The organism is Streptomyces sp. NPDC044704 (assembly GCF_056433525.1).
Window position 1 is genome coordinate 1 of the sequence record NZ_JBWKGY010000006.1, and the last position, 114,160, is coordinate 114,160.

The following is a 114,160-nucleotide window of genomic DNA, read 5'->3' on the forward strand; positions in this document are numbered from 1 at the left end:
GGGGGGGGGGGGGGGGGGGGGGGGGGGGGGGGGGGGGGGGGGGGGGGGGGGGGGGGGGGGGGGGGGGGGGGGGGGGGGGGGGGGGGGGGGGGGGGCCGGGGCCGGGGGTGGGGTGTCGTCCGGGACGGGCATGATTTATGGCGCCTGGTCCGGGCCCCCTTTGCCGGTCGGCACAGGGCGCCAACAAATCACGTTTTAGTCCCGGACGACACCCCACCCCGTCCCCGGCCCCTACCGCTCGCCCCCGGACAAGTCCAGCCGCACCGGGCACGGTGGGCAGAGGGGCCGGGGGGCGGGTCAGGTGAGGGAGAGTTCGGCGCGGCGGACCGCTGGGGCGGAGGTGCCGATGGCCGCGCCGGCCATGCTCAGCGCGCCGCCGGCGAGGAACACCGGGGTGATCCCCCACAGGTCGGCCGCGACCCCGAAGACGGGGTACGCCAGCGGCGCCAGGCCCACGGCGGTGAAGGCCATGACCGAGCTGACCCGGCCCAGGTAGGAGGGGTCGGTCGCGGTCTGGATCAGGGCCACCGCCAGCCCCCCGCAGATCCCGCACACCAGCCCCGTGACCAGCGCGAGCGCCACCGCCGAGGCGAGGGTCGGGGCCAGTGCCAGGGCCCCGATCCCGGCCGAGCCGACGATCAGGGTGGCGTTCTGCCAGGCCCCCGCGTGCGGGAAGCGCGGTACCAGGGTGAGGAGCAGCGCACTGGCGGCCGCCCCCGCCCCGAGCGCGCCGACGATCCAGCCGACCCCGCCGGGCCCCCAGCCGCGTTCCCCGGCGAGCAGGATCAGCCCGAGGGTGAGCGGCGCCGAGGTGCCGAGCTGGCTCAGCGCGCCGGAGAGCACGAGGGGCCCGATCAGCCCGTGGCGGCGTATGTAGGCGAGCCCCGAGCGCAGCTGCCGCCAGGGGCTCTCCCCGGGCCCGGAACCCGAACGGGAGCCGGAGCCGGATCCCGGGTCGGCGGTCGGCGCCGGCAGTGGGGAGATCCGTACCGTGAGGAGGAGCAGCAGCGACAGCCCGAACAGGCCCGCCGCCACCCCGAACGCCGCCCCCGGACCGCCCAGCCCCATGGCGAGTCCCGCGGCCGGCGGCCCGGCGGTGTGCCCGACGCGCTCGGCGAGGCTGCGCAGCCCCTGGACGCGTACGAGCTGGCCGGGCGCGGCGATCCGCGGCGGCAGGGCCCCGACGGCCGGCAGGAACAGGGCGTCGACGAGCCCGAACACGAGGGCCACCAGGACCAGCACCCACAGGCCCGGGGAGGTGAGGCCGACGGCCGCCGCGAGGGCCAGGACCACCGCGCACCGCACGGCGTCGGAGGAGAGGACCACCAGGCGGGGTCCGAAGCGGTCGGCGACCACGCCGCCGCCCAGCATCAGCAGGGCCCGGGGCACGGCTCCGGCGGCCATGACCAGGCCGACCTCTCCGGGGCCGGCGGTCTGCGCGGCGGCCCACCCGAGGGCGAGGAAGTAGATGCCGTCCCCGATGAGGGAGGCGGCGTACGCCCCTAGCCACCGCAGGACGTTCCCGTCACGCAACACGGCTGCCGCGCCCACCGCACCCCCCTCGACTGGTCTGGACCAGACTAGGCGGGGCGGGCGGGACGCGGCAGGTGATTTACGGCGCGCGGGCCGGGCGGGGTCAGCGGACGGGGTGTCCGGCCTCGCGCAGCGCCGACTTGACCTCGGAGATCCGCAGGTCGCCGAAGTGGAACACCGAGGCGGCGAGCACCGCGTCGGCCCCGGCCCCGATGGCCGGCGGGAAGTGCGCGAGGGTGCCCGCGCCGCCGGAGGCGATCACGGGGACGCTGACGTGCTTGCGGACGGCGGCGATCATCTCGGTGTCGTAGCCGTCCTTGGTGCCGTCGGCGTCCATCGAGTTGAGGAGGATCTCCCCGGCGCCGAGTTCGGCGGCGCGGTGGGCCCATTCGACGGCGTCGATGCCGGTGCCCCGGCGGCCGCCGTGGGTGGTGACCTCGAAGGAGCCGGTGGCGGTGCGGCGGGCGTCGACGGACAGGACGAGCACCTGGCGGCCGAAGCGCTCGGCGATCTCCTGGATGAGCTCGGGGCGGGCGATGGCGGCGGTGTTGACGCCGACCTTGTCCGCTCCGGCGCGCAGCAGCTTGTCGACGTCGTCGGCGGTGCGGACGCCGCCGCCCACCGTCAGCGGGATGAAGACCTGTTCGGCGGTGCGGCGCACCACGTCGTAGGTGGTCTCGCGGTTGCCGGAGGAGGCGGTGATGTCGAGGAAGGTCAGCTCGTCGGCGCCTTCGGCGTCGTAGAGCTTGGCCATCTCGACGGGGTCGCCGGCGTCGCGCAGGTTCTGGAAGTTGACGCCCTTGACGACGCGGCCGTTGTCCACGTCGAGGCAGGGGATCACGCGTACGGCGAGGCTCATGCGGTCCCTCCCGCGGGGGTGCCGGGCGCCTTGTACGCCTCCACCTCCACCTCGACGACCATCGACGGGTCGACGAAGCCGGACACGATGAGCATCGTCGCGGCCGGGCGGACCGCGTCGAAGAGCTCCTTGTGGGCGCGGCCCACCTCCTCGACGTCGCGCGCGTGCGTCAGGTACATGCGGGTGCGGACGACGTCCTCGGGGCCGAGGCCGGCCTGGGCGAGCGCCTTGAAGGCGACGCCGAACGCGGCGACGCTCTGGTCGTACGGGCCGCCCGCGTCGGCGGCGGTGCAGCCGGAGACGAGGACGAGCCCGTTGGGGAGCTGCACCGCGCGGGAGTACGCGATGACGTCCTCGTAGGCGCCGCCGGAGGAGATGCGCCGTACGGCGGCCGAGGAGTCGGGGGAGCTGCTCATGCGGAGACCACCTTCAGGGCTTCTTCCAGGGTGAAGGCCTTGGCGTACAGGGCCTTGCCGACGATCGCGCCCTCGACGCCGAGCGGCACGAGCTCGGACAGCGCGCGCAGGTCGTCCAGGGAGGAGATGCCGCCGGAGGCCACGACGGGCCGGTCGGTGGCGGCGCAGACGTTCTTCAGCAGCTCCAGGTTGGGGCCGGTGAGGGTGCCGTCCTTGCCGATGTCGGTGACGACGTAGCGGGCGCAGCCTTCGGAGTCCAGGCGGGCGAGGGTCTCGTAGAGGTCGCCGCCCTCGCTGGTCCAGCCGCGGCCCTTGAGGGTGGTGCCGCGGACATCGAGGCCGACGGCGATGCGGTCGCCGTGCTCGGCGATGGCCCTGGCGGCCCACTCGGGGGTCTCCAGGGCGGCGGTGCCGAGGTTGACGCGGGTGCAGCCGGTGGCGAGGGCCGCGGCGAGCGAGGCGTCGTCGCGGATGCCGCCGGACAGCTCGACCTTGATGTCCATGGCGCCGGTGATCTCTGCGACCAGGGCGCGGTTGTCACCGGTGCCGAAGGCGGCGTCCAGGTCGACGAGGTGGAGCCACTCGGCGCCGGCGCGCTGCCAGGCGAGGGCCGCCTCCAGCGGGGACCCGTAGGAGGTCTCGCTGCCGGAGACGCCGTGCACGAGGCGTACGGCCTGGCCGTCGCGGACGTCGACCGCGGGGAGGAGTTCGAGGAGGGGTGCGGTCATCACAGGGTCTCGATCCAGTTGGTGAGGAGCTGGGCACCGGTGTCGCCGGACTTCTCGGGGTGGAACTGGGTGGCCCACAGTGCCCCGTTCTCCACGGCCGCGACGAAGGGCTCGCCGTGGGTGGCCCAGGTGACCTTGGGGGCGCGGATGGCCGGGTTGGTGACTTCCAGGCTCCAGTCGTGCGCCGCGTAGGAGTGCACGAAGTAGAAACGGGCGTCGGCGTCGAGGCCGGCGAAGGCCTGGCTGTCCGCCGGGGCCCGGACGGTGTTCCAGCCCATGTGCGGGACGACGGGGGCCTTGAGCGGGCCGACCGTGCCGGGCCACTCGTCGAGCCCCTCGGTCTCCACGCCGTGCTCGATGCCGCGTTCGAAGAGGATCTGCATGCCGACGCAGATGCCCATGACGGGCCGGCCGCCGGAGAGCCGGCGGCCGATGATCCAGTCGCCGCGGACGTCCTTGAGGCCCTGCATGCAGGCGGAGAAGGCGCCGACGCCGGGGACGAGGAGGCCGTCGGCGTCCATGGCCTTGTCGTAGTCGCGGGTGATCTCCACGTCCGCGCCGACGCGCGCGAGGGCGCGCTCGGCGGAGCGGACGTTGCCGAAGCCGTAGTCGAAGACGACGACCTTCTTGGTGGGACGGGTAGCGCTCATTCCCAGATTCCTCGGATCCGCAGGACTCCGGCGACGAGGCACATCACGGAGCCGATGGCGAGCAGGACGACGACCGACAGGGGCATCTTCTGCTTCTGGAAGGAGTAGACGCCGCCGGCCAGGAAGAGGCCGACGACGATCAGGATGGTGTTGAGGCCGTTCACGGCTAGAGGGCGCCCTTCGTGGAGGGCAGGATCCCGGCGGCGCGGGGGTCGAACTCGGCGGCGTAGCGCAGGGCCCGGGCGAGGGCCTTGAACTGGCACTCCACGATGTGGTGGGCGTTGCGGCCGTACGGGACGTGGATGTGCAGGGCGATCTGGGCCTGCGCGACGAAGGACTCGAAGATGTGCCGGGTCATCGTCGTGTCGTACGAGCCGATCATCGGCGCCATGTTCTCGGGCTCGGTGTGCACGAGGTACGGGCGGCCGGACAGGTCGACGGTCACCTGGGCGAGGGACTCGTCCAGGGGGACGGTGCAGTTGCCGAAGCGGTAGATGCCCACCTTGTCGCCGAGGGCCTGCTTGAAGGCGGCGCCGAGCGCGAGGGCGGTGTCCTCGATGGTGTGGTGGGTGTCGATGTGCAGGTCGCCGTCGGTCTTGACCGTGAGGTCGAAGAGGCCGTGGCGGCCGAGCTGGTCGAGCATGTGGTCGTAGAAGCCCACGCCGGTCGACACGTCGACCTTGCCCGTGCCGTCGAGGTTTATCTCGACGAGGACCGAGGTCTCCTTCGTGGTGCGTTCGACCCGTCCGATGCGGCTCATGCCTGCTGCTCCTTCTTCAGTGCGCGAACCGCTTCCAGGAACGCGTCGTTCTCGGCCGGGGTGCCGGCGGTGACCCGCAGCCAGCCCGGTACGCCGTTGTCCCGGACCAGGACGCCCCGGTCGAGGATCTTCTGCCAGGCGGTGTGGGAGTCGTCGAACCTGCCGAACTGGATGAAGTTCGCGTCGGACTCGGTGACCTCGAAGCCGATGGCCCGCAGTTCGGTGACGAGGCGGTCCCGTTCGGCCTTGAGCTGCTCGACGTAGCCGAGCAGGGTGTCGGTGTGTTCCAGGGCGGCCAGCGCGGTCGCCTGGGTGACGGCCGACAGGTGGTACGGCAGGCGCACCAGCTGGACGGCGTCGACGACGGCGGGGTGCGCGGCCAGGTAGCCCAGGCGCAGGCCCGCGGCGCCGAAGGCCTTGGACATGGTCCGGGAGACCACCAGGTTCGGGCGGCCCTCGATGAGGGGCAGCAGCGAGTCCCGGTGGCTGAACTCCACGTAGGCCTCGTCGACGACGACGAGGGAGGGCTTGGCGGCCTGGGCGGCCTCGTACAGCGCGAGGACCGTCTCCGCCCCGACCGCGGTGCCCGTGGGGTTGTTGGGCGAGGTGATGAAGACGACGTCGGGGGCGTGTTCGGCGATCGCCCGCTCCGCCGCTTCGAGGTCGATCGTGAAGTCCTCGCGGCGCGGGCCGGAGATCCAGCCGGTGCCGGTGCCGCGGGCGATCAGGGCGTGCATCGAGTACGAGGGCTCGAAGCCGATCGCGGTGCGGCCGGGCCCGCCGAAGGTCTGGAGCAGCTGCTGGAGGACCTCGTTGGAGCCGTTGGCGGCCCAGACGTTCTCCCGCGCCACCGGGTGCTTGCCGGTACGGGTGAGGTAGGCGGCCAGCTCGGTGCGCAGCTCGACGGCGTCCCGGTCCGGGTAGCGGTTGAGGGTGCGGGCGGCGTCGGCGACGCGTTCGGCGATCCGTGCGACGAGTTCCTCGGGGAGCTCGTACGGGTTCTCGTTGGTGTTCAGCTGGACGGGCACGTCGAGCTGGGGGGCGCCGTACGGGGTCTTGCCGCGGAGCTCGTCCCGGATGGGGAGGTCGTCGATCCCGATGTCCGCGGTCACTGCTGGGGGACCTTCCATCCGAAGCGCGCCTTCAGGGCGGCGCCGTGCGCGGGCAGGTCCTCGGCCTCGGCCAGCGTCACCACGTGGTGGGTGACCTCGGCGAGGGCGTCGCGCGTGTAGTCGACGATGTGGATGCCGCGCAGGAAGGACTGCACGGACAGGCCGGAGGAGTGGCAGGCGCAGCCGCCGGTGGGCAGCACGTGGTTGGAGCCCGCGCAGTAGTCGCCGAGGGAGACCGGGGCCCACGGGCCGACGAAGATCGCGCCGGCGTTGCGCACGCGGGCGGCCCAGGCGGCGGCGTCGGCGGTCTGGATCTCCAGGTGCTCGGCGCCGTACGCGTCGACGACCTTGAGGCCGTCCTCCAGGCTGTCGACGAGGACGATCGCGGACTGCTTGCCCGCGAGGGCGGGCTTGATCCGGTCCTCGACGTGCTTGGTGGCCGCGACCTGGGGTTCCAGCTCCTTCTCGACTGCGTCCGCGAGCTCCGCGGAGTCCGTGACGAGGACGGCGGCGGCCAGCGGGTCGTGTTCGGCCTGGCTGATCAGGTCGGCGGCGACGTGGACCGGGTCGGCCGTGGAGTCCGCGAGGACCGCGATCTCGGTGGGGCCGGCCTCGGTGTCGATGCCGATCCTTCCGGTGAAGTAGCGCTTGGCGGCGGCGACCCAGATGTTGCCGGGGCCGGTCACCATGTTCGCCGGCGGGCAGCCGTCCGGTCCGGTGGTTCCGTACGCGAACATCGCGACGGCCTGGGCGCCGCCGACCGCGTACACCTCGTCCACGCCGAGCAGCGCGCACGCCGCCAGGATGGTGGGGTGCGGCAGGCCGCCGAACTCCTTCTGCGGCGGGGAGGCCAGCGCGATCGACTCGACGCCCGCCTCCTGGGCCGGGACGACGTTCATGACGACCGACGACGGGTACACGGAGCGGCCGCCCGGGGCGTACAGGCCCACGCGCTCGACCGGAACCCACTTCTCGGTCACCGTGCCGCCGGGGACCACCTGGGTGGTGTGCTCGGTGCGGCGCTGGTTGCGGTGCACGATCCGGGCGCGCCGGATCGACTCCTCCAGGGCGGCGCGGACGGCCGGATCCAGCTGCTCCAGGGCGACCTTGACGGCCTCCGCGGGCACCCGGACCTGCGCGAGCTCGACCCCGTCGAACTTGTGCGCGTACTCGATCAACGCCGCCGTGCCACGATGATGGACGTCCTCGCAGATGGGCCGCACCTTCTCCAGGGCAGCTTCTACGTCGAACTCGGCACGGGGCAGCAGATCGCGCAGGGCGCCGCCCTCGGGGAGGGCGTCACCGCGCAGGTCGATACGAGAGATCACGTCCCAATTCTCTCAGACCGTCTCCCGCGACCGTTCGCCCGTATCACTGGCTGATACACACCCCGGATGTCACAGCCGCCCCTTAGCGTTCCCCTACACGTACGTGACAGCAGGGGGGCTGCCATGACCGAGGGGACGACGGGCGCGCCGCCGGGGGACCTGAGCGACGCCGAACGGCTGATGTGGGAGACCTTCCGGAGCGGGACGGTCTGTGACTTCCGCTCCGCGCCGGCGGATCACGACGAACCGTTCGACGGCCGGGAGTGGGGTCCCGAGCGGACCGTGCGGGCCGAGGTGGTGGCCCTGCTGCTGCTGGCCGGTCCGGTGCCGGTGCCGGGCCGGGTGGGCTGCCTGAAGCTGCGCGGGGCGCGGATCACCGGGCGGCTGGACCTGTCCGGCGGCACGGTGGCCCCGTACGTGGAGATCCGCTCGTGCCGCTTCGACGACGAGGTCCAGCTGTCCGAGACGCGCTGCGGCACGCTCCGGCTGCACAACTGCGCGATACCCCGGGTGGAGGCGGCCCGGCTGCACACCGAGGGCGACCTGCACCTGGTGTCGTCCCGGGTGGCGCGCGGGATCCGGCTCACCGACGCGCAGATCGGCACGGACCTGCTGATCAGCCGCGCGGTGCTGCGGGGCGACGCGCGCGGCCGGGCGGTCGCGGCCGACGGGATCTCGGTCGCGCAGGACTTCCACGCCGACATGCTGGAGACGTACGGGGAGGTCAGCCTGCGCGGGGCGAAGGTCGGGGCCTCGATGAGCCTGCGCGGGGCCCGGCTGTCCCACCCGGGCGGCGGGCGCGCCCTGAACGCCCCCACGCTGACCGTCGAGCGGACCTTGTACCTGACGTCGATCGCCCTCGCCCCGGGCGGCGCCGATCCGGCCCCCCTGACGGGCGACTGGAGCCGGACGCCCGCGCGGGGCGGGCCCGGGCGGGCCTTTGAGTGCCGGGGCGGTCTGCGGCTGGACGACGGCCGCTTCGGCGACTCGGTCGACTTCTACGGGGCCCTCTTCGACCTCGGCCCGGACCAGGAGGTCTCGCTGCGCCGGATCCAGACCCCGGAGTTCCGGTTCGTCGGTGAGGCTCCCGAGCGGGGCAGGGTGGTGGTGTCCGGAGCGAAGGTGGTCAAACTGGTCGACCGGCACACGAGCTGGCCGGGTCCGGGCCGGCTGTCGATGGAGGGGTTCGTCTACGAGGCCCTGGCTCCCCGCGGCGACTTCACACTGGCCCGCCGCCTCGCCTGGGTCGAGGCGGCCACCCCCGAGTACTCCCCCGAGCCGTACGAGCGGCTGGCGGCCGTGCTGCGGGACGGCGGTGAGGACGCGGAGGCCCGCGAGGTGCTGGTGGCCAAGCAGCGCCGGCGCCGGACCACCCTGCCCCCGGCCGCCCGGGCCTGGGGGCACCTCCAGGACTGGACGGTGGTCTACGGCTACCGGCCGGGCCGGGCCGCGCTGTGGATGGCGGTGCTGTGGGCGGCGGGCACCCTGATGTTCCTCGGCCACGCCCCGGAGCCGGTCAAGGCGGACGAGCACCCGCACTGGAACGCGGCCCTGTACGCCCTGGATCTGCTGCTGCCCGTGGTCGATCTCGGCCAGGAGGGCCACTGGAAGACGGCCGGCGGCTGGCAGTGGGGCGCGGCGGCCCTGGTGGTCCTGGGCTGGATCCTGGCCACGACGGTGGCGGCGGGCGCGTCGCGGCTGCTGAGGCGGGGGTGACGGCTCCGGCCGTCCGGCCACTACCCTGTGCCTCGTGACCACCGTTCGCCTGCCCCTCTTCCCGCTGAACTCGGTGCTGTTCCCGGGCCTCGTGCTGCCGCTGAACATCTTCGAGGAGCGCTATCGCGCCATGATGCGCGAGCTGCTGAAGACGGGCGAGGAAGAGCCGCGGCGCTTCGCGGTCGTCGCGATCCGCGACGGCCGGGAGGTCGCCCCGACCGCGCCCGGCCTGCCCGACCAGACGGCCCTGCCCGAGCGGGGCCCGGCGGCGGGCTTCGGCGCGGACCCGATCCAGGCCTTCCACCGGGTCGGCTGCGTCGCCGACGCGGCGACGATCCGGGAGCGCGAGGACGGCAGCTTCGAGGTCCTCGCCACCGGCACCACCCGGGTCCGGCTGCTGTCGGTCGACGCCTCGGGGCCCTTCCTCGTCGCGGAGCTGGAGGAGCTCGCCGAGGACGCGGGCGACGGCGCGGGCGCGCTGTCCGAGGGGGTGCTGCGGGCGTTCCGCAGCTACCAGAAGCGGCTGGCGGGCGCCCGGGAGCGGTCCCTGACCTCAGCGCCCGAGCTGCCGGACGAACCGTCGGTGGTGTCGTACCTGGTGGCGGCCGCGGCCGTGCTGGACATCCCCGCGAAGCAGCGCCTGCTCCAGGCCCCGGACACCGCGACGCGGCTGGCGGAGGAGCTGAAGCTGCTCCGCGCGGAGACGGCCGTGATCCGCCACCTGCCGTCGCTCCCGGCGGTGGAGCTGACCCGTTCCCCGACGAACCCGAACTGACGACTGCGAACCGACGACGACCGCGAACCGACGGTGAAGGCGAACTGATGGCGAAGAAGAAGCCGGCGGGCCCGGCCGGCACCCCGGCGATCGTCGCGCTCACCGCGGCCGGGGTGGAGTTCACCACCCACGCCTACGAGCACGACCCGGCCCACTCCTCCTACGGCGAGGAGGCCGCCCAGGCCCTGGGCGTGGGCCCGGACCGCGTCTTCAAGACCCTCGTCGCGGACGTGGACGGGACCCTCACGGTGGCCGTGGTGCCCGTCTCGGGGTCGCTGGACCTGAAGGCCCTGGCCGCGGCCGCGGGCGGCAAGCGCGCCGCGATGGCCGACCCGGCGCTGGCGGAACGCACCACGGGCTACGTCCGGGGCGGGATCTCCCCGCTGGGGCAGCGCAAGCGGCTGCGTACGGTCGTGGACGCCTCGGCCACCGCGCACCCGACCATCTGCGTCTCGGCGGGCCGCCGGGGCCTGGAGGTCGAGCTGGCCCCGGCGGACCTGGCGGCCCTCACGGGCGCGGTGGTGGCCGCGATCGCCCGGCCCTAGGGCGCGGGCACGGCCCGGAGCGGCGCGTCAGTCGCGCGGGTCGTCCTTCGGCGGGTCGGCGTGGACGTGCGGCGGCGGGTACGTCCCGTACCACTCGGCGGACGGGGAGGTTTCGCGGGGGGACCACAGCGCGGTCAGGCCCAGGTGCAGGGCGACGGCCGTCATCGGCCACACCAGCAGGACCCCGTGGGCCAGCAGCTGGAGCGGCGCGTCGAACGGGACGCCCTTGCCCGCCTCGGCGGCGGCCGCCGGCAGGTTCCCGCCCGGCCCGAGCAGCAGACCGAGCCGCCAGCCGGCGAGGGAGGCGAAGCAGGCTCCGACGGTCAGCCCGATCACCAGGGGCACTCCGCCGCGCCGGCGCCACAGGAAGACGGCCACCGCGCTGAGCACGCCGAAGCCGAGGGCCAGCAGGAAGAAGGTGCCGTCGGCGCCGATCCGCGCCTCGCTCTCGGTGTCGCGCAGGAAGACGGCCTCCCCGTTGGAGACGTACTGCACCCGGGGGGCGAGCCACGCCCACAGCAGCCCGAGGACCACACCGGCCACGCCGACCACGAGGGTGACGGCGGCCCCGTCACGGACGTCCGCGGGGGTGATGCCCGCGGACGCCGCGCCCGGCTTCGAGGGCGCCGCGGCGTCCAGCGGCTCCGGCAGGTCCGTACGGTCCTGCCGGTCATGCGGCCCGGGCTGGTCCGCCCGCTCCGCCGCGGGCGGGTGCGTCGGCGGGTCGTACGGGGACGGCGGCGGGGTCACGGCTTCGGTCACCCCCACATCGTGCCAGGTACGCCCGGCACCGGCTTCAGCGGACCGCCGCCCGGCGGTACGCCCACGTCGCCAGGGCCAGGGACAGTACTCCGACGGCGCCGCACACCCCGAGGTCGAGGACGACGGCCGCCCAGTCGGGGTGCGGGGCGAAGGTCTCCGCGAAGGCCTCGACCCCGTACGTGGACGGCAGCAGGTCCCGCGCCCACACGATCACGTCCGGCATCCGCTCGGGCGGCAGCACCCCCAGCAGCAGCGCGGCCGACATGCCCAGCTGCCCGGCCAGGGTGGCCAGCTCCTGGCGCGGCGCGAGCAGCCCCAGTGCCGCCCCCAGCCCGGCGAGGGCGGCCCCGGCCAGCGGCACCACCGCCGCGAGGATCCACAGGCCGCCCATCGGCAGCCCGAACAGCAGGCTCCCGAAGACGGCCGTGACCAGGGTCCCCGGCAGGGTGAAGGAGGCGTACGCGCCGGCGGCGCCGAGCACCACGGAGGCGGGCGGCACGGGCAGGGTGGCGTAGTGGTCGAGGCCGCCGCCGGCCCGCAGCTGCCCGAAGTACTGCGCGAGCAGGTTCAGGGCGACGAAGGCGACGACGAGCACCGAGGATCCGGCGACGACGGCCCGCGCCTCGGAGCCCCCGTCCACCACGCCCCGCATCAGGATCATGATGCCGACGGACTGGAAGGTGGCCACGAACAGCAGCGGGATCCGCGCGACCCGCGCCCGGGACAGCTGGGCCCGGTAGACGGCGGCGAGCGCGGGGAAGAACCGGGCGCGGGGTGCGAGGACCCCGGGAACGACAGCGGTGGTCACGACTTGACCAGACCCTTCATCCGTCCACCCAGCGCGAGGTAGACGTCCTCCAGGCTCGGCGTGGCCAACGTGAAATCGTCGAGGGCGGCGAAGGCCGGGCCGCCGGTCACGGCGGCCACCGCGGCGCGCGCCTCGTCCTGCGGCAGCCGCAGCACCCAGCGGCGGCCCGATTCGGCGGCCGTCGGGGCGAGCGCCGCGACTTCGGGGACGTCCAGCGGCGGGGCGGTGCGCCACACCAGTTCGAGGCGGACCTCGTCGGAGACCATGGCCTTGAGTCCGGCCGGCGTGTCGCAGGCGATGACCTTGCCCTGGTCGATGACGGCGACCCGGTCGAGGACCGTCTCGGCCTCGATGACGTTGTGGGTGACGAGCAGGACGGTGGCGCCGTGGCGGGCGCGGCGCCGGTCCACGGCCGCCCACACGGCCCGCCGGGCCACGGGGTCCATGCCGGTCGTGGGTTCGTCGAGGACCAGCAGCGGCCGCTCCCCGACCAGGGCCGTGGCGAAGCAGGCGAGGCGCCGCTGGCCGCCGGAGAGCTTCTTCAGGGCCCGCCCGGCGATCTCGGTCAGCCCGAGTTCCTCCAGTACCTCGTCCCGTGCGGCCCGCGCGTCCCGCAGTCCGAGCCCGCGGAGGCGGCCGGTGGTCTCGGCCGCGAGGGAGACGGTGAGCTCGTCGAGGGCGGTGGACTCCTGCCCCAGGTAGGCGAGCAGCCGGGCGGCCCGCTCGGGGTGGCGCACGAGGTCGTGGCCGAGCAGGGTCACGGAGCCGGTGTCGGGCCTGAGCAGGCCGGTGAGCTGGCGGACCAGGGTGGACTTGCCGGCGCCGTTGGGGCCGAGCAGGCCGAACACCTCGCCGCGGCGGACCTCCAGGGAGATCCCGTCGGTGGCACGGGTCTCGGGCAGCGCGGGGGCCCCTCGCCGGCCCCGGACCGCGGGGTAGGTCTTGACCAGGTCACGCACCGCGCAGACCACGTCGGAGGCCGCTCCCGCGGCTGCCGCCTCGGTGTGCCCTGCCTGTGCTGTGCCCGTACTCACGAGGGAGCAGCCTACGCGGCTTTCGCCCCTACCCGGCCGCCGGGGTCGCCGGGCCCGGGGGCGGCGGGGCGCTCCCGGCGCCCGGGACGCCGCTCACGTGCTCGGCGGCCGCGCGGACGTCGATCTCCCGCCAGAAGCCGGCCCGGATGGCGTACCGGTCGTGCTCGTCGATCTGGTCGTCCTTGTGCGCGAGCAGTCCGAAGCGGGCGGCGTAGCGCAGCAGCTCCCCGTCGATGCGGTGCGGGACGCGCGGGTACATGGTGGCGAGCTTCTGGAGGTGGACGGTCTCGGGGAGGCGTTCCATCCAGCGGCGGGCGAAGACCTGGCCCACCTCGAAGGGGTCTCCGCCGACGGTGGTGATGTCCTCCTCGCGGTCGGCCCAGCGCTGTTCGGCGCTGGTGAGCTGGGCGAGGGTGGGCAGCGAGGCGGTCTCGGCGGGCTCGCCGAGGGGGCCGGCGCGGTCGATCCAGCCCTTGTCGGAGGACCAGCGCAGGGCGCTGGAGGGGGCGGGCGCGTTGTGCGCGGGGGTTCCCGCGGCCGGCTGGGCCGGGCCGGGGGCGCGCAGCGAGGCGAGGTCCTTGGGGGTGGGTACGGGTTTGGCGCCTTCGGCGGCGGGGGCGGGTACGGGCGTCCCGTTGGCGGCGGTCCCGGTGGCGGGCGGAGCTCCGTTGCGTGCGGCCTCGGCGAGGGCGGCCTCGGGCAGGGGCGCGGAGAGGATCGCGGCGATCTCGGGGCGCGGTGCGGGGGCCGGGGCGCACAGGCCGGTGAGGTCGCGGGCACGGACGGCGCGGGTGATCCAGGCGCGGTCGAGGACGCGGCGTTCGTCGGCCTCGGCGACGAGGTCCTCGGACTGGTTGTAGTCCCCGTCGGCGGCCTGGACGGCCCACAGGTGGACGGCGACGCCGTGTTCCTTGGCGGACATCAGGCCGGGCAGGAGGTCGCCGTCGCCGGTCACCAGGACGACGTCGGAGCAGGCCCGGTTGCGGGCCAGTTCGGTGAGCTCGGCGTGCATGGCGGCGTCGACGCCCTTCTGCGCCCAGCGGCCGTCGCTGCGGGTCAGGGCGCCGAGGCGGACGGTGACGCGGGGCATGACGCGCAGCCGGCGGTGTTCGGGCTGCGGCACCCGGTCGGGTGCGCCGTCGAACCAGTAGATCCGCAGCAGCGGCTGTTCGGTGTCGGCCTCGGCCCGCTCGCGCAGGCCCTGGATGAGGGCGGCGTGGTCGACGGTGATGCGGGAGCGGGAGGGTTCCCCCGCGAGGAGGCTCGCGGCGGCGCCGAGCAGGTACCCGGCGTCCACCAGGACGACGCAGCGGTCCACGCGTTCCACCCTCTTCCCTGGGGGTCCTCGATTGGGTTTCCCCGAGTCTGCCCGACCGCAAGGGCGTTGAAGGCCGGAACTCGATCATCGGCGTGGCGGATCTCCCGGGGCGGCCGGGAGATCCGCCACTACGCGCAGTAATGATCCAAAATGCGCGGGTTGTGGTGCTGTGTGAGTGTGAAGGCGGCCCTGGCCCCTACACCCCCACGGAGGCATCCCATGGCCAAGAACAAGAACCAGAAGCAGCCCGCGAAGTCGCAGGAGCGCACGGCGGCGCAGGATCCGGGCAAGAGCTCGGCGCAGCCGCAGGGCGAGTCGGTCTCGCCGTCCCCGAGCCCGCTGGACATGGCGCGCAAGGGCAAGCAGAAGAAGTTCGGCCACAACTGACGCCTCCGCGTGCGGTGTGGGAAGGGGCTCGACCGGCGGTGCCGGCCGAGCCCCTTCCTTTGCGCGCTGACGCCCGTACGGCGAGGTGACGCCCGTACGGCGCGCTGACGTCCGTTAGCCGGCCAGGCAGGACGGGCCGAGCAGCACCTTGAGGTCGCCGAAGAGCGCCGGGTCGGGCTGGACGCGGTGCTTGTCGAGGCGGAGCACGGTGGTGGTCCGCGGCCCCTGGAGCTTGATCCGGACCTCGGTGTTGCCCCGGTGGTGGCGCAGGATCTCCCCGAGGCGGGTGACCATCGGCGGGGTGACCTTGACGGTGGGGATGGTGAGGACGACGGGGGCGTTGGTGCCGGCCGAGGTCAGGTCGGGGACCATCAGCTCCATGGCGACCAGCCGGGGGACGTCCTCGCGCTTGTCCAGGCGGCCCTTGACGAAGACGACGGTGTCCTCGACCAGCTGGGTGGAGACGAGCTGGTAGGTCGCGGGGAAGAACATGCATTCGATGGAGCCGGCGAGGTCCTCGACGGTGGCGATGGCCCAGGCGTTGCCCTGCTTGGTCATCTTGCGCTGGAGGCCGGAGATGATGCCGCCGATGGTGACGACCGCGCCGTCGGAGTGCTCTCCGCCGGTCAGCTGGGAGATGCCGGCGTCGGTCTTGTCGGAGAGGACGTGCTCCAGGCCGAAGAGCGGGTGGTCGGAGACGTAGAGGCCGAGCATCTCGCGCTCCTGGGCGAGCAGGTAGGACTTCTCCCACTCGACGTCGGAGAACTCGACGTCCAGGCCGAAGCCGGGTTCGTCGCCGCCGCTCTCGTCACCCATTCCGCCGAAGAGGTCGAACTGTCCCTCGGCCTCCTTGCGCTTGACCGCGACCACGTTGTCGATCATCGGTTCGTGGTGGGCGACGAGTCCCTTTCGGGTGTGGCCCATCTCGTCGTACGCGCCGGCCTTGATCAGCGATTCGACGGTCCGCTTGTTGCAGACGACGGCCTCGACCTTGTCCAGGAAGTCGGGGAAGGAGGAGAACTTCCCCTTGGCCTTCCTCGTCTTGATGATCGACTCGACGACGTTCTGGCCGACGTTGCGCACGGCGGTGAGCCCGAAGAGGATCACGTCGTCGCCCTGGGCGGCGAAGTTCGGCTCGGACTCGTTCACGTTCGGCGGGAGCACCTTGATGCCCATGCGGCGGCACTCGTTCAGGTAGATCGCGGACTTGTCCTTGTCGTCCTTGACCGAGGTGAGCAGGCCCGCCATGTACTCGGCCGGGAAGTTCGCCTTCAGGTAGGCGGTCCAGTAGGAGACCAGGCCGTAAGCGGCCGAGTGGGCCTTGTTGAAGGCGTAGCCGGCGAAGGGGACCAGGACGTCCCACAGCGCCTTGATCGCCTGGTCGCTGAAGCCCTTCTTCTTGGCCCCCTCCTCGAAGATGACGAAGTTCTTCGCCAGCTCCTCGGGCTTCTTCTTGCCCATCACGCGGCGCAGGATGTCGGCCTCGCCGAGCGAGTACCCGGCGATGATCTGGGCGGCCTTCTGGACCTGCTCCTGGTAGACGATCAGGCCGTAGGTGACCGCGAGGACCTCTTCGAGGGGGCCCTCCAGCTCCGGGTGGATCGGGGTGATCTCCTGCTGCTTGTTCTTGCGCAGGGCGTAGTTCGTGTGCGAGTTCATGCCCATCGGGCCCGGCCGGTACAGGGCCGAGACGGCGGAGATGTCCTCGAAGTTGTCGGGCTTCATCAGGCGCAGCAGGGAGCGCATGGGGCCGCCGTCGAACTGGAAGACGCCGAGGGTGTCACCGCGGCCGAGCAGTTCGAAGGTCTTGGGGTCGTCGAGCGGGAGGGCCAGGAGATCGATGTCGATCCCCTTGTTGGCCTTCACCATCTTGACGGCGTCGTCCATGATCGTGAGGTTGCGCAGGCCGAGGAAGTCCATCTTCAGCAGGCCGAGCGACTCGCAGCTCGGGTAGTCCCACTGGGTGATGGTGACGCCGTCGGAGTGCCGGACCCAGACGGGCACGTGGTCGGTGATCGTCTCGCTGGACATGATCACGCCGGCGGCGTGCACGCCCATCTGGCGGACCAGGCCCTCGACGCCGCGGGCGGTGTCGATGACCTTCTTCACGTCGGGTTCGTTCTCGTACATCCCGCGGATCTCGCCGGCCTCGCCGTAGCGGGGGTGCGTGGGGTCGAGGATGCCGGAGAGCGGGATGCCCTTGCCGAGGACGTCGGCGGGCATGGCCTTGGTGAGCCGGTCGCCCATGGCGTACGGGTAGCCGAGGACGCGCGCGGAGTCCTTGATCGCGTTCTTGGCCTTGATGGTGCCGTAGGTGCCGATCATGGCGACCTTGTCGGCGCCGTACTTCTCGGTGACGTACCGGATCACCTCGACGCGCCGACGCTCGTCGAAGTCGATGTCGACGTCGGGCATGGAGACGCGCTCGGGGTTCAGGAAGCGCTCGAAGATCAGGCCGTGGGTGAGCGGGTCGAGGTCGGTGATGCCCATGGCGTACGCGACGATCGAGCCGGCCGCGGAGCCTCGGCCCGGGCCGACCGCGATGCCCTGGTTCTTGGCCCACATGATGAAGTCGGCGACCACGAGGAAGTAGCCGGGGAAGCCCATCGAGATGATCGTGTCCATCTCGTACTCGGCCTGCTTCATCCGGTCGTCCGGGATGCCCGCCGGGTAGCGGCGGTGCATGCCCCGCATGGTCTCCTCGCGGAACCAGGTGACCTCGGTGTAGCCGTCCGGGATGTCGAACTTCGGCATCAGGTTCCGGAACTGGAACATGCCCTCGGTGTCGATCTGGTCCGCGACGAGCTTCGTGTTGGCGCAGCCCTCCTGCCAGGCGTCCGAGGAGTCGATGGCGTACATCTCGTCCGTGGACTTCAGGTAGTAGCCGGTGCCGTCGAAGCGGAAGCGGTCCGGGTCCGAGAGGTTCTTGCCGGTCTGGATGCACAGCAGGGCGTCGTGGGCGGTGGCCTCGCTCGCGTACGTGTAGTGCGAGTCGTTCGTCACCAGCGGCGGGATGCCGAGCTTCTTGCCGATCTCCAGCAGCCCGTCGCGGACCCGGCGCTCGATCTCGATGCCGTGGTCCATCAGCTCCAGGAAGTAGCGGTCCTTGCCGAAGATGTCCTGGTACTCGGAGGCCGACTTCAGGGCCTCGTCGAACTGGCCGAGGCGAAGGCGCGTCTGGAGCTCGCCGGAGGGGCAGCCGGTGGAGGCGATCAGGCCCTCCGACCACTTGCTGATGGTCTCCTTGTCCATGCGCGGCCACTTCGTGAGCCAGCCCTCGGCGTACGCGTCGGAGGACAGCCGGAAGAGGTTGTTCAGCCCGGTGGCGTTCGCCGCCCAGATCGTCTTGTGGGTGTAGCCGCCGGAACCGGAGACGTCGTCGCGCTTCTGGTGGGGCTGGCCCCACTGGATGCGCCGCTTGTTGCGCCGGGACTCGGGGGCCACGTAGGCCTCGATGCCGATGATCGGCGTGACCCCGGCCTTCTTGGCGGTGTGGAAGAAGTCGTAGGCCCCGTGCAGGTTGCCGTGGTCGGACATGGCGATGTGCGTCATGCCCATCTCGTTGCACGCGTTGAACATGTCCTTCAGCCGCGCGGCACCGTCCAGCAGCGAGTACTGGGTGTGGACGTGCAGGTGCGTGAACGGCGGCTTGGTCACGGTGGGAGTCCTCCGGGGGGAGAGAGGGGCGGCAGCTCTGAATCCTACGTCTCCCGGCTGACACATCCGGGGCACCGACGGGTACCTTCATCCGTTGCAGAGCCAAGGACACCTGTCCGGAATGCGATCGACCAGCGATCCACCCAGCGCCACCAGGAGGCATCCGCCATGGCGGTTCCCGAGACGACCGACGAGCAGCGCGCCGAGCAGATACTCGATGTGTTCGACACCGCGTTCGGCGAGCTGCTCGCCGCCGACCCCGCCGCCTTCCAGGTCAAATTCCGGAAGATGGCCGCCTCCGCGTTCGCCTTCTACCGGGGCACCGCCTGCCTGTTCTACGCCGACCTGGAGCGCGACCGGCACGGCGGCCCGTACCTGGACGAGCGGACCGGCCGGGTCTGGATCCACGGCGATCTGCACGCCGAGAACTTCGGCACGTACATGAACTCCGAAGGCCGGCTGATCTTCAATGTGAACGACTTCGACGAGGCGTACGTCGGCCCCTTCACCTGGGACCTCAAGCGCTTCGCCGCCTCCGTCGCCCTGATCGGCTACACCAAGGCCCTCAGCGACGAGCAGATCAGCGAGCTCGTCCGGATCTACGCCGGCGCCTACCGGGAGCGGATCCACCGCCTGGCCGCCGGCGCCAAGCACGAGGAGGTCCCCTCCTTCACCCTGGACACCGCCGAGGGCCCGCTGCTGTCGGCCCTGCGCGCGGCCCGCTCGCGCACGCGGTTCTCGCTGCTCGACTCGATGACGGAGATCCGCGACCACGAGCGCCGCTTCACGGCGGGCGGCGGCGCCATCGAGCTGGACGCGGCCACCCGCTACAAGGTGCTGGCCGCCTTCGACGGCTACCTGGAGACCCTGCCGGAGGAGTCCCTCGTCCGCCCGGACTCCTACCGGGTCAAGGACGTGGTCGGCCGCCGGGGCGTGGGCATCGGCTCGGCCGGCCTGCCCTCGTACAACATCCTGCTGGAGGGCCACAGCGACGCCCTGGAGAACGACGTCGTGATCTACCTCAAGCAGGCGCAGACACCCGCCGTGTCCCGGCACATCACCGACCGGGCCGTCCGGGAGTACTTCGAGCACGAGGGCCACCGCACGGTGATCTCACAGCGGGCGCTCCAGGCGCACGCCGACCCCTGGCTGGGCTGGACGGAGCTGGACGGGGCCGGACAGCTGGTGGCGGAGGTCTCCCCGTACGCGGTGGACCTGGACTGGTCGGACCTGGACGACCCGGAGGAGATCGCGGCGGTCGTCGCCGACCTCGGGCGGGCGACGGCCACCATGCACGCGGCGGCCGACGCGGCGGAGAGCGGCCAGTCCCTGGTCCCGTTCTCCACGGAGCGCGCCATCGACGCGGCGATCGCCGCCGACGAGGAGGGCTTCGCCCGGCTGCTGGTGGACTTCGCGCACGCCTACGGGGCCCGGGCGCGCGCCGACCACCAGATCTTCGTGGACCTGTTCCGCAACGGCCGGATCACGTCGTAGGTCCCCACGGTGTCCGGGCCCAGGGCCCGGCTTCACAGGGAGTCATGGCACACTCGCGACGATGGACGTATCAGGGGCAGGACTCCGGGGGCTGAGGGCCGCGCTGTTCAGCGCGCTCGTCGTGCTGCTCTCGGCCGGGTCCCACGTGCTGATGTCCCGGGTGCCGCTGCCGCCCGCGCTGGTGGCCGGCGCCTTCGCGGGCGTGTTCGTGATCGCCTTCGCCCTGGCGGGCCGGGAGCGCGGCTTCGGACCGATCGCCGCGCTGCTGGTACCGCTGGAGCTGGCGGCCGACACCGTCTTCACCGCCGGGCAGCACCTCTGCTACGGCCCGGCGGGCGGTCCGGTCTCCGGGCCGCTGCGCGCGATGGGCCTGGACGCGCTGTGCGGCGGGACTCCGGTGGGCGGGCCGCTGGCCGAGGTGGCCGCGCCCGGCAGCGACCCCGCCGCGCTGCTCGCCGCGCCCGGGCCGTGGACGCCCTGGCTGCTGCTGGGCGCCCACGTCACGGTCGGGGTGCTGGCCGCGGCCTGGCTGCGGGGCGGCGAGCGGGCCCTGGCCCGGCTGCTGCGCGCGGTGGCCGGCGCCGCGTTCCGGCCGCTGCTGCTGGCGGTGGCCGCGGTGTCGGTGGCCTCCGGCACGGCCCGGCGGGCGCTGCGTCCGCCGGTCGCGGGCACGGGGACCCGTACGCGATTCCCCGCACATTCCGTGGGACGGCGGGGACCTCCCGTACGCGCGGCGCTCGCGAGCGTCTGACGTACGTACGGCAGTCCCCCGACCCTTCACATCCCACGGAGATCATCATGAGTGCACGCAACAGCCAGGCGAACAAGGCGGCGGCCCGCGAGAAGCTGCGGATCGAGCGCGAGAAGCAGGCCAAGAAGGACCGGGCCCGCCGGCAGCTGGTCGTGGCCGGAGCCGTCGTCGGCGTCCTGGCGCTGGCGGGCGGCGTCGGCTACGCGGTCGTGCAGGCGAACGAGCCCGGCTACTGGGACAAGGCCGCCGAGGCCACCCTGGTGAAGCCCGCGAACACCACCGGCGAGGACGGCACCACGGTCGTCATCGGCAAGCCCGAGGCGAAGAAGACCCTGGAGCTCTACGAGGACTCGCGCTGCCCGGCGTGCGCCTCGTTCGAGCAGGCGGTCGGCGAGCAGGTCAAGAAGGACGTCGACGCGGGCAAGTACAAGCTCCAGTACTTCGGGGCCACCTTCATCGACAACGCCGTGAAGGGCGAGGGTTCGAAGAACGCGCTGAGCGCGCTCGGCGCCGCCCTGAACGTCAGCCCGCAGGCCTTCCTCGACTACAAGGGCGCGCTCTACTCGAAGGAGCAGCACCCGGAGGAGACCGTCGACAGCTTCGCCAAGGACGACTACCTGCTCAAGGTCGCGGACACGGTGCCCGCGCTCAAGGGCAACGCCGAGTTCAAGAAGGCCGTCGAGGACGGTACGTACGACCGGTGGGCGCTGGAGATGTCGAAGGCCTTCAACAAGTCCGAGGTGAAGGGCACCCCGACGCTGAAGATGGACGGCAAGAAGATCGAGACCCCGCAGACGCCCGAGGCGTTCACGGCGGCACTCGACAAGGCGCTCGCCGGCTGACCCTCCGCCGGCCGCACGACCGCTCACGGGCGGGCGAACTCCTGGAGTTCGCCCGCCCGTTGCCTTCCCAGGGCTGTTCCCACGGGTGTACCGATCAGTAATATGATTGTCCGTGACCAGTCATCTCACCCCCTCCGCCGGCTCCGCCGCGCGCCCGGCGCACCCGCGCCGCCGTTCGGTCGTCCTCGCCGCAGCGGCCACCGCCGCACTCGCGCCGCTCACCGCCCTGGGCGCCCCGGCCGCCCACGCGGCGACGTCCGCACCCGCCTTCCTGCACGGCGTCGCCTCCGGCGACCCGCTGCCCGACGGGGTCCTGCTGTGGACCCGCGTCACCCCGAGCCCGGAGGCCGTCCCCGGCTCCGGACTCGGCCCGGCCCTGGCCGTGGGCTGGGAGGTGGCCGAGGACAAGGCCTTCTCCCGGATCGTGGCGAGCGGCACCGTCACCGCGAGCGCCGCCTCCGACCACACGGTCAAGGCGGACGTGCGCGGGCTCCGCCCCCACACCCCTTACTGGTACCGGTTCACCGCCGGCGCCACCGTCTCCCCCGTCGGCCGCACCCTGACCGCGCCGGGCCACGACGAGACCACGCCGGGGGTGCGCTTCGGCGTGGTCTCCTGCGCCAACTGGGAGTCCGGGTACTTCTCGGCGTACCGGCACCTCGCGGCCCGCGCCGACCTGGACGCGGTCCTGCACCTGGGCGACTACATCTACGAGTACCAGAGCGGCGGGTACCCGGAGGCGAAGTACACCGTCCGCGCGCACGAGCCGCGGCACGAGATCGTCAGCCTGGCCGACTACCGCGTCCGGCACGGCAAGTACAAGACCGACGCCGACCTCCAGGCGCTGCACGCGGCCCACGCGATCGTCGCGATATGGGACGACCACGAGTTCGCCAACGACGCCTGGGCGGGCGGCGCCGAGAACCACACCCCGGGGGCCGAGGGCGAGTGGGCGGCCCGCGCGGCCGCCGCCAAGCAGGCCTACTTCGAGTGGATGCCCGTACGCACCTCCGTCGCGGGCACCGTCTACCGCCGCCTGCGCTTCGGCACCCTCGCCGACCTGCACCTGCTGGACCTGCGGTCCTTCCGCTCGCAGCAGGTCAAGGTGGGCAGCGGTTCGGTGGACGACCCGGAGCGCACGCTCACCGGGCGGGCGCAGCTGGACTGGCTCAAGCAGGGGCTGGCGAGCTCGAACGCGACCTGGAAGCTGGTCGGCACGTCGGTGATGATCTCGCCGGTGGCCTTCGGCGCGCTGCCCGCGCACCTGCTGAAGCCGCTGACCAAGCTGCTCGGGCTGCCCGAGGGTGGAATCGCGGCCAACGTGGACCAGTGGGACGGCTACACCGACGATCGCAAGGAGCTCCTGGGCCACTTGAAGGACCGGAACATCAAGAACACGGTGTTCCTGACCGGCGACATCCACATGGCGTGGGCGAACGAGGTCCCGGTGCAGAAGGCGACGTACCCGGGATCGGGCAGCGCGGCGACCGAGTTCGTGGTGACCTCGGTGACCTCCGACAACGTGGACGACATCCTCCACGTGCTGCCGGACACGCTCTCGCTGGTCGCCGAATCGGCCATCAAGGCCGCGAACTGGCACGTCAAGTGGCTGGACATGGACGCTCACGGATACGGCGTCCTGGACGTCACGGCCGAGCGCGCGCAGATGGACTACCACGTGGTCTCGGACAAGCGCCGGCCGGACGCGACCTCCTCCTGGGCCCGCTCGTACCGCACGCTGAACGGCACGCAGAAGGTGGAGCGGACCGACCACCCGGTTAACTGACAGACCGTCAATTCTCTTGTCCGATGGGGCGCCTGGTGCATACCAGGCGCCCCATCCGCATCATTGGCAACAAGATTTTTACTTCCGGGTACTTGTCAATTGAATGACATGCACACGTAAGATTCCGGCCAGCGTGAGGAGATCCCTCACCCCCCACCACGCTTCGCGAGGAGTCAACGTGCGCGCTGTTGCCCGCATATCCCCCCTTCTCCGGCGCCGCCTCATGGGCACGGCCGTCCTGGCCGGAACCCTGGCGTTCGCCCCGCTCTCCGCCCCCACCACCCTGGCCGCCGCCCAGACCCCCGCCGAGGTCTGCGCCGAGGAGGGCGCGACGGCCGGGTCCGCGAACGCCCGCGTCGCCCGCCCGAAGGACGAGCACGCGGCCGACCCCAACGAGGTCACGGACGCGCAGGTCAAGGCCATGGACGCCGACCTGAAGAAGAAGCTCGGCCAGCTCGGCCCGCAGCAGCTCGACGGCATGCGGGCGGGCGCCGCCGCGGCGGCCACGAACATCCCGGTCTACTTCCACGTGATCCACAACGGCACCGCCGGGAAGCTCACCGCGACCGACATCGGCAAGCAGATCGCGGTCCTCAACGCGGCCTACGGCGGCCAGGGCACCGGCAACGTCAACTCCGGCTTCCAGTTCACCCTGGCCGGTACCGACTACACGGACAACGCCACCTGGTACAACGTCTCGGACGGCACCACCGCCGAGAAGAACATGAAGAACACCCTGCGCAAGGGCGGCAAGAACGCGCTGAACGTCTACACCGCCAACCTCGGCGGCGGCCTGCTCGGCTGGGCGACCTTCCCGAGCTCCTACGCCTCCCAGCCCAAGATGGACGGCGTGGTCCTGCTCAACAGCTCACTGCCCGGCGGCTCCTCCGCGAACTACAGCGAGGGCGACACCGGCACCCACGAGGTCGGCCACTGGCTCGGGCTCTACCACACCTTCCAGGGCGGCTGCTCGGGCAGCGGCGACTCCGTCTCCGACACCCCGGCCGAGAAGAGCGCGGCCTTCGAGTGCCCCACGGGCCGTGACACCTGCACCGCGAGCGGCGCGGACCCGATCCACAACTTCATGGACTACACGTACGACTCCTGCATGTACCAGTTCACGGCCGGCCAGGTGTCGCGCATGAAGAGCATGTGGACGGCCTACCGGGCCTGATCACGTACGGAACGCGTCACGTACGGAACGCGTACGGATCACCCGCTGATCCCCGCATGACCGTGGGCACGGCTCCGGCGCTCGTCGCCGGGCCGTGCCCACCGGTCTTCCGCGCCTAGTGCCGTGACCGGAAAGGTCCACCGGGTCGCGACGCCCGGCACGGCACCTCTCCGCGTTGTCGGACCACGGAGGTACGTCCAGTACGAACCGCGGCCCTCCGCCTTGAGATGCACCGCACCGGACGCCGCGACCCGGCAAACCTTCCCGGCCACGGCACTAGAGGGTGTCGAGGAAGCCGAGCGCCACCTTCCAGGTCTCCTCGGCGGCCTGCGCGTCGTAGTCGTCGAGGTCCGGGTCCGTGAAGAGGTGCCCGGCCCCGGGATAGGTGTGGACCTCCACGTCGGCCCCCGCCCGCCGCATCCGCAGGTACCAGGCCGTCAGCCAGTCGTGCGGCTCGAACGGGTCCGGGTCGGCGATGTGCAGCTGCACCGGCAGCTCGTCCGCGGAGGCGTCCTCCGCCAGGTCCGCCGTACCGTGCAGGAGCAGCAGCCCGCGCGCCTTGTCGTCGGCCAGCGCCAGGTGCTGGGCGACGGAACCGCCGAAGGAGAAGCCCGCGTAGACCAGTCCCTGGTCGGAGTGGGGCGCCGAGGCCAGCACCGCCCGCTTGAGCAGCTCGTCCCGGCCGATCTCCTCCTGGTGGGCGATGCCTTCCTCGACCGTGCCGAACGTGCGCCCCTCGAAGAGGTCGGGCACCTCGACCCGGTGTCCGGCCGCGCGCAGCCGGTCGGCCGCCGCGTGCACCGCGGGCCTCAGCCCGTACGTCGAATGGAAGAGCATGATGTTCATACCTCCATCGTGCCAGTTTCCGGACGCCTCTCGCGGTTACGTTCTCTGGCATGGATATGGAGAAACTCCTGCGTCCGGTCCTCGTCATCGGCATCATCGTGGCGCTGACGCTGCTCGTCGGCTGGCTGCTCGACCTGCTGCTGCGCAAGGTGGACGCCCGGCACCCGGAAACCCCGCTGTGGGGACTGCTGCGGCGCTGCCGCCTGCCCTTCCGGCTGGTCATGGGCACGGCACTGCTCCGGGCCAGCTACCGGAAGGCCGAGGTCCTGCCCGACCACAGCGTCGGCGTGGGCCGCGCGCTGACCCTGGTGATGATCGCCTCGACGGCCTGGCTCCTCGTGGGCATCGCGACGGCGATCGTCGACGCCTCGTACGCGCGCTACGCGGCCGGCGCCCCCGACAACGCCCGGGTCCGCCGGGTCCGCACCCAGGTGGCGCTGATCCAGCGGGTGGTCACGGCCGTCGTCGTCGTGGTCGCCATCGCCGCCATGCTGCTGACCTTCCCGCCGATGCGCACCCTCGGCGCCTCGATGCTGGCCTCGGCCGGGGTCCTCGGCATCGTGGCGGGCATCGCGGCCCAGGCCGCCCTCGGCAACCTCTTCGCCGGGCTGCAGATCGCGTTCGGCGACACCGTGCGCATCGGTGACACCGTGGTCGTGGACAAGGAGTGGGGCACGGTCGAGGAGATCACCCTCACCTTCCTCGTGGTCCGCACCTGGGACGAGCGCCGGATCACGATGCCGGTCTCGTACTTCACCAGCAAGCCCTACGAGAACTGGTCGCGCGGCGGCGCGGAGATGACCGGCACCGTCTTCTGGCACCTGGACCACTCGGCGCCGGTCGCGCTGATGCGCGAGCAGCTGGCGGAGATCCTCAAGGACGTGCCCGAGTGGGACGGCCGGGCGAGCGGTCTGGTCGTCACGGACACCACCCCGAACACCATCCAGGTCCGCGCGGTGGTCACCGCGAAGGACGCCGACGACGTCTGGACCGTGCGCTGCGCGGTCCGCGAGCGGCTGCTCACCTGGCTGACCGCGCACCACCCGTACGCCCTCCCCCGGATCACGACGGCCGAGGCCGCCCCCCGCCCGTAGCCGCGGCGAGCCCGCGCCCGGGCGGGGAGCGGCTTGCCTAGGGCCTGTCGTCAAACTCCCGTCGTCGCCCGGAGGGCGGCCCTGCGGCGTCTGGTGCGTGCTCTCGGTGCGCCGGGCGGAAGCCCGCGTACTGGACGTACTTGGCTTTCGCCCGGTGCGGCGAGAGCGCGTGCCAGGCGTCGCGGGGCAGACGGGAGTTTGACGACAGGCCCTAGGAGCTGCGCAGGCTGCGCACGTCCAGGTGGCGCAGTACGCGGTCCACGATCTCCGGGTCGGAACCGGGCTCGCTGCGCGCGGCCAGCACCTCGTGGCGGGCGGCGGACATCATCTCCCGCTGGATGCGCTGGATGTCCCGGATGCGTTCGACCCGCTGCGCGTAGGCCTCGCGCCGTTCCTCGTCGACCATGTCGGGGCTGATCCTGGCCCCGACGTCGTACGCGCGCCGGTACAGGGTCTCGACGAGGTCCTCGGGCAGGTCCTCGACCTCCTCGATCTCCTTGAGCCGCCGCTTCGCGGCCTTCGCGGCGCGGATCGCCAGCCGCCGCTCGCTCTCCCGTTCGGCGTCCACGTCCGCCTCCACCTCCAGCCGCCGCACCAGCCAGGGCAGCGTCAGCCCCTGGCACACCAGCGTCACCATGATCACCGCGAAGGCGATGAAGACGATCTCGTCCCGGCCGGGGAAGGGCTCGCCGGCCTCGGTGTGCAGGGGGATGGCCAGGGCCAGGGCCACCGAGGCCACCCCGCGCATCCCGGCCCACCACATGACCACGCTCTCCCGCCAGCTCAGCGGGATCTCCTCGTCGTAGTCGCGCCGCCGGTGCATCTTCTTCGCCAGCCAGCCCGCGGGCAGCAGCCAGACCAGCCGCACGCCGACGACCACGGCGATGACGACGGCCGCCCAGCCCGTCATCTCCCAGACTCGGCCCCGCGCGACCGCGAAGACGTTGTGCAGTTCCAGCCCGATCAGGCCGAACGCCACGCCCGTGACCAGCATGTCGACGACTTCCCAGAAGGTGTGACCGGCGAGGCGGCCCAGCACGTCGTCGGCGTCCGACGCGTACTCGGCGAGGAACAGGGCCGTCGTCAGCACGGCCAGCACCCCCGACCCGTCCAGTTCCTCCGCGACCACGTACGCCACGAACGGAACCAGCAGGGTGAGGCCGATCTGGAGGGTCGCGTCCCCCAGCCGTCCCATGAGCCGGTTGGTGGCCCAGCCGAGCCCGAGACCGACGGCCACGGCCACGACCGCCGACAGCACGAACTCGCCGAGCGCGTCGGGCCACGAGAAGCTGCCGCTGACGGCGGCGGCGACGGCCACGTGGTAGAGCACGATGGCGGTGACGTCGTTGAACAGCCCCTCGCCCTCCAGGATGGACACCATCCGGCGCGGCAGGCCGAGCGACCCGGCGACGGCGGTGGCGGCGACCGGGTCCGGCGGGGCGACCAGCGCGCCGAGGGCGACCGCGGCGGCGACCGGCAGCCCGGGCACGACGGCGTTGGCCACGGCGGCGACCGCGGCGGTGGTCACGAAGACGAGGGCGACGGCCAGCAGCAGGATCGGCCGGACGTTGGCGGCGAACTGCCGCCAGGAGGTCCGCTGGGCGGACGCGTACAGCAGCGGCGGCAGCACCAGCGGCAGGATGTACTCGGGCGGGATGTCCACGTTGGGCACGGCCGGCACGAGTGCCAGCCCGATCCCGCCGAGGGTCATCAACACCGGCGAGGGCAGCCCGAGCCGGTCCCCGAGCGGAACGGTGACGACGGCTCCGAGCAGCAGCACGAACAACAGGGCGAGCTGATCCACTCCCCCACCCTGCCAGCCCCGCCCCGCCCGACCCCCCGCCGCCGCACACTCACCCGCCCCGAATCAACCCACACCACCCCGACCCCACCGGCAGAACCCCGCTCCACCGGCAGCCCGGCCTCACCGGCCGCACCCCAGCCCGTCACGGCAGAACCCAGCCCCACCGGCCAATCCCAGCCCCGCCGGCGTTTGAGGCGCGGGGGCCCGGGGGCAGCGCCCCCGGCAACGGCGCCGCACCGACCCACCGGCACCGCCCACCCGGCCGGCACCGGTCAGGGCCGCACCCCGCCCCGGCTCACCGCCCGGCCAGGGCCCTCCGCATGGAGCGGTGCGCAATCCCCGCGTCCTCGAACTCCGCCCCGTAGGCCACGTACCCGAGCCGCTCGTAGAAGCCGAGCGCATGCGTCTGCGCGCCCAGATCGACCGCGGCCAGCCCGAGCCGCTCCGCCTCCGCCTCGATCGCGCGGACGAGCGCCACGCCGACGCCGAGCCCGCGCGCAGCCTTGGTGACGGCCAGCCGCCCGAGGGAGCCGACCTCCGGCGAGCCGGTCTTGTCCAGGGCCTCGGGCCCGTACAGCAGCCGGCCGGTACCGAGCGGTTCCCCGTCCGGCCCGGTGGCCAGCAGGTGCAGCGCGACCGCGTCGTAGGCGTCGTACTCAAGGGACTCGGGCACGGACTGCTCGACGACGAACACCTCGGTCCGGACGGCGAAGCAGGCGGCCAGGTCGGCCTCCGACGAGGCGACGCGGACGGTGAAGGGGGCGGCGGCCGTCACTGACTCTCGGCCCGGATCACGTCCAGCGCGTGCTGCAGGTCCGCCGGGTAGCCGCTCTCGAACTCCACCCACTGGCCGTCCGACGGGTGCTCGAAGCCCAGCCGCACCGCGTGCAGCCACTGCCGGGTGAGCCCCAGTCGCTTCGCGACGGTCGGGTCGGCCCCGTAGGTCAGGTCGCCGACGCAGGGGTGGCGGTGCGCGGACATGTGCACGCGGATCTGGTGCGTGCGCCCGGTCTCCAGCTTGATGTCGAGCAGCGAGGCCGCGCGGAAGGCCTCGATCAGGTCGTAGTGGGTGACGGAGGGCTTGCCCTCCTGGGTCACGGCCCACTTGTAGTCGGCGTTCGGGTGGCGGCCGATCGGGGCGTCGATCGTGCCGCTCATCGGGTCCGGGTGTCCCTGCACCAGCGCGTGGTAGCGCTTGTCGACCACGCGCTCGCGGAACTGGTTCTTCAGCGAGGTGTACGCGCGCTCGGACTTGGCCACGGCCATCAGGCCGGAGGTGCCGACGTCGAGGCGGTGCACGATGCCCTGGCGCTCGGAGGCACCGGAGGTGGAGATCCGGTAGCCGGCCGCGGCGAGACCGCCGATGACGGTGGTGCCGGTCCAGCCGGGGCTCGGGTGGGCGGCGACGCCCACCGGCTTCATGATGACGACGATGTCGTCGTCGTCGTGGACGATCTCCATGCCCGGCACCGGCTCGGCGACGAGCTCGACCGGGCGGGGCGGCGTGGGCATCTCGACTTCGAGCCAGGCGCCGCCGTGCACGCGCTCGGACTTGCCGACGACGCTGCCGTCGACCGAGACCTTCCCCTCCGACGCCAGTTCGGCCGCCTTCGTCCGGGAAAATCCGAACATACGGGCGATGGCGGCGTCGACGCGCTCGCCTTCGAGGCCATCGGGAACGGGCAGGGTGCGGATCTCGGGAATCGTACTCACCTGTCGAGTATGCAGGACTCGGCAGAGCGGGATTCCCGCGAGCGCCCCGCGATCAGTCCTTGTGGACGGTGCCGTCCGGGTCCAGGCCCTTGAACGACAGCAGGACGATCAGGATGCCGCCGCACACGATCGCCGAGTCCGCGAGGTTGAAGACGGCGAAGTGCGCGGGGGCGATGAAGTCGACGACCGCGCCGCGGAACACGCCGGGCGAGCGGAAGATCCGGTCGGTGAGGTTGCCCAGCGCACCGCCCAGCAGCAGGCCCAGCGCGATCGCCCACGGCAGGCTGTAGAGCTTGCGCGCCAGCCGCACGATCACCACGATCACGGACGCCGCGATGCAGGTGAAGATGATCGTGAAGGCCTCGCCGAAACCGAAGGCGGCTCCGGGGTTGCGGACCGCCTCGAACTTCAGCAGGTCCCCGATGATCTCGATCGGCGGCTGGTGCTCCAGCCTCGCCACGACGAGCATCTTGCTGCCGAGGTCGAGCAGGTACGCGAGGGCCGCCACCACGAGCAGCGCCACGATCCGCCGGTGCCCCCTGGGCTCGTCCGGCTCCGCCTGCGCCTCGGCGCCGTCCCCGACCTCCGGCGTACCGATGATGCGCTCCGCCTCTGCCACGTGAGTCCCTCGAACTAGCTCGAACCAGGTTGCCGAACACAGCCGCGCCAGGTTCCTGGACCCTGACTGGTACACGAGGGTACGTCAGGGTGCGCGCGGGCGCCCTGGCCCGGGCCGCTTCCCGCGCCCCGGGGCGTCCGGGCCCACCTGCGGGGACCGCGCCCGGCGGGATCCGGAAGGGACGGCCTAGTGCCGCCGCTCCTGCTTCTGCTTGCAGTCCACGCACAGCGTGGCCCGTGGGAAGGCCTGCATCCGCGCCTTGCCGATCGGCTGCCCGCAGTTCTCGCAGAGCCCGTACGTGCCCGCCTCCAGCCGTTCCAGGGCCCGCTCGGTCTGCTCCAGCATCGAGCTGGCGTTCGCCGCGAGGGCGAGCTCGGACTCCCGGGTGATGTTCTTGGTGCCGGTGTCGGCCTGGTCGTCGCCCGCGCCGTCGCCCGAGTCCCGCATCAGGCCCGAGATCGCCACCTCGGAGGCGTCCAGTTCGGCGCGCAGCCGCAGCACCTCCGACAGCAGCTCGGTACGGGCGTCCTCGACCTCCTGGGGGGTCCAGGGGTCCTCTCCGGGGCGTACGGCGAGCTCTCCCGGGGCGAGGGGCGCGGTGGCGCGCGCCTTGGGGAGCCCGCTGGTGGCGGCCGTGGCCGCCTTCCTCGCCGTACCCGCAGTCTTCTTGGCAACCACTTTCCGAGCTCCCGTCTTCTGCGCGGCCGGGGCCGCCCCCTCGGCCGCGGCCGCCTTGGCCGTGGCCTTGCTCGTGGTGCGCTTCGCGGCGGGAGCCCCGGCGGTCCGGGCCGCCTTCGCCGCCGTGACGGCCTTGACCGTCTTGACCGCCTTCGCGGCCTTCGCGGCCGAGGCCTGCTCGACCCCGTCCGTCCCGGCCGCGGCCTTCTCGGACACGGCCTTCTTGACCGGGGCCTTCTTGGCCGGGGCCTTCTTCGCGGTCGCCTTCTTGGCGGTCGTCTTCTTCGCGGTCGTCTTCTCGGCCGGAGCGGCCCGCTCGGCGGCAGGCGTGGAGCCTGGCACAGCAGCCACCTCCTGTGTCGCCGTCTTCTTCGCCACCATGGCCGCGGCCCCTTTTCACATACTGTGATCTTGTTTGTGAATCGTGCCGGAACGATAAATCGGCTCCGACCCCACGGCAACGGGGCACGCGTCCATCGAGGTCAACCTGCATCCGTTGTGCCCAGCGGGACGCCCGGTAATCCGCCCCGCCCGCCCCGGTGGATCCCGGACCGGCCCGTCGGCCCATTCGGGTCATACCGGCACCCGCCCCGCGCCCCGCCGCCGACCGGCGTAAACCGGTCTGCCGAGCCGTGCCCCGGCCCGTACACTGGGCCCAGCGAGAGGCATGGATGGGGACGAGTAGCGTCGGACGCAGCCAGGAGCGACCCGGGGACGGTGAGAGCCCGGGGGCGAGCGCGATGCGAAGGATCACCCCGGAGCCGCCGGAAGAAAGCCCGCAGGGCCAGTAGAACCGGCTTCGCACCCCAATGAGGGGGCCATCGGACACGTCCGGCGGCCAAGGAGGGTGGTACCGCGGGAGCCGCACGCGCTCTCGTCCCTCCGGACGGAAGTGACACCCCGCCGGAGGAAGAGTTCAGCCTCATGACCACACCGCCGCAGTACCGCCCGGTACCCGCCCAGGTCGACCTGCCTGCCCTTGAGCACGCCGTCCTCGACTTCTGGCGCGAGAGCAAGACCTTCGCCAAGACCCTGGAGCAGTCCGAGGGCCGCCCCGAGTGGGTCTTCTACGAGGGCCCGCCCACCGCGAACGGCATGCCCGGCGCGCACCACATCGAGGCCCGCGTCTTCAAGGACGTCTTCCCCAGGTTCCGCACCATGCGCGGCTACCACGTCGCCCGCAAGGCCGGCTGGGACTGTCACGGCCTGCCCGTCGAGCTCGCCGTCGAGAAGGAACTCGGCTTCAACGGCAAGCAGGACATCGAGGCCTACGGCATCGCCGAGTTCAACGACAAGTGCCGCGAGTCCGTGACCCGCCACACCGACGCGTTCGCCGAGCTCACGACCCGGATGGGCTACTGGGTCGACCTGGACGACGCCTACCGGACCATGGACCCCGAGTACGTCGAGTCCGTGTGGTGGTCGCTGAAGGAGATCTTCAACAAGGGCCTCCTCACCCAGGACCACCGCGTCGCCCCCTGGTGCCCGCGCTGCGGCACCGGCCTCTCCGACCACGAGCTGGCCCAGGGCTACGAGACGGTCGTCGACCCCTCCGTCTACGTCCGCTTCCCGCTGACCTCCGGCCCGCTCGCCGGCGAGGCGGCCCTCCTGGTGTGGACGACGACCCCGTGGACCCTGGTGTCCAACACCGCCGTCGCGGCCCACCCCGAGGTCACGTACGTCGTCGCGACGGACGGCGAGCAGAAGCTGGTCGTCGCCCAGCCGCTGCTGGAGAAGTCCCTCGGCGAGGGCTGGGAGGCCACCGGCGAGTCCTTCACCGGCAAGGAGATGGAACGCTGGACCTACCAGCGCCCCTTCGACCTGGTCGAGTTCCCCGAGCCGGCGCACTACGTCGTGAACGCCGAGTACGTCACGACCGAGGACGGCACGGGTCTGGTCCACCAGTCCCCCGCCTTCGGCGCCGACGACCTCGCGGTCTGCCGCGCGTACGGCCTGCCCGTCGTGAACCCGGTCCGCCCCGACGGCACCTTCGAGGAGGACGTCCCGCTCGTCGGCGGCGTCTTCTTCAAGAAGGCCGACGAGAAGCTCACCGCCGACCTCGACGCGCGCGGCCTGCTCTTCAAGCACATCGCCTACGAGCACAGCTACCCGCACTGCTGGCGCTGCCACACGGCCCTGCTCTACTACGCGCAGCCGTCCTGGTACATCCGCACCACCGCCGTCAAGGACGCGATGCTGCGGGAGAACGAGAAGACCAACTGGTTCCCGGAATCCGTCAAGCAGGGCCGCTTCGGCGACTGGCTGAACAACAACATCGACTGGGCGCTGTCCCGCAACCGCTACTGGGGCACCCCGCTGCCGATCTGGCGCTGCGAGGAGGACCACCTCACCTGCGTCGGCTCCCGCGCCGAGCTGAGCGAGCTGTCCGGCACCGACCAGTCGCAGCTGGACCCGCACCGCCCGTACATCGACGACGTCACCTTCCCCTGCACGCACGAGGGCTGCGCCCTGACCGCCGTGCGCGTGCCGGAGGTCATCGACGCCTGGTACGACTCGGGTTCGATGCCGTTCGCGCAGTGGGGCTACCCGTACAAGAACAAGGAGATCTTCGAGAAGCGCTACCCGGCGCAGTTCATCTCGGAGGCCATCGACCAGACCCGCGGCTGGTTCTACACGCTGATGGCGGTCGGCACCCTCGTCTTCGACAAGTCCTCCTACGAGAACGTGGTCTGCCTCGGCCACATCCTCGCCGAGGACGGCCGCAAGATGTCCAAGCACCTCGGCAACATCCTCCAGCCGATCCCGCTGATGGACCAGCACGGTGCGGACGCCGTCCGCTGGTTCATGGCGGCCGGCGGCTCCCCGTGGGCGGCGCGGCGCGTGGGCCACGGCACGATCCAGGAGGTCGTCCGCAAGACGCTCCTCACGTACTGGAACACGGTCGCCTTCCAGGCCCTGTACGCCCGCACCTCCAACTGGGCGCCCTCCGCCTCCGACCCGGCGCCGGCCGACCGCACGGTGCTGGACCGCTGGCTGCTGTCGGAACTCCACACCCTCACGGCCGAGGTCACCGAGGCGATGGAGTCGTACGACACCCAGCGCGCGGGCAAGCTCCTCTCCTCCTTCGTCGACGACCTCTCGAACTGGTACGTCCGCCGCTCGCGGCGCCGCTTCTGGCAGGGCGACGCGGCCGCGCTGCGCACCCTGCACGACGTGGTCGAGACGGTCACCCGGCTCATGGCCCCGCTGACCCCCTTCATCACGGAGCGGGTCTGGCAGGACATGATCGTTCCGGTCTCCCCGGAGGCCCCGGAGTCGGTGCACCTGTCGAGCTGGCCGGAGTCGGACGCGTCCCAGGTGGACCGGACCCTCTCCCAGCAGATGCTGCTGGTACGCCGCCTCGTGGAGCTGGGCCGCGCGACCCGCGCGGAGTCGGGCGTCAAGACCCGCCAGCCGCTCTCGCGCGCGCTGGTCGGGGCCGTCGGCTTCGACGCCCTGTCCCCCGAGCTCCAGGCCCAGATCACGGAGGAGTTGAACGTCTCCTCCCTGGCCTCCCTCTCGGAGGTCGGCGGGTCCCTGGTCGACACCACCGCGAAGGCGAACTTCCGGGCCCTGGGCAAGCGCTTCGGCAAGGGCGTGCAGGACGTCGCGAAGGCGGTGGCCGCGGCCGACGCGGCGGCGCTGTCGCTGGCGCTGCGCGCCGGCTCCGCGGAGGTCGAGGTGAACGGCGAGACCGTGGCCCTCACCCCGGAGGAGGTCATCATCACGGAGACCCCGCGCGAGGGCTGGTCGGTGGCCTCGGACTCGGGCGCCACGGTGGCCCTGGACCTGGAGATCACCCCGGAGCTGCGGCTCGCGGGCCTGGCGCGTGACGCGATCCGCCTGATCCAGGAGGCCCGCAAGAACTCCGGGCTGGACGTCGCGGACCGGATCTCCCTGCGGTGGTCCTCGCCGGACGCGGAGGTCGTGACGGCCCTGACGGACCACGCGGCGCTCATCGCCGACGAGGTCCTGGCCACCGACTTCGCCACGGGCGACGCGGACGCCTCCTACGGCGCCCCCTTCACGGACGAACCCCTGTCCCTGACGTTCCGCCTCCGCAAGGCCTAACCACCACAACCCCCGACCGGCCCGCACCCCCCTCCCTGGGGGGTGCGGGCCGTTCCGTTTCCCCGCCCGACGCACGAGCCCCAGGCTCGCCACCCACCCCCAGCCCCGCCAACCCCGGCCCACCCCAGCCCCGCCGACGCTTGAGGCGCGGGGGCCGGGGGGCAGCGCCCCCGGCAACGGCGCCGCACCCTCACAGGGTCCGGGCGGAGCCCACCCCACCGCAGCCCCGCCGGCGTTTGAGGCGCGGGGGTCCGGGGGCGGAGCCCCCGGCAACGGCGCCGCACCCGCACGGGGTCCCAGCGGAGCCCACCCCATCCCAGCCCCGCCGGCGTTTGAGGCGCGGGGGTCCGGGGCGGAGCCCCCGGCAGCGGCGCCGCACGCGCACGGGTCCGGGCGGAGCCCGGGGAACGGAGGAAGGGCGGGGCGGGGAGCTGCACCGCGCAGCGACACCCCCGACACCCCCGGCCCCGCCACCCACCCACCCCCGGGTACGGGAACGGGCCGGGCCCGGCACCCCCTGAGGGGAACCGGGCCCGGCCCGTGAAGCGACTGCCGACGCCAGAGGCGGCGGCGCCTAGTTGTCGTCCTCGTCGATCAGGAAGCCCCGCATCGGCGACGGCGCCTGCATCGGCTGCGGCGCGGCCGGCCGGACCGGAGCCATCGGCTGGGTCATCGCCGGGGACATCTGCTGCTGGCCGCCGTAGGACGGGCCTCCACCCATCGGGGAGGGGCCGCCCATCGGGGACGGACCGCCCATGGACGGGTTGCCCATCGGGTGACCCATCGCACCGGCCGGAGCCATGGACGGGGTCGGCGACGGCGGCAGCGCGGGACCGGCCGGGTTCCGCGGCGGGGCCAGGGAGTCGTCGGCCTGGGTCTCCAGCTGGCGCAGCTGCGACTCCAGGTAGGACTTCAGACGCGTACGGTACTCGCGCTCGAAGCCCCGCAGGTCCTCGACCTTGCGCTCCAGCGTGGCGCGGGCGGACTCCAGGGAGCCCATCGCGACGCGGTGCTTCTCCTGCGCGTCCCGCTCCAGCGCGTCGGCCTTGGCGCGGGCGTCGCGCTCCAGGCCCTCGGCGCGCGAACGGGCCTCGCCGACGATCTTGTTGGCCTCGGAGCGGGCCTCCGCGATCGCCTGGTCGGCGGTCTGCTGCGCGAGCGACAGGACGCGGGCGGCGCTGTCGCCACCGGGGCCCTGCTGCGGGAGCTGCGGCTGCTGCTGGTGCATCGGCTGACCCATGGGCTGCATCTGCTGGCCCATCGGCTGCATCTGCTGGCCCATCGGCTGGCCGAGCGGGTTCTGGCCGCCCATCGACTGCTGCTGCATGGGCTGCTGGCCCATCTGCTGCTGCTGTGCCATGGGGTGCTGGCCGCCCATGGACTGCTGCTGCATGGGGCCGCCCATCTGGCCCGGACCCTGCGGTCCGTGTCCACCGGGGCCCGGGGGCAGCTGCGGCTGGCCGCCGGGAAGCTGCGGCGGGCCCATCTGCGGCTGCTGCTGCTGCTGCGGCGGGCCGGATATGGCCGCGGGCACGGGGGCGCCCGGGCCGCGCTGGTCCTGGGGCTCCGGCTTGCGCATCCCCTGCTGCTGCTGCTGGTTCTGCTGGTTCTGCGCGGCGGCACGCGTGGCGGCGGCCAGCTTGGCGCGCAGGTCCTCGTTCTCGCGCAGCAGGCGCGTCAGTTCGGACTCGACCTCGTCGAGGAAGGCATCGACCTCGTCCTCGTCATAGCCTTCTCGGAGGCGGACGGTCGTGAACTGCTTGTTCCGCACGTCCTCAGGAGTCAGCGGCATGTCTTCTTCACCTCTACGTAGTCGTCGGCAGTCGGCAAGACCGTATCGGGACTGTCCCCGCGCCTGCGGGGAAGCACATCGTTCACACGCTTCTCGCAGCGGTGCTCACGAAACTGATGAGGATGTAAACGATGATCATCAGAACGAAGAAGGACAGGTCGAGTGCCACGCCCCCGAGACGCAACGGCGGGATGAAACGCCGAAGAAGCTTGAGCGGTGGATCGGTGACAGTGTAGGTGGCCTCCAGAACGACCACCATCGCCTTGCCGGGTGTCCATGAACGTGCGAACTGGAACACGTAGTCCATGACCAGTCGGAAGATCAGCACGATGAGGAAGCACATCAGCGCGATGTAGACCACTTGCAGTGCGACGCCCATCCCGCGCTTCCCTCTCCCCTGCTCCCGCTCTGTTCCCGGTCCCGTATCTGACGGATCGGTCTAGCTTTGGTTGAAGAACCCGCCCTCCGCGATGCGGGCCTTGTCCTCCGCCGTGACATCGACGTTAGCAGGCGACAGCAGGAACACCTTCTGTGTCACGCGTTCAATGCTGCCGTGCAGGCCGAAGACGAGACCGGCGGCGAAGTCGACCAGACGCTTCGCGTCCGTGTCGTCCATCTCCGTGAGATTCATGATCACCGGAGTGCCCTCACGGAAGTGTTCCCCGATGGTACGGGCCTCGTTGTAGGTCCGGGGGTGCAGCGTCGTGATGCGGTACGGCTCCCGCTCGGAGACGACCTTGGGCATGATCACGGGGGCGTTCTTCTCCAGGTTGGTGCGGTCAGGTGTGATGGATGCCACGGGGGCAATTCGCGCCGGACGTCCGTTTTCTACCGGCATCGGGAGGGGTTCCCGCTGCGCCGGAGGCTGTACGGCTCGTACCGGTTCGTCCGTTACGGGCGGTTGGTGCACGGGCTGCTGCCGGCGGTCCCGGTCCCGCGGACGCTCCGGTTCGGGCTCGGGCTCGAACTCGTCATCGGGGTCGTACCCCGGGTTGTCGTACCGGTCGTCCTCCACGAGGCCGAGGTAGACCGCCATCTTGCGCATCGCGCCGGCCATTCTCCGAGTCCTCCGCTCTGTGGTGGATCGCCCTGTCGCAGGTGTCGCTGTGTCAGTCAGCGAGGTCGCTGTGTCACCAAAGTCACCAACTGCCCGCGATCCACGTGGTCTGTCCGCTCATCTGCGGAAATGACCATATTTTCTGCTGTGGTCCGACTTTCTTCGCGACGTTACCCGAGCCGGGGTCTCGCGCCGAGCACCGCAGTGCCGACGCGTACATGTGTCGCACCCGCCTGCACCGCCTGTTCCAGGTCCGCACTCATTCCGGCCGACACCATCGTGGCAGCAGGATGGTCCGCGCGCAGGCGGGATGACAATTCCATCAGCCGCTCGAAGGCCGCCCGTTCGCGTCCCGCGTACGGTCCGGACAGGGGGGCGACGGTCATGAGGCCGTCGATCCGCAGTCCGGGCGCGGCCGCCACGAGGTCGGCCAGCTCCGGCAGCAGGTCGGGTGCCGCGCCGCCCCGGGTGCCCCGTTCGCCCGACTCGGCGTCGAGGGCGATCTGTACGAGGACGCCGAGTTCCCGGCCGGTGCCCTCCGCCGCCGACGACAGCGCCGTCACGAGCTTCGGCCGGTCGACCGACTGCACGACCTGCGCGTAACCCGCCACGGAACGGACTTTGTTCGTCTGCAACTGGCCGACGAAGTGCCAGGTGAGCGGCAGATCCGCGCAGGCCGCGGCCTTGGGGGCGGCATCCTGGTCGCGGTTTTCCGCAACATGACGGACACCCAGGTCCGCCAGCAGTCGTACGTCGCTCGCGGGATGGGTCTTGGTGACCACGATGAGGGTCACCTCCTCCCGCTTGCGGCCCGCGGCCGCGCAGGCGGACGCGATGCGCTCCTCCACCCGCGCGAGGTTCTCCGCGAGTTCCGACTTACGGTCTGTCATCAATCCGTTCCAACCACACATATCCGGCGAGCCGCCCGGTCACCCGGTCACGGCGGTACGAGAAGTGGTCCCGCGACTCCAGTGTGCAGACCGGGGACCGGTGGACGGAAGCCACCCCCGCCCCCGCCAGTTGTGCGTGCACTCCGGCGACCACGTCCACGGCCGGCGTCCCCCAGCTGGTCTCGGCCCACGCGGCCGGCACCACCTCGGCGACGGCGTCCCGCATGTCGGCCGGCACCTCGTAGCAGCGTCCGCAGACGGCCGGTCCCGTACGGGCGACCATGCGCCCGGGGTCGGCGCCGAGGGCCACCATCGCCTCGACCGCGGCGGGGACCACCCCGGCGACCAGTCCCGGCCGCCCGGCGTGGGCGGCGCCCGCGATCCCGGCGACGGGATCGGCGAGCAGGACCGGGGTGCAGTCGGCGGTGAGGACGGCCAGGGCCAGTCCCCGACGGGCCGTCACCACGGCGTCGACGGAGGGGACCGGCTGCCCGGCGCCCCACGGTCCGTCGACCACGGCCACGTCCCGCCCGTGCACCTGGTTCATCCAGACCACCAGGTCCGGATCGATGCCCAGGCTCCGCGCCGTGACGTCCCGGTTCGCGCGAACGGCGGCCGGGTCGTCTCCGACCGCGCCGCCGAGATTGAGCTCCTCGTACGGAACGGCGCTCACTCCGCCCCACCGGTCGGTGAAGGCGAAGTGGGCGCCGTTCTCGCTGTGCTGCCCCAGGATCACTTCAAGAAGTCCGGGACGTCCAGTTCCTCGGCCGGGCTGTCCTGGTACGGCCGGGCCGTCGGGACCTGCGGCGCGGGCGCCGCGGGCTCGACCGGGATCTCCACCGGAGCCGGGGGCTCCTCACGCGGGGTGACCGTGCCGAGTCCGCCGAAGGCCGGACGAACCGGCTCAGGAGCGCGGACCGGCGCGGGGGCCGGCTCCTCGCGCTTGGTGGACGCGGCGCCGATGACGTTGTCCCGGCGGGCCGGCGGCTGTCCGCCGTCGAACCCGGCGGCGATCACGGTGACGCGCACCTCGTCGCCGAGCGCGTCGTCGATGACCGCACCGAAGATGATGTTCGCCTCGGGGTGCGCGGCCTCGCTGACCAGCTGCGCGGCCTCGTTGATCTCGAAGAGACCGAGGTCGGAGCCACCGGAGATGGAGAGCAGCACCCCGCGGGCGCCGTCGATGGAGGCCTCCAGCAGCGGCGAGGAGATCGCCATCTCGGCGGCGGCCACCGCGCGGTCGTCGCCGCGGGCCGAGCCGATGCCCATCAGGGCCGAGCCCGCCTCGGACATCACGGACTTGACGTCCGCGAAGTCGAGGTTGATCAGACCCGGGGTGGTGATGAGGTCGGTGATGCCCTGGACGCCCGACAGCAGGACCTGGTCGGCCGACTTGAAGGCGTCCAGCACGCTGACCTGGCGGTCCGAGATGGACAGCAGGCGGTCGTTGGGGATGACGATGAGGGTGTCGACCTCTTCGCGGAGCTCGGCGATGCCGTCCTCCGCCTGGTTCGCGCGGCGCCGGCCCTCGAAGGTGAACGGCCGGGTGACCACACCGATCGTCAGGGCGCCCAGCGAGCGCGCGATGTTGGCGACGACCGGTGCGCCGCCGGTGCCGGTGCCGCCGCCCTCGCCGGCGGTGACGAAGACCATGTCGGCCCCCTTGAGGACCTCCTCGATCTCCTCGCGGTGGTCCTCTGCCGCCTTGCGACCGACGGCCGGGTTGGCGCCGGCGCCGAGGCCGCGGGTGAGTTCCCGGCCGACGTCGAGCTTGACGTCGGCGTCGCTCATCAACAGCGCCTGGGCGTCCGTGTTGATGGCGATGAACTCGACGCCCTTGAGACCGACCTCGATCATTCGGTTGATGGCATTGACACCACCGCCGCCGACACCGATGACCTTGATGACTGCGAGGTAGTTCTGCGGTGCTGCCACGTCGAAGGCCTCTCGCCTCGAGTTACGTGTCGCCGCCTCGCGGGCCTGCGTTGCGACGACTGATGCCGAAATTGGGACGGTCCGTACGCGCCGACCCGAACCCTAACCCTGAAGTTTAGGGTTAAGGGTGTGTCTGTTCCTTGGACTCTTCCGAACAGGACACTAAGTCGACAAGTAGCGCGTGTTCAACGAACACGCCGAACCTCCCGTTTTTCTTTTCACCCTATGTGATCACCCGTATCGGTGGCCAACCAGGGTGCGTCGCTGTTCGACTCGACGTCAACTCCCGGACACCGCAGGGGCGGTGGGAACGCTCACGTCGAAGTGGTCAGCCTTGGGAGCGGCTTTGAGCAGGGCGGTCAACGCCCGCCCCTTCGCCTCACCCAGTTCGCCGCTCCCCCACACGACCGTGCGGCCGCGCGTCAGCTCCAGTACGACCGAATCGTACGACCGCACCTTGACCTGCACGGTCTCCGCGGCGATCGCGTCGGGAAGGCCTCCCGCGATGGCCACCGCCTCCCCGAGGAGGCGCTGCTCGTCGAAGCGGCGGGCGCTGGGAGAGCCCGCCGCGTCCAATTCGAGGACCGGAACGCCCGCGGGGGGTTTCGCGACCGTGTCGAATCGCACACCCGATGCGTCCACTTCGACGAACTCCGCGTCCTTCTTGATGAGCAGGACGGGTTTGCGTTCCGTCACTTTCAGCCCGATTCCGTGCGGCCAGGACCGCACCACATCGACCGAATCGATGCGGGGCAGGCGGGTGCGGAGCCGCTGCGCGATCTCGTCGGTGTCGACGCCCATCAGGGGGGCGCCGACGGGCACGGCGGCGGCGGAGAGGACCTGCTCGGGGGTGAGCACCTCGGTGCCGGCGGCCGTGACCTTCTCGACGCGCAGCCAGGAGGAGCCGTAGAGGACCCAGGTGCCGCCCGCGGCGAGGAGCACCGCGGCGGCGAGGGACGCCAGGACGGGGACCCGGCGCGATCGTCCGCCACCGGGCCCCCGCGGGCCGGACCTCTTCGACGATTTCGGGGGCTTGGGCGGCTTGGGCGAGCCCGGGCCCCTGCCCTTGCGGGCCGTCCCGCGCTGTGCGGTCGTCGCTCCGGCCACTCCTGTGCCTCCTGGTCGGTACGTCCCGCCTCAGCGGGCTCTGCGTGCCGCGATCGCCTCGTAGACCAGGCCGACGAGCAGGTCGTCGGCGTCCCGGCGGCCGAACTCGCCGGCGGCGCGGGACATCTCGTACAGGCGGTGCGGGTCGGACAGCACCGGCAGGACCTGGCCGAGCACCCACTCGGGCGTCAGCTCCGCGTCGTCCACCAGCAGGCCGCCGCCGGCCTTGACCACCGGCTGGGCGTTGAGCCGCTGTTCGCCGTTGCCGATGGGCAGCGGTACGTAGGCGGCCGGCAGTCCGACGGCGGAGAGCTCGGCGACGGTCATCGCGCCCGCGCGGCACAGCATCATGTCGGCGGCGGCGTACGCGAGGTCCATCCGGTCCACGTACGGTACCGGCACATAAGGCGGCATCCCGGGCATGTTGTCGACACGCGGCAGTTCGTTCTTGGGGCCGACCGCGTGCAGGATCTGGATCCCGGAGCGCTGGAGGACCGGAGCGACCTGCTGGATGACCTCGTTGAGGCGGCGGGCGCCCTGCGAGCCGCCGGAGACCAGCAGGGTCGGCAGGTTGGGGTCCAGACCGAAGGCGGCCCGCGCCTCGGGCCGGACGGCGGCCCGGTCCAGGGTCGAGATCGACCGGCGCAGCGGGATGCCGACGTAGCGGGCGCCGCGCAGCTTGCTGTCCGGGGTGGACACCGCGACGGCGTGCGCGTACCGGGAGCCGATCTTGTTGGCGAGTCCGGGCCGGGCGTTGGCCTCGTGGACGATGATCGGCACCCCGAGCCGCTTGGCGGCGAGGTAGCCGGGCAGCGCCACGTAGCCGCCGAAGCCGACCACGCAGTCGGCCTTCGTGCGCGTGAGGATCTCCTCGGCCGCCTTGATGGTGCCGCGCAGCCGTCCCGGGACGGTGATCAGCTCGGGCGTGGGCTTGCGGGGCAGCGGTACGGCGGGGATCAGACCCAGCTCGTAGCCGCGTTCCGGCACCAGGCGGGTTTCAAGTCCGCGTTCCGTACCGAGGGCGGTGATGCCCACGGTCGGGTCCTGCCTCCGCAGGGCGTCCGCGAGGGCCAGCGCCGGCTCGATGTGGCCGGCGGTCCCCCCACCGGCGAGTACGACATGCACCGAAATTCACCGCTCTCCGGACGGACGCTTCTTGACGCGCCGTCTCATCGACTTCCATATCGGCCCGCTCCGCTTCCAGCCGGATCTCGGCTGTCGCATCGCGAGCGCCGCGCGCGCCGCCGGTTCCTCCCGCGCGAAGGCGATGAGCAGTCCGACCGCGAACATGGTCGGGAGCAGGGCCGACCCTCCGTAGGAGAACAGCGGGAGCGGGACACCGGCGATCGGCAGCAGACCGAGCACCGCACCGATGTTGATCACGGCTTGCGCCGTGATCCAGGTGGTCACGCCTCCCGCGGCATACCGTACGAAGGAGTCCTCCGTGCGTCCGGCCACGCGGATACCCGCATAGCCTAGGGCCGCGAACAGGGCGAGCACCGACAGCGTCCCCGCGAGACCCAGTTCCTCACCGGTGATGGCAAAGATGAAGTCCGTGTGGGCTTCGGGGAGTTGCCCCCATTTTTCCACACTGGCACCCAGACCGGAACCGAACCAGCCGCCGGATGCGAGGGCGTAGATTCCGTGCACGGCCTGCCAGCAAAGGTCGTTCTTGCCCGGTTCTGTCGCGCCGAGGCAGGACAGCCGGTCCATGCGGTGCGGGCTGGTCTTGATGAGCAGTGCGACGATCACACCCGCGAAGACGAGGACGCCCACGAACATCCGCGTCGGGGCTCCGGCGAGCCAGAGCAGACCGAACAGGATGGCTCCGAGGATCATCGCGGTGCCCATGTCCCCGCCGAGCATGATCAGCCCGAGCAGCAGGAAGGCCACCGGGACCAGCGGCACCAGCAGGTGCTTCCACTGGCTCAGCAGCCCCTTGTCGCCCTTGCGCGCCAGCAGGTCGGCGCCCCACAGGATCAGCGCCAGCTTGCCGAACTCGCTGGGCTGGAGCATGAACGGACCGCCGAGGGAGATCCAGTTCTGGTTGCCGTTGATCGAGACCCCTATCCCGGGGACCTGGACCAGGACCATCAGGAACAGGGTTCCGGCGAGGACGGGGTAGGACAGCGCCCGGTGGAGCCGCACGGGCATCCGGGAGGCGGCCAGCAGCAGGACGGCGCCGATGAGGGCGGCCAGGAACTGCTTCTTGAAGAAGTACGCGTCCCCGAGGCCCAGCTGGAGGGCCTTGATCATGGAAGCCGAGTAGACCATCACCAGGCCGAGCACGGTGATGAGCAGCGAGCTGCCGAGGATCAGGTAGTACGCGGTGAGGGGGCGGTCCCAGGCCTTCCGCACCTGCTGTTGCGTGCGCCGCACGCCTGCGAGCGGCCCGCGCCCGGCGGGCCGCTTCGCACCGGCCGCCGGGCGCGTCCGGCCCTTCGGCCTGACGGCGGACGGCCGGCGCCCCGGCAGCATCTGCTTGGCCGGCATCTGTGATCTTCCCCTCCACTCGTACGAGGCGAGCAGCCGGGTCGGGGAGGAAACCTGCCCTGGATCGACCTAGGCGCTCTCGGCGGCCAGTTCGCGCACCGCGTCGGCGAACGCGTCCCCGCGCTTGTTGTAGTTCGCGAACATGTCCATGGAGGCGCAGGCTGGTGCCAGCAGGACCGTGTCGCCGGGCTCGGCGAGCCGGGCCGCTTCCCGGACCGCCGCGAGCATCGCCCCAGTGTCGGTCCGGTCGAGGTCGGTGACCGGGACCTCGGGGGCGTGTCGCGCGAGCGCCTCGGCGATGAGCGCCCGGTCGGCGCCGATCAGGACCACGCCGCGCAGCCGCTTCGCGGACTTCTGGACGAGCTCGTCGAAGGTGGCGCCCTTGGCGAGGCCGCCGGCGATCCACACGACCGGTTCGAAGGCCGCCAGGGAGGCTTCGGCGGCGTGGGTGTTGGTGGCCTTGGAGTCGTCGACGTAGGTCACCGCGGCGACCTCGGCGACGTGGGCGACGCGGTGGGCGTCGGGCCGGAAGTCGCGCAGCCCGTCGCGGACCGCGCGCGGCTCGACGCCGAAGGCGCGGGCCAGGGCCGCGGCGGCGAGCGCGTTGGCGATGTTGTGCGGGGCGGGCGGGTTGACGTCCTCGACGTGGGCGAGTTCCTGGGCGTTCTTCTGCCGGTTCTCGACGAAGGCGCGGTCGACGAGGATGCCGTCGACGACGCCGAGCATGGAGGGGCCGGGGGCGCCGAGGGTGAAGCCGATGGCGCGGCAGCCCTCTTCGACGTCGGCCTCGACGACGAGGTCCTCGGTGGCCGGGTCCGCGACGTTGTAGACGCAGGCGACGGTGTTGCCCTCGTAGATGCGGCCCTTGTCGGCGGCGTACGCCTCCATCGTGCCGTGCCAGTCGAGGTGGTCGGGGGCCAGGTTGAGGACGGCCGCCGAGTGGGCGCGTACCGAGGGCGCCCAGTGGAGCTGGTAGCTGGAGAGCTCGACGGCGAGGACGTCGTACGTCTCGTCGCCGGTCACCACGTCGATGATCGGGGTGCCGATGTTGCCGACGGCCGCGGTCTTCAGGCCGGCGGCCCGCAGGATCGAGGCGAGCATCTGGGTCGTGGTGGTCTTGCCGTTGGTGCCGGTGATGGCGAGCCAGGGGGCGGCGTTCTCGCCGCGCAGCTGCCAGGCGATCTCCACGTCCCCGACGACGTCGACGCCGGCCCGTGCGGCGGCGTCGAAGAGCGGGCTGTCGGGCTTCCAGCCGGGCGAGGTGACGACCAGGTCGGTCCCCTCGGGCAGGTTCTCCGCGTCGCCGAGGCGTACGGAGATCCCCTCGGCCTGGAGTTCCGCCGCGCGGGCGCGGTGGCCCTCGCTGTCGCCGCCGTCGACGACGGTCACCGATGCGCCGAGGCCGGCCAGGGCGCGGGCGGCACTGATGCCGCTCACGCCGAGGCCGGCGACGGTGATGTTCTTGCCGTGCCAGGAGGTCACTTGTCGGCTGCCCATCCCGCGTAGAAGAGACCGAGACCCACGATCACGCACATGCCCTGGATGATCCAGAACCGGACCACGACGAGGACTTCGGACCAGCCCTTGAGTTCGAAGTGGTGCTGGAGCGGGGCCATGCGGAAGACGCGCTTTCCGGTCAGCTTGAAGGAGCCGACCTGGATGACGACCGACATCGTGATGAGCACGAAGAGGCCGCCGAGGAGCGCCATCAGGAACTCCGTGCGGGAGCAGATGGCGAGGCCCGCGAGCGCGCCGCCGAGCGCGAGGGAACCGGTGTCGCCCATGAAGATCTTCGCGGGCGAGGTGTTCCACCACAGGAAACCGAAGCAGGCGCCCATCAGGGCGGACGCGACGACGGCCAGGTCGAGCGGGTCACGGACCTCGAAGCAGGCGTTCGGGTTGGTCAGGGTCTGCGCGTTGGCGCAGGACTCCTGGAACTGCCAGACGCCGATGAAGGTGTAGGCGCCGAAGACCATCACCGCGGCGCCGGTGGCCAGGCCGTCCAGACCGTCGGTGAGGTTCACGCCGTTGGACATGGCCAGGATCATGAACAGCGCCCAGACCACGAACAGCACCGGGCCCATCGCCCAGCCGAAGTCCGTGACGAACGACAGCTTGGTGGAGGCCGGGGTGAGTCCGCGGGAGTCCTTGAACTGGAGCGCGAGCACCGCGAAGGCGATGCCGACGATCAGCTGTCCGGACATCTTCGCCTTGGCCCGCAGGCCGAGCGAGCGCCGCTTGACGATCTTGATGTAGTCGTCGAGGTAACCGACCAGGCCCATTCCCGCCATCAGGAACAGGACGAGCAGGCCCGAGAAGGTCGGCTCGCTCCCGGTGATCACCTTGGTCAGGGCGTACGCGACGAGCGTGGCCAGGATGAAGGAGATGCCGCCCATGGTGGGCGTGCCCTTCTTCCCGGCGTGCCCGCGCGGGCCGTCGTCGCGGATGAACTGACCGTAGCCCTTACGGGCCAGCAGCTTGATCAGCAGCGGGGTTCCCACGAGGGTCAGGAAGAGGCCGATGACTCCGGCGAACAGGATCTGCCTCATCGGCCGGCGACCTCGCCCTCGCGCTCCAGCAACGCCAGCGCGACCCGCTCCAGGCCGACCGACCTGGAAGCCTTCACCAGCACGACGTCACCCGGGCGCAGTTCACTGCGCAACAGGTCGACCGCCGCCTGCGCGTCGGACACGAGCACCGACTCCTCACCCCACGAACCCTCGTTATATGCGCCCAGTTGCAGCCAGGACGCTTCCCTGCCCCCGACTGCTACGAGCTTGCTCACGTTGAGCCGGACGGCAAGCCGTCCCACCGCGTCGTGCTCGGCCAGCGATGCGTCACCGAGTTCGGCCATGGGGCCGAGCACCGCCCACGTACGTCCCCCGTTCGCCCTGGCGCCGCCCATCGCGGCGAGTGCGCGCAGGGCGGCCCGCATGGACTCGGGGTTCGCGTTGTAGGCGTCGTTGACGATCGTCACGCCGTCCGCACGCTCGGTGACCTCCATCCGCCACCGGGACAGCGTGCCCGCCCCCGAGAGCGCGGTGGCGATCTCGTCGACGGACATGCCCAGTACGTGGGCGACGGCGGCCGCGGCGAGCGCGTTCGACACGTGGTGCTCACCGTACAGCCGCAAGGTCACATCGCTGCACCCGGTCGGGGTGTGGAGTGTGAACGCGGGCTGTCCCGCGGGCGTCATCCGGACCTCGGTGGCCCGTACGTCGGCGTCCTCGGCCTCGCCGAAGAGCACCGTACGGGCCTTCGTGCGGGCGGCCATGGCGCGGACGAGGAGGTCGTCGGCGTTGAGGACGGCGACCCCGCCCTCGGCCTCGGCCGGGAGGGCTTCGACCAGCTCCCCCTTGGCCTGGGCGATGGCCTCGCGGCCGCCGAACTCGCCGATGTGGGCGGTTCCGACGTTCAGGACGAGGCCGATGCGCGGCGGGGTCAGGCCGGTGAGGTACGCGATGTGGCCGATGCCCCGCGCGCCCATCTCCAGGACCAGGTGCCGGGTTTCGGCGGTGGCCTTCAGGGCCGTGAGCGGCAGGCCGATCTCGTTGTTGAGGGAGCCCGGGGTCCACACGGTGGGTGCGTGGTGCTGGAGCACCTGGGCGATCAGGTCCTTGGTGGAGGTCTTGCCGGCCGAGCCGGTCAGGGCCACCACGTCGGTGCCGAGGCGTCCGACGACGGCGCGGGCGAGGGCGCCGAGCGCCTTCTCCACGTCGTCGACGACGATCGCCGGGACACCGACGGGCCGGGCGGCGAGGACGGCCGCGGCACCCGCCGCGACCGCGCGTTCGGCGTAGTCGTGGCCGTCCACGTGTTCGCCCTCGAAGGCGGCGAAGAGGCTGCCGGGCTCGACCTGTCGGGAGTCGATGACGACGGGGCCGCCGATCCGCACCGAGGGGTCCGGTATGTCGTGGGGCCGCCCGCCGGTGATGTCGGCGATCTCGGCGAGGGAGAGGTCGATCACTGGTTCACCTCGGCCTGTCGGGCGCTGCGTCGCTGGTTCTCGATCGCCGTGCGGAGCACGGCGCGGTCGTCGAAGGGCCGTACGACGCCCGCGGTGTCCTGGCCCTGTTCGTGGCCCTTGCCGGCGACGAGGACGGTGTCCCCGGGCTCGGCGCGCGCGACGGCGGCGGCGATGGCCGCGGCCCGGTCGGCGTCGACGAGGACGGTGCCGCGCTCCTCGGGCGGTACGGACACGGCGCCTTCGAACATGGCGGCGAGGATCGCGAGGGGGTCCTCGGAGCGCGGGTTGTCGGAGGTCAGGACGGCCACGTCGGCGTAGCGGGCGGCGGCGGCACCCATGGGGGCGCGCTTGGTGGTGTCGCGGTCGCCGCCGCAGCCGAGCACGATGTGCAGCCGGCCGGTGGTGACCTCGCGCAGGGCGCGGAGCACCGACTCGACGGCGTCGGTCTTGTGGGCGTAGTCGACGACGGCCAGGTACTCCTGTCCGGCGTCGACCCGCTCCAGCCTGCCGGGGACCCCGGGGACCGCGGCGACGCCGTCGGCGGCAGTCTGCGGGTCGAGGCCGGCGGCGGCGAGGGTGACGATCGCGGCGACGGTGTTGGCGACGTTGAAGGGGCCGGGCAGCGGCGCGGTGGCCCGTACCCGCTGTCCTTCGGGGCCGACCAGGGTCAGCGTGGAGTCCATGTGGCCGCTGACCACGTCCTCGGCGCGCCAGTCGGCGCCCGGGTCGCCGGTGGCGGAGAAGGTGACGACCGGGATCGTCGCCTCCTTGGCGAGGCGGCGGCCGTACTCGTCGTCGTAGTTGACGACGCCGAGGCGGGCCCGGCGCTCGGTGAAGAGCTGGGCCTTGGCCTGGAAGTAGTCCTCCATGCCGGTGTGGAACTCCATGTGTTCCGGGCTCAGGTTGTTGAAGACGGCGACGTCGAAGACGCAGCCGTCGACCCGGCCGAGCACCAGGGCGTGGCTGGAGACCTCCATGGCCACGGCCTCGACGCCGCGTTCGCGCATGACGGCGAACAGGGCCTGGAGGTCGGTGGCCTCGGGGGTGGTCCGCTCCGACTTGATGCGTTCGTCGCCGATGCGCATCTCGACGGTGCCGACGAGTCCGGTGGTGCGTCCCGCCGCGCGGAGCCCGCCCTCGACGAGGTACGCGGTGGTGGTCTTGCCGGAGGTTCCGGTGATGCCGAGCTGGAGCAGGCCGTCGCCGGGGCGTCCGTAGACCGCGGCGGCGAGCTCGCCCATCCGGGCGCGCGGATCCTCGACGGCCAGGACCGGCAGGCCGGTCGCGGCGGCGCGTTCGGCTCCGGCGGGGTCGGTCAGCACGGCGGCGGCGCCGAGGGCGGCCGCCTGGGCGGCGTAGTCCGCCCCGTGCAGGCGGGCGCCGGGCAGGGCCGCGTACAGGTCGCCGGGGCGTACGGCACGGGAGTCGTGCGTGATGCCGGTGATCCGCGTGGCGTCCGACTCAGGGAGTCCCAGCAGGCCGGCCAGCTCACCCAGGGGGGTGGGGTGGGCGGACAGGGGCCGGGGCGCTCCCGGCGGCGCTGCCGGGGCGTCTTTCTGGGCGTTTCTGGGCTGATCAGCGTGGGGCACGGCGGTGAGCGTACCGGGCGCGGCGGGCCGCTCGCGAAGCGAGGGCCCGGCCTGGGCGTCGTCGGCCGACCGGTTCCCGGGATTCGGGGTGATGGTTGTCACTGATGGTGCCTCACGCATTTCTGGCTGGGCGGCCGGATCACTGTCCGGGCTGCGGGCTGGGCTGCGCCGTGTTCGGGGCGGCGGGCGGCGGGCCGCCTTCGAAGGTCACCGGGAGTCCGGCGGGTGCCGTGCCGGTGGGTGCGACCTGGAGGGTCTTGAGGGCGAACTCCATGACCGTCTTGTAGATCGGTCCGCAGATCTGGCCGCCGAAGTAACTGCCCTTGGTGGGGTTCTGGATGGCGCAGTAGACGGTGATGCGCGGGTTGTCGGCGGGCGCGAACCCGGCGAAGGAGGCGGTGTAACCCTTGTAGCGGCCGGTGGCCGGATCCACCCGGTTGGAGGTGCCCGTCTTGCCGCCGACCCGGTAGCCGGGGATCCGCGCCTTGGTGCCGGTGCCCTCCTGGTCGTCGACGACCGATTCGAGCATCTCGGAGAGGGTCTTGGCGGTCTCCTGACTGACCACGCGGGTGCGTTCGGGTTCCGGGGCCGGGGTGAAGCGGCCGTCGGGGCCCTTGGTGCCGCGCACCAGGGTGGGCGTGATCCGGACGCCGCCGTTGGCGATCGTCGAGTAGACGGAGGCGGCCTGCATCGCGTTCACGGACAGGCCCTGGCCGAAGGGGATCGTGTACTGCTGGGAGGTGGACCAGGCCTCGGGTTTGGCGAGGATGCCGCGCGATTCGCCGGGGTATTCGAGGCCGGTGGGCGCTCCGATGCCGAACTTGGTCAGGTAGGAGTGCAGGACCTTGTTGGCTTCGGGCTGGGTGGGGCCGAGCTGGCCGGTGGCCAGGATCGTGCCGATGTTGGAGGACTTGGCGAGGACCCCGTTGAGGGTGAGGTACCAGGTGGGGTGGTCGATGTCGTCCTTGAACAGACGGTCGCCGCGGTGCAGCCGGTTGGGGACCTCGACGTGGGTGGCGGGGGTGGCCTTCTTCTCCTCCAGGACCGCGGCCATCGACATCACCTTGGCGGTGGAGCCGGGCTCGTACACGTCCTGGAGGGCGGCGTTGCCCATGGCGGCGGAGGTGGCCCTGGTGAGGTCGTTGGGGTCGAAGCCGGGGGCGTTGGCCATGGCCAGTACCTCGCCGGTGCGGGTGTCCTGGACGATGACGTAGCCGCGGTCGGCGCCGGACTTCTCGACCTGCTCGGTGATGGCGCTCTGCGCCGCCCACTGGATGTCGCGGTCGATGGTCAGCTCGATGTCGTCGCCGGGTACGGCGGGCTTCTCGCTGGATCCCGCGGTGGGGACGCGGCGGCCGCCGGACTGGGCGTAGGTGAGCTCGCCGTCCTTGCCGGCGAGCTTCTTGTCGAGGGAGGACTCCAGTCCGCCGCCGCCCTTGCCCTCCGCGTTGACGTAACCCAGTATCCCGGCGGCGAGGGCGCCGTTCGGGTACACGCGCTTGCTGCTGTTCTCGTTGAACACGCCGGCGATGACGTTGGCCCCGGGGCCGTTGTTCTTCTTGTCCGCCGCGGCCTTCTCCGCGAAGAGCCGCTTGAGGTCCTTGATCTGGTTCCAGACCTGGGGGGTCTGGCGGCGGGCCAGGATGACGTAGCGGGTGTTCTTGGTCTTCAGGCGCGCGGTGAGTTCCTTGGCGTCCTTGCCGAGGATGGGCGCGAGCAGTGCGGCGGCCTGTTCGGCGGCGTCGGGGGCCTTGCTCTCCTGCGGGGTGAACATCTTCGGGTCCGCGGTGATGTCGTACGCGTCGACGCTCGTCGCCAGGGCCACGCCCTTGCGGTCGGTGATCTCCCCGCGCTCGGCGGCCAGGGTGTGGCTCGCGAACCGGTTCTCGGTGGCCTTCGCGGAGTAGGCGGAGGCGTCGACGGCCTGCACCTGGAGGAGCCGTACGACGAAGGCGAGCATCACCAGGGTCAGGCCCACGCTGACCAGCCGCAGCCGGGGTTTGGGGCTGCCGAGCCGGATGGTGTGCGGCCTGCGGGCGCCGGCGGGGCGCCGGGTCGCGGGGCGGGAGGCCGGGCGGGCGTTCGCGCGGGCCCGGTCGCCGGGCCGGGGGCGGGCCGGCCCCGGCACGCGCCGCCGGGGCGGCTCCTTGGGGCTCACGCGGCCACCCCCGGGCCGGGGAGGGCGGGGGCGAGGGCCGGGCGGGGCCCCGCGGGACCGTGCCCGTGCACGGCGGAACCGCCTGTCAGCGGGGTCACGACGTCACCTGCCTGGATCGGGGGTGGACTGCTGCGGGGGCTGGGGTGACCCGGCCGGGGCGGACGGGCCCCCCGCCGCGGGGGGCGGGGAGGCCGGGGAGCCGGACGGCGCGGGAGCCGGGCCGCCCGACGGCGCGGGTGCCTGGCCCGGGGAGGCCGGGGCGCCGGAGGGGGCGGGGTTCTGGACCGGGGGGACCTGCGCGGAGGGCGGCGGGGACGGCGGCGGCGGGGCCTCGGCCGTCGAGACGGTGCCCGCGACCTTGCCGTCCGGGCCGATGAAGACGGGGCTGCCGCCGGGCACCAGGCCCAGCTCGTGGGCCCGCCGCTGGAGGGCGTCGGGGGCCGAGTACCCGTCGACGTCGCGCTGGAGGGCCTGCTCCTCGTCCGTCAGCGCGGTGGTCTCCTTCTTCAGGTTGCTCAGCTGGAAGGATCCCTCGTTCAGCGCGGAGTTCAGCAGCAGCAGGCTGATCAGCCCGCCGCCGAGGAGGGCCACGACCAGCAGCACGAACGGCATCCGCGCCGCCTGCCCCGGCGGGCCGCCGCCGGCGGGCCGCGCGGCCGGGCCGCTGCCGAGCGCCCGGCCGATGCGGGCCGCCTGCCCGCGGGTCAGCGTGGCCACCTTGCCGGCCGCCTTGCCGCCCCCGGAGCGGCCCGCCGGGCTCACAGCCGCGCCTCGCGGATGCGCTCGACGCCGCGGAACCGGGCCGGGGCCGCCCGCCGGTTCTCGGCGATCTCCTCCTCGGTGGGCAGCTCCGCGCCGCGCGTCAGCAGCTTCAGCTTCGGCTGGTACTTCTCCGGCACCACCGGCAGTCCGGGCGGCGCGGTGGAGGCCGCGCCCGCCGCGAAGACCTGCTTGACCAGCCGGTCCTCCAGCGAGTGGTACGAGAGCACCGCGATCCGGCCGCCGACCGCGATCCGGTCCACCGCCGCCGGAATGGCCCGCTCCAGGCCGGACAGCTCGCCGTTGACCTCGATGCGCAGGGCCTGGAAGGTCCGTTTGGCGGGGTTGCCGCCGGTGCGCTTGGCGGCCTGCGGGAGCGCGTCGCGGATCAGCTCGACGAGGCGGGCGCTGTTGCTGAAGGGCTCCTTCTCCCGCTCGCGGACGACCGCGGAGACGATCCGTTTGGCCTGCTTCTCCTCGCCGTACTGGCGCAGGATCCGCACCAGCTCGCCCGGGGCGTAGGTGTTGAGCACCTCGGCGGCGCTGATGCCCGTCGTCTGGTCCATGCGCATGTCGAGCGGGGCGTCCTGCGCGTACGCGAACCCGCGGTCGGCCTCGTCGAGCTGCATGGAGGAGACGCCCAGGTCGAAGAGGATGCCCTGGACGGCGGGGATCCGCAGGCCGTCCAGCACCTCGGCCAGGTCGGCGTAGATCGCGTGGACGAGGGTGGCCCGGTCTCCGAAGGGCGCGAGGCGCTCGCCGGAGAGCCGCAGGGCCTCCTTGTCGCGGTCGAGGCCGATCAGGTGCGCCTCGGGGAACCGGGTCAGCAGGGCCTCGCTGTGGCCGCCGAGGCCGAGGGTGCAGTCGACGACGACGGCCCCCGGCCTCTCCAGCGCCGGGGCCAACAGGTCCAGGCACCGCTGGAGCATCACCGGGACATGTCGGGACTCGCTAGTCAAAGCGCCCTCTCAGATAACGGCGCGGCAGGCGTACGCCGCGCCGCGCACGCGGAGTTTTACCAGGGGGCCGGGCGGCCGGTGAGGGCCGGGCTCCGGCCGGTTCGCGTCACTTTAGTGCAACGGTCGCCGCGGTCAACGAACCGCCCCGCGCGCGGTGCGCCCCTCTCCCCGTGAACCCGCAAAAGCCGCGAATCACCTGAACGGCGGCCTCCGCCCCACCCCTGTGGGTTAGCTCACAACAAGCCTGGTTGACCTTCTTTGTCCACCCTCTCTCAATGCCTCCACGACGTGTGACCACTAACGTCTTAACCATGACGACTTCCGCATCCCTGCCCGTCACCCCCGCAGCCCAGGCATCCGGCGGCGCCTCCGTCACCGACCGGCTCGTCGAGGCGAACCGGCGGTACGCCTCGGAGTTCACCGATCCCGGTATGGACGCCCGGCCGGTCCTGCACGTGGCCGTCGTCGCCTGCATGGACGCGCGCCTCGACCTGCACGCCGCCCTGGGCCTGGAGCTCGGCGACTGCCACACCATCCGCAACGCCGGCGGGGTGGTCACGGACGACACCATCCGCTCCCTCACCATCAGCCAGCGGGCGCTCGGCACCCGCGCGGTGATACTCATCCACCACACCGGCTGTGGTCTCGAAAGCCTGACCGAGGACTTCCGGCACGAGCTGGAGGACGAGGTCGGCCAGCGCCCCGCCTGGGCCGTCGAGGCCTTCCGCGACGTGGACCAGGACGTCCGCCAGTCCATGCAGCGGGTCCGCACGAACCCCTTCCTGCCTTTCCGCGACGATGTGCGAGGCTTCGTCTTCGACGTCCACACCGGGCTGCTCCGGGAGATCGATCCCGCCTCTTGAGTGACACGAGGCCGTGACGGCGTCAAGAATGCGGGAAGACGTCCGCCGGAAATCTCCGGGACGGGTGTCCGTGTTTCGGGGTGGGCCGGTTCATGCGCCAACAGCGTCGGCCCTTTGAAAGGGCCGAGGAGAACCAGGTGACCACGTATGACGACCGAGCGAGCCTCGCGGATCTGACCAGCACGGCCGAGCGGATCCGCCACTCGGTCGAGGGCGTGATCGAGGGCAAGCCCGAGGTCGTGCGCCTCGCCCTGACGGTGCTGCTCGCCGAGGGACACCTGCTGATCGAGGACGTCCCCGGCGTGGGCAAGACCATGCTGGCCAAGACGCTCGCCAAGTCCATCGACTGCTCGGTGCAGCGCATCCAGTTCACTCCGGACCTGCTGCCCTCCGACATCACCGGCGTCAGCATCTACGACCAGCAGCGCCGCGAGTTCGAGTTCAAGCCGGGCGCGATCTTCGCTCAGATCGTCATCGGCGACGAGATCAACCGCGCCTCCCCGAAGACCCAGTCGGCGCTGCTGGAGTCGATGGAGGAACGCCAGGTCACCATCGACGGCACCACGTACACCCTGCCCAGCCCGTTCATGGTGGTCGCCACGCAGAACCCGGTGGAGATGGAGGGCACCTACCCGCTCCCCGAGGCCCAGCGCGACCGCTTCATGGCCCGCGTCTCCGTCGGCTACCCCAGCCCCGACGCCGAGCTCCAGATGCTCGACGTGCACGGCGGGCTCTCCCCGCTCGACGACCTGACGGCCGTCGCGCACGCCCACGACATCGTCAAGCTGATCGAGGCGGTCCGCGAGGTGTACGTCGCCGAGCCCGTCCGCCGCTACGTCGTCGACCTCGTCTCCGCGACCCGCAGCCACCCCGACCTGCGCCTGGGCGCCTCGCCCCGCGCCACCCTGCACCTGCTGCGCGCCGTGAAGGCCTCCGCCGCCCTGGCCGGCCGGGACTACGTCCTGCCCGACGACGTGCAGGCGCTCGCCGCCCCCGTCCTCGCGCACCGGCTGCTGCCCACCGCGCAGGCCCAGCTGAACCGGCGCACCGCCGAGCAGGTCGTCCACGACATCCTCCAGCGCACCCCCGTCCCCGCCGCGCACGCCCGCGGCGAGATGCCGCCCGGCGCGGGCATCCGGGGCTTCTGATGAGCGCCGGTGCCCCGCGCGGCGCCGGCGGGCTGCCGAGGGAGACGGGTGGGCTGCGGGCCTCGCTGGCGGGGCTGACCACCCGCGGCCGGTCGTTCCTGGCCGCCGGAGCAGCCGCCGCCGCGTGCGCGTACGTCCTGGGCCAGAGCCAGCTGCTGCGGGTCGGACTGCTGCTGGTCGTGCTCCCCCTGATCTGCGTACTGGCCCTGCACCGCACCCGGCACCGGGTCTCCGGCAGCCGCCGGCTCAGCCCGTCCCGGGTGCCCGCCGGGGGCGAGGCCAGGGTCCAGCTGCGGATGGAGAACGTCTCCCGCGTGCCGACCGGACTGCTCATGCTCCAGGACCGGGTGCCGTACGTGCTGGGGCCCCGGCCCCGGTTCGTACTGGACCGGGTCGAGTCCGGCGGGCGGCGCGAGGTCTCGTACCGGGTCCGGTCCGACCTGCGCGGCCGCTACCCCCTGGGCCCGCTCCAGCTGCGCCTGAGCGACCCCTTCGGGCTGGTCGAGCTGACCCGCTCCTTCAGCGCCTACGACACCCTCACCGTCATCCCCCGCACCGAACCCCTGCCCCCGGTCCGCATGACCGGCGAGGCGAACGGCTACGGCGACGGCACCCGCCGCTCGCTGGCCCTGGCCGGGGACGACGACGTGATCCCGCGCGGCTACCGGCGCGGCGACGACCTGCGCCGGGTGCACTGGCGCTCCACCGCCCGCTACGGCGAGCTGATGGTGCGCCGCGAGGAACAGCCGCAGCGCAGCAAGGCCACCGTGCTGCTGGACACCCGGCACCTCGCCTACGAGGGGGCCGGTCCGGACTCCGCGTTCGAGTGGGCCGTGTCCGCCGCCGCCTCCAGCCTGCTGCACGTGCTCGAACAGGGCTTCTCGGTGCGGCTGCTGACCGACACCGGCGATTCCGCGGGCGGCGGCGAGGGCGGCGGCTTCTCCTCGGGCGGGCAGGAGTCCGCCGAGGCGGCCGGGCTGATGATGGACACCCTCGCGGTCGTCGGCCACTCCGACGGGGCCGGGCTCTCCGCCGCCTACGACGCCCTGCGCGGCGGCGGGTTCGGCTCGTCCGGCGGGGACGGCCTGCTCATCGCGTTCTTCGGCGACCTGGACGAGGTACAGGCCGAGATGGCGGCGCGGATGCGCCAGCGCAGCGGAGGCGCCGTGGCGTTCGTACTGGACTCGGCGACCTGGGCGGGAGCGCCCTCGCGGGTCGAGGAGCGGCTGCGCAGACTGCGGGACGCGGGCTGGACGGCGCTGTCCGTCCCGCCCGGCGCCGCGTTCGGCGAGCTGTGGCGGCAGGCCGGGAACGCTCCCCTCGGCACGGCGACCTCCGGAGGCTGGGGATGAGCGGGCGGGCGCGCGTGACGCTCTTCGCGATGCTGGCGACGCTGCTGACCTCCTGGTCGCTGGCCCCGCTGGTGGAATCGTCCGGCTGGCTGCTCCAGGCCGCGGCGCTGCTCGGCGTGCAGGCGGCCGTGGGGGCCGGGGCGCGGCGGGTGCCGCTGGCCAGGTCGCTGACCGTGGCGGCGCAGCTGCTGGTGTCCCTGCTGATGCTGGCCCTGCTCTTCGCGGGGAAGGCGGAGTCCACCGGGTCCGGGCCGCTGGCCTTCCTCGTCACCGACTTCGGGGCCCTGTTCCAGCAGGGCGTCCGCGACGTCGGCGAGTTCGCGATACCGGCTCCGACGACGGACGGCATCCGGCTGCTGCTGCTGGCCGGGGTGCTGCTGATCGGCCTGCTGGTCGACGTCCTGGCGGTGACGGTGCGCACCGCCGCGGCGGCCGGGCTGCCGCTGCTGGCGCTGTACTCGGTGGCCGCCGGGCTGTCGGCCGGTCAGGGCGGTGCCTGGTTCTCCTTCCTGCTGGCGGGCGGCGGCTACCTGATGCTGCTGCTGTCCGAGGGGCGCGACCGGCTCGCCCAGTGGGGCCGGGTCTTCGGTGCGGCGCCCAGCGGGCGGGTCTCGGCCGCCTCCGGCTACGGGGGCGGCTCGGGCGGCCGGGCCGTCGCCCCGGTCCGCACCGGACGCCGCATCGGCGTGGCCGCGCTGGGCCTGGCGCTGGCCGTGCCGGCCGTGCTGCCGGCGCTGGGCGGCGGGATGCTCGGCGGGGGCGAGGACGGCTCGGGCGGGGGTACGGGCGGGACGATCTCGGCGGTGAACCCGCTGGTCTCGTTGCAGAGCAGCCTGAACGCGCAGGACAACCGGGTCGTCCTGCGGTACCGCACGGACAGCCCCCAGCTGGGCGAGCAGTACCTGCGGATCCTGGCGCTGGACGAGTTCAACGGGGTGAAGTGGGAGGCCTCCGGGCGCCCGCTGACGGACGTCCCGGAGCGGCTGCCGGCCCCGTCGGGGCTGAGCGAGCGGGTCCGCGAGAGCGCGAGCGAGGTCCGTACGACGGTTTCGGCGTCGGACACGTACGCGCAGCGCTACCTGCCGATGCCGTACCCGGCGACGCAGGTGGACATCGGCGGGAAGTGGCGCTTCGAGCCGGCCGGCCGGACCCTCGTCGGGGACCAGCTGGGCAAGGACCGCTTCCAGAACGTGCAGGGCGCGCAGTACACCGTACGGAGCCTGCTGCTGCGGCCCACGGCCCAGCAGCTGCAGAGCGCGCCCGGGCCGAACCCGTTCGTGCAGGCGGAGTACACGAAGCTGCCGGACAACCTGCCGCCGGTGGTGGCGGACACGGCCCGGCGGGTCACCGCGGGGGCGCGGGACGACTACACGCGGGCGGTCAGGCTCCAGGACTTCTTCGCGGTGAACGGCGGCTTCCGCTACGACACGAAGGTGTCCTCCGGTACGGGTTCGCAGGCCATCGCCCGCTTCCTGAACGACAAGGAGGGCTTCTGCGTCCACTTCGCCTTCTCGATGGCGGCGATGTCGCGGACGCTCGGGATCCCGGCGCGGGTCGCGGTCGGTTTCACCCCGGGCGAGAAGCAGTCGGACGGCAGCGTGAACGTCTCGATGCGGGACGCGCACGCCTGGCCGGAGCTGTACTTCGAGGGCATCGGCTGGACCCGGTTCGAGCCGACGCCCCGCGCGGGCATCTCGGTGCCGGACTACAGCCGGACCGAGGCCCCGGCCCCGCAGCCGTCGTCGCCGTCCGCGCTGCCGTCGCAGCCCGTCGCGCAGCCCTCGACGGCGCCGTCGAAGGCGGACGAGTGCCCGCCGGAGCTGAAGAAGCTGGGCGAGTGCGGCGGTCCGGCGCTGAAGCAGGACGCGGCGTCCGGTTCGGGCGGCCTGCCGGTGGGCGCGGTCCTCGGCTGGACCGGCGCGACGCTGGCCGTACTCGGTCTGCTGTTGCTGCCGCTGCTGTGGCGCGGCCGGGTGAGGGCGCGCCGGCTGGGCTCGGGCGAGGTGCTCCTGGCCTGGCGGGAGCTGGGTGACGCCGCCTGGGACGTGGGCGTCCCGCCGGACGGGGCGCTGTCCCCGCGGGGGGCCGCGGCGCGCGTGGTGCTGCTCGGCCGGCTGGAGCCGGAGGCCGCCGAGGCGGTGCACCGGGTCGCGGGCGCGGTGGAGCGGGCACTGTACGCCCCGCCGGGCGCGGACCTGTCGTACCCCGGTCTCACCGGCGACGTGCTGCTGGCCCGGGCGGGCCTGCTGGCGGGTGCCGGGCGGGGCGGGCGGCTGCGGGCCATGCTGCTGCCGCGGTCGGCGGCGCGGGTCTCGTGGGCCGTGTCGGCCCGTTGGGCCGCGCTGTCGGAGCGGGCGGCGGCCGTGTTCGGCCGCATCCGGATCCCGCTGCGCGGGCGGGGCTGAGCGGGCCGGCTCCCGTAGCCGCCGCTCGCGTACGGAAAACGCCGGTGCGTCCGGGCTCGTTCCCCCCGAGCCCCGGCGCACCGGCGTTTCCCGTTGCCGGGTCCCCCGATCCCTGTCGGCCAGGGACCCGGCCCGCTCCGCGGCCCCGTGTCCGCGGTGCGGGCCGAAGGCCCTGTCCGTCGCCCCCCATTCTGCTGTTCTCGCAGGTGGGAGCCCATCCGTACGCGTACTCAATTCGGCGGCTAGGTACGGATACTCAGTTCTACGCCGGCGGCGCCCCCGGTGGGCACCGCCGACCGGGGGTCACCGGCTGCCGCTGACCCGTCCCCGCAGGAGCAGCGACAGGGCCGAGTGGACGTCGTCCAGTGACCGCTCGCTCTGGAAGGACTGCCAGTCCAGTGCGGCCACCAGCACCATGCCGACCATCGCCGCCGCCGTCAGCGGGACGTCGATCTCGGCGCTGAGTTCGCCCCGTTCGACGCCCTCGCGCAGCACCGTCTCGACGACCGCGACCGCTTCCTGGCGGACCACCATGAGGGTGGACTGCCAGGCCCGGTTGGTCCGCCACAGTTCGGCGACGTAGAGCTGGGTGAAGGCGGGGTAGCGGTCGATGAAGACCAGACCCGCGCGGATCATGCCGTCCAGGGCTTCGACGCGGCTGCCGCCGCGCGCCTCGGTCTCCTCGGCCGCGGCCCGGAGCGAGGCGGTGAGCAGCCCCACCCCGTGCCGCAGGAGCTCCTCGAAGAGGTCGGTCTTGCTCGCGAAGTTGTAGTAGACGGTGCCTTTGGCCACGCCCGCCCGCTCCGCGATCTCGTCGACCGTGGTCGCGGAGAATCCCTGTTCGGCGATGAGGGTGACGGCGGCTTCGTAGAGCTTCTGCCGGGTGGCCTGGCGGCGGGCGCCGCCGGTGCCCGTACCGGTGCTGCTGCTTTCCATGGCGCTGATTCTCACAGGTCAACAGCCCCTTACAGGCTCAGTTCCGGGTGCAGCCGGTCCATCGTCCACACCTGCTTGCCGCGGGCGGCGAGCGCGGTGAGGGCCAGGGCCCCGACCGTGAAGGCCACCAGGACCGCGCCGCCCTGCCACACCGGGGTGAGGTCGCCGCCGGTGATCAGGCGGCGCAGGCTCTCGACGACGTACGACATCGGCAGGTAGGGGTGGATGGCGTTGAAGAAGTCCGGGCTGGTCTGAACGGGGTAGGTGCCGCCCGCCGAGGTCAGCTGGAGCATCAGGACGGCGAGGACCAGGATGCGGCCGGCGGCGCCGAACTTGGCGTTGAGCCACTGGACGATCGCCGCGAAGCAGCCGGTGACCAGGAACAGGAAGCCGACGGTCAGGGCCGGGTTCTCCATCTCCAGGCCGAGGCCCGGGGCCCAGTGGAGCACGGACATCAGCAGGCCCACCTGGGCGACGCCGATGCCCAGCACGGGCAGCCAGCCCGCGAGGGCGATCCGCCAGGGCGAGGCGCCGGTGGACAGGGCCCGCTTGTTCATCGGGGCGATCAGCATGTAGGCGACCATCGCGCCGACCCAGAGGGAGAGCGGGATGAAGTACGGGGCGAAGCCGGTGCCGTAGTTGGGCGCCTTGTGCAGGGACTGGTTGGCGAGCTGGATGGGGTCGGCCATGACCTGCGTGCGGGCGTCGCGCGCCTGCTGGTCGTAGTCCGGGATCTTGCCGGCGCCGTCGTGCAGGCCCCCGGCGAGCTCGCCGGAGCCGTCGACGAGCTTGTACATGCCGCCGTCGAGGGTGTGGGCGCCGTCGCCGAGCTTGCCGACGCCCTCGTTGATGGCGCCGGAGCCCTTCGTGGCGCTGCCGATGCCGGTGTGCAGCTGGGCCATGCCGGAGGAGACCTTCTGGGCGCCGCTGTTCAGGGCGTTGACCTTGGTGACGGCCGTGTCGAGGTCGGAGGCGAGGGCCGGTGCCTTGTCGACGAGCTCGCGGGCCTTGTTCTCCAGGTCGGTGAGCTGGCCGCGGAGCTTGTTCACGTCCGTGCCGGCCGCCTGGGCGACGTTGTTGGCGTCCGCGGCGAGCAGGGCGCCCTCGGCGACGCTGTCCTTGACCGCCTTCAGGTCGGGGCAGGAGGCCAGGTGCGGCTCGGCGCCCGGGGCGACGCAGTGGTCGGTGTAGTACTTGTCCATCTTGGTCTGGGCCGTCTTGGTGCCGGTGGCGACCGCGGGGGCCTTCTTCAGGAAGGTGTCCAGGTGGTTCCTGACCACCTTGGCCGAGTCCGCGACGAGCGCGGCGTTGGCGGCCAGGGACTTCGGGTCGCTGACGAACGGCTTGGCCTTGGCGGCGGCGCCGTTGACCTTGTCGGCGAGGGTCTGGGTGCCGGCGGCGAGGTCCTTCGCGCCGGTCTCCAGCTGGCCGGCGGACGTGTTGAGCTTCTTCAGCCCGCCGTTGAGCTCGCCGGTCTTCTCCTTGGCCGTGTCCAGGCCGTCGGCGAGGTCCTTGGCACCCTGCTGGGCCTTGCCCGCGCCGTCCTTGAGCTTGTCGGCGCCGTCGGCGGCCTCGGCGGTCTTGTCGTGCAGGTCGGAGAAGTTGACGAAGATCTTGTCGAGGAAGCCGCGGGAGGCGTTCGTGGACGCGGCGGCGCGGACCTCGGAGAAGACGGTCTTCGAGATCGAGCCGACGATGTAGTTGTTCGCGTCGTTCGTGCGGACCTGGAGGGCGCCGGTGGCGGGGTCCTCGCCGGAGCTGGAGGCGATCTTCGTGCTGAAGTCGGCCGGCATGGTCAGGGACAGGTAGTACTTCCCGTCCTCCAGGCCCTTGGCCGCCTCGGCGGCGCTGACCTCGCGCCAGTCGAAGGTCTTGCTGTTGTGCAGCTTCTTGGTGATCTCGTCGCCGGCCTCGATCCGTTTGCCGTCGACGGTGGCGCCCGTGTCGGCGTTCACGAGGGCGACGGGGACCTTGTCGAGGCGCGCGTACGGGTCCCAGAAGGACCACAGGTACAGGGCTCCGTACAGCAGCGGCAGCAGGAGCAGCGCGACGAGCGCGGCCCGGGGCAGCTTCCCCCGCCCGAACCGCTTCAGCTCAAGCGCGGCCAGCTTCGGAGATCGCATCGTCCGCCCCCTTCGGGTCTTCGTCGGTGGTGCCGGTGGTGCCGGTGGTGGTGGTCGTGGTGGCCGTGGTGGCCGTGGTGGTCGTGGTCGGCTTCCCGGGCTCGGACCCGTCCGGCTCCCCGGCCGGGGTCTCACCCTTGGCCGGGGTATCGGCCTTGGCCGGGGTATCGGCCTTGGCCGGGGTATCGGCCTTGGCCGGGGTATCGGCCTTGGCCGGGGTATCGGCCTTGGCCGGGGTCTTGTCCGCCGTGCGTGCCGGGGTGCCGTCCGTGTCGTTGTCCGGGGCCGGCTTCCCGTCGGCCGCCGCGTCCCGGTCGGACGCGGGGTCGCCGGAGAGGCCCCAGGTGATCTTCGGACCGGCGCCGCCGGCGGCGGGCTTCGCGGACTTGCCCGGCTTCGCGGAGCTGCCCGGCTTCGCGGACTTCGCGGGGATCTCGGCGGGGGTCTCCGCGGCCGCGACCGTGCGCAGGACCGTGACGCCCTCGGGGGCCTCGCTGCACACCGCGAGGACGGTGGTCCCCCGGTCGGCGATGGACCGCAGCAGGGCCCAGACCTCGGTGCGCTCGGCGTCCGAGAGCTTGAGGTCCAGGTCGTCGAGGGCCAGCAGGCGGGGACTGCCCAGCAGGGCGATCGCCACGGACAGCCGTACGGCCTCCAGCCGTTCCAGTTCGCGCACGGAGGTGCGCGGCCCCTTCGGCAGGGTGTCCAGGTCCAGTCCGGTGGCGGTCAGGGCCGCCTCGATCCGGGACGCCACACTGGCACGGCGCTCCCCGCGCGGGCGCAGCAGGGCCCGAACGGGGCCCGTGTAGTGCCGCTGGAGGAGGGCCCCCTCGCGGAGCTGCTCGGCGACGGTGAGCGCCTGGTCGAGGTCGTTGACCCCGGGGACCGGGCCGAGGGCGCAGATCCGGCGGACCGCCGCCATCTTCTTCGGCAGCCGGTGGCGGCCGATCTCGGCGTGGCCCTCGGTGGCCTTCATCCGCCCCGTGAGGGCGAGGAGCAGACAGGTCCGTCCGCTGCCGGAAGGCCCTTCGACCGCGATGAGCGAGCCGGGCGCCGCGTCGATCCCGACGCCCCGGAAGGCCCAGCCGCGCGGGCCCTTGAGTCCGAAGCCCTCGGCCTTGACGGCCGCGCCGTGCGGGCTGTCCACGCCGTCCCCCTTCTATTGAACTGACCGGTCAGTTCAAAAACTATCAGGTGCGGGCCCAAAGGCCGTACATGAGGGGGGCTTTGTGGGGAAAAGAGCAGGTCAAGACGATTGTCAGTGGCGCCCGTCACGATGGAGACGCACGAGCACACCGCCCGTGTACCCGCAACACCGCCGAGCACCACGCAACGACAGGAGGTTCGTCATGGCCACACCGTCCCCGTCCCCTGTCCACCCCGTCCCGCGCAGGTCGGCCGCACCACCGGCCGCCCTGGACCTGCTCGCCAAGGCCCACAGCGGCCTGGCCGAGGCGGCCCAGCTGCCCCGGCCCAACGAGCGGTACGCCACGGCCCACCTCGCGGCCCTGCGCGCCGCCGCGGCCGTGCTCGCCGCGCGCGGGCGGCCCGAGCCGGTGCACCCGCGGCGCAGGCCCCGGATCCGCAGCGCGTGGGAGGTACTGCCGGAGATAGCACCGGAGCTGACGGAGTGGAGCGCCCTGTTCGCCTCGGGCGCGGCGCGCCGGGCGCGGGCCGAGGCGGGGATACGGGACGCGGCGACGGGCCGTCAGGCGGACGACCTGGTGCGGGAGGCGGGCATGTTCCTGCGGCTGGTCGAGCGGATGCTCGCGCTGCAGCCCGTGGTGCAGCCCCTGCCGCAGCCGAGGACACCGGGGCCGGAGCGTCCGGAGGCGGGATGACCTGCCCGGCTGTCCGAGGCAATAGGGTGGGGTGCGCACCGCTCCCCCACCCATACGCGCCGAGGAGTCATCAGCCGTGTCGGACAATTCCCGCCCCCGCGCCTCCCTCCGCACCGCCGTGGTGTGGGAGGTCCTCAAGGAGGCCCTCGACCGCCGGGTGAAGGCGACCGGGCGGGATGTGCTGGACGTACTGGACACCGGCGGCGGCACCGGCAAGTTCGCCGTGCCGGTGGCGCACCTGGGCCACCGGGTGACCGTGGTGGACCCCAGCCCGAACGCGCTGTTCGGGCTGGAGCGCCGCGTCGCCGAGGCCGGTGTCGCCGACCTGGTGCGCGGGGTCCAGGGCGACGCCCAGGGCCTCCTCGACGTCGTCGAGCGGGACGCGTACGACGTCGTCCTCTGCCACGGCGTGCTGGAGTACGTGGACGACCCGGCCGAGGGCGTGGCCAACGCGGTCGCCGCGCTGCGCCCCGGCGGCGTCCTCAGCCTCCTCGGCGCCGGCGTCGGCGGGGCCGTGCTCGCGCGGGCCCTGGCCGGGCACTTCACCGAGGCCCGGACCGCGCTCACCGACCCGGCCGGGCGCTGGGGCGCCGGCGACCCGGTGCCGCGCCGCTTCACCGCCGAACAGCTCGGTGAGCTGGTCGGCGGAGCCGGCCTCTCGGTCGGCGCGGTGCACGGCGTACGGATCTTCGCCGACCTGGTTCCCGGGGTCCTGGTGGACACCGAACCCGGCGCGGTGGAGGCACTGCTGCGTCTGGAGGAGGCCGCCGCCGAGCTGCCCGCCTTCCACGCGGTCGCCACGCAACTGCACGTCCTGGGCGAGAAGCCCGCCTGATCTGCGGGCATGCGCGGGCGGGCTTCTGCCCGCACACCCTCCCATCCGGCGCCGCTCCCCGTATGATCGGAAGCACCGGTCGGCATGGCGGACTGCTCATTGGGGAATAAGCGCCTCAGTGACCGCGCTGGCGACGGTACCGTTTGACGCAGTGCTTCCTTGGCACGGTGGATTTGCAGAATGTGGCGTAGAGGGCGGGTATCACGGGGGCGATTCCCCGCCTATCCTGAAGGGGACCCCTGGTCGCTACCCCCCGCGACCGACGGATGAGGAGGACTCCCGTGCCGCTCTCGGAGCACGAGCAGCGAATGCTCGAGCAGATGGAGCGAGCGCTGTACGCCGAAGACCCCAAGTTCGCGACAGCGCTTGAGGGCAGTGGACTGCGCACGTACACCCGGCGACGGGTCTACCAGGCAGTCGCAGGCATTGTGGTGGGTATCGCGCTCCTCATGACCGGTGTGATCGTGCCGAACGTGCTCTGGATCAGCGTGGTGGGTTTCCTCGTCATGCTGGGATGTACGGTCCTCGTGGTCACCGGTTGGCGCAAGGCACCCAAGCCCGGCGAGCAGCCCGTCTCCGGAAGTGCAGACGGCTCGGCCCGCGGCCGCAGCCGACAGCGTCGGTCGATGATGACCCGGATCGAGGAACGGTGGCAGCGCCGCCGTGACGAACAGGGGCAGTAGCCCCACGAAGACCTCATGACCGAGGGGACGGCCGCCCGACAGCGGCCGTCCCCTCGGCCGTACCCCACCGGTTCCGCCTGCCGGACCACCCGCCCTGCGGCATGATGACCGGGTGAGTGTGCTCCCCCTGGTCTTCACCAGCGGCTGGGCCAGCGGGATCAACGCGTACGCCGTGATCCTCCTGCTCGGCGTCTTCGGCGCGACCGGACTGAGCGACGACGTACCCGCCTCGCTCCAGCGCACCGACGTCCTGATCGCCGCGGCCGTCCTGTTCCTGTGCGAGGCCGTCGCCGACAAGATCCCCTACGTGGACTCCCTGTGGGACTCCGTCCACACCGTGATCCGGCCGCTCGCCGGCGCGGTGGTCGGCGCCCTCCTGGCCGGGCAGAGCGGCTCGCTGTCCGACATCGCCGCCGGCGCGGTCGGCGGTACCACCGCCCTGGCCAGCCACTTCGTCAAGGCCGGCACCCGGATGGCCATCAACACCTCGCCCGAGCCCGTCAGCAACATCGTGATGAGCACCGCCGAGGACCTCGGCGTGGCCGGCATCGTCACCTTCGCCATGTTCAACCCCCAGGCCGCCGCCGTCATCGCGGCCGTCCTGCTGCTCGCCGGCCTGGCCATGCTGTTCTACCTGTGGACCCGGATCCGGCGCTTCCTGCGCCGACGCGCCCAGCGCCGTGAGGAGAAACGGCTCGGCGCCGAAGTCCGCGCCGCCACCGGGACACCACCGGACTGGCCCCCTGACCTCCCTCGATAGGCTCAGCCCCATGGCACGAATTGCGGTGATCGGCGCCGGCATGGGCGCGATGGCGACGGCGGCCCGGCTGGCCGTGGCGGGACACCAGGTGACGGTCCACGAACGCGGACCGGACTACGGCGGCTCCGTCGGCCGCCTCAGGCGCGACGGCTTCGCCTTCGACACCGGCCCCGGACTGCTCCACCTGCCCGCCGTCTACCGGGACCTGTTCGTCAAGACCGGCAAGCGGCCCCTGGAGGACCACGTCGACCTGGTCCAGCTGGACCCGGCCGTCCGGCACGTCCTCGGCGACGGCCCCGCCGCCACCACCGTCACCCTCCCCGGCAACTCGCGCGGCGGGGTCGCCGCCGCCCTCGACGAGGCCTTCGGCCCGGGCGCGGGCTACCGCTGGAACGCCGTGCTGGGCCGCGCCCGCGACACCTGGGACGCCACCCGCCGGCCCCTGCTGGAGGAGCCGCTGCGCCCCGACTGGCAGGTACTGGGCCGCGACCCCTACCCCGCGCTGCGCGGGAGCGGGCTGCTGCGCCGCCGCCCGCCGACCCTGGCCGAGGTGGCCGGGCGCGAGCTGGGCGGCGGGCTCGGCGAACTGCTGACCGGCCGGGTCCGTACGTACGGCATCGATCCGGACACCGCTCCCGCCTCGGCCGCGGCGCTGCCCTACATGGAGCAGACCTTCGGCAGCTGGTACGTCCGGGGCGGCCTGCGCGCCCTGGCCACCGCCGTCCACGAGCGCTGCCTGGAACGGAAGGTGGAGTTCGCCTTCGGCTCCGGCGTACGGGACGTCCTGCGGCGGGACGGCCGGGCCGCCGGGCTTGTCCTCGACGACGGCACCGAGGTGGCCGCCGACCTCGTCGTCTGCGGCATCGACCCGAGGCGGCTGCCGCCCGGCATCCTCGCCCCGGCCCCCGGCGGGGTTCCGGCCCGCGGGGCGGGGGTGCCCAGCCGGGTCACCCTGATGCTCGCCCTGCGCGGGGCCCGCCCGGCCGACGCCGTGCACCGCACCCTGGTCCACCGCGACCCCGCGCACCGGCCCGGAGCCGGCACCGGGCCGGTCACCGTACTGCGCCCCGACGACCCGGCGACCCGGCCCGACGCGGACCACGAGGCCGTCACCGTGAGCGCCGTCTGCGACCCGAGGGCGCCCGAGGGCGTGCCCGGGGTGCAGGAGCTGCTCGGACTCGCCGAGCGGGCGGTACCGGGGCTGCGGGAGAGGCTGCTGTGGCATGAGGTGCGCACCCCGGCGGACGTGGAGGCCGCGACCGGCGCCCTCGACGGCTCCGTGCCCCCGCCCGCCCTCGCCGGGGCCGACGGCCGGCTGCTGTACCCGGCGAACACGGCGGCGCTGCCCGGGCTGTACCTCGCGGGCGGCTGGGCCCACCCGGGCGGCGGGCTCGCGCACGCCGGGATGACCGGGGCCCTGGTGGCCGGGCTGATCGTGGAGGGGGCGGAGTTCCGGGGCTCGCAGTGACCCCCGGCGGTCCGCGTCAGTAGCGGTACTGCTCGTACTCGCCGGTGCCGTTGCCGTTGCCCTGGTTGTTGCCCTGGTTGGCCTGGTTGCCCTGGTACGGGTATCCCTGCTGGGGCTGCTGGCCCTGGCCGTCCTGGTACGGGGGCTGCGCGTCGTTGGCGCGCTGCTGCGGGACCCAGACCCCGCCGGGCGGGGTGTCCGTGGAGTACTGCTGGCCGGGGTCGGCGTACTGGGCGTAGCCCGAGTAGTCGTAGGGCGGCGGCGGGGCGACGGCGCCGCCGGTGCCGATGTACGGGTCCGAGTAGGCGGCGTAGACCTGCTGGTCGCCGGCCGGGTAGCCGCCGGAGTAGTCGTAGCCCGGCTGGCCCTGCTGCTGGTCGTAGTAGGCCGCGTACTGGTGGGCGTCCTGCTCGGGCGCGGCGTAGGGGGCCTGGCCGTCGCCCTGCCGGGCGGAGAAGCTCTGTATTCCGTACGAGCCGGTGTCCTCGGGGACCGGCTCCGGGGTGAAGACCTGCGTGGAGCCGGCGTCGCGGCCCTCGTCGGCGGCCGTGTCCCGGCCCTCGGAGCCGTACTCCAGGGCCGTCACCTCCAGGCCGGCGTCCGGGCGCGGTTCGCCGCCGCGGCGGCGACGGCTCCGCTCCTGCCGTACGGGCTCCCCGCCCCGGCGCAGCGCCCAGCCGGCGACGAAGCCCTTGCGGAAGGAGAGCGTCACCAGGGTCTGGCCGACGGCGAAGGCGGTCGCGCCGGCGGCGATCACGAGCACCGAGGGCAGCACCACCCCCGCGACCACACCGACGAAGCCGGTGAAGGCGAGCAGGCGCCAGCGCAGCCGGGCCTTGTACTGCATCAGGACCTCGGCAAGCAGCCACAACGCGACGACACCGAACGCGATGTAGAGGACCGTCATTCCCACGCGTGGCCCCTCTCGGTACGGCCGCCCGCACGGGCAGGGGGACGGCCGGTCAGGCCCGCTGGTGCAGGCCCAGGTTCTCGTAGATCTCGAGGGTCGCCGTCGAATTGTTCAGCGTGATGAAGTGCAGTCCGGGTACGCCCTCGGACAGCAGCCGCGCGCAGAACTCCGTGGCGAACTCGATGCCAATGGAGCGTACAGCGGCCGGATCGTCCTTGACCGCGAGCATGCGCTCTTTCACGGCCGCGGGGAAGACCGCGGTGCTCAGTTGCGGCAGCCGGTCGAGCTGCTTGATGCTCACAACAGGCATGACCTCGGGGATGATCGGGGTCTCGCAGCCCGACTTCGCGACGCTGTCGCGCAGCCGCAGATAATTCTCCGGATCGAAGAACATCTGCGTGATCGCGTAGTCCGCGCCCGCGCGGCACTTGTCCACGAAGTGCCGGATGTCCGTGTCCCAGTCCTCCGAGCGCGGGTGCATCTCAGGGAAGGCGGCGACGCCGACGCAGAAGTCGCCGGACTCCTTGAGCAGGCGCACGAGGTCGGCGGCGTACTCCACGCCCTCGGGGTGCTTGACCCACGGGCCCATCGGGTCACCCGGCGGGTCCCCCCGCACGGCGAGCATGTTGCGGATGCCGGCGTCCGCGAACTGGCCGATGACGTGGCGCAGCTCGGCGACCGAGTGGTCGACGGCGGTGAGGTGCGCGACCGGGGTCAAGGTGGTGTCGGCGGCGATCTGCTCGGTGGCGCGCACGGTGCCGCCGCGGGTGGAGCCGCCGGCCCCGTAGGTCACCGAGACGAAGCTCGGGGAGACGCCCTCGATCCGGCGGAGCGCGTTCCAGAGGTTGCGCTCGCCCTTCTCCGTCTTGGGGGCCCAGAACTCGAAGGAGTACGAGCGCCCGGACGCGAGGAGGTCGCGGACCGTGTGTGCACGGTCCGACCAGGTGGAAGCGGTACCAAGGGCCATACGGGCAGGTTAGACGCGGCTCGGCGGACACCGAAGCGGCGTCCACCCTTTGGACACGTTTTTGGACACCCTCGCGGCCCGGTGCGTCAGCCGGTGACGGCTTCGGCGCGGGCGCGGACGCGCTTGGCCAGGTCGGCAGCGGCGGCGCCGGGGTCGGAGGCCTCGGTGATGGCCCGGACGACGACGACGCGGGTGGCTCCGGCGTCCAGGACCTCGTCCAGGTTGGCCGCGTCGATGCCCCCGATGGCGAACCAGGGGCGGTCCTGGCGCAGGGAGGCGGCGTGGCGGACGAGTCCGAGGCCGGGGGCGTGGCGGCCGGGCTTGGTGGGGGTGGGCCAGCAGGGGCCGGTGCAGAAGTAGTCGACGCCGGGTTCGGCGGCGGCCGCGTCCACCTCGGCCTCCGAGTGGCAGGACCGGCCGATGAGGACGCCGGCGCCGAGGATGGCGCGGGCGGCCGGGACGGGGATGTCGCCCTGGCCGAGGTGCAGGACGTCGGAGCCGATGGCGTGCGCGACGTCGGCGCGGTCGTTGACGGCGAGGAGCTTGCCGTGGCGGCGGGCGGCCTCGGCGAAGACCCGCAGGTGTTCCAGTTCCTCGCCGGCTTCCATGCCCTTGTCCCGGAGCTGGACGATGTCCACGCCCCCGGCCAGGACGGCGTCCAGGAACTCGGGGAGGTCTCCCTGCCGCTTTCGGGCGTCCGTGCACAGGTAGAGCCGGGCGTCGGACAGCTGCTGCATGGGAGTACCCCCCGTGGTGGTGGCGTACGGGCCGGCCGGCGGGACCGGCCGGGCCGTACACCTGTGGATCAGCTCATCAGAGGGCGAGCGCCTGAGCGCGGCGCTTCACCTCCGTGCCGCGATTCTCGCGCAGCGCCTGCACGGGGGTGCCGGGCAGGGTCGGATCCTCGGTGAAGAGCCACTCCAGGATCTCCTCCTCGGAGAAGCGGTCGTCGCGCAGCACGGTCAGCAGGCCCACGAGGCCCTTGACGACCTTGTCGCCGTCGATGAACTGGGCCGGAACCTGCAGGGTGCGCCGCTCGCCCCGGCGTACGGCGATCAGCTGCCCTTCCTTGACCATCTGGCGGACCCGGGTCACCTCGACGTCGAGCATCTCCGCGATGTCGGGGAGGTGCAGCCAGGAGGGGACTAGGGCATCGATCTTTGCGTCAATCTCGGTCACGGACACAAGCCTGCCATCTCGGACTGCCCGCCGGTACCTGGCCCCGTCCGTCCGTGGTCGGGGCCGGGTCCGGCCGCCCGGGATCAGGCCGTGGCGGACTTGAGGGGGGTCGCGGGGTCCGCGACGCGGGCCGGGTCCACCGGGGTGGCCGACTCGATCAGTTTGCGGCCCTGCGCGATGTCCCTCGGGCGGCCGACCGCCAGGACGGCGACGAGGGCCCCGTCCCGGAGCCAGCACACCGACCAGGCGGCGTCGGCGGGGTCGCCGCGCCACAGCAGGGTGTCGGCCCCGCCGTGGTGCCCGGCGTACTGGACGAAGCGGCCGAACTGCTCCGACCAGAAGTACGGGACGGGGTCGTAGGCCCTCACCGGCCCGCCCGCCAGGATGTTCGCGGCGACCGCCCGCGGCCCCTGGAGGGCGTTGTCCCAGTGGTGGACCAGCAGCCGCGTCCCGTAGCGGGCCGAGGGGAAGGAGGAGCAGTCGCCGACGGCGTACACCCGGGGCAGGGTGGTCCGCAGGTACGCGTCCGCGGTGACGGAACCGTCGGCGCCGCGCTCGATCCCGGTCCCGGCCAGCCAGTCCGTCGCGGGGCGGGCGCCGATGCCGACGACCACGGCGCCCGCCTCCAGCTCCCGGCCGTCCGCCAGCAGGACCCGGCCCTCCCCGATCCCGGCCACCTTCGCGCCGGTGAGCAGTTCGGCGCCGGCCTCGGCGTACCAGCGGGCCATCGGGGCGGTGACCTCCGCGGGGAGGGCGCCCGCCAGGACCCGGTCGGCCGCCTCGACGACGGTCACGGCGCAGCCGGCCCCGCGGGCGGCGGTGGCGAACTCGGCTCCGATCCAGCCGGCTCCGACGACGACGGTGGCGGGGGCGGCCGCCAGGACGGGCCGCAGCCGGGCGGCGTCGTCGAGGGTGCGCAGCAGGTGCACGCCGGGGACGCCCTCGGAGCCGGGCAGGGTCAGCGGGCGGGCGCCGGTGGCCAGGACGAGGTCCTCGTACGGGACGGGTCCGGCCTCGGTGTCCAGTTCGCGGTCGGCGGCCCGGAGCCCGGTGACCTCGGTGCCGAGCCGCAGCGTGATGCCGAGGCCCTCGAAGTCGACGTCGAACGCGGAGTCCTCGGCCTTGCCGAGCAGCACCGCCTTGGACAGCGGGGGCCGGTCGTAGGGCTGGTGGGGTTCGGCGCCCAGCAGGGTCACGGGGCCGGTGAAGCCCTGTTCGCGCAGGGCCACCGCGGTCTGCACCCCGGCCATTCCGGCGCCGACGATCACGACACCGGGGTTCGTCTGTTGCGTCTGCTCGCTCACGCGGCCCAGCCTAGTTCCCTGACGATCCGTCAGGAATAGCGGGTGCGGACGCCGGGGGAGGCAGCCTTACCCGCCACCGGACGCGGGGTTAGTCTGGCCACCGTACCTATCGCGGGAGTCCGGGCGCACCGGGCTGAGAGGGAGGCTGGCCGGCCTCCGACCGTACGAACCTGATCCGGGTCATGCCGGCGAAGGGAGGGGCTGGACGCCCATGCACTCATCTCGAAAGGGATCCGACGTCCTCGTCATCGGGGGCGGGATCATCGGCCTGGTCACGGCCTGGCGGGCGGCCCGGCGCGGCCTGGGCGTCGTCCTGGCCGACCCGGACCCGGGCGGCGGCGCGGCCCGGGTCGCGGCGGGCATGCTGGCCGCCGTCACGGAGCTGCACTACGGCGAGGAGACCCTGCTCGGGCTCAACGTGGCCTCCGCCGCCCGCTACCCCGACTTCGCCGCCGAGCTCTCCGCGGCCGCCGGCGGCATGGACATCGGCTACCGGGCCTGCGGCACCCTCGCCGTCGCCCTCGACGCCGACGACCGCCTCCACCTGCGCGAGCTGCACGCCCTCCAGCGCCGCTGCGGGCTGGAGTCCGAGTGGCTCACCGGCCGCGAGTGCCGCCGCCTGGAGCCCATGCTGGCGCCCGGGGTACGCGGCGGGCTGCGCGTCGACGGGGACCACCAGGTGGATCCGCGCCGGCTCGCGGCGGCGCTGCTGGCCGCCTGCGAGCGGTCCGGGGTGAGCGTCCACCGCGAGCGCGCCGCCCGGCTGGTCACCACCGGGGACCGGGCCGCGGGCGCCGTCCTCGACGACGGTACGGAGCTGCGCGCCGACCAGGTGGTGCTGGCTGCGGGCTCGCTGAGCGGCCGGCTGGCCGGGGTCCCGCCGGAGGTGGCGGTGCCGGTGCGGCCGGTGAAGGGGCAGGTGCTGCGGCTTTCGGTGCCGGCCGCGTACGCGCCGTTCCTGTCGCGGACCGTACGGGCCGTGGTGCGCGGCAGCCACGTCTACCTGGTCCCGCGCGAGAACGGGGAGCTCGTCCTCGGCGCCACCAGCGAGGAACTCGGCTGGGACACCACGGTCACCGCGGGCGGGGTCTACGAGCTGCTGCGCGACGCCCACGAGCTGGTGCCCGGCATCACCGAACTGCCGCTGGTCGAGACCCGGGCGGGGCTGCGCCCCGGCTCCCCGGACAACGCGCCGCTGCTCGGCCCGACCGACCTGCCTGGCCTGCACCTGGCCACCGGCCACTACCGCAACGGGGTCCTGCTGACCCCGCTCACCGGGGACGTGATGGCGGAGCTGCTGGCGACCGGAGTCGTTCCGGAGGTCGCCCGCCCCTTCACCCCCCGCCGCTTCTCCACCACGCGTCAGGAGTCCTACGCATGACCATCTCCGTCAACGGCGAACCCCGCGAGATCGCGGACGGCACCACCCTGGACGTGGTGGTGGCCACGCTGACCGCCGCCCCCTCCGGCGTGGCCGCCGCACTCAACGAGACGGTCGTCCCGCGCGGACGCTGGCCGCACACCCCGGTGGACGACGGCGACCGGGTCGAGGTCCTCACCGCGGTGCAGGGGGGCTGACGGCGATGGCGGACGACCTCTTCGCCCTCGGCGGCCGGACCTTCTCCTCCCGCCTGATCATGGGCACGGGCGGGGCCCCGAGCCTGGACGTCCTGGAACGCTCCCTGGTCGCCTCCGGGACGGAACTGACGACGGTGGCGATGCGCCGCCTGGACCCGACGGTGCAGGGTTCGGTGCTGTCGGTGCTGACGAAGCTGGGCATCGCCGTCCTGCCCAACACGGCGGGCTGCTTCACGGCCGGCGAGGCCGTGCTCACGGCCCGGCTGGCGCGGGAGGCCCTGGGCACGGACTGGATCAAGCTGGAGGTCGTCGCGGACGAGCGGACCCTGCTGCCCGACGGCGTCGAGCTGCTGGACGCCGCCGAGGTCCTGGTGGACGAGGGCTTCACCGTGCTCCCGTACACCAACGACGACCCGGTGCTGGCCCGGAAGCTGGAGGACGTGGGCTGCGCGGCGATCATGCCGCTCGGGTCCCCGATCGGTTCGGGCATGGGGATCCGCAACCCGCACAACTTCGAGCTGATCGTGGAGCGGGCCGGGGTCCCCGTCATCCTGGACGCCGGGGCCGGGACGGCGTCGGACGCCGCGCTGGCGATGGAGCTGGGCTGCGCGGGAGTGATGCTCGCCTCCGCCGTGACCCGGGCCCAGGAGCCGGTGCTGATGGCGGCCGCCATGCGGGACGCCGTCTCGGCGGGACGCCTCGCCCACCGCGCGGGCCGCATCCCCCAGCGCCGCTTCGCCGAGGCCTCCTCCCCCGTCGAAGGCCGGGCCGCCCTCGACCCGGAACGCCCGGCCTTCACGGCCCCCTCCTGACGCCCGGCCCGGCCGGGGACGGGCGGTGCGGGCGGCGCGCGGAAAACGTCTCGTGCGTCACAGCTGCGCTGCAACCACCCCCGTCCCGGTCGGGCCCGCGGCGGGCGCTCGTAGAATCGCCGGGTGGATACGACCCTGGATGACCCCCTCGTCGGGCGCGTGCTCGACGGCCGCTACCGCATCGACGCCCGCATCGCGGCCGGCGGCATGGCCACGGTCTACCGGACCGTCGACACCCGCCTCGACCGCGTCCTCGCCCTGAAGGTGATGCACCCGGCGCTCGCCGCCGACGGCGCCTTCGTCGACCGCTTCATCCGCGAGGCGAAGTCCGTGGCCCGGCTCGCCCACCCCAACGTGGTCGCGGTGTTCGACCAGGGCACGGACGGCCCGTACACCTACCTCGCCATGGAGTACGTCTCCGGCTGCACCCTGCGCGACGTGCTCCGCGAGCGCGGCGCGCTCCAGCCGAGGGCCGCCCTCGACATCCTCGAACCGGTCCTCGCCGCCCTCGGCGCCGCCCACCGGGCCGGTTTCGTACACCGGGACATGAAGCCCGAGAACGTCCTCATCGGGGACGACGGCCGCGTGAAGGTCGCCGACTTCGGACTGGTCCGCTCCGTGGACTCCGTGACGAACACCACCGGATCCGTCCTCGGCACCGTCTCCTACCTGGCGCCCGAGCAGATCGAGAACGGCGTCGCCGACACCCGCGTGGACGTCTACGCCTGCGGCGTCGTCCTCTACGAGATGCTCACCGGCGGCAAGCCGCACAACGGCGCCAGCCCCGCCCAGGTGCTCTACCAGCACCTCCACGAGGACGTGCCGCCGCCCTCGGTCGTCGTCCCGGGGCTCCCGGCCGATCTCGACGAGCTGGTCGCGCAGGCCACCGCCCGCAACCCCGAGCTGCGCCCCACGGACGCCGCCGGGCTGCTCGGTCTGGCCCGCGCGGCCCGCGCCGGGCTCAGCGACGCCGAGCTGGACGCCGTACCGCCGCAGGCGCGCGCCGAGGTGCGCAGCGCGGCGGAGGACCGTACCGGGGTGGTCCCCCGCCCCGTGGCGCAGCCCGTGCACCTCACCTCCCGGCTGGAGTCCCCGCCGCCGCCCGCCGCGCCGTCCCGCCGGGCGGCGCCGCGCGCGCCCCGGCGCGGTCCGCTGCTGGTCGTCGCGGCGGTGCTGCTGGTCCTGGGCCTCGGTACGGGCGTCTGGTACATCAGCTCGGGCCAGTTCACGAAGGTCCCCAACCTGCTCGGCAAGACGGAGGAGCAGGCGAAGTCCCAGCTGTCGGCGGCCGGTCTCGGCGTGAAGGGGATCGACCGCAAGTTCAGCGACGCCTTCGACCGCGGGACGGTGATGAACACCGATCCGCCGGGCGGCAAGCGCATCCGCGGCAACGGCGCGGTGACGCTCACGATCTCGCGCGGCCCCGAGGTGGTCAGCGTGCCCGACCTGAAGGGCCGCCCGCTGGAGGAGGCCAAGGGCGAACTGACGAAGACGGGCCTGGCGCCCGGAATCGTCACCCAGGCGTTCAGCGAGGACGTCGCGCAGGGCTCGGTGATCAGCACGAACCCGGCGGGCGGCCAGAAGCGGGCGCCCGACACGGCGGTCGCGCTGGTCGTCAGCAAGGGACGGCCCGTCCAGGTCCCGAACGTCGCCGGCCGGCCCCTCGACCAGGCCCGCTCCGCGCTGGAGAGCCTGGGCCTCACGGTGAAGACGGCCGCCGAGGACGTCAACTCGCCCTCGGCCCCCGGTACGGTCGCCGCCCAGTCGATCGTCTCCGGCACCCAGGCGGCGGCCGGTGACACGATCACCCTGACCCTCTCCAAGGGCCCCCGGCAGGTCCAGGTACCGGACGTGACCGGTCAGGACGCGGACACGGCCCGCAAGACGCTGGAGGGCCTGGGCTTCAAGGTGAAGGTGGACCGCCCGTTCCTGCCCCTGGGCAACACGGTGGACAGCCAGTCGGTGGCCGGCGGCCAGGCCGCCCCCGAGGGCAGCACCATCACGGTGAGGACGAAGGGACTGTGACCGCCGGCCCGGACACCGACGGCCCGGACACCGACGGCCCGGTGGCGCGCAATCCCGTGGGCGGGCACGTGCCCGTCGCCGGCGGGCTCGCCTCGGTCGGTCTGCCGTACGCCCGCGAGATGGGCGCCGAGGCCGTCCAGGTCTTCGTGGCCAATCCGCGCGGCTGGGCCACGCCGACCGGCAGCCCGGCGCAGGACGAGCTGTTCCGTACGCAGTGCGCCGAGCGGTCGGTCCCCGCGTACGTCCACGCCCCGTACCTGATCAACTTCGGCTCGCACACCGAGGCGACCGTGGAGAAGTCGGTGGAGTCACTGCGGCACTCGCTGCGCCGCGGCCGGGAGATCGGCGCCCTCGGGGTGGTCGTCCACACCGGCTCGGCCACCGGGGGCCGCCCGCGCGAGGCGGCGTACGCGCAGGTCAGGGAGTACATGCTGCCGCTGCTGGACGAGCTGACCCATGACGACGACCCCTTCCTGCTGCTGGAGTCCACGGCCGGGCAGGGCTCCTCGCTGTGCTCGCGCACCTGGGACTTCGGACCGTACTTCGAGGCGCTCGACCACCACCCGAAGCTCGGCATCTGCCTGGACACCTGCCACATCTTCGCGGCAGGCCACGACCTCGCGGAGCCCGGCGGCACCAAGCAGACGCTCGACCTGCTGGTCGACGCGGTGGGCCCGGGGCGGCTGAAGCTGATCCACGCCAACGACTCCAAGGAGGGCGTCGGCGCCCACAAGGACCGGCACGCCAACATCGGCCAGGGCCACATCGGCCGGGAGGCCTTCGGCGAGCTGTTCTCGCACCCCGAGACGGCCGGTGTGCCGCTGATCATCGAGACGCCCGGCGGCAAGGAGGGCCACGCGGCGGACGTGGCGCTGCTGAAGGAGCTGCGCGACGGCCCGCACTGATCCACGAGCTCCTTGAGGAATACCCCAGGGGGGTATACGGTTCTGTCACGGAGACAGGACCGCTACCCGGCGTTTCCCACGCGAGGGGCTTTGTCATGGAGCACGCACACGCGCACCACGGTCACGAGCACGAGCACGACGACGAACGGGCCCACGGCCACGAGCACGGCCACGCACCCGCCGGCGGCACGGCCGGCTGGGCCGAAGCGGCCCGGGCCACCCTGCACTGCCTCACCGGGTGCGCCATCGGCGAGGTCCTCGGCATGGTCATCGGAACCGCGCTGGGCTGGGGGAACGTCCCGACGATGGTCCTCGCGATCGTGCTCGCGTTCGTCTTCGGCTACGCGCTGACCCTGCGCGGGATCCTCGCCGCCGGAGTGGGCCTGCGTTCGGCCGTCCGGGTGGCGCTGGCCGCGGACACCCTTTCGATCGCCGTCATGGAACTGATCGACAACGGGGTGATCGCCCTGTGGCCGGGCGCGATGGACGCGCACCTGGCGGACCCGCTGTTCTGGATCGTCCTGGCGATCGCGCTGGCGGCCGCCTTCGTGATCACGGTCCCGGTGAACAAGTGGATGATCGGCCGCGGCAAGGGGCACGCGGTCGTCCACCGCTACCACCACTGAACCGGCCGGCGCCGGCCTACAGCTCGGGGCCGTCCCCCGGCTCCTCCTGGTACGAGTAGCGCTGCTCGCGCCAGGGGTCGCCGATGTTGTGGTAGCCGCGCTCCTCCCAGAAGCCGCGACGGTCGGCGGTCATGTACTCGATGCCGCGGACCCACTTGGGGCCCTTCCACGCGTACAGGTGCGGGACCACGAGGCGCAGCGGGAACCCGTGCTCGGCAGTCAGCAGTTCGCCGCCCATATGGGTGGCGAACACGGTCCGTTCGGCGGCGAAGTCGTCGAGTCTCATGTTGGAGCTGAAGCCGTACTCGGCCCACACCATCACGTGCGTGACCTGCGGCGCCGGGGGCGCGAGCGTCAGGAGGGTACGGGCGAGCACGCCGCCCCATTCGGCGCCCAGCATGCTGAACTTGGTGACGCAGTGGAGGTCCGCGACGACCGACTCGAAGGGCAGGGCCGCGAATTCCTCGTGGTTCCAGCAGTGCTTCTCGCCGTCGGCGGTCGCACCGAAGACCCGGAACTCCCACCGGTCCGGCTTGAACTTCGGTACAGGACCGTAGTGGGTGACGGGCCAGCCCCGCTGCAACCGCTGCCCCGGTGGGAGCTCGAACTGCTCTGCTCCCGGAGATTCCCGGTTTTCCGGCTGACCCATGTCTCCATGGTGACAGACTGGGCAGGGTGGTCATGACCAGGTCTGGACCTAGTCGGGCAAGTCCTGGCAACTCCCACTAAGGAGGCACTTACTGGACGGCCTCCGGCGGCGGTGCAAGGATGCGCGCAACTGCCCCGTCACATAGCTGACATTGCCTGGAAGGAGCCTCTGCGATGCAGGGCGACCCCGAGGTCCTTGAGTTTCTGAACGAGCAGCTGACCGGCGAGCTGACGGCCATCAACCAGTACTGGCTGCACTACCGCATCCAGGACAACAAGGGCTGGACCAAGCTCGCCAAGTACACGCGTGAAGAATCCATCGACGAGATGAAGCACGCGGACAAGATCACCGAGCGCATCCTGATGCTCGACGGCCTGCCGAACTACCAGCGCCTCTTCCACGTGCGCGTCGGCCAGACCCTCACGGAGATGTTCCAGGCGGACCGGCAGGTCGAGGTCGAGGCGATCGACCGCCTCAAGCGCGGCATCGAGGTCATGCGCGGCAAGGGCGACATCACCTCGGCCCGGCTCTTCGAGGAGATCCTGGAGGACGAGGAGCACCACATCGACTACCTCGACACCCAGCTGGAGCTGATCGAGAGCATCGGCGAGCCGCTCTACATCGCGCAGCTCATCGAGCAGCCGGAAAGCTAGAAGGCGGACCGGATCCGGCAGGCGCGACCCGGGAGGGCCGGGGACTAGGCCGCTTCGGCCAGCGCGGGCTCGGCGTCGGCCTCGGCCGAGAGGACCGCGGCCGTCCTGCCCTGGTCCAGCAGCTCCCGGCGCGGGCACGCCCCGCGGCCCAGGATGCCCTGGATGGTGCGCACGCAGGAACCGCAGTCGGTGCCGGCCTTGGTGGCGGAGGCGATCTGGCGGGGGGTACAGGCCCCGGCCGCCGCGTGGTCCTTGACCTGCTTGTCGGTGATCCCGAAACAAGAGCAGACGTACACGCGGTTCACCTCCCTGGCGAGGAACGGTTCGGCGGGCCATCCCCTGGTTGGTGAGGCTTACCTAACCGTACCCAAAGTTAGGCAACCCTAAAAGCCCCCGATATGACGATGGGGCGCGGATCACATCGATCCGCGCCCCATCGTCGTACGAAGGTACTGAGTGATCCCTACTGGTCGCGGTACATCTCGGCGACCAGGAACGCCAGGTCCAGGGACTGGCTGCGGTTGAGCCGCGGGTCACAGGCCGTCTCGTAGCGCTGGTGCAGGTCGTCGACGAAGATCTCGTCGCCGCCGCCCACGCACTCGGTGACGTCGTCACCGGTGAGCTCGACGTGGATGCCGCCCGGGTGGGTGCCCAGCGCCTTGTGGACCTCGAAGAAGCCCTTGACCTCGTCGAGCACGTCGTCGAAACGGCGCGTCTTGTGGCCGGAGGCCGCCTCGAAGGTGTTGCCGTGCATCGGGTCGGTCACCCAGGCCACGGTCGCGCCGGAGGCGGTGACCTTCTCGACCAGCTCGGGGAGCTTGTCGCGGACCTTGTCGGCGCCCATGCGGACGACGAAGGTCAGCCGGCCCGGCTCGCGCTCGGGGTCGAGGCGGTCGATGTACGTCAGGGCCTCGTCGACGGTGGTCGTCGGGCCGAGCTTGATGCCGATCGGGTTCGCGATCTGCGAGCAGAACTCGATGTGCGCGTGGTCCAGCTGGCGCGTGCGCTCACCGATCCAGACCATGTGGCCGGAGGTGTCGTACAGCTTGCCGGTGCGCGAGTCCGTGCGGGTCAGCGCGCCCTCGTAGTCGAGGAGCAGCGCCTCGTGCGAGGCGTAGAACTCGACGGCCTTGAACTCGGCCGGGTCGGTGCCGCAGGCCTTCATGAAGTTCAGCGCGTTGTCGATCTCCCGCGCGAGCTGCTCGTAGCGCTGCCCGGACGGGGAGGACTTCACGAAGTCCTGGTTCCAGGCGTGCACCTGGCGCAGGTCGGCGTAGCCACCGGTGGTGAAGGCGCGCACCAGGTTGAGCGTGGAGGCGGACGCGTTGTACATCCGCTTCAGGCGCTCGGGGTCCGGGATGCGGGCCTCTTCGGTGAAGGCGAAGCCGTTGACGGAGTCGCCGCGGTAGGTCGGCAGGGTGACGCCGTCGCGGGTCTCGGTGTCCTTGGAGCGCGGCTTGGAGTACTGGCCGGCGATGCGGCCGACCTTGACGACCGGCACGGAGGCCGCGTACGTCAGGACGGCACTCATCTGGAGCAGCGTCTTCAGCTTGGCTCGGATGTGGTCGGCGGAGACGCCGTCGAAGGCCTCGGCGCAGTCGCCGCCCTGGAGGAGGAACGCCTCGCCCTTGGCGACGGCTCCCAGACGGGCGCGCAGCTGGTCGCACTCGCCCGCGAAGACGAGCGGAGGATACGACTCGAGGTCCGCGACGACAGCGCGCAGTGCCTCGGCATCGGGGTACGAAGGCTGCTGCGCCGCGGGAAGGTCTCGCCAGGTCGCCTTGGCGGCGGGGGCTTGGGTTTCAGCGTTCACGGTCACCTCGTACACATTACGGCGTCGTACGTCCCGTCCAGCCCGGTGCCCAATACGTGAGACAGGTGTCTCCCGGAATGTTCCGGCCGTGCGCTAGGGTCGGCGGCATGTACGCGCACTTCGACAAGAACTGGTGGTGGCCCGCTTCCGGCGGCCCACACCTCGCGCGTACCCACTGACATGTGACGAGTGACGCGAAGGCCGCCCCGAGGGGCGGCCTTCCGCATGTGGTGCCACAGCCACCGCCACGGCCGGGCCGCCCCTCCCTCCGGAAGGACGCCCCACCATGACCACGGCATTCAGCCGACTGCTCGACGACAGCGCCCCGCCGTTCGCCCTGCTGCGCCGGCGGACGCCGGGCCGCGACCACGACACCGTCGAGGTGCTCGTCGGCCCGGTCCACGAGGCCGAGCGCCTCGCCGACCTGCCCGTCGGCCCGCTGCCCACCCTCGCCCTCGTGCCGTTCCGGCAGATCCGCGAGCGCGGCTTCGACGTGCGCGACGACGGCACGCCGCTGAGCGTGCTGGCCGCCGAGGAGGCGTACGAGGTCCCCCTCGCCGAGGCCCTGGCCGCGCTGCCCGCGCACCGGGTGCGGGTGGACGGGGGCGGCTTCGACGTCTCCGACGAGGAGTACGCGGCCACCGTCGGGCGGGTCATCCGCGACGAGATCGGCCGCGGCGAGGGCGCGAACTTCGTGATCCGGCGCACCTACGGGGGCCGGATCGACGGTTTCGGCCGGGCCGACGCGCTGGCCCTGTTCCGGCGGCTGCTGGAGGGCGAGCGGGGCGCGTACTGGACGTACGTGGTCCACACCGGGGACCGCACCCTGGTCGGGGCCAGTCCCGAGGTACACGTGCGGATGTCCGGCGGCACCGTCGTGATGAACCCGATCAGCGGCACGTACCGCTATCCCGCCGGGGGCCCGACCGCCGCATCGCTCCTGGCCTTCCTCGGGGACCGCAAGGAGACCGAGGAGCTGTCGATGGTCGTCGACGAGGAGCTCAAGATGATGTGCACCGTCGGCGACATGGGCGGGGTCGTCGTCGGCCCCCGGCTGAAGGAGATGTCCCACCTCGCGCACACCGAGTACGAGCTGCGCGGACGGTCCTCGCTGGACGTCCGCGAGGTGCTGCGGGAGACCATGTTCGCGGCGACGGTGACGGGCTCGCCCGTGCAGAACGCCTGCCGGGTCATCGAGCGGTACGAGAGCGGCGGCCGCGGCTACTACGCGGGCGCGCTGGCGCTCCTCGGCACCGACGCGGCCGGGGCGCAGACGCTGGACTCCCCGATCCTGATCCGCACCGCCGACATCGCCCCGGACGGCGCCCTGCGCGTGGCGGTCGGCGCCACCCTGGTCCGCGACTCCGACCCGGCCGGCGAGGTGGCCGAGACGCACGCCAAGGCCGCCGGGGTGCTGGCCGCGCTGGGCGTACGGGAGGCCGCGCCCCGGCGGGCCGGCGCGGGGGCCCGGCTGGCGGACGATCCCCGGGTCCGGGAGGCGCTGGAGGCCCGGCGCCGGGACCTGGCCCCGTTCTGGCTGCGCATGCAGGAGCGCCCGGCGCGGGCGGCCGGGCACGCCCTGGTGGTGGACGGGGAGGACACCTTCACGGCGATGCTGGCCCACGTGCTGCGGGTGACCGGCCTGGAGGTGACCGTACGCCGCTACGACGACCCGGGGCTGCGGGCCGCCGCGGCCGCCTGGGAGGGCCCCGTCGTCCTCGGCCCGGGCCCGGGTGACCCGGCGGAGTCCGGCGACCCGAAGATGCGGACGCTGCGCGCCCTGGCCGCGGAGCTGCTGGCCACGCACCGCGGCGGCGTCCTGGGCGTCTGCCTGGGCCACGAACTGCTGGCGGCCGAGCTGGGCCTGCCGCTGATCCGCAAGGCGCGGCCGGCGCAGGGGGCGCAGACGCGGATCGACCTGTTCGGGGTCCCGGAAGTGGTCGGGTTCTACAACACGTACACCGCGCACTGCTCCGACGCCCTGGCCGCGCGCCTGTCCGGCGCGGGGGTGGAGGTCGCCCGGGATCCGGCGACGGGCGAGGTCCACGCCCTGCGGGCGCCGGCCGCGGGCGTGGCGGGGGTGCAGTTCCACCCCGAGTCGGTGCTGACCCTGCGCGGGGTGGACCTGGTGCGCGATCTCCTGAGCGGGGTCACGGCCCCCGTCTGAGCTCCGGCGCGGGCCGGGCGGGGGTCAGGCGGGGCCGGGCACGAGGGTGTTCTCGGAGCGGCGGCCGGCCAGGTAGTCGGCCACGTTCCGGACGGTGGCCTCGATGATCTGGCCGACCGCGTCGCTCGTGTAGTACGCCTGGTGGGAGGTGACGACCACGTGGGGGAACGTGACGAGGCGGGCCAGGGTGTCGTCCTCGACGGCCTCCAGGGACTTGTCGAGGAAGAAGACCCCGGCCTCCGCCTCGTACACGTCCAGGCCGACCCCCGTGAAACGGCCCGCGCGCAGCTCCGTGACCAGGGCTTCCGTGTCGATCAGTCCGCCGCGGCTGGAGTTCACCAGGATCGCGTCGTCACGCATCGCCTTCAGGGCGGCCGAGTCGACGAGGTGGTGCGTGGACTCCAGCAGGGGCACGTGGAGGCTGATCAGGTCCGAGGAGGCGAACAGTTCCTCCTTGTCCACGTACTTCATGCCCAGTTCCGTGCAGGCCGGGTTCTCGGCGACGTCCCAGCCGAGGAGGTTCATCCCGAAGCCGTGCGCGATCCGGGTGAAGGCCTCGCCGATCTTGCCGGTGCCGAGGACGCCGACGGTGCGGCCGCGCATGTCGCGGCCCATGAGCCCGTTCAGACGGAAGTCGAAGTCCCGGGTGCGGATCGAGGCCCGGACGATCCGCCGGTTCACGGCCATCGCCAGGGTCCAGGCGAACTCGGCGACGGAGTAGGGCGAGTAGTACGAGACCCGGCCGACGGTCATGCCGAGCCGCCGGGCCACGTCCAGGTCGATGTTGTTGAAGCCGGTCGAGCGCTGGGCGATCATCCTGGTCCCGCCGGCGGCCAGGACGTGCAGCACCCGGGCGTTCAGGTCGGCGTTCACGCTGGAGGAGACGATCTCGTACCCGGCGGCGATGGGCGCGGTGTCCTCGCTCAGGAAGACGTCGAGGCAGCGGACCTCGTGCCCTCCGCGGAAGGCGCGCTCCAGGAGCGGCTTCTCGTCGGCGGTCACTCCGAAGGCCAGGATCTCCACGCGTACTCCCGTGCGGTAGGGCGGACCATGGGTCGTTTCGTCACGATACGACCCACGGTCGGCCCCTGCCCGGCAGCCCGGCCGGGGGCTCAGCCGAAGAAGACGCCGACCTCCTCGTAGAGCGCCGGGTCCACCGTCTTCAGCTTCGACGTGGCCTCGGCGATCGGCACCCGGACGATGTCCGTGCCCTTGAGCGCGACCATCTTGCCGAAGTCCCCGTCCCGCACCGCGTCGATGGCGTGCAGCCCGAAGCGGGTGGCCAGCCAGCGGTCGAAGGCGCTGGGCGTGCCGCCGCGCTGGATGTGCCCGAGGACCGTCGTACGGGCCTCCTTGCCGGTCCGCGCCTCGATCTCCTTGGCCAGCCATTCGCCGACTCCCGACAGGCGGACGTGCCCGAAGGAGTCGGTGGTGGCGTCCTTGAGCACGAGTTCGCCGTCGGTCGGCACCGCGCCCTCCGCGACGACCACGATCGGGGCGTAGCTCGCCTTGAAGCGGGAGGTGACCCAGGCGCAGACCTTGTCCATGTCGAAGCGCTGCTCCGGGATGAGGATGACGTTGGCGCCGCCCGCCAGGCCCGAGTGCAGGGCGATCCAGCCCGCGTGCCGGCCCATCACCTCGACGACCAGGACCCGCATGTGGGACTCGGCGGTGGTGTGCAGCCGGTCGATGGCCTCGGTGGCGATGCCGACGGCCGTGTCGAAGCCGAAGGTGTAGTCGGTGGCCGACAGGTCGTTGTCGATGGTCTTGGGCACGCCGACGCACGGAATGCCGTACTCCTCGTACAGCTTGGCGGCGACGCCCAGGGTGTCCTCGCCGCCGATCGCGATGAGGGCGTCGACCTCGAACTTGGCGAGGTTCTCCTTGATGGAGCGCACGCCGTTCTCCGTCTTGAACGGGTTGGTGCGCGAGGAGCCGAGGACGGTGCCGCCCCGGGGCAGGATCCCGCGGACCGCCGGGATGTCGAGCGGGACGGTGTCGCCCTCGACCGCTCCGCGCCAGCCGTCCTTGAACCCGACGAACCCGTAGTCGTACTCCTGCACGCCCTTGCGGACGACGGCCCTGATCACCGCGTTGAGTCCGGGGCAGTCGCCGCCGCCCGTGAGCACTCCGACCTTCATGGAATCTCCCTTCGCCATGACGGTCACGCTAGTGGTGACTCAGGTCACAGCAAGGGACCAGGAGGGGTCAATTCCGGTGGAATTACGGGGCGTTGCGTACACCGGTTCACTCGTACGAGGAAGTAAGTACGACCTTCGACACCCGGTTCGGCGGGTACGGCCCCACAGGCCCGGCCGGGCGTGGCCAGGTCAGGCGTCGTCGAGGCCGCGCTCTATGGCGTAGCGGACGAGCTCCACCCGGTTGTGCAGCTGGAGCTTGCCGAGGGTGTTCTGCACGTGGTTCTGCACCGTGCGGTGGGAGATGACCAGGCGTTCCGCGATCTGCTTGTACGAGAGCCCCTTGGCCACCAGCCGTAGGACCTCGGTCTCCCGGTCGGTCAGCTGCGGGGCCTTGGGCTCGTCGGCGGCGGCCGGCGCGGGGTCGGTGGCCAGGCGCCGGTACTCGCCGAGGACGAGGCCGGCCAGGCCGGGGGTGAACACCGGGTCGCCGGCGGCCGTGCGGCGGACCGCGTCGATGAGCTCCTGGGCGCCGGCGGACTTCAGCAGGTAGCCGGTCGCACCGGACTTCACCGCCTCCAGGACGTCCGCGTGCTCCCCGCTGGCCGACAGGACGAGCACGCGCAGCGCGGGATCGGCGCCGACGAGCTCCTTGCAGACCTGGACCCCGGGCATGCCCGGCAGGTTGAGGTCGAGGACCAGTACCTGCGGGGCGGCGGCGCGGGCCCGGCGCACCGCCTCCGGCCCGTCCCCGGCGGTGGCCACGACGTCGAAGCCCGCGGCGGCCAGGTCGCGCGCGACCGCGTCCCGCCACATCGGGTGGTCGTCGACGACCATCACCTTGATGTCCTGGAGCTCGTTGGGCTCGTTCACTGGGTGCTCCCCCTCGGTACTTTCAGTTCCACTTCGGTGCCCTGTCCGGGGACGGACACCAGCTCGGCGCTGCCGCCGAGGTCGCGCAGCCGGCCCCGGATGGACAGGGCCACGCCCATCCTGCCCTCGCCCTCCGCCTGGTCGAGCCGCCCGGACGGGATGCCGGGGCCGTCGTCCCGGACGGTGACGATCACCTCGTCACCCCAGTCCTCCACCAGGATCCAGGCGCGGGCGCCGTCCCCGGCGTGCTTGCGCACGTTGTCCAGGGCGGCCGCGACCGCGGCGGCCAGCTCCCGGGCCGCGGGCACCCGCAGCATCACCGGGGTGCCCGGCTCGGCGAAGCTCACCTTGGACCCGGCGTGCGGGGCGAGGAGCGACCGCAGGTCCAGCTCGCCCGTGTCGCCGTCGGCCTCGTCGACCTCGTACGTGTCCACGAGCGCGCCGAGCGACTCGTCGCGGGAGACCCGGGACGGGTGGACGAGCCCGCTGGAGACCAGCGTGCGCAGCGCCACCTCCTGCTCCCCCGCCATGCGGCCCAGTTCGGCGGCCTCGCCGCCCAGTTCGGTGCCGCGCCGCTGGACCATGGCGAGGACCTGGAGGACCCCGTCGTGGATGTCACGGGCGAGGCGCTCGCGCTCGCGGGTGGCCGCCTCGATCTCCAGGGCGCGGGCGAGGGTCGCCTCGCTGGCCCGGGCGACCTCGACGACGTAGCCGATGGCGATGGACGCGACCCACACCAGCAGGACGTTGTGCAGGGTGTCGCGGGTGGGGTCGCCGCCGTGGACGACGATGTTGGCGGCGGCCACGAACGACGAGGCGAACCCGGCCCAGCGCCAGCCGCCCTTGATGGCGAAGGCGAGGACCGAGCCCGCGGTCCAGATGCTCGGCAGGGTCGGGCCGCCCCCCACGATCCGCTCGTGGGTGTCGGCGAGCGGGGTGAGGAGGATTCCGGTCAGCGCGACGGTGAGGTCGGCGCCGAGGAAGCGCTTCGTGCAGCTGGCCGCGTTCGCGACCTTGGAGTGGGTGGCCAGCGTCCAGACCGCGAGGAGGACGAAGTAGCCGATCGCGACCCGGGGCCGGTCGAACTTCTCGTAGGAGAAGGCGAACAGCCCCACCGCGTAGACCATGGTGAGCAGCCGGTAGGCCGTCAGGGCGCGCCACAGCGGCTGTTCGACCGACATGCGTACGACGCGCTCGCGCTTCGCCATCTCCCCCACCCCCCGCGGACGGTACGTCCGCCGCCCGCCTACTCCGCGGCCTGGTCCCGCTGCTCGCCCTTGTCGGCCCTGTCGGCCTTGTCGGCCTTTTCGGCCTTGGCGGCCTTCTCGGCGTCGGCGATCTGGCGCTTGGCGGCCGTCGCGTAGATGTCGACGTACTCCTGGCCGGAAAGCTTCATGATCTCGTACATGACCTCGTCGGTCACCGAGCGGAGGATGAACCGGTCGCCGTCCATGCCGTGGTAGCGGCTGAAGTCGAGCGGCTTGCCGATCCGGATGCCCGGACGCATCAGCTTCGGGACCACCTTGCCGGGCGGCTGGATCTTCTCCGTGTCGATCATCGCCACCGGGATGACGGGGGCACCGGTGGCGAGCGCCACCCGGGCCAGGCCGCCGGGCTTGCCCCGGTAGAGCCGGCCGTCGGGTGAACGGGTCCCCTCGGGGTAGATACCGAACAGCTCCCCGCGTTCGATGACGTCGATGCCGCTCTTGATCGCGGCCTCGCCCGCACCGCGCGCTCCGGAGCGGTCCACCGGAAGCTGCCCGACGCCCTTGAAGAAGGCGGCCGTCAGCTTGCCCTTGACCCCGGGGGAGGTGAAGTACTCCGCCTTCGCGATGAAGGTGACCTTCCGGTCCAGCACGGCCGGAAGGAAGAAGGAGTCCGAGAAGGACAGGTGGTTGCTCGCGAGGATCGCCGGCCCCTCCGCGGGAATGTTCTCGAGGCCCTCCACCCAGGGCCTGAAGGCGAGCTTCAGGGACCCGCCGATGGAGAACTTCATTGCGCCGTAGATCAACTCGAAAGCCTTCCTGTGTCTGTCGAACAGACCTTATCTCCTGGCTCCGCCCGGAGCGGCCCGACGACCCTGGTCGGTGCCACCCCGGTCGCGTACGGTGAAGTCACACAGCGCAACCCTCCCCGTACCCCCGCGCATCCTGATCGACAAGGAGACTCTGGTGCCCGTCCTCCCTGGAGCAGAGCCGTTCCGCCACGAGGGCGGAGAGGTCGGCGTGCTTCTCTGCCACGGCTTCACCGGTTCGCCGCAGTCGCTCCGCCCCTGGGCCGAGTATCTGGCCGAGCGCGGACTGACCGTGTCGCTGCCGCTGCTGCCCGGGCACGGGACGCGCTGGCAGGACATGCAGCTCACGGGCTGGCAGGACTGGTACGCGGAGGTCGACCGCGCGCTGCGGGAGCTGCTGGACTCCTGCGAGCGGGTCTTCGTCTTCGGGCTGTCGATGGGCGGCGCGCTGACGCTGCGGCTGGCGGCCAAGCACGGGGACGCGATCAGCGGCATCGTCCTCGTCAACCCCGCCAACAAGGTGCACGACCCGCTCGCCGTCGCCCTGCCGGTGGCCAAGCACTTCATCCGCTCCACGCCGGGCATCGCCAGCGACATCGCCAAGCCCGGCTCGGTCGAGGTCGGCTACGACCGCGTCCCGACCCGGGCCGCGCACTCGCTGCGGAAGTTCTTCCAGCTGGTGGACGCCGAGCTGCCGCAGGTCACGCAGCCCGTCCTGCTGCTGCACAGCCCGCAGGACCACGTCGTGCCGCCCGTGGACTCGGCGCGCATCCTGGCCCGGGTGTCCTCCACAGACGTCACCGAGACCCTGCTGGAACAGAGCTACCACGTCGCGACGTTGGACCATGACGCGGAGCGGATCTTCGCGGACAGTTTCGCGTTCGTCGGCCGGCTCGCGGAGAGCGTCGGCAGGGAGGGGGCGGCCAGCGGTGGCTGAGCACGAGGAGTCGTCCGGGGGCGTTCCCCCGCTGGACGAGGAGGCGGCGTGGGCCGCGATCGTCGCCGGGTACGGGCAGGAGCCGCCGGACCCGCCCGGCGCCAGGCCGTTCCGGCCGATCGAGAACCTGATGCTGCCCGAGGAGGACGTGAAGCCGGCTCCGGCCGCGCCCGACGCGGACCAGGGCAAGGGCGCCGACCAGGGCAAGGGCGCCGATGCGGATCCCGCGCCGGCGCTGGGCAGTTCGGTGGTCTTCGCCCCCGGCGTGGGCATGGGCGGGGCGGGCACGGGTCCCCGGGACCACACGCCGGCCGAGCCCGGGGACGATGACCTGAGTCCGGCGGAGGAAGGTCACTTCGTCCCGCCGGAGCCGGAGCTTCCGCCCGCGGACACGACGACGAAGTTCGCGTGGCTGGCCGTGATCGGCGGCCCGGTGCTGCTGCTCCTGGCGGTGCTGTTCCAGTGGGACATGACCTGGTGGCTGACCACCCTGGGCATCGGCGGCTTCCTGGGCGGCTTCGCCACGCTGGTGGCCCGCATGTCGCAGGGCGACGACGACGAGGACGACGACCCGGGCCGCGGCGCGGTGGTCTGACCGCCCCGCCCGCCTCCCCCGGAAACCGCGGCGCCCGCGCCCCGGACCCCGGCCCACCGCCGGGTTCCGGGGCGCCGTGCGTGGGCGCCGGCGCTACGGCGTCGCCGGGAGGCGGAGTACGGCCAGGACCGGGAGGTGGTCGGTGGCCGCGCCCAGGTCGGACCGCGTCACCCCCGGCAGCCCGGACGGGACCCCGCAGGACAGGACCTCCACGCCCCGCGAGGCGAAGACCGCGTCGATGCGCCGGTCCGGGCCGCCCGGCGCCGCGGCCGGGAAGGTGTGCTCCCCGCCCCAGGGGGCGACCGTCCAGCAGTCCTGGAGGGCTCCGGCCAGGCGGCCGAAGGCGGCCCCGTCCGGGGTCTCGTTCACGTCGCCGCCGGCGATCACGTACGGGGCGTCCGTCGAGGCGACGCGGTCCAGCAGCATCTGCGTCTGCCCCGCCCGTTCCTCCCGGTCCAGGGACAGGTGGGCGCTGATCACCCCGAGGCGGACCGTCCCGAAGCGGACCACCGCCGTGGCGAAGCCGCGCCGGTGCCGGCCGGGGGTGAGCGGGAGCAGCACGTCCTCGGTGCGTTCCACGAAGGCCCGCAGCGAGCACAGCAGCAGCGGCCCGGCGGCCGTCGCTCCGCCGCCGAGGACCACGAGGTCGCTCTTCGCGGCCAGCCGGGCGGCGTGCTTGCGCCAGCGGAAGAACCGCGGGGCCTCCTGGGCGAGGACCAGGTCCGGCTCGCAGGCCCGGATCACCCGGGCGAGGGCGTCCTCGTCGTCGCGCAGTGAGCGGATGTTGTAGCTGAGTACCCGGATGACGGCGGAACCGTCGGGCTCCGTAAGGGACTTGGGCGGCAGGGGCGGCGTCGGGTCCATGCCCGCAACATACGCAGCCGCCCGCCGCTCCCCCAAGGGGCGCGGCGGGCGGTCACGGCAAAGGGCGGGTCAGCCCTGGCGGGCCAGGTCGGCCGCGCCGACGAGTCCGGCCTTGCCGCCGAGCTGCGCGGCCAGCACCTGCGCGTGCGGACGCCAGGCGCCGCCGATCAGCCAGCGCTTGAAGGACTTGCGGATCGGGTCGAGGACGAGGTCGCCCTCGTCCGAGACGCCGCCGCCGACGATGAACGCCGACGGGTCGAAGAGGGAGGCCAGGTCGGCCAGGCCCGCGCCGGCCCAACGGGCGAGCTCGCGGAAGGAGTCGACGGCCACCAGGTCGCCCTGGCGGGCGGCCTGGCTGATGTGCTTGCCCTCGATGCCCTCGGGGGTGCCGTCGCCGAGGCCGAGGAGGATCGTCGCGTTCTCCGGGGTGGCGTTGGCGCGCTGCCTGGCGTAGCGGACGAGGGCGCGGCCGGAGGCGTACTGCTCCCAGCAGCCCTGGCTGCCGCAGCCGCACAGCAGGCCGTCGGGGACGACCCGGATGTGGCCGAATTCGGCCGCGACGCCGAAGCGTCCGCGCCGCAGCTTGTTGCCGATGATGATGCCGCCGCCCAGGCCCGTGCCGAGCGTGATGCAGATGACGTCCTCGTGGCCCTGGCCGGCGCCGAAGCGGTACTCGCCCCAGGCCGCGCAGTTCGCGTCGTTCTCGACGACGACGGGGAGGCCGATGCGCTGCTCGACCTTGTCCTTGAGGGGCTCGTGCCGCCAGTGGATGTTCGGGGCGAAGAGCACGGTGGCGCGCTTGTCGTCCACGTATCCGGCGGCGCCGATGCCGACGGCTTCGATGGTGTGGCTGCTGCTGACTTCGGCGACGGCGGCGCAGATGGCCTCCGTCACCCCGTCCGCGGTCGGCGGGGTGGGCACCTTGTACGTCTCAAGGATGGTGCCCTCTTCGTCGACCACGCCGGCCGCGATCTTCGTGCCGCCGATGTCGACGCCGATGGTGAGTCCCATTAGTCCCTCGGTTTCCGGTCAAACCCCGCCAGGGCCCACCGTACCCGAGGCGGGCGGAGGATCAGTCGAGATCGATCCGCTCGGCCGGGCCGGCTTCGGGGCCCTCGTCGGGGCCGTGACCGGGGGCGCCGTCCGTTCGGGGGGCGGGTCCGGCGGGCGGCTCGTCGCGCGTCCAGCGGCGCTCGTGGCCCTCGACGGCCGAGCGGTAGGCGGCGAGGAGTTCCGAACCGGCGGCCGCGAGGTGGTCGAAGACCTCGGGGTTGCGTTCGATGACGGGCTTCGCGGCCGTCTTGGCCTGGCTGACGAACTGGCGCACGGCGTCCTGGGCGACGGCTCCGACGAGCGGGTTGTTCAGGGAGGAGACCTTGTCGGCCACGGCCTCGAAGAGCTTGAACAGTTCCTCGGCGGCGGTCCCGGTGCCGGCTCCCGCGCCGTCCCGTCCGGCGCGGCGGCGCTCCCGCTCGGCGGCGAGGTCCTCCTCGCAGGCCTTCGCCCAGGCGTCGTCGTCGGTGGGGCGGTCGGCGGTCTCGCTCATCGCGGACTCTCCTTGCGGGGCGTACGGTGCAGCCACCTTCGACCTTACCCGAACGGCGGTACGGGGATCAGTGCGCCCGGGGCCACAGCTGCGGGTCCGGGGTGAAGCGGACGCGGAGCACGCCGTCGGCGAGGGCGGCGCCGGAGACGGTGCAGCGGCGCAGCGCGGAGGGCAGCGGAACGATCCTGCGGTAGGGGCCCACCGCGAGGAGCAGCTCGTCCCCGCGCCGGACCAGGTCCAGCTCGCTCTTGACGGCCCGGGGCAGCGGCACCGCCCAGACGAGCACCCCGTCCTCGGCGCGCCGGTCCTCGACGGCCCAGTGGGGCCGGCCGGGGGCGGCCTCCGGGGCGAGCGGGCCGGCGGCGGCGAGGGCGGCCAGGTCCTCGGGGCCCTGCGGTTCCCGGCCGGGGTGGGGCAGGCCGACGACGGGCAGGTCCTTGCTCCACGCGGTGCGGAACGCCTCCTGCCGGGCGGCGATGCCGGCCACCCACGGGTCGGCGGAGTCCCGCGGTACGAGCCGGTTGGCGACCAGGTCGGCGACGGGCAGCCGGAGCAGGGCGAGCCCGAGCAGGCCGGTGCGCAGGGCGGCGTCGGCGGCGGGTCCGGGTTCGGCGACGACCCGGACCGCGGTGGTGTCCGCCTCGATGACGGCCTGGACGGCGGCGAGCTCCTCGTCCCAGCGGGCGGCGGCCTCGTACAGCCACTGGGCGGGCATCGGGACGCCGGCCAGCTGGGCCAGTACGGGGCGCAGGGCGCGGGCCGCCTGCCGTTCGGCGGGCAGCAGCCGGGCGAGGTAGCGGCGCAGCTGGGCGGGGAGGCCGAGGGTGGTGACGGTCTGGTGCAGCGGGGGCATGTCCACGACGACGAGGTCGGTGGCGGGTGCGGTGGCGGCCCGGCGCAGGGCGCGGAGCAGGGCGAACTGTTCGGCGCCGGGCAGTTCGGTGAGTTCCTCGGCGCCGAGCGGGCGGCCGCCGAGCATGCCGATGAGGGCGGCGCCGCGCTCCTGGAGGGCGACGAGCTCGGTACGGAACTCCGCGCCGGAGTCGATCCCGGCGAACCGCAGCCCGGGCACGGGGCCGGGGTCTGCCGCGGGGTCCCCGGACACCAGGACCACCCGCTGCCCGGCGCGGGCCGCGGCGAGCGCGGTGGCGGCGGCGACGGTGGTCCGCCCCGCCCCTCCGGGGCCGGTGATCAGCAGGGTGCGGGGCATGGTTCTCCTTCGTACGTACCACCGGGCCTCACGGGACGGGCACCGCCCGAGGGGTCCGGGCCCGCCCGGGGAGGCCGGCCCCACCCGGAGCGACCGGGCACCGCCCCGGGATCCGGCCACCACGCAGAGGGGCCGGCCGCCCGGAGGGCAGGGCGCCGCCCAGGGGGGCCTGTCCCGCCCGGAGAAGCCGGCCACCCGGAGGGACCGGGTACCGCCCGGAGGGGCCCACCGCTCAGCGGGGTCGGCCGCTCACGGGGCTGGGTGGTGCTCCGCGCCGTTCGGGGGTGGGGTCGCCCCGGGGGGTCAGGTGGATTCGACGCGCTTCTTCAGGCCCGCCAGCGCGCGGTCGATGATGACCTTCTCCGCCTTGCGCTTGATCATGCCGAGCATCGGGATCTTGACGTCCACGGTCAGCTGGTAGGTGACCTCCGTGCGGCGGCCGCCGTCCAGCGGAGCCAGCCGGTACGAGCCGTCCAGCTGCCGCAGCATCTGGGACTTGTCCAGCGTCCAGCTGACCTCGTCGGAGCCCTTCCAGGCGTACGCGAGGGTGTGGTCGTCCTTGATCGCGCCGGCGTCGAGCAGCAGCCGCACCTTCTCGGCGCGGCCCTCGGCGTCGGTGGCGAGCACCTCGGCCTCCTTCACCTCGCCGGTCCACTCGGGGTAGCGGGCGAAGTCGGCGATCACGGCCATGACGTCGGCCGGCGAGGCCTCGATCGTGATGCTCGAGCTGGTGTGTTCCGCCATCGCGGTCGCTCCTCCGGGGAGTATTCGACAAGTGTGCGGGAGGCCTCCGGCCGCCGCGTGAAGGCTACCGCGCGTGTGGGTGCGGCCACTCCAGCACCTCCCGTCACCCCGCCGTCACCATTCCAGGGCCCACGGCCGCCCGGTCGCCGCGAAGTGGCCGACGTTCACGCATTCCGTGCCGCCGATCCGCATGCGCCGCGCCAGCGGCTGGTGGACGTGCCCGAACAGCGCGTACCGCGGCCTGGTCCGGCGGATCGCCGCCAGCAGGGCCTCGCTGCCCCGCTCGAAGCGGCGGGCCACGGTGTCGTAGCAGAGCTCGGGGACCTCGGGCGGGATGTGCGAGCACAGCACGTCCACCTCGCCCAGCGCCTCCACCTTGGCGGCGTACTCCTCCTCGTCGACCTCGTACGGCGTGCGCATCGGGGACGGCAGTCCGCCGCCGACGAAGCCGAAGACCCGGCCGCCGATCTCCACGCGCTGGCCGTCGAGGACGGTCGTGCCGGGTCCCGCGTACTCCGGCCAGAGGGCCGGGACGTCGACGTTGCCGTAGGTGGCGTACGTCGGGGCGGGGAACGCGGCGAACATCTGGGCGTACTGGCGCCGTACGGCGTCCTCGATCAGCCGGTCCCGGTCCAGGCCTTCCCACAGCCGGCGGCCGAAATCGCGTGCCTCCGCGAACCTGCGCGCCGTGCGCAGTGCGACGATCCGGTGGGCGTTCTCGATGCCGAAGAGGTCGGGGAAGATGCCGCGCGAGTGGTCGGCGTAGTCGAGGAAGAGCACCAGGTCACCGAGGCAGATCAGCGCGTCGGCGCCGTCCTTGGCCCGTGCGAGCGCTTCGGCGTTGCCGTGGACGTCGCTGACGACGTGGACCCGCGTACGACTCTTGCTGCCACCCATGCCGCCACCCTAGGGGGGACCGGCCCGGACGGGTAGAGCAGCCCTGGAAGCCTGCCGGACCTGCGGTTACTTCCTAGTCGCAAACAGGGTCGACTAGTGTCGGCATCGCCGTTAGCGGGCGTACGGCGTACTGGCAATGTCTGACGATGTACAGAATGTGACGCACGGAACATCTGGCCGGTTCCCTCTATCCGGAACCCACTACCGGTGGGTAACGTCCGGTCGGTCCACACGGTGGCGATGGCGCCCAGAGGAGCAGCAGTCTTGCGCGAGTTCAGCCTTCCGGCTCTGTACGAGGTCCCGTCGGACGGGAACCTGACGGATCTCATCCGCCGCAACGCCGCTCAGCATCCCGACACTGCCGTCATGAGCCGCAAGGCCGACGGCCGGTGGCAGGACGTGACCGCGACGGAGTTCCTCGCCGAGGTGCGCGCCGCCGCCAAGGGGCTGATCGCGGCGGGCGTCCGGCCCGGCGACCGCGTCGCCCTGATCTCCCGCACCCGCTACGAGTGGGTGCTGATCGACTTCGCGATCTGGAGCGCGGGCGCGGTCACCGTCCCCGTGTACGAGACCAGCTCCCCCGAGCAGATCCAGTGGATCCTCGGCGACTCCGGCGCCGTCGCCGCGATCGTCGAGAGCCCCGGCCACACCAAGGCCGTCACCTCGCTGCGCGACCGCCTGCCGGAGCTGCGCGAGGTCTGGGAGATCGAGCAGGGCGCGCTCCAGGCGCTGAAGGACGCGGGCGCCGGCGTCACCGACGCGGAGGTCGACGAGCGCAGCGGTCTGGCGAACGCCGACGACCCGGCGACCATCGTCTACACCTCGGGCACCACCGGCCGCCCCAAGGGCTGCGTGCTGTCCCACCGCAACTTCTTCGCCGAGTGCGGGAACGCGGTCGAGCGGCTGAAGCCGCTGTTCAAGACCGGCGAGTGTTCGGTGCTGCTGTTCCTCCCGGCCGCGCACGTCTTCGGGCGCCTGGTGGAGGTCGCGGCCGTGCTGGCGCCGATCCGGCTGGGCTGCGTACCGGACATCAAGAACCTGACCGACGAGCTGCAGTCGTTCCGGCCGACGCTGATCCTCGGCGTGCCGCGCGTCTTCGAGAAGGTCTACAACTCGGCGCGCGCCAAGGCGCAGGCCGACGGCAAGGGCAAGATCTTCGACGCGGCGGCCGAGACGGCGATCGCGTACAGCCGGGCGCTGGACACCCCGCGCGGGCCGTCCTTCGGGCTGAAGCTCAAGCACAAGCTGTTCTCGAAGCTCGTCTACAGCAAGCTGCACGCGGTCCTCGGCGGGCGCGGCGAGTACGCGATCTCCGGCGGCGCCCCGCTGGGCGAGCGGCTCGGGCACTTCTTCCGCGGCATCGGCTTCACGGTGCTGGAGGGCTACGGCCTGACCGAGTCCTGCGCGGCCACCACCTTCAACCCGTGGGACAAGCAGAAGATCGGTACGGTCGGCCAGCCCATGCCGGGTTCCGTGGTGCGCATCGCGGACGACGGCGAGGTGCTGCTGCACGGCGAGCAGATCTTCACCGGGTACTGGAAGAACGAGGCGGCGACCGCCGAGGCGCTGACCGACGGCTGGTTCCACACGGGCGACGTCGGCACCCTCGACGAGGACGGCTACCTCACGATCACCGGCCGCAAGAAGGAACTCATCGTCACGGCGGGCGGCAAGAACGTCGCCCCCGCCGTGATCGAGGACCGGATCCGTGCGCACGCGCTGGTCGCGGAGTGCATGGTGGTCGGCGACGCCCGGCCGTTCGTGGCCGCACTGGTCACCATCGACGAGGAGTTCCTCGGCCGCTGGGCCGCGGAGCACGGCAAGCCGGCGGGCGTGACGGCGGCGGAGCTGCGTGAGGACGCGGACCTGATCGCCGCCGTCCAGCAGGCCGTGGACGACGGCAACGCGGCGGTTTCCAAGGCGGAATCGGTGCGGAAATTCCGCATTCTGCCCTCCCAGTTCACGGAGGAGTCGGGCCACATCACGCCGTCGCTGAAGCTCAAGCGGAACGTGGTGGCGAAGGACTTCGCGGACGAGATCGAGTCCCTGTACCGGAGCTGACGGAACCCGTACCGGGGCTGACGGTCACGGCACTAGTGCCGTGGCCGGGAAGGTTCGCCGGGTCGCGGCACTAGCGCGGGTCCTCGGCGAGGATCCGCGCCATGTTCCGTTCCGCGAGGGCCGTGATGGTCACGAACGGGTTCACCCCGAGCGAGCCGGGCACCAGCGAGCCGTCGACGACGTACAGGCCCTGGTAGCCCTTGGCGCGGCCGTGGTCGTCCGTGGCCCGGCCGAGGACGCAGCCGCCCAGCGGGTGGTAGGTGAAGTCGTCGGCGAAGGCCCGGTTGCCGCCGAAGAGGTCGTGCCGGTAGACGGTGACGTTCCTGCGGTTGATGCGGTCGAAGAGGTTCTTGGCCGCGTTCACGGACGGGGCGTTCTGCTCCCGTCTCCACTGGAGCTTCGCGGAGTCACTGGCGGCGTCGTACGTGAAGTGCCCGCGCTCCGGGTTCCTGGTGATGGCGAGGTACATCGAGATCCAGTGCTCGAAGCCCATGGGCAGCGGGGCGATCTCGGCGAAGACCGGGTTGGCGGCGTTGTCCCAGTCGTCGATGCCGAGGGCGGGCATGGTGGCCTGGTTGGCGCCGACGGTGTCCCAGATGTGGTTGGCGCGGGCCGTCATGACGTTGCCGTTGGGTCCCCAGCCGAGACCGACCTGGTCGTTCAGCGCGGGCAGGGTGCCGGTCTCGCGGGCGCGCAGCAGGATCTCGGTGGTGCCGAGGCTGCCGGCGCCGAGGAAGAGCTGCCGGCAGCCGAGCTCGCGCACCTGGGTGACGCGGCCGGTGAGGTCGCTGGTGCGGACCGTGAGGACGTAGCCGCCCGCCGGGTCGGGGCGTACGCCGACCACGCGCTGCATGGTCTCGATGGTGACGTTGCCGGTGCCGAGGGCGGCGGCGAGGTAGGTCTTGTCGACGCTCTTCTTGCCGTGGTTGTTGCCGTAGATGACCTCGCCCGCGAGCGCGGAGCGGGTGGCGGTGCCGGCGGCCTCGCGCTTCATGTAGGCGAAGTCGTAGACGTTGGGCACGAACACGGTCTTCAGGCCGGTGTTGTGGGCGTGCTTGCGGGAGGTCCGGGCGAAGCGGTACCACTCGGTGGACTCGAACCAGGCGGGGTCGATGTCGTTGACGCCGAGCATGGCGCGGGCGCGCGGGTAGTAGGTGCCGTACATCTCGTCGGCGTCGACCTGGGGCAGCACCTCGGAGAAGTACGAGCGGCGCGGGGTCGGCGCCATGCCCCCGTTGACGAGGGAGCCGCCGCCCACGCCGCGGCCCACGTACACGGACATGGCCCCGTAGTTCACCCGGTCCAGGACGCCGGGGTACGGGCTGATGTCGCGGTTGACCACGTCGAGCCAGAGGAACTGGGCGAGCGGGGCCTCGGTGCGGGTGCGGAACCACATGGAGCGGTGGTCGGGCGCCGAGGTGGCCGGGAAGACCTTGCCGTCGGGGCCGGGGGTGTCCCACAGCCGCCCCATTTCGAGGACGACGGTGCGTACGCCCGCCTGCCCGAGGCGCAGGGCGGCGACGGCGGATCCGTAGCCGGAGCCGACGACGATCGCGGGGGCGTACCGCGCGGGCGGCGGCTCGGCGGCCGCGGCGGAGGAGAGTCCGATGCGGGTGAAGCCGAGCGCGGCGGCGGTCTGGAGGGCGCCGAGCCCCAGAACATGACGACGCGTCAGGTTTGGTGTCATGGCCGCATCATGAGCGGATTGCGCCCAACCGGCCATAACCCGCACTGACACGCTTCTGAGTGACAGTCAGACATGGCTCGACCGTATGCGGACCCCGGTGGAGCCCGCCCGGTTCGCCGGACTCCGCCCGCGCCGGGGCCCCCAGGGGCGATAATCCCCCTCCGCGCGGAAAGGGGGCCCGCCCGCCGCGGTCACAGCAGCTCGCGCAGCCGTTCCGCCAGGAGGTCCCACCGCCACTTCTCCTCGACCCAGGCCCGGCCCCGCTCCCCCATGCGGCGGCGCAGTTCCGGGTCCCGGAGCAGGGCCGTGATCCGGTCCGCCGCGTCCTCGGCGGAGCCGCCGCGGACCACCCAGCCCGTCTCCCCGTCCAGCACCGCGTCCGGGGCCCCGCCGGAGTCGCCGGCGACCACCGGCAGGCCCGTCGCGGAGGCCTCCAGGTAGACGATGCCGAGTCCCTCGACGTCCAGACCGCCGCGCCGGGTCCGGCACGGCATCGCGAACACGTCGCCCGCCCCGTAGTGGGCCGGAAGTTCGGCCCACGGCACGGCCCCGGTGAAGACCACCGATCCGGCGACCCCGGTCGACTCCGCGAGTGCGCGCAGGTCCGCCTCGTACGGCCCGCCGCCCACGATCAGCAGCACCGCGTCCGGCACCGACGCCAGGATCCGGGGCATCGCCTCGATCAGGGTGTCCTGCCCCTTGCGCGGGACCAGCCGCGAGACGCACACCACCACCGGCCGGTCGGTCAGGCCCAGCCGGGCCCGCACCTCGGCCCCGCCCGACCCCGGGTGGAAGGTCTTCTCGTCCACCCCCGGCGGGAGCTGGACCATCCGCGCCGCCGCCCGGTCGGTCACCGCCGAGGCGATCCGCGAGCGCGTGTACTCCCCCAGGTAGGTCAGCGTGTCCGTGCCCTCGCCGATGCGCCGCAGCAGCTGCCGCGCCGCCGGGAGCTGCGCCCAGCCGGCCTCGTGCCCGTGCGTGGTGGCGACCAGCCGGCGCGCGCCGGCGCGGCGCAGCGCCGGGCCCATCAGGCCCAGCGGGGCCGCCGCCCCGAACCACACGGACTCGCAGCCGTGTTCGCGCAGCAGGCCCACCGCCCGGCGGGTCACCCGGGGGGTCGGCAGCAGCATCGTCGTACGGTCGCGCACCACCCGGAACGGCTGCTCCGCGTCGAAGGCGGCGGTGGCGGCGCGGCCTTCCTCGCCGTGCTTCCAGGTGGAGGCGTAGACCACGATCCGGTCGGGGTCCAGCCGCAGCGCCATGTTGTGCAGGAAGGCCTGGATGCCGCCCGGGCGCGGGGGGAAGTCGTTGGTCACGATCAGCGTCTTGTGCATCACCGGCCAAAGTACCGGACGCGGCCGGGGCGACCGCCGGGACGCCGGGGCCACGGCACTAGCCGGTGGTGCCGCCGAGCTCCGTGCGCAGTGCCGCCCGCCAGGCGGTGGTCAGGCCCGCCAGGTCCCCGCCGACCGTGTCCGCGAGGGCGGTCGGCAGCGGTTCGCGTCCGGCCCGTTCGTACAGGTCGACGAGCGTGGCCTCGCCCCACTTGCCGGCGATGAGCCGGCAGGCCAGCCAGGCGCCCTCGTACGCCCGGGCCAGCGCGTCCGGGTCGCCGCCGAAGGCGAAGTCCCCGTCCGACGGGAGCCCGGCGGGCAGCTCGCCGCGCCGCACGGCCCGGCCGAGGGCGGGCGCGGCCTCGGCCGGGGGCGGGCCGCCGCCCCGGTACGCCGCCCAGTCCGCGAAGCCTTCCGACAGCCACAGCGGGGTCCTCGCGGTGGTGGCGGCGCGGGTCGCGACGTGGGTGGTCTCGTGGGTCAGGACGATCCGCCGCCCCTGCCCGGAAAGCTGCGCGTACCCCTCCGGGTTGACGACGACCCGGTCGGCGGGGGCCGGTCCGGGGCCGGTGCGGCCCGTGGTGACGGCCCCCATGCCCCGGTAGGCGTCGGCGGGCCGGCCCAGCAGCGCGGCCATCGCGTCGAGGGTCCCCGGGACCAGCACCACCACCCGGCCCGCCCATGTCCCGGGCCAGGCGGCGCTCACCGCGGGCACGGCCCGGTCGGCCTCCTGCGCGATGCCCGACAGGGTCTGCGGGCTCTGTCCGACGCCGAGCACGAGCGCGTGCGCGCCCCGGGCCACGGCCGGGTCGCCCTGGTCCCACAGCTGCGGCGGGGCCCCGGGCGCGGGCCGGTCGCCGTCGACCCGCCAGCCGGCCGCGCCCCGGGTCAGCTCCACCTCGCGGTCCGCCTCGGCGGGGGCGGTGTCGTAGCCGGCGAGGGCGTAGCGCAGCCGGGCCCGCGCGTGGGCCCGTACGCCGTCCCGCCGGACCGAGGTGACCTCGTAGGACCAGCCCTCCAGCGGGATCCCGGCGAGCCGTGCGGGCGGTGCCGCGGACCAGTCGGCGACGGCCCGCCGGACCTCGCGCTCGGGGGCGCCGGCCGGGGCGGGCGCCGTGCACCCGGCGACCGCGAGCAGGCACGGCAGCAGGAGGCGGACGACGGCACGGCGCAGGGGGCTCACCGGCCGATCGTACGCACCGGGCCGGCCGGGGCGTCCTACGGCCGGGTCACCGAGGACACCGGCATCATCCCGACCGGGTCGTAGCGCACCCGCGCCCCCGGGTAGGGGGCGTGGACGACCTGCCCGTTGCCGACGTACATGCCGACGTGGCTGGCGTCCGAGCGGTACGTGACGAGGTCCCCGGGCTGTGCCTGCGAGAGCGGGACCTGCCGGCCTGCGTGCCGCTGGGCCTGGGAGGTGCGCGGCAGGGCCACGCCCGCCTGCCGGTACGACCACACCATCAGCCCGGAGCAGTCGAAGCCGGAGGGGCCGGTGGAGCCCCACACGTACGGGCGCCCCACGGCGGCGCGGGCGGCCATCACGGCGGTCATGGCCCGGCCCGAGGCGTGGCCGGAGGCGGGCGGCTCGGGCGGCGCGCCGGGCCGGCCGCCGGAGCGCGAGGCCCGCTCGAAGTCGGCCCGCTCCCCGGAGGGCATCGCGTTGAGGAGGCGGCGGGCGGCGGCGAGCTTCGCTGTGACGGAGCGCTTGTGCCGGGCCACGTCCGCGCGCAGGGAGTCGAGTTCGGCGAGCTTGTGGGAGGCCTCCTGGCGCTGCTGGCCGATGCGGCGCTGTTCCTCGCGGAGTTCGCCCAGCTGGCGGGCCTGGCGGCCGCTGAGCCGGCTCAGGACGGCGGCCTTGTCGAGGTAGTCGTCGGGGTCCTCCGACAGCATCAGCTCGACGGTGGGGTCGAGGCCGCCGGAGCGGTACTGGGCTCCGGCGAAGGTCGCGAGGACCCCGCGCATGGTGTTGATCCGGTCCTGGCCGCGGGCCACCGCGTCCTGGGCCCGGCCGATCTCGGCCCGGAGCCGGTCGGCCTTCTCCCCGGCCTCGTTGAACTGCTCGGTGGCCTGCTCGGCCTCCTCGAAGAGCCGGTCGACCTGGGCCCGGGAACCCGAGGGCTCCTGCGGGGCCGCGCCGGCGGGTGCGCCCGTCATGGCTACGGCGGCGGTGGCCGCCGCGGCGGTGAAAACGGTGACCTTGGTGTTCCGGGCGGGGCTGGTGAGCCCGGGCCGGCGATGGGACGCCACGTGGAACCGCTCCCTTCCGCTGCGCGGGGCCCGGGTCCGCCCCCCGTGGACGGCCGTGTGCCGGGGTTCCGCGCTGGCAGACAGTAGCCGCGCGACCACGCACCGGCCAACGACCGCCGACGGGCCGGCACGCCGACGCCCCGCCTCAGACGCAGGTCATGGGCGGGGCGTGCGGTCAGAGCGGGGCCCGTGAATTCGCCCGGATGGGCGGTGCGCGGGCGCGTCCCGGAGGGGAGCGGGAGGGGTCAGATGCGGACGCCGAACTGGAAGGGCATGTTGTCGATCGACTCGTACTTGACGCCGCCGCGCGGGTTGGAGGCGTGCAGGGTCATGTTGTTGCCCGCGTACAGGCCGACGTGGTGCAGGTCGCCGTAGAAGAAGACGAGGTCACCGGGCTGGAGCTGGCTCCGGCTGATGCGGGTGCCCTCGTTCGCCTGGGTGTAGGTGGTGCGGGTGACGGAGACCCCGGCCTGCTTGTACGCCCACTGCACCAGCCCGGAGCAGTCGAAGGCGCTGGGGCCCTCCGCGCCGGAGATGTAGGCGCTGCCCACCTTGGTCTTGGCGGCGGCGAGCGCGGCGCCGGCCCGGCCGGATGCGTTCGCGGGCGGGGCGACGGGGGAGCGTTCGGCCTCGCTGCGGCCGGCCCGGCCGGCCTTGGCCTCCTCGTCCTTGAGCTGTGCGCGGTCCTGCGCGGTCAGCGTGTTGAGGAGGGCCTGGGCCTCGGCGAGCTTGTCCTGGGAGGCCTTCTTCTTCTCGCCGAGCTCCTTGCGGGTGGCGTCGAGGTCGGCGAGCTTGCCCGCGGCCTCCTGGCGCTGCTGCGCGAGGGTGCGCTGCTTGGCCTGGATCTTGCCGATGGCGTCGACCTGCTTGCCGCTCAACTGCTGGAGCGTGGAGGCCTTGTCGAGGTAGGTCTCGGGGTCGGCGGAGAGGAAGAGTTCCACGGACTGGTCGAAGCCGCCGCCGCGGTACTGGGCGGTGGCCATCGAACCGAGCGTGTTGCGCAGGGTGTTGAGCTCGTCCTGGCCGCGGGCGACCTGGTCCTGGAGCTGCCCGATCTCCTTCTCCAGCTTCTCCTGGCGCTCCTTGGCCCCGTTGAACTTCTCGGTGGCCTGCTCGGCCTCCTCGTAGAGGCCGTCGACCTTGGTCTTGACCTCGTCCTTGTTCGGTTTGTCCGGGGCGGCCACGGCCGAGTGCGAGGAGAGGGCGACGGCCGCCGCGGCGGTCGCGGTGAGCACCGTCACGCGCGTGCGGGTCGGCTGCTTGGGTCGACGGTGGGACGCCACGGGGGCGAGCTCCTTCCTCGGACCGCCGAGGGGGAACGCACGCCCGGCGGGCACCTCCGCCGACACCCCGAATGGGTGACCTATCGCACGAAGGTGTGAGCAGACCCTAGTGACACGCCGGTGATCACTTCAAACGTCTGCACGGAAAAACCCCTTGCCCTGCCCGCATCTTTACCTACGGCCCACGCAGCGTGCCGGGGGACTGACGGTGCGTCCCCCTAGCGCCCCGTTAATTCCGGCATCGGGGGCAGTGGTTACGAAACGCGCGAAAGCCGCTTCAGCAGCAATGCGGACGTCACCGGCCGGGCTCCCGCCTTCGCGACCCCGTCCGCCACCTCCCGGTCGGTGGAGACCACGACCACCGGGCGGCCCGGCGGCTCGGCCCGTACCAGCTGGCGGATCAGCTCGTCCGCCGTCACCCCGGCCTTGGAGAACAGCACCCGCACCCCGCGCGGCGGCGCGAGCAGCACCGGCGCCGCGAGCTCCGCCCCGTCGAAGACGCAGGTCATCTCGGCGCCGGTCTGCGCGGCCAGCATCGACAGCCCGCCCAGCAGCCGCAGCCGCTGCTTCTCCAGCGGCATCGTCGGATAGCCGGTCTTGGTCACGTTGTAGCCGTCGACCACCAGATGGGCCTGGGGCAGCGCCAACAGCTGGTCCAGCAGCGCCGGATCGGTCTCCGACAGGGCCCGCGCCGCGATGTCCTTCGGCGTCATCCGGCCCGGCTCCACCGCGTCCACGGTGTCCGCCGGGCGGGTGTTCACGGGCGGCAGCGCCAGCTCGCGCCGCAGCCCGGCCGCCGCGTCCAGGACGGTGTCCAGCAGCAGCCGCAGCCGCATGTCCTCGATGCTGCGCCCCTCACGGGTGGCCCGGCGCGAGGTCTCCAGCGCCGACTCCACCTCCGCGAGGCGGGACTTGAGCCGCCGGGACTCGCTCTCGGCGGCCGCCACCTGCGCGGCGGCCTCCCCGCGGATCCCGTCGATCTCGGCGCCCACCTTGCGCAGGGCGGCCTCGCCCCGCTTGACGTCGCTCAGGGCGCTGCGCAGTTTGCGCTGAAGCGATTCCGCTTCCTTGCGGGCCGCTTCGAGCTCGGCGCGCACCTGCTCGCCGCCCGCCCGCTGCAGTTCCCGTACCTGCGCCAGCTCCTCGCGCAGCCGCTCCAGCTCGCGCCGGGTCTCGTCGCCCACCCGCTCGGCGTCGGCGCGCTGCGCCTCCTCGCCCGCGGACGCGACCAGCTTGACCCAGCCGGCCGGCCGCAGCACGTACGCGGCGGCCGCCACGTCCAGCGGGTCGGCCGCGGCGGGCGGCGCCCCCGACTCCAGCGCCCCGGCCAGCTCCGGCTGCGCCTCGCGCAGCTTCTCCGCGACCCTGCTGCGGAACACGCCGTCCGTCTCCACGGCCGCGGCCATGGCGTTGCCCGCGAACTTGGCGCGCCGGGTCGGGGTGAACCGGGCGTACTGGCGCAGCTGCGCCGGGAGGTCCGCGACCGTCAGTCCGCCGAAGGCGTCCGAGACGAGCGCGACGACCCGGCGCCGCACGCCTTCCGGCAGCGGGCGGTCGAGCGCCTCGGCGGCGTCGCCGGCCTCGTCGGCCGGCTCAGCGCCGCTTGCTGGCTCCACAATCCGTCACCCCTACCGTGATCTACTGTGGGCCCGGCTCCGTCAGGAGTCGGCGCCCGGCCTGTCCACGAGTTCGATCTGGTCCACCGCGTTGCACCAGCGGCAGCGGACCGACTCGATGGTCTCACTGACCACCTCGCGCTCCTCGACCTTGGGCTCCCCGGCGAGGTCCAGGTGGACGTACTCCACGACCTTCGACGAACGGGTGACGTCGAACCGCGTGAGGTTGCCGCACAGGGTGCAGCGCCACCGGGTGGTGTCGGTCGGCAGGGGAACCGTCATCAGGCCGCTCTCTCCTTCGTAGCTCATTCAATTAAAGCCCGTGCTGCGGTCCGCGGACCGCAGCACGTAACCCTACGGCCTGGCACCACCCTCAGGGGGGCTCACCTGCGTCATGCTCTGTCGCATGATCGTAAGGTGGCGGACCGTCCGCGAGGCCGCCCGGGGCCCGGTGGTCACGTACGCGCTGATCGCCGGCTGCTGCGTGGCGTTCGTCCTCAGCCCCGCCTCGGGCCTGAACCCGTCCTACGGGACGGGCGAGCGGCTGCTGGTGACGGGGACGGCGTACTTCCGGCACTGGGGCGTGGTCCCGGACGAGCTCTTCTCCGGGGCGGGACGGCCCCTGTTCACCCCGCTGACGGCGCTCTTCGTCCACGGCAGCTGGCTGCACCTGCTGGGGAACATGCTGTTCCTCTACGTGTTCGGGGCGATGACGGAGGAGCGGATGGGCCGCGCGCCCTTCCTCGTCTTCTACGTCTGCACGGGATACCTCGCCCTGGCCGCGTACGCGGCGGCCAACGCGTCCTCGGACCAGACCCTGGTCGGGGCGTCCGGCGCGATCTCGGCGGTCCTGGGCGCCTTCCTGTGCCTGTTCCCGCAGGCCCGGGTGACGAGCCTGTTCCCGTTCCTGCTGTTCCTGCCGCTGCGCTTCCCCGCGTGGATCGTGCTGCTCTTCTGGTTCGGGCTCCAGTGGCTGGCGGCGCACCGCGCGGGGAGCGGCCCCGGAGTCGCCTACCTGGCCCACGTGGTGGGCTTCTCGCTCGGCTTCCTCTACGCGTGGGCCCGTTATCGGCGTACGACTAGAGTGAGGCGACCAGTGACTGCCGGCGAGGGAGACAGCCAACCGTGATCACCGCGATCGTGCTCATCAAGACCAGCGTGGACCGCATCCCCGAGATCGCCGAGTCCATCGCGCAGCTGGACAGCGTCAGCGAGGTCTACTCCGTCACGGGAACGTACGACCTGATCGCGCTGGTCCGCGTGGCCCGCCACGAGAACCTCGCGGACATCATCCCGGGCCGCATCAGCAAGATCCCGGGCGTCGAGGCGACGGACACGCACGTCGCGTTCCGCACCTACTCCCAGCACGACCTGGAAGCGGCGTTCGCGATCGGCCTCGACGCGTAGCGCCCGCCGGCCGCTGGTGCCGGCCGTCAGACGGCCGGGACGCAGCGGCCCTCTTCGGTGCGGTACTGCCACTTGGCGCCGTCCGCGACGAGTTCCCGCACCGCGCGGACGAAGCGCTCCACGTGCTCGTCGGGGGTGCCGGCGCCGAAGCTGACGCGGATGGCGTTCAGCGAACGCTCCCCCGGCGCCGCCTCGGGGGCACCGCACTCCCCCGGCTCCTGCGGCTCGCTGCCCAGCAGCGTGCGCACCAGCGGGTGGGCGCAGAAGAGTCCGTCGCGCACCCCGATGCCGTACTCGGCGGACAGGGCGGCCGCGAAGTGCGAACTGTTCCAGCCGTCGACCACGAACGAGATGACGCCGACGCGCGGGGCGTCGTCCCCGAAGAGGGACAGGACGCGGACCGCCGGGACCTCGGCCAGGCCCTCGCGGACCGTGGCGATGAGGTGGCGCTCCCGGGCGACAAGGCCGTCGAAGCCCGCCTCGGTGAGGGCCTTGCAGGCGGAGGCGATGGAGTAGACGCCGATGACGTTCGGGGAGCCGGCCTCGTGGCGGGCGGCGGTGGTGTGCCACTCGACGTCGACGCCGCCGTCCTCGCGGCGGGCCACCTTGCGGGAGGCGCCTCCGCCGGCCAGGTACGGGTCGGCCTCCTGGAGCCAGTCCGCGCGGCCGGCGAGCACGCCCGAGCCGAAGGGGGCGTAGAGCTTGTGGCCGGAGAAGGCGACCCAGTCCACGTCCAGGTCGCGGACGGAGACGGGGTGGTGCGGGGCCAGCTGGGCGGCGTCGAGGACGATCCGCGCACCGTGGGCGTGCGCGGCGGCGGCGAGCTCCTTCACGGGCCACAGCTCACCGGTGACGTTGGACGCGCCGGTGACGCAGACCAGCGCGGGGCCGTACGGGTCGCGGTCGGCCAGGGCCCGCTCCAGGGTGGCGACGGCCTCGCCGGGGGTGCGGGGGGCGTTGAGGTAGGTGACCCGCGCGTCCGTCCAGGGCAGCAGCGAGGCGTGGTGCTCGGTCTCGAAGACGAAGACCTGGCAGCCGGCCGGGAGGACCGCGGCGAGCAGGTTGAGGGAGTCGGTGGTGGACCGGGTGAAGACCACCTGGTCCGAGGGCCGGCAGTCGAGGAACTCGGCGACCGTGACCCGGCTCTGCTCGAAGAGGTCCGTGGACAGCTGCGAGAGGTAGCCGGCGCCGCGGTGGACGCTGCCGTAGTACGGGGCGTACGCGGCCACGTCGTCCCAGACCCGCTGGAGCGCGGGGGCGCTGGCCGCGTAGTCCAGGGCGGCGTAGGTGACCTCACCGCCGGTCACGAGCGGGACGGTGACGTCCCGGCCGAGCACGGCCAGCGGCTCGGCACAGGCGGGGCCCCCGGCGGTGGCGGCGTCGGTGGCGGCGGTGGCGGCGGCGGTGTTCAGGGATGCGGACATGGCGGTATCTCCCGGCAGGCAGGGCTGAATGGCTTCGGTGTGCCCGTACGCGGGTACGGCTCTGCGGCCGTCCGGGGTACGGGAAAGCCCTCGGAGTGACGCGGGGCGCACGGAAGCGGACCCGGTCCGAGGGGTGAAGTGGGGGCGGAGTCGCCCTATCGCATTCGCTTGCTCACGGAAAACGCTCCTCGAGAGACCAGGACCCCTGGTGTCGAGGGATCCGCGCTTGCCGTAGACCTCGCTGCCTACGGCCTGGTCATCACCCGGGGCACCCCGCCACGGAAGGAGGGTTGCCGGACAGCAAGCCGGGGCCTAAACGCTGTCACTCGTGACCTGGGCAGAATCCTGCCACACGATCTCCCGTGCGCAAGACCCCGGTCCACGATGCGGACCGGGGTCTTGGCCGAAACGGGTGGGGCTCAGGCGTTGCTGGCGGCCACCCAGCGGTCCAGGGCGGCCCGCGCCGCACCCGAGTCGATGGACTCGGCCGCCCGGGTCACGCCGGCCGCGAGCTGCTCCTCCAGGGAGCCCGTCCCCGGGTCCAGCGCGACCAGGGCGGCGGCCGAGTTCAGCAGTACGGCGTCACGGACGGGGCCGCTCTCGCCCGCCAGCAGCCGGCGGGCCACATCGGCGTTGTACGAGGCGTCCTCGCCCCGCAGCTGCGACACGTCGACGAGCGGGATCCCGATGTCGCGCGGGTCGAACGTCGACTCGGTCACCGAACCGTCCCGGACCCACCACACGCGCGAGGTGGCCGTGGTGGTCAGCTCGTCGAGGCCGTCGTCGCCGCGGAACACCAGCGCGGACGAGCCCCGCTCGGCCAGCACCCCCGCCATGATGGGGGCCACCCGCGGATCGGCCACGCCCGTCGCCTGGGCCCGCACCTTGGCCGGGTTGGTCAGGGGACCGAGGAAGTTGAAGGTCGTCCGGATGCCCAGCTCCTTGCGGGCGGCCGCCACGTGCCGCAGCGCCGGGTGGAACTTCACCGCGAAGCAGAGGGTGATCCCGGCCTCCTCGACGACCTCCACCACCCGGGCGGGGGTGAGGTCGAGGTTGACGCCGAGCTTCTCCAGCACGTCGGAGGAACCGCTCGCGGAGGACGCCGCCCGGTTGCCGTGCTTGACGACCTTCGCGCCCGTGCCGGCCACCACGATCGCCGACATGGTCGAGATGTTGACCGTCTTGGCGCCGTCGCCGCCGGTGCCGACGATGTCCACCGTCCGGCCCGCCACCTCGATCAGGTTGGCGTGTTCGTACATGGCGCGCACCATGCCGTTGATCTCCGCGACGGTCTCCCCCTTGGCCCGCAGCGCGACCACGAAGCCGGCGATCTGCGCGTCGGTGGCCTCGCCCCGCATGATCCGTTCCATCGCCCAGGCGGTGTCGTCCGCACCGAGGTTCCGGCCGGTCAGCAGGGCGTCGAGGACGCCCGGCCAGCCACGGGCCGCCACGCTGTCGCCGCCTGCCGGGGTCACAACGTTCATGGTCCGCTCCTGCTGCTCATCGGGATACCACGGGGGAATGGGAAGGAGACCAGCCTATCCAGCCCCGGAGACGGCAAAGAGCCCCGTCCAGACACTGGACGGGGCTCTCGCCGTGGCGACACCAGGATTGACCGAAATCAATCCCTCAAGCGGTCATGCCGGAGATCAGTGGTGGCCGTGGCCGCTCTGGATCTCCTTGTACTCCTCGACCGTGGGCTTCGGAATCTGGTTGCCCTCGGCGTAGAAGCCCTTGCTGAGCTTCGCGCGCAGCTTCTCGGTGGCCTTCACCTTGCGCTCGACGCCGTTCTCGTCGACCGTCGGGCCGATCTCGATCGGCTCGTAGGTGGTGTACGAGGTGAGCGTGTGCAGCTTGCCCTGCGAGAGCGGCTCGTGGATCTCGACGAACTCACCGTGCGGCAGGCGCTTGATGATGCCGGTCTCGCGACCGTGCAGCACCTTGTCCCGGTCCCGGCGCTGGAGGCCGAGGCAGATCCGCTTGGTGGCGATGAACGCGAGCACCGGGACGACGAAGAAGCCGATCCGGACGAACCAGGTGATCGAGTTGATCGACAGGTGGAAGTACTGGGCGAACATGTCGTTGCCGCCGCCGATGAGGAGCACGATGTACTCCGCGATCCAGGCGACACCGAAGGCCGTACGGGTCGGGACGTTGCGCGGGCGGTCCAGGATGTGGTGCTCGCGCTTGTCCCCGGTGACCCAGGACTCGATGAACGGCCAGACGGCGATGGCGCCCAGCACCAGCGGGAAGAGCACCAGCGGGATGAACACGCCCAGGACGAGCGTGTGGCCCCACAGGTTGATCTCCCAGCCCGGCATGGCTCGGATCAGGCCTTCCGGCATACCCATGTACCAGTCGGGCTGCGCACCGGTGGACACGTGGTCCGGGCGGTACGGGCCGAGGGCCCAGATCGGGTTGATCGAGGCGATCGCGGCGACGGCCGAGATGACACCGAAGACCAGGAAGAAGAAGCCTCCGGCCTTGGCCATGTAGACCGGCAGCAGCGGCATGCCGACGACGTTGTTGTTCGTCTTGCCGGGACCCGCGAACTGGGTGTGCTTGTGGAAGAACACCAGGATCAGGTGGGCGACCAGCAGGCCCATCATGATGCCGGGCAGCAGCAGGATGTGCACCGAGTAGAACCGGGCGACGAAGTCGCCGCCGGGGAACTCGCCGCCGAACAGGAACATCGACAGGTAGGTGCCGACGACCGGGACGGACAGGATCGCGCCCTGCATGAAGCGGACACCGGTGCCCGAGAGCAGGTCGTCCGGCAGGGAGTAACCGGTGAATCCGGTGAACATGCCGAGGACCAGCAGCAGGAAGCCGAAGATCCAGTTGACCTCACGCGGCTTGCGGAACGCACCGGTGAAGAAGACGCGCATCATGTGCACGACCATGGCCGCGACGAAGATCAGCGCCGCCCAGTGGTGGATCTGCCGGATGAGCAGACCGCCGCGGACGTCGAAGCTGATGTCCAGGGTCGAGGCGAAGGCCTCGGACATCATGACGCCCTGCATCGGCACGTACGAGCCGTGGTACTCCACCTCGTTCATGCTCGGGTGGAAGAACAGCGTCAGGTACACACCCGTGAGGATGATGATGATGAAGCTGTAGAGGCAGATCTCACCCAGCATGAAGGACCAGTGGTCCGGGAAGATCTTGCGCATGTTGGCCTTGGCGAGGCCGTAGATGCCCAGGCGGCCGTCCGCCCAGTCCGCCACGCGCTCGCCGGCGGGCGCTTTGCGCCCCGTCTTGTTGTCTGTGGCAGTGCTCATCCGCGCTCCCAGAATGCAGGCCCGACGGGCTCTTCGAAGTCGCCGTGCGCTTCGAGGAAGCCTTCGTCATTCACGCCGATCCGCAGCTGCGGAAGCGCGTGACCGGCCGGGCCGAAGATGACTCGGGCGCCGTCGGAGAGGTCGAAGGTGGACTGGTGGCACGGGCAGAGCACGTGGTGCGTCTGCTGCTCGTACAGGCTGATCGGGCAGCCGACGTGGGTGCAGATCTTGGAGAAGGCCACGATGCCCTCGTGGGACCACTCCAGCTCCTGCTTGTCCTTGATGTCGTCCGGCTGGATGCGGACGATCATCAGGGCGGCCTTGGCGATCTGGACCTGGAAGTCGTGGGCGTGCTCGTCCAGACCCTCGGGCATCGCGAAGGTCAGCGAACCGACCAGGACGTCCTCCGGACGCAGCGGCTCCATCGTGTTCTGGTTGATGAGCAGCTTGCCCTTGGCCCACATGGTCTTGCGGAGCTTGTCCTCCGGCAGGGGACCGAGGTCGCGCATGATCACGAGCGCGGAGAGCGGCAGCATGGCCAGCGCACCGAGCAGCGTGTTGCGGATCAGGGGGCGGCGGGCGATGCCGGACTCGTTCGCACCATCGGCGAAGTCCTGCATGACCTGCGCCTTGACCTCCGGCGGAGCGGCGATCTCGTGGCGCTCGGCGGCGACCTCGACGTCGGACATCAGGGTGCGGGCCCAGTGGACCGCACCCGCGCCGATGCAGAAGAGCGCCGTGCCCAGGGTCAGACCGAGCGCGAAGTTCAGCGCGCTCACCTTCCCGACCGGGAAGATGTAGACGATCTTGTCGACCGGGAAGATCACGTACGAGGCGATGAAGCCGATCGTGGCCAGCATCGACAGCGTGAACAGCATCGCGACGGTGCGCTCGGAGCGCTTCGCCGCCCGCTCGTCGATGTCCTGGATACGGGGCTTGTGGACCGGCAGGCCCGGGTCGGCGAACGGGTCGTCCGCGACCGCCACACCACCGTGGTGCGCGTCGCCCTGCTCGCTCGGCAGGTGCTTCTCTTCGGGAATGTCTTGGCTACTCATGACTTCTTGGCCTTAGCGGTGTGGGCCGCGACCCAGACGGCGACAGCGATCAGCGCACCCAGACCGAAGATCCAGCCGAACAGACCCTCGGAGACGGGGCCGAGGCCACCGAGCTTGAGGCCACCGGGGCTGGTCGACTTCTCGCCGTTGACGTTCTGGAGGTACGCGATGATGTCCTTCTTCTCCTTCTCCGGCATGGTGCTGTCCGGGAAGGAGGGCATGTTCTGCGGGCCGGTGAGCATGGCCTCGTAGATGTGCTTCGGCGAGACGTCCTCGAGGTTCGGGGCGTACTTGCCGTTCGTCAGCGCGCCGCCCTCGCCGGTGAAGTTGTGACACTGCGCGCAGTTGTTGCGGAACAGCTCACCACCCTTGGCGATGTCGGCATCAGCCGGGTCGTACTGCTTCGCGACGGGCGTGATCGGGCCGGCGCCGAGCGAAGCGATGTACGCCGCGAGCTGGTCGATCTGGGCCTGCGAGTAGATGGCGGGCTTCTTCGGCACCTGGGCGCCGGGCTGCTGGGCGGGCATGCGGCCCGTGCTCACCTGGAAGTCGACGGCCGCGGAGCCGACGCCGACCAGGCTGGGGCCGTCAGTGGAACCCTGACCGCCGGTACCGTGGCAGCTTGCGCAGCCCACGGCGTAGAGCTTCTGGCCCTCCTCGATGGCGAGGGACTGGGCGGTTTCGTCGGCCTGCGCCTTGCCCGCGGGCGCGAAGGCGGCGTACAGCCCCCCAGTGACCGCCAGCGCGAAGAGTAGAACGACGACCGCCGCCAGCGGATGGCGTCGTCGTGCGGAGAGCTTTTTCACGGATTACCCCGGTGTCAGGATCTTCTGCGTCGGTGTTTCTGGATGGAGTGCCGAGCGCTGGGGCCCGGCGACGTGTTCGCTACTTGATCAGGTAGATCGTGGCGAAGAGGCCGATCCAGACGACATCGACGAAGTGCCAGTAGTAGGACACGACGATGGCCGACGTGGCC

Annotated in this window: 104 protein-coding genes and 2 riboswitches (1 of these 106 cut by a window edge); of the genes, 33 read left to right on the forward strand and 71 right to left on the reverse strand. The window is 72.5% G+C overall.

Features of this window, described 5'->3' with window-relative positions; translation table 11 throughout:
• Window positions 1-297 precede the first annotated feature (297 nt).
• From AC07B0_RS16785 to hisD, 9 genes are all read right to left on the reverse strand, one after another.
• Window positions 298-1,551 carry an MFS transporter gene (locus AC07B0_RS16785; protein WP_478898511.1) on the reverse strand — a complete coding sequence of 418 codons (1,254 nt, stop codon included), beginning with the start codon at window positions 1,549-1,551 and terminating at the stop codon, window positions 298-300.
• A gap of 85 nt (window positions 1,552-1,636) precedes the next feature.
• On the reverse strand, window positions 1,637-2,392 hold the full coding sequence (hisF, locus tag AC07B0_RS16790) for an imidazole glycerol phosphate synthase subunit HisF (protein WP_356882634.1): 756 nt from the start codon (window positions 2,390-2,392) through the stop codon (window positions 1,637-1,639).
• A complete protein-coding gene (locus AC07B0_RS16795) occupies window positions 2,389-2,808 on the reverse strand; it encodes a RidA family protein (protein ID WP_467291152.1) in 420 nt (139 codons plus the stop codon). The genes hisF and AC07B0_RS16795 overlap by 4 nt, the downstream gene beginning before the upstream one ends.
• A complete protein-coding gene (gene priA, locus AC07B0_RS16800) occupies window positions 2,805-3,536 on the reverse strand; it encodes a bifunctional 1-(5-phosphoribosyl)-5-((5-phosphoribosylamino)methylideneamino)imidazole-4-carboxamide isomerase/phosphoribosylanthranilate isomerase PriA (RefSeq protein ID WP_356882630.1) in 732 nt (243 codons plus the stop codon). The genes AC07B0_RS16795 and priA overlap by 4 nt, the downstream gene beginning before the upstream one ends.
• On the reverse strand, window positions 3,536-4,186 hold the full coding sequence (gene hisH, locus AC07B0_RS16805) for an imidazole glycerol phosphate synthase subunit HisH (RefSeq protein WP_356882628.1): 651 nt from the start codon (window positions 4,184-4,186) through the stop codon (window positions 3,536-3,538). The genes priA and hisH overlap by 1 nt, the downstream gene beginning before the upstream one ends.
• The gene (locus tag AC07B0_RS16810; RefSeq protein ID WP_356882626.1) at window positions 4,183-4,350 is read right to left on the reverse strand and encodes a hypothetical protein; all 168 of its coding nucleotides are present in this window, start codon (window positions 4,348-4,350) and stop codon (window positions 4,183-4,185) included. The genes hisH and AC07B0_RS16810 overlap by 4 nt, the downstream gene beginning before the upstream one ends.
• Before the next feature lie 2 nt (window positions 4,351-4,352).
• Complete coding sequence (gene hisB, locus AC07B0_RS16815; RefSeq protein ID WP_356882624.1) at window positions 4,353-4,946, reverse strand: imidazoleglycerol-phosphate dehydratase HisB; 594 nt, start codon at window positions 4,944-4,946, stop codon at window positions 4,353-4,355.
• A complete protein-coding gene (locus tag AC07B0_RS16820; protein ID WP_478898512.1) occupies window positions 4,943-6,058 on the reverse strand; it encodes a histidinol-phosphate transaminase in 1,116 nt (371 codons plus the stop codon). The genes hisB and AC07B0_RS16820 overlap by 4 nt, the downstream gene beginning before the upstream one ends.
• Window positions 6,055-7,386, reverse strand: coding sequence for a histidinol dehydrogenase (gene hisD / locus AC07B0_RS16825; protein ID WP_478898513.1), 1,332 nt, complete (start codon window positions 7,384-7,386; stop codon window positions 6,055-6,057). The genes AC07B0_RS16820 and hisD overlap by 4 nt, the downstream gene beginning before the upstream one ends.
• Window positions 7,387-7,509: 123 nt before the next feature.
• Here hisD and AC07B0_RS16830 point away from each other — a divergent pair, with 123 nt between their 5' ends.
• From AC07B0_RS16830 to ybaK, 3 genes are read left to right on the forward strand one after another with little or no spacing between them, the layout of a single operon-like run.
• On the forward strand, window positions 7,510-9,102 hold the full coding sequence (locus AC07B0_RS16830) for an oxidoreductase (RefSeq protein WP_478898514.1): 1,593 nt from the start codon (window positions 7,510-7,512) through the stop codon (window positions 9,100-9,102).
• Between the two features lie 34 nt (window positions 9,103-9,136).
• Window positions 9,137-9,877, forward strand: a complete 741-nt coding sequence (locus AC07B0_RS16835) for an LON peptidase substrate-binding domain-containing protein (RefSeq protein WP_356882616.1) — start codon at window positions 9,137-9,139, stop codon at window positions 9,875-9,877.
• A gap of 47 nt (window positions 9,878-9,924) precedes the next feature.
• Window positions 9,925-10,422, forward strand: a complete 498-nt coding sequence (gene ybaK / locus AC07B0_RS16840) for a Cys-tRNA(Pro) deacylase (RefSeq protein WP_478898515.1) — start codon at window positions 9,925-9,927, stop codon at window positions 10,420-10,422.
• A gap of 27 nt (window positions 10,423-10,449) precedes the next feature.
• Here the strand turns inward: ybaK and AC07B0_RS16845 are convergent, their stop codons facing one another.
• From AC07B0_RS16845 to AC07B0_RS16860, 4 genes are read right to left on the reverse strand one after another with little or no spacing between them, the layout of a single operon-like run.
• Window positions 10,450-11,184: a hypothetical protein gene (locus AC07B0_RS16845; RefSeq protein WP_467291142.1), complete on the reverse strand. Its 735-nt coding sequence runs from the start codon at window positions 11,182-11,184 to the stop codon at window positions 10,450-10,452.
• A 34-nt stretch (window positions 11,185-11,218) separates the two neighbouring features.
• Window positions 11,219-11,992, reverse strand: a complete 774-nt coding sequence (locus AC07B0_RS16850) for an ABC transporter permease (RefSeq protein WP_356882610.1) — start codon at window positions 11,990-11,992, stop codon at window positions 11,219-11,221.
• Window positions 11,989-13,026: an ABC transporter ATP-binding protein gene (locus AC07B0_RS16855; RefSeq protein ID WP_469380053.1), complete on the reverse strand. Its 1,038-nt coding sequence runs from the start codon at window positions 13,024-13,026 to the stop codon at window positions 11,989-11,991. The genes AC07B0_RS16850 and AC07B0_RS16855 overlap by 4 nt, the downstream gene beginning before the upstream one ends.
• Window positions 13,027-13,054: 28 nt before the next feature.
• Window positions 13,055-14,353, reverse strand: coding sequence for an NYN domain-containing protein (locus AC07B0_RS16860; RefSeq protein ID WP_478865539.1), 1,299 nt, complete (start codon window positions 14,351-14,353; stop codon window positions 13,055-13,057).
• 210 nt (window positions 14,354-14,563) lie between these two features.
• Between AC07B0_RS16860 and AC07B0_RS16865 the strand changes: the two genes are divergently transcribed.
• The gene (locus AC07B0_RS16865; RefSeq protein WP_356882606.1) at window positions 14,564-14,731 is read left to right on the forward strand and encodes a hypothetical protein; all 168 of its coding nucleotides are present in this window, start codon (window positions 14,564-14,566) and stop codon (window positions 14,729-14,731) included.
• Between the two features lie 114 nt (window positions 14,732-14,845).
• Here AC07B0_RS16865 and dnaE read toward each other — a convergent pair whose 3' ends face one another.
• Window positions 14,846-18,388, reverse strand: coding sequence for a DNA polymerase III subunit alpha (gene dnaE / locus AC07B0_RS16870; RefSeq protein ID WP_356882604.1), 3,543 nt, complete (start codon window positions 18,386-18,388; stop codon window positions 14,846-14,848).
• A gap of 168 nt (window positions 18,389-18,556) precedes the next feature.
• Here dnaE and AC07B0_RS16875 point away from each other — a divergent pair, with 168 nt between their 5' ends.
• The 5 genes from AC07B0_RS16875 to AC07B0_RS16895 all read left to right on the forward strand — a co-directional run bounded on the left by AC07B0_RS16875 (window position 18,557) and on the right by AC07B0_RS16895 (window position 24,435).
• Complete coding sequence (locus AC07B0_RS16875; protein WP_356882602.1) at window positions 18,557-19,882, forward strand: DUF2252 domain-containing protein; 1,326 nt, start codon at window positions 18,557-18,559, stop codon at window positions 19,880-19,882.
• Between the two features lie 61 nt (window positions 19,883-19,943).
• Window positions 19,944-20,633, forward strand: a complete 690-nt coding sequence (locus AC07B0_RS16880; protein WP_469385009.1) for a hypothetical protein — start codon at window positions 19,944-19,946, stop codon at window positions 20,631-20,633.
• 47 nt (window positions 20,634-20,680) lie between these two features.
• A complete protein-coding gene (locus AC07B0_RS16885; protein ID WP_356882598.1) occupies window positions 20,681-21,475 on the forward strand; it encodes a DsbA family protein in 795 nt (264 codons plus the stop codon).
• Between the two features lie 112 nt (window positions 21,476-21,587).
• Window positions 21,588-23,261 carry an alkaline phosphatase D family protein gene (locus tag AC07B0_RS16890; RefSeq protein ID WP_478898516.1) on the forward strand — a complete coding sequence of 558 codons (1,674 nt, stop codon included), beginning with the start codon at window positions 21,588-21,590 and terminating at the stop codon, window positions 23,259-23,261.
• 223 nt (window positions 23,262-23,484) lie between these two features.
• Complete coding sequence (locus tag AC07B0_RS16895; protein WP_478865593.1) at window positions 23,485-24,435, forward strand: zinc metalloprotease; 951 nt, start codon at window positions 23,485-23,487, stop codon at window positions 24,433-24,435.
• A 276-nt stretch (window positions 24,436-24,711) separates the two neighbouring features.
• Here AC07B0_RS16895 and AC07B0_RS16900 read toward each other — a convergent pair whose 3' ends face one another.
• Window positions 24,712-25,281 (reverse strand): dienelactone hydrolase family protein, encoded by a 570-nt coding sequence (locus tag AC07B0_RS16900; protein WP_356877842.1) that lies wholly within the window; start codon window positions 25,279-25,281, stop codon window positions 24,712-24,714.
• A 56-nt stretch (window positions 25,282-25,337) separates the two neighbouring features.
• Between AC07B0_RS16900 and AC07B0_RS16905 the strand changes: the two genes are divergently transcribed.
• A complete protein-coding gene (locus AC07B0_RS16905) occupies window positions 25,338-26,375 on the forward strand; it encodes a mechanosensitive ion channel family protein (RefSeq protein WP_467291507.1) in 1,038 nt (345 codons plus the stop codon).
• 211 nt (window positions 26,376-26,586) lie between these two features.
• Here the strand turns inward: AC07B0_RS16905 and AC07B0_RS16910 are convergent, their stop codons facing one another.
• The 5 genes from AC07B0_RS16910 to AC07B0_RS16930 all read right to left on the reverse strand — a co-directional run bounded on the left by AC07B0_RS16910 (window position 26,587) and on the right by AC07B0_RS16930 (window position 31,531).
• Window positions 26,587-28,179, reverse strand: coding sequence for a Na+/H+ antiporter (locus tag AC07B0_RS16910; protein ID WP_356884109.1), 1,593 nt, complete (start codon window positions 28,177-28,179; stop codon window positions 26,587-26,589).
• A 295-nt stretch (window positions 28,180-28,474) separates the two neighbouring features.
• Window positions 28,475-28,954, reverse strand: coding sequence for a GNAT family N-acetyltransferase (locus AC07B0_RS16915; protein WP_478898517.1), 480 nt, complete (start codon window positions 28,952-28,954; stop codon window positions 28,475-28,477).
• Window positions 28,951-29,892 (reverse strand): RluA family pseudouridine synthase, encoded by a 942-nt coding sequence (locus AC07B0_RS16920; protein WP_356884113.1) that lies wholly within the window; start codon window positions 29,890-29,892, stop codon window positions 28,951-28,953. The genes AC07B0_RS16915 and AC07B0_RS16920 overlap by 4 nt, the downstream gene beginning before the upstream one ends.
• A 52-nt stretch (window positions 29,893-29,944) precedes the next feature.
• Complete coding sequence (lspA, locus tag AC07B0_RS16925; RefSeq protein ID WP_469380031.1) at window positions 29,945-30,511, reverse strand: signal peptidase II; 567 nt, start codon at window positions 30,509-30,511, stop codon at window positions 29,945-29,947.
• A 186-nt stretch (window positions 30,512-30,697) separates the two neighbouring features.
• A complete protein-coding gene (locus tag AC07B0_RS16930) occupies window positions 30,698-31,531 on the reverse strand; it encodes a TraR/DksA family transcriptional regulator (protein ID WP_478898518.1) in 834 nt (277 codons plus the stop codon).
• A gap of 582 nt (window positions 31,532-32,113) precedes the next feature.
• Between AC07B0_RS16930 and ileS the strand changes: the two genes are divergently transcribed.
• A complete protein-coding gene (gene ileS, locus AC07B0_RS16935; RefSeq protein ID WP_478898519.1) occupies window positions 32,114-35,260 on the forward strand; it encodes an isoleucine--tRNA ligase in 3,147 nt (1,048 codons plus the stop codon).
• A 574-nt stretch (window positions 35,261-35,834) separates the two neighbouring features.
• On the opposite strand, the gene AC07B0_RS16940 is transcribed toward ileS, so the two are convergent.
• From AC07B0_RS16940 to rsmH, 16 genes are all read right to left on the reverse strand, one after another.
• Entirely contained in the window at window positions 35,835-37,052 is a 1,218-nt protein-coding gene (locus tag AC07B0_RS16940; protein WP_356878845.1) for a DivIVA domain-containing protein, read from the reverse strand.
• 82 nt (window positions 37,053-37,134) lie between these two features.
• A complete protein-coding gene (locus AC07B0_RS16945) occupies window positions 37,135-37,431 on the reverse strand; it encodes a YggT family protein (protein WP_030155988.1) in 297 nt (98 codons plus the stop codon).
• Between the two features lie 60 nt (window positions 37,432-37,491).
• The gene (locus tag AC07B0_RS16950) at window positions 37,492-38,109 is read right to left on the reverse strand and encodes a cell division protein SepF (RefSeq protein ID WP_356878843.1); all 618 of its coding nucleotides are present in this window, start codon (window positions 38,107-38,109) and stop codon (window positions 37,492-37,494) included.
• Window positions 38,110-38,279: 170 nt separating this feature from the next.
• Window positions 38,280-38,999 carry a YggS family pyridoxal phosphate-dependent enzyme gene (locus AC07B0_RS16955; RefSeq protein ID WP_356878841.1) on the reverse strand — a complete coding sequence of 240 codons (720 nt, stop codon included), beginning with the start codon at window positions 38,997-38,999 and terminating at the stop codon, window positions 38,280-38,282.
• Window positions 38,986-39,732, reverse strand: coding sequence for a peptidoglycan editing factor PgeF (gene pgeF, locus AC07B0_RS16960; protein ID WP_467291505.1), 747 nt, complete (start codon window positions 39,730-39,732; stop codon window positions 38,986-38,988). The genes AC07B0_RS16955 and pgeF overlap by 14 nt, the downstream gene beginning before the upstream one ends.
• Window positions 39,732-40,934 carry a cell division protein FtsZ gene (ftsZ, locus tag AC07B0_RS16965; protein WP_125598159.1) on the reverse strand — a complete coding sequence of 401 codons (1,203 nt, stop codon included), beginning with the start codon at window positions 40,932-40,934 and terminating at the stop codon, window positions 39,732-39,734. The genes pgeF and ftsZ overlap by 1 nt, the downstream gene beginning before the upstream one ends.
• Window positions 40,935-41,213: 279 nt before the next feature.
• Window positions 41,214-42,041: a cell division protein FtsQ/DivIB gene (locus AC07B0_RS16970; protein ID WP_356878837.1), complete on the reverse strand. Its 828-nt coding sequence runs from the start codon at window positions 42,039-42,041 to the stop codon at window positions 41,214-41,216.
• Between the two features lie 30 nt (window positions 42,042-42,071).
• Window positions 42,072-43,166, reverse strand: coding sequence for an undecaprenyldiphospho-muramoylpentapeptide beta-N-acetylglucosaminyltransferase (gene murG, locus AC07B0_RS16975; RefSeq protein ID WP_356878835.1), 1,095 nt, complete (start codon window positions 43,164-43,166; stop codon window positions 42,072-42,074).
• Between the two features lie 6 nt (window positions 43,167-43,172).
• On the reverse strand, window positions 43,173-44,534 hold the full coding sequence (gene ftsW / locus AC07B0_RS16980) for a putative lipid II flippase FtsW (protein ID WP_356878833.1): 1,362 nt from the start codon (window positions 44,532-44,534) through the stop codon (window positions 43,173-43,175).
• A gap of 69 nt (window positions 44,535-44,603) precedes the next feature.
• Window positions 44,604-46,031, reverse strand: a complete 1,428-nt coding sequence (murD, locus tag AC07B0_RS16985) for a UDP-N-acetylmuramoyl-L-alanine--D-glutamate ligase (RefSeq protein ID WP_356878831.1) — start codon at window positions 46,029-46,031, stop codon at window positions 44,604-44,606.
• Complete coding sequence (gene mraY / locus AC07B0_RS16990; protein WP_356878829.1) at window positions 46,013-47,083, reverse strand: phospho-N-acetylmuramoyl-pentapeptide-transferase; 1,071 nt, start codon at window positions 47,081-47,083, stop codon at window positions 46,013-46,015. Before mraY ends, murD begins: the two co-directional genes overlap by 19 nt.
• Entirely contained in the window at window positions 47,080-48,501 is a 1,422-nt protein-coding gene (locus tag AC07B0_RS16995) for a UDP-N-acetylmuramoyl-tripeptide--D-alanyl-D-alanine ligase (protein ID WP_356878827.1), read from the reverse strand. Before AC07B0_RS16995 ends, mraY begins: the two co-directional genes overlap by 4 nt.
• Window positions 48,498-50,192 carry a UDP-N-acetylmuramoyl-L-alanyl-D-glutamate--2,6-diaminopimelate ligase gene (locus AC07B0_RS17000; protein WP_469380021.1) on the reverse strand — a complete coding sequence of 565 codons (1,695 nt, stop codon included), beginning with the start codon at window positions 50,190-50,192 and terminating at the stop codon, window positions 48,498-48,500. Before AC07B0_RS17000 ends, AC07B0_RS16995 begins: the two co-directional genes overlap by 4 nt.
• 37 nt (window positions 50,193-50,229) lie before the next feature.
• Window positions 50,230-52,248: a peptidoglycan D,D-transpeptidase FtsI family protein gene (locus AC07B0_RS17005; protein ID WP_469380019.1), complete on the reverse strand. Its 2,019-nt coding sequence runs from the start codon at window positions 52,246-52,248 to the stop codon at window positions 50,230-50,232.
• 102 nt (window positions 52,249-52,350) lie between these two features.
• The gene (gene ftsL, locus AC07B0_RS17010; RefSeq protein WP_356878821.1) at window positions 52,351-53,010 is read right to left on the reverse strand and encodes a cell division protein FtsL; all 660 of its coding nucleotides are present in this window, start codon (window positions 53,008-53,010) and stop codon (window positions 52,351-52,353) included.
• Window positions 53,007-53,966 carry a 16S rRNA (cytosine(1402)-N(4))-methyltransferase RsmH gene (rsmH, locus tag AC07B0_RS17015; protein ID WP_356878819.1) on the reverse strand — a complete coding sequence of 320 codons (960 nt, stop codon included), beginning with the start codon at window positions 53,964-53,966 and terminating at the stop codon, window positions 53,007-53,009. Before rsmH ends, ftsL begins: the two co-directional genes overlap by 4 nt.
• Before the next feature lie 275 nt (window positions 53,967-54,241).
• Here rsmH and AC07B0_RS17020 point away from each other — a divergent pair, with 275 nt between their 5' ends.
• The 4 genes from AC07B0_RS17020 to AC07B0_RS17035 all read left to right on the forward strand — a co-directional run bounded on the left by AC07B0_RS17020 (window position 54,242) and on the right by AC07B0_RS17035 (window position 59,734).
• Window positions 54,242-54,829 (forward strand): beta-class carbonic anhydrase, encoded by a 588-nt coding sequence (locus AC07B0_RS17020; protein ID WP_469380015.1) that lies wholly within the window; start codon window positions 54,242-54,244, stop codon window positions 54,827-54,829.
• Window positions 54,830-54,966: 137 nt separating this feature from the next.
• A complete protein-coding gene (locus AC07B0_RS17025) occupies window positions 54,967-55,977 on the forward strand; it encodes an AAA family ATPase (protein WP_356878815.1) in 1,011 nt (336 codons plus the stop codon).
• Window positions 55,977-57,329 (forward strand): DUF58 domain-containing protein, encoded by a 1,353-nt coding sequence (locus AC07B0_RS17030; protein WP_478898520.1) that lies wholly within the window; start codon window positions 55,977-55,979, stop codon window positions 57,327-57,329. The genes AC07B0_RS17025 and AC07B0_RS17030 overlap by 1 nt, the downstream gene beginning before the upstream one ends.
• Entirely contained in the window at window positions 57,326-59,734 is a 2,409-nt protein-coding gene (locus tag AC07B0_RS17035; RefSeq protein WP_478898521.1) for a transglutaminase TgpA family protein, read from the forward strand. Before AC07B0_RS17030 ends, AC07B0_RS17035 begins: the two co-directional genes overlap by 4 nt.
• Window positions 59,735-60,037: 303 nt before the next feature.
• Here AC07B0_RS17035 and AC07B0_RS17040 read toward each other — a convergent pair whose 3' ends face one another.
• The 3 genes from AC07B0_RS17040 to AC07B0_RS17050 are packed head-to-tail and all read right to left on the reverse strand — an operon-like array spanning window position 60,038 to window position 63,940.
• Window positions 60,038-60,670 carry a TetR/AcrR family transcriptional regulator gene (locus tag AC07B0_RS17040; protein ID WP_356878809.1) on the reverse strand — a complete coding sequence of 211 codons (633 nt, stop codon included), beginning with the start codon at window positions 60,668-60,670 and terminating at the stop codon, window positions 60,038-60,040.
• 29 nt (window positions 60,671-60,699) lie between these two features.
• Window positions 60,700-62,793, reverse strand: coding sequence for a YhgE/Pip family protein (locus AC07B0_RS17045; RefSeq protein ID WP_478898522.1), 2,094 nt, complete (start codon window positions 62,791-62,793; stop codon window positions 60,700-60,702).
• Complete coding sequence (locus AC07B0_RS17050; RefSeq protein WP_478898523.1) at window positions 62,765-63,940, reverse strand: ATP-binding cassette domain-containing protein; 1,176 nt, start codon at window positions 63,938-63,940, stop codon at window positions 62,765-62,767. Before AC07B0_RS17050 ends, AC07B0_RS17045 begins: the two co-directional genes overlap by 29 nt.
• 202 nt (window positions 63,941-64,142) lie before the next feature.
• On the opposite strand from AC07B0_RS17050, the gene AC07B0_RS17055 reads away from it, so the two are divergent.
• From AC07B0_RS17055 to AC07B0_RS17075, 5 genes are all read left to right on the forward strand, one after another.
• A complete protein-coding gene (locus AC07B0_RS17055; protein WP_469380005.1) occupies window positions 64,143-64,634 on the forward strand; it encodes an SAV_6107 family HEPN domain-containing protein in 492 nt (163 codons plus the stop codon).
• Window positions 64,635-64,710: 76 nt separating this feature from the next.
• On the forward strand, window positions 64,711-65,469 hold the full coding sequence (locus tag AC07B0_RS17060; RefSeq protein WP_467291088.1) for a methyltransferase: 759 nt from the start codon (window positions 64,711-64,713) through the stop codon (window positions 65,467-65,469).
• A 281-nt stretch (window positions 65,470-65,750) separates the two neighbouring features.
• Entirely contained in the window at window positions 65,751-66,152 is a 402-nt protein-coding gene (locus AC07B0_RS17065; RefSeq protein WP_356878801.1) for a DUF3040 domain-containing protein, read from the forward strand.
• A 112-nt stretch (window positions 66,153-66,264) separates the two neighbouring features.
• Entirely contained in the window at window positions 66,265-66,912 is a 648-nt protein-coding gene (locus AC07B0_RS17070; protein WP_356878799.1) for a DUF4126 domain-containing protein, read from the forward strand.
• 10 nt (window positions 66,913-66,922) lie between these two features.
• On the forward strand, window positions 66,923-68,380 hold the full coding sequence (locus AC07B0_RS17075; RefSeq protein ID WP_469380002.1) for a phytoene desaturase family protein: 1,458 nt from the start codon (window positions 66,923-66,925) through the stop codon (window positions 68,378-68,380).
• Between the two features lie 16 nt (window positions 68,381-68,396).
• On the opposite strand, the gene AC07B0_RS17080 is transcribed toward AC07B0_RS17075, so the two are convergent.
• The 5 genes from AC07B0_RS17080 to AC07B0_RS17100 form a co-directional block, all read right to left on the reverse strand.
• Window positions 68,397-69,293 (reverse strand): hypothetical protein, encoded by an 897-nt coding sequence (locus AC07B0_RS17080; protein ID WP_469380000.1) that lies wholly within the window; start codon window positions 69,291-69,293, stop codon window positions 68,397-68,399.
• 49 nt (window positions 69,294-69,342) lie between these two features.
• On the reverse strand, window positions 69,343-70,257 hold the full coding sequence (gene metF, locus AC07B0_RS17085) for a methylenetetrahydrofolate reductase [NAD(P)H] (RefSeq protein WP_356878793.1): 915 nt from the start codon (window positions 70,255-70,257) through the stop codon (window positions 69,343-69,345).
• Between the two features lie 86 nt (window positions 70,258-70,343).
• Window positions 70,344-70,994 (reverse strand): thiamine phosphate synthase, encoded by a 651-nt coding sequence (thiE, locus tag AC07B0_RS17090; RefSeq protein ID WP_356878791.1) that lies wholly within the window; start codon window positions 70,992-70,994, stop codon window positions 70,344-70,346.
• Between the two features lie 76 nt (window positions 70,995-71,070).
• Window positions 71,071-71,436 carry an Rv2175c family DNA-binding protein gene (locus AC07B0_RS17095; RefSeq protein ID WP_356878789.1) on the reverse strand — a complete coding sequence of 122 codons (366 nt, stop codon included), beginning with the start codon at window positions 71,434-71,436 and terminating at the stop codon, window positions 71,071-71,073.
• An 83-nt stretch (window positions 71,437-71,519) separates the two neighbouring features.
• Window positions 71,520-72,740: an NAD(P)/FAD-dependent oxidoreductase gene (locus AC07B0_RS17100; RefSeq protein ID WP_478898524.1), complete on the reverse strand. Its 1,221-nt coding sequence runs from the start codon at window positions 72,738-72,740 to the stop codon at window positions 71,520-71,522.
• Between the two features lie 101 nt (window positions 72,741-72,841).
• Window positions 72,842-72,954, forward strand: a riboswitch (TPP riboswitch).
• On the opposite strand from AC07B0_RS17100, the gene thiO reads away from it, so the two are divergent.
• From thiO to AC07B0_RS17130, 6 genes are all read left to right on the forward strand, one after another.
• Window positions 72,952-74,121, forward strand: a complete 1,170-nt coding sequence (thiO, locus tag AC07B0_RS17105) for a glycine oxidase ThiO (RefSeq protein ID WP_467291077.1) — start codon at window positions 72,952-72,954, stop codon at window positions 74,119-74,121. It overlaps the preceding riboswitch by 3 nt.
• Window positions 74,118-74,318 carry a sulfur carrier protein ThiS gene (thiS, locus tag AC07B0_RS17110; RefSeq protein WP_356878785.1) on the forward strand — a complete coding sequence of 67 codons (201 nt, stop codon included), beginning with the start codon at window positions 74,118-74,120 and terminating at the stop codon, window positions 74,316-74,318. Before thiO ends, thiS begins: the two co-directional genes overlap by 4 nt.
• 5 nt (window positions 74,319-74,323) lie before the next feature.
• Window positions 74,324-75,130: a thiazole synthase gene (locus AC07B0_RS17115; RefSeq protein WP_356878783.1), complete on the forward strand. Its 807-nt coding sequence runs from the start codon at window positions 74,324-74,326 to the stop codon at window positions 75,128-75,130.
• Window positions 75,131-75,253: 123 nt separating this feature from the next.
• Window positions 75,254-77,155 (forward strand): Stk1 family PASTA domain-containing Ser/Thr kinase, encoded by a 1,902-nt coding sequence (gene pknB, locus AC07B0_RS17120; RefSeq protein ID WP_478865528.1) that lies wholly within the window; start codon window positions 75,254-75,256, stop codon window positions 77,153-77,155.
• Window positions 77,152-78,060 (forward strand): deoxyribonuclease IV, encoded by a 909-nt coding sequence (locus tag AC07B0_RS17125; protein WP_478898525.1) that lies wholly within the window; start codon window positions 77,152-77,154, stop codon window positions 78,058-78,060. Before pknB ends, AC07B0_RS17125 begins: the two co-directional genes overlap by 4 nt.
• A 95-nt stretch (window positions 78,061-78,155) precedes the next feature.
• Complete coding sequence (locus tag AC07B0_RS17130; RefSeq protein WP_478898526.1) at window positions 78,156-78,686, forward strand: DUF4396 domain-containing protein; 531 nt, start codon at window positions 78,156-78,158, stop codon at window positions 78,684-78,686.
• Between the two features lie 16 nt (window positions 78,687-78,702).
• Here AC07B0_RS17130 and AC07B0_RS17135 read toward each other — a convergent pair whose 3' ends face one another.
• Entirely contained in the window at window positions 78,703-79,335 is a 633-nt protein-coding gene (locus tag AC07B0_RS17135; RefSeq protein ID WP_356878775.1) for a sulfite oxidase-like oxidoreductase, read from the reverse strand.
• A 173-nt stretch (window positions 79,336-79,508) separates the two neighbouring features.
• Here AC07B0_RS17135 and bfr point away from each other — a divergent pair, with 173 nt between their 5' ends.
• A complete protein-coding gene (bfr, locus tag AC07B0_RS17140) occupies window positions 79,509-79,988 on the forward strand; it encodes a bacterioferritin (protein WP_328925263.1) in 480 nt (159 codons plus the stop codon).
• Window positions 79,989-80,032: 44 nt separating this feature from the next.
• Here bfr and AC07B0_RS17145 read toward each other — a convergent pair whose 3' ends face one another.
• Both AC07B0_RS17145 and AC07B0_RS17150 read right to left on the reverse strand, forming a co-directional pair.
• Window positions 80,033-80,293, reverse strand: a complete 261-nt coding sequence (locus AC07B0_RS17145) for a (2Fe-2S)-binding protein (protein WP_356878773.1) — start codon at window positions 80,291-80,293, stop codon at window positions 80,033-80,035.
• A 158-nt stretch (window positions 80,294-80,451) separates the two neighbouring features.
• Window positions 80,452-81,807 (reverse strand): class II 3-deoxy-7-phosphoheptulonate synthase, encoded by a 1,356-nt coding sequence (locus AC07B0_RS17150; protein WP_356878771.1) that lies wholly within the window; start codon window positions 81,805-81,807, stop codon window positions 80,452-80,454.
• Between the two features lie 280 nt (window positions 81,808-82,087).
• Between AC07B0_RS17150 and AC07B0_RS17155 the strand changes: the two genes are divergently transcribed.
• Window positions 82,088-83,968, forward strand: coding sequence for an anthranilate synthase family protein (locus AC07B0_RS17155; protein WP_469379986.1), 1,881 nt, complete (start codon window positions 82,088-82,090; stop codon window positions 83,966-83,968).
• A 24-nt stretch (window positions 83,969-83,992) separates the two neighbouring features.
• Here AC07B0_RS17155 and AC07B0_RS17160 read toward each other — a convergent pair whose 3' ends face one another.
• From AC07B0_RS17160 to AC07B0_RS17180, 5 genes are all read right to left on the reverse strand, one after another.
• Window positions 83,993-84,991, reverse strand: coding sequence for a 2-hydroxyacid dehydrogenase (locus AC07B0_RS17160; protein ID WP_478898527.1), 999 nt, complete (start codon window positions 84,989-84,991; stop codon window positions 83,993-83,995).
• A gap of 89 nt (window positions 84,992-85,080) precedes the next feature.
• The gene (locus AC07B0_RS17165) at window positions 85,081-86,109 is read right to left on the reverse strand and encodes a 6-phosphofructokinase (RefSeq protein ID WP_356878853.1); all 1,029 of its coding nucleotides are present in this window, start codon (window positions 86,107-86,109) and stop codon (window positions 85,081-85,083) included.
• A 189-nt stretch (window positions 86,110-86,298) separates the two neighbouring features.
• Window positions 86,299-86,943, reverse strand: coding sequence for a response regulator transcription factor (locus AC07B0_RS17170; protein ID WP_356878851.1), 645 nt, complete (start codon window positions 86,941-86,943; stop codon window positions 86,299-86,301).
• Between the two features lie 32 nt (window positions 86,944-86,975).
• Entirely contained in the window at window positions 86,976-88,187 is a 1,212-nt protein-coding gene (gene macS / locus AC07B0_RS17175) for a MacS family sensor histidine kinase (protein WP_356878765.1), read from the reverse strand.
• Window positions 88,188-88,225: 38 nt separating this feature from the next.
• On the reverse strand, window positions 88,226-88,975 hold the full coding sequence (locus AC07B0_RS17180) for a lysophospholipid acyltransferase family protein (RefSeq protein WP_356878849.1): 750 nt from the start codon (window positions 88,973-88,975) through the stop codon (window positions 88,226-88,228).
• 175 nt (window positions 88,976-89,150) lie between these two features.
• Here AC07B0_RS17180 and AC07B0_RS17185 point away from each other — a divergent pair, with 175 nt between their 5' ends.
• Both AC07B0_RS17185 and AC07B0_RS17190 read left to right on the forward strand, forming a co-directional pair.
• Window positions 89,151-89,930 carry an alpha/beta hydrolase gene (locus tag AC07B0_RS17185; protein ID WP_356878763.1) on the forward strand — a complete coding sequence of 260 codons (780 nt, stop codon included), beginning with the start codon at window positions 89,151-89,153 and terminating at the stop codon, window positions 89,928-89,930.
• The gene (locus tag AC07B0_RS17190; protein ID WP_478898528.1) at window positions 89,923-90,525 is read left to right on the forward strand and encodes a hypothetical protein; all 603 of its coding nucleotides are present in this window, start codon (window positions 89,923-89,925) and stop codon (window positions 90,523-90,525) included. Before AC07B0_RS17185 ends, AC07B0_RS17190 begins: the two co-directional genes overlap by 8 nt.
• A gap of 93 nt (window positions 90,526-90,618) precedes the next feature.
• Here AC07B0_RS17190 and AC07B0_RS17195 read toward each other — a convergent pair whose 3' ends face one another.
• From AC07B0_RS17195 to AC07B0_RS17220, 6 genes are all read right to left on the reverse strand, one after another.
• Window positions 90,619-91,389 (reverse strand): endonuclease/exonuclease/phosphatase family protein, encoded by a 771-nt coding sequence (locus AC07B0_RS17195; protein WP_469379982.1) that lies wholly within the window; start codon window positions 91,387-91,389, stop codon window positions 90,619-90,621.
• A 69-nt stretch (window positions 91,390-91,458) separates the two neighbouring features.
• Window positions 91,459-92,400, reverse strand: a complete 942-nt coding sequence (locus AC07B0_RS17200; RefSeq protein WP_356878757.1) for an ROK family glucokinase — start codon at window positions 92,398-92,400, stop codon at window positions 91,459-91,461.
• 61 nt (window positions 92,401-92,461) lie between these two features.
• The gene (locus AC07B0_RS17205) at window positions 92,462-92,935 is read right to left on the reverse strand and encodes a DUF5304 domain-containing protein (protein WP_467291048.1); all 474 of its coding nucleotides are present in this window, start codon (window positions 92,933-92,935) and stop codon (window positions 92,462-92,464) included.
• A gap of 67 nt (window positions 92,936-93,002) precedes the next feature.
• Window positions 93,003-94,145 carry an ArsA family ATPase gene (locus AC07B0_RS17210; protein ID WP_478898529.1) on the reverse strand — a complete coding sequence of 381 codons (1,143 nt, stop codon included), beginning with the start codon at window positions 94,143-94,145 and terminating at the stop codon, window positions 93,003-93,005.
• 303 nt (window positions 94,146-94,448) lie between these two features.
• Entirely contained in the window at window positions 94,449-94,889 is a 441-nt protein-coding gene (locus AC07B0_RS17215; RefSeq protein WP_356878751.1) for an SRPBCC family protein, read from the reverse strand.
• Between the two features lie 114 nt (window positions 94,890-95,003).
• Entirely contained in the window at window positions 95,004-95,786 is a 783-nt protein-coding gene (locus AC07B0_RS17220) for a metallophosphoesterase family protein (RefSeq protein ID WP_469379975.1), read from the reverse strand.
• 264 nt (window positions 95,787-96,050) lie between these two features.
• Here AC07B0_RS17220 and AC07B0_RS17225 point away from each other — a divergent pair, with 264 nt between their 5' ends.
• Window positions 96,051-97,847, forward strand: a complete 1,797-nt coding sequence (locus AC07B0_RS17225; protein WP_356878747.1) for an AMP-dependent synthetase/ligase — start codon at window positions 96,051-96,053, stop codon at window positions 97,845-97,847.
• 70 nt (window positions 97,848-97,917) lie between these two features.
• Here AC07B0_RS17225 and AC07B0_RS17230 read toward each other — a convergent pair whose 3' ends face one another.
• The 7 genes from AC07B0_RS17230 to AC07B0_RS17260 all read right to left on the reverse strand — a co-directional run bounded on the left by AC07B0_RS17230 (window position 97,918) and on the right by AC07B0_RS17260 (window position 106,299).
• Complete coding sequence (locus AC07B0_RS17230; RefSeq protein ID WP_356878745.1) at window positions 97,918-99,534, reverse strand: GMC oxidoreductase; 1,617 nt, start codon at window positions 99,532-99,534, stop codon at window positions 97,918-97,920.
• 191 nt (window positions 99,535-99,725) lie between these two features.
• Window positions 99,726-100,868 (reverse strand): glycosyltransferase family 4 protein, encoded by a 1,143-nt coding sequence (locus tag AC07B0_RS17235; RefSeq protein WP_356878743.1) that lies wholly within the window; start codon window positions 100,866-100,868, stop codon window positions 99,726-99,728.
• Window positions 100,869-100,926: 58 nt separating this feature from the next.
• Complete coding sequence (locus AC07B0_RS17240; protein WP_478898530.1) at window positions 100,927-102,051, reverse strand: hypothetical protein; 1,125 nt, start codon at window positions 102,049-102,051, stop codon at window positions 100,927-100,929.
• Window positions 102,052-102,086: 35 nt separating this feature from the next.
• Window positions 102,087-103,118, reverse strand: coding sequence for a C40 family peptidase (locus tag AC07B0_RS17245; protein ID WP_478898531.1), 1,032 nt, complete (start codon window positions 103,116-103,118; stop codon window positions 102,087-102,089).
• Window positions 103,119-103,363: 245 nt separating this feature from the next.
• Window positions 103,364-104,401, reverse strand: coding sequence for a C40 family peptidase (locus AC07B0_RS17250; protein WP_356878737.1), 1,038 nt, complete (start codon window positions 104,399-104,401; stop codon window positions 103,364-103,366).
• 254 nt (window positions 104,402-104,655) lie between these two features.
• Window positions 104,656-106,020, reverse strand: a complete 1,365-nt coding sequence (locus AC07B0_RS17255) for an NYN domain-containing protein (RefSeq protein WP_356878847.1) — start codon at window positions 106,018-106,020, stop codon at window positions 104,656-104,658.
• Window positions 106,021-106,059: 39 nt separating this feature from the next.
• Entirely contained in the window at window positions 106,060-106,299 is a 240-nt protein-coding gene (locus AC07B0_RS17260) for a hypothetical protein (RefSeq protein WP_249771655.1), read from the reverse strand.
• A gap of 112 nt (window positions 106,300-106,411) precedes the next feature.
• On the opposite strand from AC07B0_RS17260, the gene AC07B0_RS17265 reads away from it, so the two are divergent.
• Both AC07B0_RS17265 and AC07B0_RS17270 read left to right on the forward strand, forming a co-directional pair.
• Window positions 106,412-107,146: a rhomboid family intramembrane serine protease gene (locus AC07B0_RS17265; protein ID WP_478865520.1), complete on the forward strand. Its 735-nt coding sequence runs from the start codon at window positions 106,412-106,414 to the stop codon at window positions 107,144-107,146.
• On the forward strand, window positions 107,143-107,424 hold the full coding sequence (locus tag AC07B0_RS17270; protein ID WP_007263678.1) for an Lrp/AsnC family transcriptional regulator: 282 nt from the start codon (window positions 107,143-107,145) through the stop codon (window positions 107,422-107,424). The genes AC07B0_RS17265 and AC07B0_RS17270 overlap by 4 nt, the downstream gene beginning before the upstream one ends.
• Window positions 107,425-107,450: 26 nt before the next feature.
• Here the strand turns inward: AC07B0_RS17270 and AC07B0_RS17275 are convergent, their stop codons facing one another.
• From AC07B0_RS17275 to ctaE, 6 genes are all read right to left on the reverse strand, one after another.
• Window positions 107,451-108,848 carry an aminotransferase class V-fold PLP-dependent enzyme gene (locus AC07B0_RS17275; RefSeq protein ID WP_478898532.1) on the reverse strand — a complete coding sequence of 466 codons (1,398 nt, stop codon included), beginning with the start codon at window positions 108,846-108,848 and terminating at the stop codon, window positions 107,451-107,453.
• Between the two features lie 217 nt (window positions 108,849-109,065).
• Window positions 109,066-109,182, reverse strand: a riboswitch (SAM riboswitch).
• An 85-nt stretch (window positions 109,183-109,267) separates the two neighbouring features.
• Complete coding sequence (gene trpD / locus AC07B0_RS17280) at window positions 109,268-110,332, reverse strand: anthranilate phosphoribosyltransferase (RefSeq protein ID WP_478898533.1); 1,065 nt, start codon at window positions 110,330-110,332, stop codon at window positions 109,268-109,270.
• A 165-nt stretch (window positions 110,333-110,497) separates the two neighbouring features.
• Entirely contained in the window at window positions 110,498-112,129 is a 1,632-nt protein-coding gene (gene qcrB, locus AC07B0_RS17285) for a cytochrome bc1 complex cytochrome b subunit (RefSeq protein WP_356878728.1), read from the reverse strand.
• The gene (qcrA, locus tag AC07B0_RS17290) at window positions 112,126-113,184 is read right to left on the reverse strand and encodes a cytochrome bc1 complex Rieske iron-sulfur subunit (protein ID WP_356878726.1); all 1,059 of its coding nucleotides are present in this window, start codon (window positions 113,182-113,184) and stop codon (window positions 112,126-112,128) included. The genes qcrB and qcrA overlap by 4 nt, the downstream gene beginning before the upstream one ends.
• Window positions 113,181-113,990: a cytochrome bc1 complex diheme cytochrome c subunit gene (qcrC, locus tag AC07B0_RS17295; protein WP_356878724.1), complete on the reverse strand. Its 810-nt coding sequence runs from the start codon at window positions 113,988-113,990 to the stop codon at window positions 113,181-113,183. Before qcrC ends, qcrA begins: the two co-directional genes overlap by 4 nt.
• A 79-nt stretch (window positions 113,991-114,069) precedes the next feature.
• On the reverse strand, window positions 114,070-114,160 hold the 3' portion of the coding sequence (gene ctaE, locus AC07B0_RS17300) for an aa3-type cytochrome oxidase subunit III (protein ID WP_008738823.1). The gene runs 530 nt beyond the window's last position; the window shows 91 of its 621 coding nt (coding positions 531-621); its start codon lies beyond the right edge, outside the window; the stop codon is at window positions 114,070-114,072.

Bases quoted from the DNA above. Each gene is read 5' to 3' on its own strand.
- hisF (WP_356882634.1), bottom strand. From the start codon at position 2,392: ATGAGCCTCGCCGTACGCGTGATCCCCTGCCTCGACGTGGACAACGGC.
- AC07B0_RS16795 (WP_467291152.1), bottom strand. From the start codon at position 2,808: ATGAGCAGCTCCCCCGACTCCTCGGCCGCCGTACGGCGCATCTCCTCC.
- priA (WP_356882630.1), bottom strand. From the start codon at position 3,536: ATGACCGCACCCCTCCTCGAACTCCTCCCCGCGGTCGACGTCCGCGAC.
- hisH (WP_356882628.1), bottom strand. From the start codon at position 4,186: ATGAGCGCTACCCGTCCCACCAAGAAGGTCGTCGTCTTCGACTACGGC.
- hisB (WP_356882624.1), bottom strand. From the start codon at position 4,946: ATGAGCCGCATCGGACGGGTCGAACGCACCACGAAGGAGACCTCGGTC.
- AC07B0_RS16830 (WP_478898514.1), top strand. From the start codon at position 7,510: ATGACCGAGGGGACGACGGGCGCGCCGCCGGGGGACCTGAGCGACGCC.
- ybaK (WP_478898515.1), top strand. From the start codon at position 9,925: ATGGCGAAGAAGAAGCCGGCGGGCCCGGCCGGCACCCCGGCGATCGTC.
- AC07B0_RS16865 (WP_356882606.1), top strand. From the start codon at position 14,564: ATGGCCAAGAACAAGAACCAGAAGCAGCCCGCGAAGTCGCAGGAGCGC.
- AC07B0_RS16875 (WP_356882602.1), top strand. From the start codon at position 18,557: ATGGCGGTTCCCGAGACGACCGACGAGCAGCGCGCCGAGCAGATACTC.
- AC07B0_RS16880 (WP_469385009.1), top strand. From the start codon at position 19,944: ATGGACGTATCAGGGGCAGGACTCCGGGGGCTGAGGGCCGCGCTGTTC.
- AC07B0_RS16885 (WP_356882598.1), top strand. From the start codon at position 20,681: ATGAGTGCACGCAACAGCCAGGCGAACAAGGCGGCGGCCCGCGAGAAG.
- AC07B0_RS16895 (WP_478865593.1), top strand. From the start codon at position 23,485: ATGGGCACGGCCGTCCTGGCCGGAACCCTGGCGTTCGCCCCGCTCTCC.
- AC07B0_RS16900 (WP_356877842.1), bottom strand. From the start codon at position 25,281: ATGAACATCATGCTCTTCCATTCGACGTACGGGCTGAGGCCCGCGGTG.
- AC07B0_RS16905 (WP_467291507.1), top strand. From the start codon at position 25,338: ATGGAGAAACTCCTGCGTCCGGTCCTCGTCATCGGCATCATCGTGGCG.
- ileS (WP_478898519.1), top strand. From the start codon at position 32,114: ATGACCACACCGCCGCAGTACCGCCCGGTACCCGCCCAGGTCGACCTG.
- AC07B0_RS16940 (WP_356878845.1), bottom strand. From the start codon at position 37,052: ATGCCGCTGACTCCTGAGGACGTGCGGAACAAGCAGTTCACGACCGTC.
- AC07B0_RS16945 (WP_030155988.1), bottom strand. From the start codon at position 37,431: ATGGGCGTCGCACTGCAAGTGGTCTACATCGCGCTGATGTGCTTCCTC.
- AC07B0_RS16950 (WP_356878843.1), bottom strand. From the start codon at position 38,109: ATGGCCGGCGCGATGCGCAAGATGGCGGTCTACCTCGGCCTCGTGGAG.
- AC07B0_RS16955 (WP_356878841.1), bottom strand. From the start codon at position 38,999: ATGACAGACCGTAAGTCGGAACTCGCGGAGAACCTCGCGCGGGTGGAG.
- ftsW (WP_356878833.1), bottom strand. From the start codon at position 44,534: ATGCCGGCCAAGCAGATGCTGCCGGGGCGCCGGCCGTCCGCCGTCAGG.
- murD (WP_356878831.1), bottom strand. From the start codon at position 46,031: ATGGGCAGCCGACAAGTGACCTCCTGGCACGGCAAGAACATCACCGTC.
- mraY (WP_356878829.1), bottom strand. From the start codon at position 47,083: ATGAGGCAGATCCTGTTCGCCGGAGTCATCGGCCTCTTCCTGACCCTC.
- AC07B0_RS17020 (WP_469380015.1), top strand. From the start codon at position 54,242: ATGCCTCCACGACGTGTGACCACTAACGTCTTAACCATGACGACTTCC.
- AC07B0_RS17030 (WP_478898520.1), top strand. From the start codon at position 55,977: ATGAGCGCCGGTGCCCCGCGCGGCGCCGGCGGGCTGCCGAGGGAGACG.
- AC07B0_RS17035 (WP_478898521.1), top strand. From the start codon at position 57,326: ATGAGCGGGCGGGCGCGCGTGACGCTCTTCGCGATGCTGGCGACGCTG.
- AC07B0_RS17040 (WP_356878809.1), bottom strand. From the start codon at position 60,670: ATGGAAAGCAGCAGCACCGGTACGGGCACCGGCGGCGCCCGCCGCCAG.
- AC07B0_RS17045 (WP_478898522.1), bottom strand. From the start codon at position 62,793: ATGCGATCTCCGAAGCTGGCCGCGCTTGAGCTGAAGCGGTTCGGGCGG.
- AC07B0_RS17055 (WP_469380005.1), top strand. From the start codon at position 64,143: ATGGCCACACCGTCCCCGTCCCCTGTCCACCCCGTCCCGCGCAGGTCG.
- AC07B0_RS17075 (WP_469380002.1), top strand. From the start codon at position 66,923: ATGGCACGAATTGCGGTGATCGGCGCCGGCATGGGCGCGATGGCGACG.
- metF (WP_356878793.1), bottom strand. From the start codon at position 70,257: ATGGCCCTTGGTACCGCTTCCACCTGGTCGGACCGTGCACACACGGTC.
- thiE (WP_356878791.1), bottom strand. From the start codon at position 70,994: ATGCAGCAGCTGTCCGACGCCCGGCTCTACCTGTGCACGGACGCCCGA.
- thiO (WP_467291077.1), top strand. From the start codon at position 72,952: ATGCACTCATCTCGAAAGGGATCCGACGTCCTCGTCATCGGGGGCGGG.
- thiS (WP_356878785.1), top strand. From the start codon at position 74,118: ATGACCATCTCCGTCAACGGCGAACCCCGCGAGATCGCGGACGGCACC.
- AC07B0_RS17115 (WP_356878783.1), top strand. From the start codon at position 74,324: ATGGCGGACGACCTCTTCGCCCTCGGCGGCCGGACCTTCTCCTCCCGC.
- AC07B0_RS17130 (WP_478898526.1), top strand. From the start codon at position 78,156: ATGGAGCACGCACACGCGCACCACGGTCACGAGCACGAGCACGACGAC.
- AC07B0_RS17135 (WP_356878775.1), bottom strand. From the start codon at position 79,335: ATGGGTCAGCCGGAAAACCGGGAATCTCCGGGAGCAGAGCAGTTCGAG.
- bfr (WP_328925263.1), top strand. From the start codon at position 79,509: ATGCAGGGCGACCCCGAGGTCCTTGAGTTTCTGAACGAGCAGCTGACC.
- AC07B0_RS17155 (WP_469379986.1), top strand. From the start codon at position 82,088: ATGACCACGGCATTCAGCCGACTGCTCGACGACAGCGCCCCGCCGTTC.
- AC07B0_RS17165 (WP_356878853.1), bottom strand. From the start codon at position 86,109: ATGAAGGTCGGAGTGCTCACGGGCGGCGGCGACTGCCCCGGACTCAAC.
- AC07B0_RS17170 (WP_356878851.1), bottom strand. From the start codon at position 86,943: ATGGTCGTCGACGACCACCCGATGTGGCGGGACGCGGTCGCGCGCGAC.
- macS (WP_356878765.1), bottom strand. From the start codon at position 88,187: ATGGCGAAGCGCGAGCGCGTCGTACGCATGTCGGTCGAACAGCCGCTG.
- AC07B0_RS17180 (WP_356878849.1), bottom strand. From the start codon at position 88,975: ATGAAGTTCTCCATCGGCGGGTCCCTGAAGCTCGCCTTCAGGCCCTGG.
- AC07B0_RS17195 (WP_469379982.1), bottom strand. From the start codon at position 91,389: ATGGACCCGACGCCGCCCCTGCCGCCCAAGTCCCTTACGGAGCCCGAC.
- AC07B0_RS17200 (WP_356878757.1), bottom strand. From the start codon at position 92,400: ATGGGACTCACCATCGGCGTCGACATCGGCGGCACGAAGATCGCGGCC.
- AC07B0_RS17205 (WP_467291048.1), bottom strand. From the start codon at position 92,935: ATGAGCGAGACCGCCGACCGCCCCACCGACGACGACGCCTGGGCGAAG.
- AC07B0_RS17210 (WP_478898529.1), bottom strand. From the start codon at position 94,145: ATGCCCCGCACCCTGCTGATCACCGGCCCCGGAGGGGCGGGGCGGACC.
- AC07B0_RS17215 (WP_356878751.1), bottom strand. From the start codon at position 94,889: ATGGCGGAACACACCAGCTCGAGCATCACGATCGAGGCCTCGCCGGCC.
- AC07B0_RS17220 (WP_469379975.1), bottom strand. From the start codon at position 95,786: ATGGGTGGCAGCAAGAGTCGTACGCGGGTCCACGTCGTCAGCGACGTC.
- AC07B0_RS17230 (WP_356878745.1), bottom strand. From the start codon at position 99,534: ATGACACCAAACCTGACGCGTCGTCATGTTCTGGGGCTCGGCGCCCTC.
- AC07B0_RS17235 (WP_356878743.1), bottom strand. From the start codon at position 100,868: ATGCACAAGACGCTGATCGTGACCAACGACTTCCCCCCGCGCCCGGGC.
- AC07B0_RS17260 (WP_249771655.1), bottom strand. From the start codon at position 106,299: ATGACGGTTCCCCTGCCGACCGACACCACCCGGTGGCGCTGCACCCTG.
- AC07B0_RS17265 (WP_478865520.1), top strand. From the start codon at position 106,412: ATGCTCTGTCGCATGATCGTAAGGTGGCGGACCGTCCGCGAGGCCGCC.
- AC07B0_RS17275 (WP_478898532.1), bottom strand. From the start codon at position 108,848: ATGTCCGCATCCCTGAACACCGCCGCCGCCACCGCCGCCACCGACGCC.
- trpD (WP_478898533.1), bottom strand. From the start codon at position 110,332: ATGAACGTTGTGACCCCGGCAGGCGGCGACAGCGTGGCGGCCCGTGGC.
- qcrB (WP_356878728.1), bottom strand. From the start codon at position 112,129: ATGAGCACTGCCACAGACAACAAGACGGGGCGCAAAGCGCCCGCCGGC.
- qcrA (WP_356878726.1), bottom strand. From the start codon at position 113,184: ATGAGTAGCCAAGACATTCCCGAAGAGAAGCACCTGCCGAGCGAGCAG.